The sequence below is a fragment of the Stenotrophomonas sp. SKA14 genome (genome assembly GCF_000158575.1).
In the GTDB taxonomy this organism is placed as follows: Bacteria; Pseudomonadota; Gammaproteobacteria; order Xanthomonadales; family Xanthomonadaceae; genus Stenotrophomonas; species Stenotrophomonas forensis.
Window position 1 is genome coordinate 2,924,039 of record NZ_DS999412.1, and the last position, 112,507, is coordinate 3,036,545.

The 112,507-nt window shown below is 66.9% G+C and carries 110 protein-coding genes and 2 pseudogenes (2 of these 112 cut by a window edge); 73 read left to right on the plus strand and 39 right to left on the minus strand.

Annotated elements, in window-relative coordinates; genetic code table 11:
• The 5 genes in view from SSKA14_RS13200 to SSKA14_RS23835 are tightly spaced (each overlapping or abutting the next) and all read right to left on the minus strand, a layout consistent with a single transcriptional unit that may run on beyond the window.
• Positions 1-118, minus strand: partial view of a single-stranded DNA-binding protein gene (locus SSKA14_RS13200; protein WP_008267421.1) — the beginning only. It extends 185 nt beyond the left edge of the window; the window shows 118 of its 303 coding nt (coding positions 1-118); it begins with the start codon at positions 116-118; the stop codon falls past the left edge of the window.
• Positions 115-1,227 (minus strand): replication initiation factor domain-containing protein, encoded by a 1,113-nt coding sequence (locus SSKA14_RS13205; RefSeq protein WP_008265467.1) that lies wholly within the window; start codon positions 1,225-1,227, stop codon positions 115-117. The genes SSKA14_RS13200 and SSKA14_RS13205 overlap by 4 nt, the downstream gene beginning before the upstream one ends.
• Positions 1,220-1,435 (minus strand): hypothetical protein, encoded by a 216-nt coding sequence (locus SSKA14_RS23830; protein WP_157635949.1) that lies wholly within the window; start codon positions 1,433-1,435, stop codon positions 1,220-1,222. Before SSKA14_RS23830 ends, SSKA14_RS13205 begins: the two co-directional genes overlap by 8 nt.
• A complete protein-coding gene (locus tag SSKA14_RS13210) occupies positions 1,432-1,716 on the minus strand; it encodes a hypothetical protein (protein WP_157635950.1) in 285 nt (94 codons plus the stop codon). The genes SSKA14_RS23830 and SSKA14_RS13210 overlap by 4 nt, the downstream gene beginning before the upstream one ends.
• Positions 1,706-1,876 carry a hypothetical protein gene (locus SSKA14_RS23835; RefSeq protein ID WP_008265676.1) on the minus strand — a complete coding sequence of 57 codons (171 nt, stop codon included), beginning with the start codon at positions 1,874-1,876 and terminating at the stop codon, positions 1,706-1,708. Before SSKA14_RS23835 ends, SSKA14_RS13210 begins: the two co-directional genes overlap by 11 nt.
• A gap of 417 nt (positions 1,877-2,293) precedes the next feature.
• On the opposite strand from SSKA14_RS23835, the pseudogene SSKA14_RS24285 reads away from it, so the two are divergent.
• Positions 2,294-2,428, plus strand: a pseudogene (locus SSKA14_RS24285) (DUF3693 domain-containing protein); the annotation flags it as partial.
• A gap of 204 nt (positions 2,429-2,632) precedes the next feature.
• Here the strand turns inward: SSKA14_RS24285 and SSKA14_RS13220 are convergent.
• Together SSKA14_RS13220 and SSKA14_RS13225 are read right to left on the minus strand one after the other, a co-directional pair.
• Positions 2,633-3,952 (minus strand): glycoside hydrolase family 2, encoded by a 1,320-nt coding sequence (locus SSKA14_RS13220; protein WP_050413377.1) that lies wholly within the window; start codon positions 3,950-3,952, stop codon positions 2,633-2,635.
• 104 nt (positions 3,953-4,056) lie between these two features.
• Positions 4,057-4,542: a DUF6265 family protein gene (locus tag SSKA14_RS13225; RefSeq protein ID WP_040007735.1), complete on the minus strand. Its 486-nt coding sequence runs from the start codon at positions 4,540-4,542 to the stop codon at positions 4,057-4,059.
• Between the two features lie 89 nt (positions 4,543-4,631).
• On the opposite strand from SSKA14_RS13225, the gene SSKA14_RS13230 reads away from it, so the two are divergent.
• Positions 4,632-5,480: an AraC family transcriptional regulator gene (locus SSKA14_RS13230; protein WP_008267758.1), complete on the plus strand. Its 849-nt coding sequence runs from the start codon at positions 4,632-4,634 to the stop codon at positions 5,478-5,480.
• 46 nt (positions 5,481-5,526) lie between these two features.
• Here the strand turns inward: SSKA14_RS13230 and SSKA14_RS13235 are convergent, their stop codons facing one another.
• Complete coding sequence (locus SSKA14_RS13235) at positions 5,527-6,342, minus strand: hypothetical protein (protein WP_040007738.1); 816 nt, start codon at positions 6,340-6,342, stop codon at positions 5,527-5,529.
• Between the two features lie 20 nt (positions 6,343-6,362).
• Positions 6,363-6,842, minus strand: a complete 480-nt coding sequence (locus SSKA14_RS13240) for a GNAT family N-acetyltransferase (RefSeq protein ID WP_008264748.1) — start codon at positions 6,840-6,842, stop codon at positions 6,363-6,365.
• A 133-nt stretch (positions 6,843-6,975) separates the two neighbouring features.
• On the opposite strand from SSKA14_RS13240, the gene SSKA14_RS13245 reads away from it, so the two are divergent.
• Together SSKA14_RS13245 and SSKA14_RS13250 are read left to right on the plus strand one after the other, a co-directional pair.
• Positions 6,976-9,171 carry a hypothetical protein gene (locus tag SSKA14_RS13245; protein WP_040007740.1) on the plus strand — a complete coding sequence of 732 codons (2,196 nt, stop codon included), beginning with the start codon at positions 6,976-6,978 and terminating at the stop codon, positions 9,169-9,171.
• 72 nt (positions 9,172-9,243) lie between these two features.
• Positions 9,244-9,729, plus strand: a complete 486-nt coding sequence (locus tag SSKA14_RS13250; RefSeq protein ID WP_040007742.1) for a TspO/MBR family protein — start codon at positions 9,244-9,246, stop codon at positions 9,727-9,729.
• A gap of 16 nt (positions 9,730-9,745) precedes the next feature.
• Here the strand turns inward: SSKA14_RS13250 and SSKA14_RS13255 are convergent, their stop codons facing one another.
• On the minus strand, positions 9,746-10,039 hold the full coding sequence (locus tag SSKA14_RS13255) for a hypothetical protein (RefSeq protein WP_008264777.1): 294 nt from the start codon (positions 10,037-10,039) through the stop codon (positions 9,746-9,748).
• A gap of 266 nt (positions 10,040-10,305) precedes the next feature.
• Between SSKA14_RS13255 and SSKA14_RS13260 the strand changes: the two genes are divergently transcribed.
• Genes SSKA14_RS13260 through SSKA14_RS13270 form a run of 3 tightly spaced genes read left to right on the plus strand, consistent with a single transcriptional unit; the run spans position 10,306 to position 15,399 of the window.
• Complete coding sequence (locus tag SSKA14_RS13260) at positions 10,306-12,543, plus strand: ATP-binding protein (protein WP_040007744.1); 2,238 nt, start codon at positions 10,306-10,308, stop codon at positions 12,541-12,543.
• Positions 12,540-13,007 carry a response regulator gene (locus SSKA14_RS13265; RefSeq protein WP_008265985.1) on the plus strand — a complete coding sequence of 156 codons (468 nt, stop codon included), beginning with the start codon at positions 12,540-12,542 and terminating at the stop codon, positions 13,005-13,007. The genes SSKA14_RS13260 and SSKA14_RS13265 overlap by 4 nt, the downstream gene beginning before the upstream one ends.
• On the plus strand, positions 13,000-15,399 hold the full coding sequence (locus SSKA14_RS13270; RefSeq protein WP_008268363.1) for a hybrid sensor histidine kinase/response regulator: 2,400 nt from the start codon (positions 13,000-13,002) through the stop codon (positions 15,397-15,399). The genes SSKA14_RS13265 and SSKA14_RS13270 overlap by 8 nt, the downstream gene beginning before the upstream one ends.
• Before the next feature lie 2 nt (positions 15,400-15,401).
• Here SSKA14_RS13270 and SSKA14_RS13275 read toward each other — a convergent pair whose 3' ends face one another.
• The 3 genes from SSKA14_RS13275 to SSKA14_RS13285 are packed head-to-tail and all read right to left on the minus strand — an operon-like array spanning position 15,402 to position 17,399.
• On the minus strand, positions 15,402-16,094 hold the full coding sequence (locus SSKA14_RS13275) for an oxidoreductase (RefSeq protein ID WP_040007746.1): 693 nt from the start codon (positions 16,092-16,094) through the stop codon (positions 15,402-15,404).
• A 10-nt stretch (positions 16,095-16,104) separates the two neighbouring features.
• Positions 16,105-16,779 (minus strand): ChrR family anti-sigma-E factor, encoded by a 675-nt coding sequence (locus SSKA14_RS13280; protein WP_008267879.1) that lies wholly within the window; start codon positions 16,777-16,779, stop codon positions 16,105-16,107.
• The gene (locus SSKA14_RS13285) at positions 16,776-17,399 is read right to left on the minus strand and encodes a sigma-70 family RNA polymerase sigma factor (RefSeq protein WP_008268264.1); all 624 of its coding nucleotides are present in this window, start codon (positions 17,397-17,399) and stop codon (positions 16,776-16,778) included. Before SSKA14_RS13285 ends, SSKA14_RS13280 begins: the two co-directional genes overlap by 4 nt.
• Positions 17,400-17,530: 131 nt before the next feature.
• On the opposite strand from SSKA14_RS13285, the gene SSKA14_RS13290 reads away from it, so the two are divergent.
• The 10 genes and pseudogenes from SSKA14_RS13290 to SSKA14_RS23465 form a co-directional block, all read left to right on the plus strand.
• Positions 17,531-18,298, plus strand: a complete 768-nt coding sequence (locus tag SSKA14_RS13290) for a hypothetical protein (protein WP_008267167.1) — start codon at positions 17,531-17,533, stop codon at positions 18,296-18,298.
• Between the two features lie 81 nt (positions 18,299-18,379).
• On the plus strand, positions 18,380-19,330 hold the full coding sequence (locus tag SSKA14_RS13295) for an acyl-CoA desaturase (protein ID WP_040007749.1): 951 nt from the start codon (positions 18,380-18,382) through the stop codon (positions 19,328-19,330).
• A 1-nt stretch (position 19,331) separates the two neighbouring features.
• On the plus strand, positions 19,332-20,609 hold the full coding sequence (locus SSKA14_RS13300; RefSeq protein WP_008267458.1) for an FAD-dependent oxidoreductase: 1,278 nt from the start codon (positions 19,332-19,334) through the stop codon (positions 20,607-20,609).
• Positions 20,606-21,373, plus strand: a complete 768-nt coding sequence (locus tag SSKA14_RS13305; protein WP_008265804.1) for a DUF1365 domain-containing protein — start codon at positions 20,606-20,608, stop codon at positions 21,371-21,373. Before SSKA14_RS13300 ends, SSKA14_RS13305 begins: the two co-directional genes overlap by 4 nt.
• Entirely contained in the window at positions 21,370-22,629 is a 1,260-nt protein-coding gene (locus SSKA14_RS13310) for a cyclopropane-fatty-acyl-phospholipid synthase family protein (RefSeq protein WP_040007751.1), read from the plus strand. The genes SSKA14_RS13305 and SSKA14_RS13310 overlap by 4 nt, the downstream gene beginning before the upstream one ends.
• A 1-nt stretch (position 22,630) precedes the next feature.
• Positions 22,631-23,179: a DUF2878 domain-containing protein gene (locus SSKA14_RS13315; RefSeq protein WP_040007753.1), complete on the plus strand. Its 549-nt coding sequence runs from the start codon at positions 22,631-22,633 to the stop codon at positions 23,177-23,179.
• A complete protein-coding gene (locus SSKA14_RS13320) occupies positions 23,176-23,961 on the plus strand; it encodes a DUF1295 domain-containing protein (RefSeq protein ID WP_008265263.1) in 786 nt (261 codons plus the stop codon). Before SSKA14_RS13315 ends, SSKA14_RS13320 begins: the two co-directional genes overlap by 4 nt.
• Complete coding sequence (locus SSKA14_RS13325; RefSeq protein ID WP_008267574.1) at positions 23,958-25,031, plus strand: cyclopropane-fatty-acyl-phospholipid synthase family protein; 1,074 nt, start codon at positions 23,958-23,960, stop codon at positions 25,029-25,031. The genes SSKA14_RS13320 and SSKA14_RS13325 overlap by 4 nt, the downstream gene beginning before the upstream one ends.
• Positions 25,032-25,039: 8 nt before the next feature.
• Positions 25,040-25,573 carry a lipocalin family protein gene (locus SSKA14_RS13330; RefSeq protein WP_008265195.1) on the plus strand — a complete coding sequence of 178 codons (534 nt, stop codon included), beginning with the start codon at positions 25,040-25,042 and terminating at the stop codon, positions 25,571-25,573.
• A 124-nt stretch (positions 25,574-25,697) separates the two neighbouring features.
• Positions 25,698-26,048, plus strand: a pseudogene (locus SSKA14_RS23465) (response regulator); the annotation flags it as partial.
• 95 nt (positions 26,049-26,143) lie between these two features.
• On the opposite strand, the gene SSKA14_RS13335 reads toward SSKA14_RS23465, so the two are convergent.
• Positions 26,144-27,481, minus strand: coding sequence for a serine hydrolase domain-containing protein (locus tag SSKA14_RS13335; RefSeq protein WP_157635951.1), 1,338 nt, complete (start codon positions 27,479-27,481; stop codon positions 26,144-26,146).
• Between the two features lie 175 nt (positions 27,482-27,656).
• Between SSKA14_RS13335 and SSKA14_RS23065 the strand changes: the two genes are divergently transcribed.
• The 3 genes from SSKA14_RS23065 (at position 27,657) to SSKA14_RS13350 (ending at position 31,359) form a co-directional block, all read left to right on the plus strand.
• Complete coding sequence (locus SSKA14_RS23065; RefSeq protein WP_083797368.1) at positions 27,657-28,253, plus strand: helix-turn-helix domain-containing protein; 597 nt, start codon at positions 27,657-27,659, stop codon at positions 28,251-28,253.
• A gap of 161 nt (positions 28,254-28,414) precedes the next feature.
• On the plus strand, positions 28,415-29,041 hold the full coding sequence (locus SSKA14_RS13345; protein WP_040007758.1) for a response regulator transcription factor: 627 nt from the start codon (positions 28,415-28,417) through the stop codon (positions 29,039-29,041).
• A gap of 59 nt (positions 29,042-29,100) precedes the next feature.
• Positions 29,101-31,359 carry an ATP-binding protein gene (locus SSKA14_RS13350; protein ID WP_083797429.1) on the plus strand — a complete coding sequence of 753 codons (2,259 nt, stop codon included), beginning with the start codon at positions 29,101-29,103 and terminating at the stop codon, positions 31,357-31,359.
• Here the strand turns inward: SSKA14_RS13350 and SSKA14_RS13355 are convergent, their stop codons facing one another.
• The 9 genes from SSKA14_RS13355 to SSKA14_RS13395 form a co-directional block, all read right to left on the minus strand.
• Positions 31,360-32,115: a SapC family protein gene (locus tag SSKA14_RS13355; protein WP_040007760.1), complete on the minus strand. Its 756-nt coding sequence runs from the start codon at positions 32,113-32,115 to the stop codon at positions 31,360-31,362.
• Positions 32,116-32,225: 110 nt separating this feature from the next.
• Positions 32,226-32,498, minus strand: a complete 273-nt coding sequence (locus tag SSKA14_RS13360) for a hypothetical protein (RefSeq protein ID WP_005409616.1) — start codon at positions 32,496-32,498, stop codon at positions 32,226-32,228.
• A 200-nt stretch (positions 32,499-32,698) separates the two neighbouring features.
• Positions 32,699-34,735, minus strand: coding sequence for an elongation factor G (fusA, locus tag SSKA14_RS13365; RefSeq protein WP_008265364.1), 2,037 nt, complete (start codon positions 34,733-34,735; stop codon positions 32,699-32,701).
• A 409-nt stretch (positions 34,736-35,144) separates the two neighbouring features.
• Positions 35,145-35,894, minus strand: coding sequence for a hypothetical protein (locus SSKA14_RS13370; protein ID WP_040007762.1), 750 nt, complete (start codon positions 35,892-35,894; stop codon positions 35,145-35,147).
• 259 nt (positions 35,895-36,153) lie between these two features.
• A complete protein-coding gene (locus SSKA14_RS13375) occupies positions 36,154-36,915 on the minus strand; it encodes a heme ABC transporter ATP-binding protein (protein WP_008265018.1) in 762 nt (253 codons plus the stop codon).
• Positions 36,912-37,955 carry an iron ABC transporter permease gene (locus tag SSKA14_RS13380; RefSeq protein ID WP_040007764.1) on the minus strand — a complete coding sequence of 348 codons (1,044 nt, stop codon included), beginning with the start codon at positions 37,953-37,955 and terminating at the stop codon, positions 36,912-36,914. The genes SSKA14_RS13375 and SSKA14_RS13380 overlap by 4 nt, the downstream gene beginning before the upstream one ends.
• The gene (locus SSKA14_RS13385; protein WP_008268146.1) at positions 37,952-38,998 is read right to left on the minus strand and encodes an ABC transporter substrate-binding protein; all 1,047 of its coding nucleotides are present in this window, start codon (positions 38,996-38,998) and stop codon (positions 37,952-37,954) included. The genes SSKA14_RS13380 and SSKA14_RS13385 overlap by 4 nt, the downstream gene beginning before the upstream one ends.
• 51 nt (positions 38,999-39,049) lie before the next feature.
• Complete coding sequence (locus tag SSKA14_RS13390) at positions 39,050-40,426, minus strand: YncE family protein (RefSeq protein WP_008266307.1); 1,377 nt, start codon at positions 40,424-40,426, stop codon at positions 39,050-39,052.
• A gap of 122 nt (positions 40,427-40,548) precedes the next feature.
• On the minus strand, positions 40,549-41,577 hold the full coding sequence (locus tag SSKA14_RS13395) for an alpha/beta hydrolase-fold protein (RefSeq protein ID WP_008267729.1): 1,029 nt from the start codon (positions 41,575-41,577) through the stop codon (positions 40,549-40,551).
• A gap of 281 nt (positions 41,578-41,858) precedes the next feature.
• Here SSKA14_RS13395 and SSKA14_RS13400 point away from each other — a divergent pair, with 281 nt between their 5' ends.
• A complete protein-coding gene (locus SSKA14_RS13400; RefSeq protein WP_008267791.1) occupies positions 41,859-42,233 on the plus strand; it encodes a hypothetical protein in 375 nt (124 codons plus the stop codon).
• A 73-nt stretch (positions 42,234-42,306) separates the two neighbouring features.
• Here SSKA14_RS13400 and SSKA14_RS13405 read toward each other — a convergent pair whose 3' ends face one another.
• The 5 genes from SSKA14_RS13405 to SSKA14_RS13425 form a co-directional block, all read right to left on the minus strand.
• A complete protein-coding gene (locus SSKA14_RS13405) occupies positions 42,307-42,696 on the minus strand; it encodes a DUF805 domain-containing protein (protein WP_008268541.1) in 390 nt (129 codons plus the stop codon).
• Positions 42,697-42,884: 188 nt separating this feature from the next.
• Positions 42,885-44,162: a replication-associated recombination protein A gene (locus SSKA14_RS13410; RefSeq protein WP_008267284.1), complete on the minus strand. Its 1,278-nt coding sequence runs from the start codon at positions 44,160-44,162 to the stop codon at positions 42,885-42,887.
• A gap of 272 nt (positions 44,163-44,434) precedes the next feature.
• Positions 44,435-45,073 carry an outer membrane lipoprotein chaperone LolA gene (lolA, locus tag SSKA14_RS13415; protein WP_008266887.1) on the minus strand — a complete coding sequence of 213 codons (639 nt, stop codon included), beginning with the start codon at positions 45,071-45,073 and terminating at the stop codon, positions 44,435-44,437.
• Positions 45,074-45,184: 111 nt separating this feature from the next.
• The gene (locus tag SSKA14_RS13420) at positions 45,185-47,128 is read right to left on the minus strand and encodes a DUF3857 domain-containing protein (RefSeq protein ID WP_008264530.1); all 1,944 of its coding nucleotides are present in this window, start codon (positions 47,126-47,128) and stop codon (positions 45,185-45,187) included.
• Positions 47,129-47,167: 39 nt separating this feature from the next.
• Positions 47,168-49,528: a DNA translocase FtsK gene (locus SSKA14_RS13425; RefSeq protein WP_008267405.1), complete on the minus strand. Its 2,361-nt coding sequence runs from the start codon at positions 49,526-49,528 to the stop codon at positions 47,168-47,170.
• A gap of 233 nt (positions 49,529-49,761) precedes the next feature.
• On the opposite strand from SSKA14_RS13425, the gene trxB reads away from it, so the two are divergent.
• Entirely contained in the window at positions 49,762-50,733 is a 972-nt protein-coding gene (gene trxB, locus SSKA14_RS13430) for a thioredoxin-disulfide reductase (protein ID WP_008265109.1), read from the plus strand.
• 101 nt (positions 50,734-50,834) lie between these two features.
• Here trxB and SSKA14_RS13435 read toward each other — a convergent pair whose 3' ends face one another.
• Both SSKA14_RS13435 and SSKA14_RS13440 read right to left on the minus strand, forming a co-directional pair.
• A complete protein-coding gene (locus SSKA14_RS13435; RefSeq protein WP_040007767.1) occupies positions 50,835-51,464 on the minus strand; it encodes a hypothetical protein in 630 nt (209 codons plus the stop codon).
• Positions 51,465-51,728: 264 nt separating this feature from the next.
• Positions 51,729-53,195, minus strand: a complete 1,467-nt coding sequence (locus SSKA14_RS13440) for an N-acetylmuramoyl-L-alanine amidase (RefSeq protein ID WP_008267625.1) — start codon at positions 53,193-53,195, stop codon at positions 51,729-51,731.
• Positions 53,196-53,369: 174 nt separating this feature from the next.
• On the opposite strand from SSKA14_RS13440, the gene SSKA14_RS13445 reads away from it, so the two are divergent.
• Positions 53,370-54,521, plus strand: a complete 1,152-nt coding sequence (locus SSKA14_RS13445) for a GNAT family N-acetyltransferase (protein WP_008264800.1) — start codon at positions 53,370-53,372, stop codon at positions 54,519-54,521.
• Positions 54,522-54,565: 44 nt separating this feature from the next.
• Here the strand turns inward: SSKA14_RS13445 and SSKA14_RS13450 are convergent, their stop codons facing one another.
• On the minus strand, positions 54,566-55,834 hold the full coding sequence (locus SSKA14_RS13450) for a hypothetical protein (protein ID WP_008268651.1): 1,269 nt from the start codon (positions 55,832-55,834) through the stop codon (positions 54,566-54,568).
• A gap of 73 nt (positions 55,835-55,907) precedes the next feature.
• On the opposite strand from SSKA14_RS13450, the gene aat reads away from it, so the two are divergent.
• Together aat and infA are read left to right on the plus strand one after the other, a co-directional pair.
• Complete coding sequence (gene aat, locus SSKA14_RS13455) at positions 55,908-56,648, plus strand: leucyl/phenylalanyl-tRNA--protein transferase (protein WP_008267868.1); 741 nt, start codon at positions 55,908-55,910, stop codon at positions 56,646-56,648.
• An 86-nt stretch (positions 56,649-56,734) separates the two neighbouring features.
• A complete protein-coding gene (infA, locus tag SSKA14_RS13460; RefSeq protein WP_005409596.1) occupies positions 56,735-56,953 on the plus strand; it encodes a translation initiation factor IF-1 in 219 nt (72 codons plus the stop codon).
• 55 nt (positions 56,954-57,008) lie between these two features.
• Here infA and SSKA14_RS23840 read toward each other — a convergent pair whose 3' ends face one another.
• Positions 57,009-57,158: a hypothetical protein gene (locus SSKA14_RS23840; protein WP_157635952.1), complete on the minus strand. Its 150-nt coding sequence runs from the start codon at positions 57,156-57,158 to the stop codon at positions 57,009-57,011.
• Here SSKA14_RS23840 and SSKA14_RS13465 point away from each other — a divergent pair.
• On the plus strand, positions 57,157-57,534 hold the full coding sequence (locus tag SSKA14_RS13465; protein WP_008267897.1) for a hypothetical protein: 378 nt from the start codon (positions 57,157-57,159) through the stop codon (positions 57,532-57,534). The genes SSKA14_RS23840 and SSKA14_RS13465 overlap by 2 nt on opposite strands.
• Positions 57,535-57,605: 71 nt before the next feature.
• On the opposite strand, the gene clpA is transcribed toward SSKA14_RS13465, so the two are convergent.
• Positions 57,606-59,891: an ATP-dependent Clp protease ATP-binding subunit ClpA gene (gene clpA / locus SSKA14_RS13470; protein ID WP_008265440.1), complete on the minus strand. Its 2,286-nt coding sequence runs from the start codon at positions 59,889-59,891 to the stop codon at positions 57,606-57,608.
• A 138-nt stretch (positions 59,892-60,029) separates the two neighbouring features.
• Here clpA and SSKA14_RS13475 point away from each other — a divergent pair, with 138 nt between their 5' ends.
• Complete coding sequence (locus tag SSKA14_RS13475; RefSeq protein WP_008265677.1) at positions 60,030-60,842, plus strand: APH(6) family putative aminoglycoside O-phosphotransferase; 813 nt, start codon at positions 60,030-60,032, stop codon at positions 60,840-60,842.
• 193 nt (positions 60,843-61,035) lie between these two features.
• Here the strand turns inward: SSKA14_RS13475 and clpS are convergent, their stop codons facing one another.
• Positions 61,036-61,362, minus strand: a complete 327-nt coding sequence (clpS, locus tag SSKA14_RS13480; protein WP_006444529.1) for an ATP-dependent Clp protease adapter ClpS — start codon at positions 61,360-61,362, stop codon at positions 61,036-61,038.
• Between the two features lie 112 nt (positions 61,363-61,474).
• Here clpS and SSKA14_RS13485 point away from each other — a divergent pair, with 112 nt between their 5' ends.
• The 6 genes from SSKA14_RS13485 (at position 61,475) to SSKA14_RS13510 (ending at position 65,827) form a co-directional block, all read left to right on the plus strand.
• The gene (locus SSKA14_RS13485) at positions 61,475-61,948 is read left to right on the plus strand and encodes a hypothetical protein (RefSeq protein WP_040007777.1); all 474 of its coding nucleotides are present in this window, start codon (positions 61,475-61,477) and stop codon (positions 61,946-61,948) included.
• A gap of 1 nt (position 61,949) precedes the next feature.
• Positions 61,950-62,411 (plus strand): NUDIX hydrolase, encoded by a 462-nt coding sequence (locus tag SSKA14_RS13490; RefSeq protein WP_008266908.1) that lies wholly within the window; start codon positions 61,950-61,952, stop codon positions 62,409-62,411.
• A complete protein-coding gene (gene mnmA, locus SSKA14_RS13495; RefSeq protein WP_008266690.1) occupies positions 62,408-63,550 on the plus strand; it encodes a tRNA 2-thiouridine(34) synthase MnmA in 1,143 nt (380 codons plus the stop codon). Before SSKA14_RS13490 ends, mnmA begins: the two co-directional genes overlap by 4 nt.
• Complete coding sequence (gene hflD / locus SSKA14_RS13500; RefSeq protein WP_008267693.1) at positions 63,547-64,161, plus strand: high frequency lysogenization protein HflD; 615 nt, start codon at positions 63,547-63,549, stop codon at positions 64,159-64,161. The genes mnmA and hflD overlap by 4 nt, the downstream gene beginning before the upstream one ends.
• A 164-nt stretch (positions 64,162-64,325) precedes the next feature.
• Positions 64,326-65,516, plus strand: a complete 1,191-nt coding sequence (locus SSKA14_RS13505; RefSeq protein ID WP_008268676.1) for a methyl-accepting chemotaxis protein — start codon at positions 64,326-64,328, stop codon at positions 65,514-65,516.
• A gap of 98 nt (positions 65,517-65,614) precedes the next feature.
• A complete protein-coding gene (locus tag SSKA14_RS13510) occupies positions 65,615-65,827 on the plus strand; it encodes a hypothetical protein (protein WP_008265394.1) in 213 nt (70 codons plus the stop codon).
• Between the two features lie 390 nt (positions 65,828-66,217).
• On the opposite strand, the gene SSKA14_RS13515 is transcribed toward SSKA14_RS13510, so the two are convergent.
• A complete protein-coding gene (locus SSKA14_RS13515; RefSeq protein WP_008266473.1) occupies positions 66,218-68,977 on the minus strand; it encodes a GGDEF domain-containing phosphodiesterase in 2,760 nt (919 codons plus the stop codon).
• A gap of 131 nt (positions 68,978-69,108) precedes the next feature.
• On the opposite strand from SSKA14_RS13515, the gene SSKA14_RS13520 reads away from it, so the two are divergent.
• Together SSKA14_RS13520 and SSKA14_RS13525 are read left to right on the plus strand one after the other, a co-directional pair.
• Positions 69,109-71,211 (plus strand): PAS domain-containing sensor histidine kinase, encoded by a 2,103-nt coding sequence (locus SSKA14_RS13520; protein WP_040007778.1) that lies wholly within the window; start codon positions 69,109-69,111, stop codon positions 71,209-71,211.
• Positions 71,212-71,215: 4 nt separating this feature from the next.
• Positions 71,216-72,988, plus strand: coding sequence for an EAL domain-containing protein (locus tag SSKA14_RS13525; protein WP_008265945.1), 1,773 nt, complete (start codon positions 71,216-71,218; stop codon positions 72,986-72,988).
• Positions 72,989-73,078: 90 nt separating this feature from the next.
• On the opposite strand, the gene SSKA14_RS13530 is transcribed toward SSKA14_RS13525, so the two are convergent.
• The 4 genes from SSKA14_RS13530 to flgA all read right to left on the minus strand — a co-directional run bounded on the left by SSKA14_RS13530 (position 73,079) and on the right by flgA (position 75,763).
• On the minus strand, positions 73,079-74,299 hold the full coding sequence (locus SSKA14_RS13530; protein ID WP_040007779.1) for an ATP-binding protein: 1,221 nt from the start codon (positions 74,297-74,299) through the stop codon (positions 73,079-73,081).
• A gap of 91 nt (positions 74,300-74,390) precedes the next feature.
• Positions 74,391-74,729: a flagellar protein FlgN gene (locus SSKA14_RS13535; protein WP_006366325.1), complete on the minus strand. Its 339-nt coding sequence runs from the start codon at positions 74,727-74,729 to the stop codon at positions 74,391-74,393.
• On the minus strand, positions 74,726-75,031 hold the full coding sequence (gene flgM, locus SSKA14_RS13540; protein ID WP_008267132.1) for a flagellar biosynthesis anti-sigma factor FlgM: 306 nt from the start codon (positions 75,029-75,031) through the stop codon (positions 74,726-74,728). Before flgM ends, SSKA14_RS13535 begins: the two co-directional genes overlap by 4 nt.
• 75 nt (positions 75,032-75,106) lie before the next feature.
• Positions 75,107-75,763 carry a flagellar basal body P-ring formation chaperone FlgA gene (gene flgA / locus SSKA14_RS13545; protein ID WP_008267589.1) on the minus strand — a complete coding sequence of 219 codons (657 nt, stop codon included), beginning with the start codon at positions 75,761-75,763 and terminating at the stop codon, positions 75,107-75,109.
• A gap of 182 nt (positions 75,764-75,945) precedes the next feature.
• On the opposite strand from flgA, the gene SSKA14_RS13550 reads away from it, so the two are divergent.
• The 38 genes from SSKA14_RS13550 to SSKA14_RS13735 form a co-directional block, all read left to right on the plus strand.
• Positions 75,946-76,890, plus strand: a complete 945-nt coding sequence (locus SSKA14_RS13550; RefSeq protein WP_008267639.1) for a chemotaxis protein — start codon at positions 75,946-75,948, stop codon at positions 76,888-76,890.
• A gap of 139 nt (positions 76,891-77,029) precedes the next feature.
• Positions 77,030-77,425 carry a flagellar basal body rod protein FlgB gene (gene flgB, locus SSKA14_RS13555; RefSeq protein ID WP_005409576.1) on the plus strand — a complete coding sequence of 132 codons (396 nt, stop codon included), beginning with the start codon at positions 77,030-77,032 and terminating at the stop codon, positions 77,423-77,425.
• 3 nt (positions 77,426-77,428) lie between these two features.
• A complete protein-coding gene (gene flgC / locus SSKA14_RS13560; RefSeq protein ID WP_005416461.1) occupies positions 77,429-77,836 on the plus strand; it encodes a flagellar basal body rod protein FlgC in 408 nt (135 codons plus the stop codon).
• A 23-nt stretch (positions 77,837-77,859) separates the two neighbouring features.
• Complete coding sequence (locus SSKA14_RS13565; RefSeq protein WP_008265722.1) at positions 77,860-78,543, plus strand: flagellar hook capping FlgD N-terminal domain-containing protein; 684 nt, start codon at positions 77,860-77,862, stop codon at positions 78,541-78,543.
• A gap of 32 nt (positions 78,544-78,575) precedes the next feature.
• Entirely contained in the window at positions 78,576-79,799 is a 1,224-nt protein-coding gene (gene flgE / locus SSKA14_RS13570; protein ID WP_008267733.1) for a flagellar hook protein FlgE, read from the plus strand.
• Between the two features lie 32 nt (positions 79,800-79,831).
• On the plus strand, positions 79,832-80,581 hold the full coding sequence (locus SSKA14_RS13575) for a flagellar basal body rod protein FlgF (RefSeq protein WP_008264506.1): 750 nt from the start codon (positions 79,832-79,834) through the stop codon (positions 80,579-80,581).
• Between the two features lie 102 nt (positions 80,582-80,683).
• Positions 80,684-81,469 (plus strand): flagellar basal-body rod protein FlgG, encoded by a 786-nt coding sequence (gene flgG, locus SSKA14_RS13580; protein WP_005409571.1) that lies wholly within the window; start codon positions 80,684-80,686, stop codon positions 81,467-81,469.
• 22 nt (positions 81,470-81,491) lie between these two features.
• Positions 81,492-82,184 carry a flagellar basal body L-ring protein FlgH gene (gene flgH, locus SSKA14_RS13585; protein WP_008266280.1) on the plus strand — a complete coding sequence of 231 codons (693 nt, stop codon included), beginning with the start codon at positions 81,492-81,494 and terminating at the stop codon, positions 82,182-82,184.
• A 2-nt stretch (positions 82,185-82,186) separates the two neighbouring features.
• The gene (locus tag SSKA14_RS13590) at positions 82,187-83,329 is read left to right on the plus strand and encodes a flagellar basal body P-ring protein FlgI (protein WP_006443848.1); all 1,143 of its coding nucleotides are present in this window, start codon (positions 82,187-82,189) and stop codon (positions 83,327-83,329) included.
• Position 83,330: 1 nt separating this feature from the next.
• Positions 83,331-84,530: a flagellar assembly peptidoglycan hydrolase FlgJ gene (flgJ, locus tag SSKA14_RS13595; RefSeq protein WP_008265981.1), complete on the plus strand. Its 1,200-nt coding sequence runs from the start codon at positions 83,331-83,333 to the stop codon at positions 84,528-84,530.
• Positions 84,531-84,538: 8 nt separating this feature from the next.
• Positions 84,539-86,419, plus strand: coding sequence for a flagellar hook-associated protein FlgK (gene flgK, locus SSKA14_RS13600; protein WP_008267631.1), 1,881 nt, complete (start codon positions 84,539-84,541; stop codon positions 86,417-86,419).
• On the plus strand, positions 86,416-87,618 hold the full coding sequence (gene flgL, locus SSKA14_RS13605) for a flagellar hook-associated protein FlgL (protein WP_008266080.1): 1,203 nt from the start codon (positions 86,416-86,418) through the stop codon (positions 87,616-87,618). Before flgK ends, flgL begins: the two co-directional genes overlap by 4 nt.
• A gap of 385 nt (positions 87,619-88,003) precedes the next feature.
• Positions 88,004-89,224: a flagellin gene (locus SSKA14_RS13610; protein WP_008266078.1), complete on the plus strand. Its 1,221-nt coding sequence runs from the start codon at positions 88,004-88,006 to the stop codon at positions 89,222-89,224.
• Positions 89,225-89,296: 72 nt separating this feature from the next.
• Positions 89,297-90,475 (plus strand): flagellin, encoded by a 1,179-nt coding sequence (locus SSKA14_RS13615; RefSeq protein WP_008266476.1) that lies wholly within the window; start codon positions 89,297-89,299, stop codon positions 90,473-90,475.
• A 441-nt stretch (positions 90,476-90,916) separates the two neighbouring features.
• Positions 90,917-92,335: a flagellar filament capping protein FliD gene (gene fliD, locus SSKA14_RS13620; RefSeq protein WP_008267703.1), complete on the plus strand. Its 1,419-nt coding sequence runs from the start codon at positions 90,917-90,919 to the stop codon at positions 92,333-92,335.
• Positions 92,336-92,463: 128 nt separating this feature from the next.
• Complete coding sequence (gene fliS, locus SSKA14_RS13625; protein WP_006443675.1) at positions 92,464-92,880, plus strand: flagellar export chaperone FliS; 417 nt, start codon at positions 92,464-92,466, stop codon at positions 92,878-92,880.
• Positions 92,877-93,170, plus strand: a complete 294-nt coding sequence (locus SSKA14_RS13630; RefSeq protein WP_040007789.1) for a hypothetical protein — start codon at positions 92,877-92,879, stop codon at positions 93,168-93,170. Before fliS ends, SSKA14_RS13630 begins: the two co-directional genes overlap by 4 nt.
• Positions 93,167-93,745, plus strand: coding sequence for a PilZ domain-containing protein (locus tag SSKA14_RS13635; RefSeq protein WP_008268152.1), 579 nt, complete (start codon positions 93,167-93,169; stop codon positions 93,743-93,745). The genes SSKA14_RS13630 and SSKA14_RS13635 overlap by 4 nt, the downstream gene beginning before the upstream one ends.
• A gap of 92 nt (positions 93,746-93,837) precedes the next feature.
• Positions 93,838-94,470 carry a response regulator transcription factor gene (locus tag SSKA14_RS13640; protein ID WP_005413261.1) on the plus strand — a complete coding sequence of 211 codons (633 nt, stop codon included), beginning with the start codon at positions 93,838-93,840 and terminating at the stop codon, positions 94,468-94,470.
• Positions 94,471-94,740: 270 nt separating this feature from the next.
• On the plus strand, positions 94,741-96,150 hold the full coding sequence (gene rpoN / locus SSKA14_RS13645) for an RNA polymerase factor sigma-54 (RefSeq protein WP_008267096.1): 1,410 nt from the start codon (positions 94,741-94,743) through the stop codon (positions 96,148-96,150).
• Positions 96,151-96,164: 14 nt separating this feature from the next.
• Positions 96,165-96,542, plus strand: coding sequence for a response regulator transcription factor (locus tag SSKA14_RS13650; protein ID WP_010485922.1), 378 nt, complete (start codon positions 96,165-96,167; stop codon positions 96,540-96,542).
• Entirely contained in the window at positions 96,539-98,044 is a 1,506-nt protein-coding gene (locus SSKA14_RS13655; protein ID WP_008266937.1) for a sigma-54 dependent transcriptional regulator, read from the plus strand. Before SSKA14_RS13650 ends, SSKA14_RS13655 begins: the two co-directional genes overlap by 4 nt.
• Before the next feature lie 172 nt (positions 98,045-98,216).
• Positions 98,217-98,633, plus strand: a complete 417-nt coding sequence (locus tag SSKA14_RS13660) for a hypothetical protein (RefSeq protein ID WP_008266349.1) — start codon at positions 98,217-98,219, stop codon at positions 98,631-98,633.
• A 485-nt stretch (positions 98,634-99,118) separates the two neighbouring features.
• Positions 99,119-99,487 (plus strand): flagellar hook-basal body complex protein FliE, encoded by a 369-nt coding sequence (gene fliE / locus SSKA14_RS13665; RefSeq protein ID WP_006443488.1) that lies wholly within the window; start codon positions 99,119-99,121, stop codon positions 99,485-99,487.
• Positions 99,488-99,500: 13 nt separating this feature from the next.
• Positions 99,501-101,144: a flagellar basal-body MS-ring/collar protein FliF gene (gene fliF / locus SSKA14_RS13670; RefSeq protein ID WP_008266228.1), complete on the plus strand. Its 1,644-nt coding sequence runs from the start codon at positions 99,501-99,503 to the stop codon at positions 101,142-101,144.
• Between the two features lie 7 nt (positions 101,145-101,151).
• A complete protein-coding gene (gene fliG / locus SSKA14_RS13675) occupies positions 101,152-102,138 on the plus strand; it encodes a flagellar motor switch protein FliG (protein ID WP_024958226.1) in 987 nt (328 codons plus the stop codon).
• Positions 102,135-102,773 (plus strand): FliH/SctL family protein, encoded by a 639-nt coding sequence (locus tag SSKA14_RS13680; protein ID WP_008266844.1) that lies wholly within the window; start codon positions 102,135-102,137, stop codon positions 102,771-102,773. The genes fliG and SSKA14_RS13680 overlap by 4 nt, the downstream gene beginning before the upstream one ends.
• Positions 102,770-104,167, plus strand: coding sequence for a FliI/YscN family ATPase (locus tag SSKA14_RS13685; protein WP_008267403.1), 1,398 nt, complete (start codon positions 102,770-102,772; stop codon positions 104,165-104,167). Before SSKA14_RS13680 ends, SSKA14_RS13685 begins: the two co-directional genes overlap by 4 nt.
• A 3-nt stretch (positions 104,168-104,170) precedes the next feature.
• Positions 104,171-104,638 (plus strand): flagellar export protein FliJ, encoded by a 468-nt coding sequence (gene fliJ, locus SSKA14_RS13690; protein WP_006443420.1) that lies wholly within the window; start codon positions 104,171-104,173, stop codon positions 104,636-104,638.
• Complete coding sequence (locus tag SSKA14_RS13695; RefSeq protein ID WP_008266528.1) at positions 104,638-105,792, plus strand: flagellar hook-length control protein FliK; 1,155 nt, start codon at positions 104,638-104,640, stop codon at positions 105,790-105,792. The genes fliJ and SSKA14_RS13695 overlap by 1 nt, the downstream gene beginning before the upstream one ends.
• A gap of 240 nt (positions 105,793-106,032) precedes the next feature.
• Entirely contained in the window at positions 106,033-106,548 is a 516-nt protein-coding gene (locus tag SSKA14_RS13700; protein WP_008267174.1) for a flagellar basal body-associated FliL family protein, read from the plus strand.
• 10 nt (positions 106,549-106,558) lie between these two features.
• Positions 106,559-107,563, plus strand: coding sequence for a flagellar motor switch protein FliM (gene fliM / locus SSKA14_RS13705; protein WP_008267348.1), 1,005 nt, complete (start codon positions 106,559-106,561; stop codon positions 107,561-107,563).
• Positions 107,560-107,895: a flagellar motor switch protein FliN gene (gene fliN, locus SSKA14_RS13710; protein ID WP_005409543.1), complete on the plus strand. Its 336-nt coding sequence runs from the start codon at positions 107,560-107,562 to the stop codon at positions 107,893-107,895. Before fliM ends, fliN begins: the two co-directional genes overlap by 4 nt.
• Positions 107,892-108,311, plus strand: coding sequence for a flagellar biosynthetic protein FliO (gene fliO, locus SSKA14_RS13715; protein ID WP_008266130.1), 420 nt, complete (start codon positions 107,892-107,894; stop codon positions 108,309-108,311). Before fliN ends, fliO begins: the two co-directional genes overlap by 4 nt.
• Position 108,312: 1 nt before the next feature.
• Positions 108,313-109,092: a flagellar type III secretion system pore protein FliP gene (gene fliP, locus SSKA14_RS13720; protein WP_008266855.1), complete on the plus strand. Its 780-nt coding sequence runs from the start codon at positions 108,313-108,315 to the stop codon at positions 109,090-109,092.
• An 84-nt stretch (positions 109,093-109,176) separates the two neighbouring features.
• Entirely contained in the window at positions 109,177-109,446 is a 270-nt protein-coding gene (locus tag SSKA14_RS13725; protein ID WP_005413254.1) for a flagellar biosynthetic protein FliQ, read from the plus strand.
• A gap of 13 nt (positions 109,447-109,459) precedes the next feature.
• A complete protein-coding gene (gene fliR, locus SSKA14_RS13730; RefSeq protein ID WP_008267295.1) occupies positions 109,460-110,251 on the plus strand; it encodes a flagellar biosynthetic protein FliR in 792 nt (263 codons plus the stop codon).
• Positions 110,252-110,416: 165 nt separating this feature from the next.
• On the plus strand, positions 110,417-112,507 hold the 5' portion of the coding sequence (locus tag SSKA14_RS13735) for a bifunctional diguanylate cyclase/phosphodiesterase (protein WP_008268399.1). It continues 42 nt past the right edge of the window; only the first 2,091 of its 2,133 coding nucleotides appear in the window; its start codon is at positions 110,417-110,419; its stop codon lies beyond the right edge, outside the window.

The following is a 112,507-nucleotide window of genomic DNA, read 5'->3' on the forward strand; positions in this document are numbered from 1 at the left end:
TTTCAAGGCGCGCTTTCTGCTTGCGGGTGGTGTAGGCGATATCCTCACCCTTGTCGCTCTTGAAGCTGCCGCCGCGTTCGTCGATTTCGCTTTTCAGGACGGTGACCTTGATGCTCATGCGTAGACCCCTTTGAGGTTTGGTGGTTGTAGGACCGAGGTGTCGGCCCAATGCGCTGCTACATTCCCGTTGAACCACTTCGGCAGCGTTGGCGAAGTGCAGGTTTCCATGACCGCCCGCAATGAGTCGGTGTCAGGGCAGAATTTGGTGATGACGTTGAGCGTGGCGCCGTACTGGCGGCGCAGGTTGCGGAATGCGCTTTGCAACGTGGCCGCTACAGCTGCCTTAGTGACTTCCATCCGTGTAGACACGCAGCGCAGGAAGCGCAGTACCGGGTAGGCGCCGAGCAGGTAGGCTGCTGGGTCGCGCAGCAGGTCGAGCGGCAATTCCTTGCGATTGGAGGCGCGGAATTGGGCCTCATAGCGCACCCATGGCGAATTCTTGTCGCCCTGCTCCCTGCCCTTTTCGTAGACGCGCAGCTGCTTTTCCGAGGCCTTGCCGCCCACGTAGAACGTTTTGCCGTCGCCGCTGTCGTAGTCGTCAACCAAGCGCGCCTTGGGGCGCTGCCCACGCTGATCGAACTGGCCTTCGTCGTACCACTTCTGTGCCAGGCGCAGTGGATATTTGCCCAGCAGATCATCGGCACACACGTCGAGACGGGTAATTCTGCCCGCGCAGCTTTCGAGCTTCGCTCGAAGCTCCAGCCACCGCTGCGCATGGCCGCAGCGCGCTGCGCTAACGTACTTGCAGCCTTCGCCGGAAAGCTCGATGCGAGCGGTGATCGTGCCGTCGATACGCTGGCAATTTTCACCGCCCAATTCAATCATCCCGACGAACTTCTTTTCGGCGTCGATGATCTTGACGCGCCACTTGTAGAAGCGGCCGCCACCGGCCGCATCATCCAGTTCAAGGCCGAGGCCACCGAAGAACCACGTAAACACGTGGAGCGCGGCAACGCGGGCGTTGTCCGCACAGGCATCGATCCACTCCCGGGATTCGTCCTGTGTGTCGCGGTCGAGGAACCCCGTCTCACGCAGTGCGACGAAAAGATCGATAGAGGCGGAGAACCAGTCAATGCCGACCGTCAGGGTTCCCTCGGGGTTGCTGAATTCACTGACTCCCCTGTTAGACGCGGGGAGTCCTGCCGTCGCTGCCGCGCCGTCAGCCACGGACCACCTCCGAAAGCTCAGCAAAGCGCGCCGCTTGAAGCAGATCACCACGCTTGGATGCTGCAATTTCCAGCTCGCGGGCAGCAGCACGAAGAGTCGCGGCCAAGTCGCGTCCGGCGAAGGCTTGGTTGAAGTCGCGGCGAACGCGTCGCGATGCGGCAGAGTTGCTGAATGAGCCGCGCTTGCGGAGAGTGATATCGGTAATCACAGGGACACCTCACCCAAGATCACGGCCTTGGCCTCGCCCACGCACGCGCAGACGCGGTAATCCACCTTGCCGCGCAGAATCTGGCGGAACCAACGGGCATTACGCAGCGCATGGGCTTCGTCGTTGCCGTAGTCGCTCTTGTGATTCCAGGCGCCACCCGGCAGGCGCTGCTCGATGGTGTAGCGCAGCTTTTCCATCTGGATCACGCCGTGGATCACGGCTTCAAGGGGAGAAGTCGAGCGCACGGGCTCGTAGAAGCGGGGGTTGACCTTAGCGGCCATGCTTCACCTCGGCAGATGCTTGGGCAATCAACGAGGCCTCAGCGGCAGGCTTAGGAGCGATGGCTGCGAGCAGCTCGCCTGCCTTGCGCGGGAAAGTGGCAACGCCGTATGCGATGGCGGCGATTGCACCCACCAACACGAATGCGATCAAAGGGTCCATCACTTGAGGCCCCCTTTGCGGCGGAGATAGTCGGCACGGATGCAGGCGACACCCAGCACCACGAGTACGCCACCGGCCATAGCAACAAGCAGATCTTCCATGCTGCACCCCTACCCCAAGCCCCAAGAGAACCCGCCAGCGGCCTTGGGGTGCCGGTGACGGGGTGTCTAGGCAAGCTAAGACACGGCGCATGTATAGTTGCCCTAATACAAGCCTGTCAAGGGAACCTAAGACATGACCGCCGTTCAGGAAATGCTTGATGCCGCCAAAAAGGGCGCAGGTATCCCGTCAGACAACGTTTTGAGCCAAAAGCTAGGGATCACCCGAGCAGTGATCAGCGCATGGCGAAATGGCCTCTACCCGGTGCCGGATGAGCGAATTGCGCAGATTTGCGAGCTAGCAAAGCTCGATGGGGCCATGTGGATCGCCAAGCTACACGCCGAACGCGCCACCTCCCCGGTCGAACGCAAGGTGTGGCGCTCGGTCCTGGACAGGCTCAGCGCGGCGGCGGCAGTGTTGATGCTGGTAGTCGTCGCAGCACCAAGCGTCGCTCGCGCAAATCCCGTTAAGATTCAGGGACTTAACGGCTCTGGCGACGGCAGTATGTATATTATGTTATGGAGCTTAAGAGCCCACACGACCCCTGGCCAGCCCCAAGCTCCTGCTCTGACCTGGAGCCTGATTGGGCGTCATCGGAACCTGGCCAACCCTCGTGATCAATGCCGCCACACTACTGGCCCTCTCACCGGCGCCGTTTCACTGCCACCTACCAGGAACCGCTTTAGCCGTCGCTACCGTACGCACGATCAACGCCGCCAGCAACGGGATGGCGATTCCATACACATACTGGGTCAGCGTCACGCCAATCCCGAACGGGAACCACATCGTTGGAACCCCTAACGAACCGAGTTCGCTCGTGTACTGCGATACGGTAATCACAAGAAGCACGGTCAGTGCCATGCCGCGCATTGGCCCATTGCGGGCTATCCGCGCGGCGACAAGCACGAGCAGCGCGAGTGTGCCGAGGCGGAAGACCTGTGTGCCCCAAGCCGCCCCCATAACGCCTCCGGCAATCCCGAGAGCCGCCAGAACAAGGGCGCCAGCATCGATCCCCCGCGAAGGTGGAAGCGCCCAGCGATTCCACGACAGCGCCCATGCCGCCAGGCTGAGCGGCATCCACAGCACATTGTTCAACCATGTGTAGGCAGGAAGGCTGAGCAGATCCGTCCAGGAGACGATCGCGTTGTCGAGCCGCTTCACGGCAGAGAGCAGAAGCGCGACACAAACGAAGGCGATGAACGACTGATGGCTGCTGAGCGGCCTTAGCGACAGCGCCAACACGATCACCATCGCCATCGCAAGCGGCTCGACCACTTCAACAATGTAGCCCGCGACGGTACGCCACCATTGCACGCGATACAGCTCACGGCTTTCTGGTTGCGGGGCAAGGGTTGGGGCTACGTGGATGCCGCCGCTCGCAGGGCCGGCAACGCTGCCGGGCTGCATGAATGTTCTTATGGCAATCACGCCCTGCGTGCCTGCGGCATCGGCGGGCAGCGAAAAGATCATCGGCCGCGTACCCACGACACGAGGCGACTGCCCTAGCCTGCCTGAGCCCCCCAGGCGCTTGCCGTTCCAGTACAGCTCGTAGCCATCCTCCACGGCGGTGGGCCCGAGGATGTCCCACACGCGGTCGCCCTCTGGAATTACAAGCGAGCGCCGGTACCAGGCATATCCCTGATACCCGGAATGACCGTGTGCCATCCATCCGCCGACATAGTTGGGCAGCCCCACGTCGCCGTCGATGCTGCTGGCCGGTGCGCTCAGGTCGAGCGTTTTCCAGGACGAATCATCCGCCGCGATACCCGCCCAGCGCGGATCGTCACCGACATGAAATTTCCATGGCCCGTCAATCAGAGGTGCCACAGCGCGGAGCCTGGGTGGATCAGGCCGACCGCCGATGGCAAGGACGGCGGTAGTACACACCCAGGCCACCAAGGTGAGCGCCAGGATGCCTGTCACGAGCGTGCGTTGCGCCGATGGTGCGAGGAACTGGAATCTGGTCGCCGCAGTCATTACGGGTCCTCTGTGAGGTCGAACGCCTGCCGCCAACTGAGAGCAGGTTTGCGCTCCAGAGGATGGACCGACAGCGTCACCAGCACAATCGGGGGCCGGACCGCTCACCGCCCCTGCCCCGCCTCCCCCTGATCACCACAGCGCCGATAGTCGAACGGAATCCGCAGAATCTTCCCATCCTCCCCCGTCCCGGAAATGCTGGCTTTCAAGTCGGCGCCATCGCGCCGGTACTCGATGCGATTCGGGAAATCATGCTGCGGATTCTCAAACACCACCCAGTTCTCGCCATGCTCGGCAATGACGAACGTGGTCGGCGCCACGCCATTGGGCTGCACATGAAAGCCAGCCGCTTTGCCTGCCGGCACGAGCCGCATGTACTCGTATGACTCCATGCTGCCGCGCCTCAGCGTACGGGACATCCCAAGCAACGCGCCGCCAGCCTCCGGCAGCCAGACCTCGTCCAGCCGGCGTTCCTCGGTGCCACCGCACCAATGCCCGGCCAACCAGTCGAACTCGGCCGGCGCCGCCGTAGCCGCGCCGCTCGCCAACGCCAGTCCTGCGCCCAGCAACACCATCTTCGACCTCAACATGCCCTGACCTCCTGGTTGGGTTCGCCGCAGGTTAGCGGCACGACGCCCGGTCCGCTTGTAAAAACGCGCAAGATGGCGTCCGATGCCGCATGGACTACTTCGAGCACCCTGCCCCCGACGAGCTGCGCCGGCATGTCCAGTGCCTGTGGTGGCTGCGGGACGAGGCGCCCGGGAATGACGTGCAGGTCATCTACCCGGATGGCCGTTGCGAGCTGATTGCCGAGCTTGGCGTGCCGCTGCATCTGCATGGTGCCGATGGCCAGATCCGTTCCGATCTGCCGTTCTGTTTCGCGGCTCAGCAATGTGGTCCGATCCGTCTGCAGGCCGTCGGCGCGGTGTTCTGCATCGGGGTGCGGCTGCAGCCGGCAGCGAGCGCTCTGGTTGCTGGCCCTCGGTTGCCCGGGCTTCGCGACCAGGCGCCGGACCTCTACACACTGGATGCTGCCTTTGCCGAAGTGTTCAGCACGGCCGCCCGCGCCAGTGCGGCAAGCGGTTCGCCCGAGCCGCTCTGGCAGATCCTGCGGGAGCGCTGCGCCGGCTTCTCACTGGATGAGCGCGTCGAGCAGGCGGTTGCGGCGTTGGATGCCATCGAGGGCGACCTGCGTATCGCCGAACTGGCACGCCGGGTTGGCATCTCGTTGCGCGCCCTGCAGACGCGTTTTCTGGCCGCTGTGGGCATGACGCCCAAAGAATACGCCCGTGTCCGCCGACTGCAGGCGCTGTTGCGCACGTTGGATGGCGAAGCGGCCAGCATCGCCTCGGCCGCCGCGCGTCACGGTTACAGCGACCAGGCCCATGCCACGCATGAGCTGCTGCACTGGACCGGCGTCACGCCCGGCCGACTGGCCCATGCACTGCGCAGCGATCGCGGCAGCAGCGATGCGTTGCAGTTGGCAGCGGCGTTTGTACGCGGAACCAGTGCCGGTCGCATGCCGTGAGCCCCCTGCTCTACCAAGCCCTCCAGCCAGGACAGCGGACGGCCCATTACGATCCGTTCGGGCCCCGATTGAAATCTGGCCGCGCTGTCACCTTCTGCAACTCGATGCAGCGCAGAGCGAGTGCGCTGCCGCCATCTTCACCTGCCTTGATCGAACCGTCCCGGGACAGCAGCAAGGCTTCACGCCTCACCCGATACGCCAAATCCGAAGATGCCCGCGTTGGTTCATCCACGCCCCCTTGAAGCGGGGCTCCTGGCAAGGCGGATTCGGGAATCGATCCAAGCACCACGAGCTGAGCGCACAAGCCCGCGTAGTAGGCATAGTACTCATCCTGCCCACGGGCATCCCCGGCAATTCGACCGAGTATATGAAAGGTCTCATGCGCCACCAGATCAACAAGATTTCCCTCTCGTCTCTCTTGGTTACCGAATGCCGCCACAGCCAACGCAAGGTGCGCCGATCGATATCCGAAACTCCACCTGCTCACGGAAATGGATTGCCCTTCGGGCACGATGATGACCGAATAGCGGGTACCGTGCTTGGGGAACCATCGCTCCGCCTCGGTGGCGGAGGCGTCTATGTTCCGGCAGGTTCTTTCAACATCTGGCTCGATGCCCGGGTAGATCTCGAGTTGGATCCTGTGTGTGACCGACTCGCATGTCTTGATCTCAGGGGGGCCGGACGCAAGGTTCGATCCAGGTAGATAGCTCTCACTGCGCAGATAGATCCAGCCTGCCAGAAGGGTCGAGCTGACCGATGTGTAACCTGCGGATGAGACCTGCGGCGGGATGCTCTTTGGCTGCAAGGCGCAGGCACCCATGAAAGAGCAGAATACAAGGACGCAGGATGTTCGCCAGATCATGCTCGCTCTACTCCAGGCCGCTACAGAAACCGGTGCATCACAAACACGTCCACCAGCCCCAGCGTTCGATGCCGGAATGCCTCCGGTAGCGTTCCGACCACCGCAAACCCCAGCTTCCGGTACAGCGCGACGGCCGGCGCGTTGGTACTGACCACGTAGTTGAACTGCATGGCCAGGAAGCCTTCCGCCCTCGCCCGGTCCAGGCTGTGCTCCACCAGCGCTCGCCCAATGCCGCGCCCCTGAGCCGACGGATCGACCACGTAGGTGGCGCTGGCCACGTGTGCGCCCAGATCGGGGAAGTTGGCGCCCATCTTGTACATTCCGACTACGCGGTCTTCCAGAACTGCCACATAAGCCGGCTGCAGCCCGAACCAGTAGCTCTGGAAGGTGCTGGCCTCGAAGGTGCCGGCGAACGGCAGCGCATCCTCGGTCGCAATGGCAGCGCTGAAGATCCCCCACATGGCGTCGAAGTCACCTGCGGTGGCAGCCCGGATTTCCATGCGAGTCCTCGCGGATCGGCGTAGTGGCCAAGGCGGACACTAGCAGAAACAAACCACACGGCCGTAGCTGCTTCACGTACCGCCGCCATCGGTTCCGCAATAGTTGAGGCAATTCCGGCTTGCAGAGCAGTACATGCCCCCTACTTCCGCGCGCATCCCGCACCGTTTTCGCCGATGGCGCGTCGTGGGCTATGTCCTGTTGGGCATCTACGCGCTCTACCTGCTGGCCGGCAACATCTTCCTCAACACCCCGCTGTTCGACCAGGTCACCAACCGCAAGCCGCACAAGTTCGTGATGACCACCGGCCCGGCCATCACGCTGCTGCCGGGCCACGTCATTGCCTGGAACGTGCACATGCGCGGCCACGTGAACCACACCGTCTACGTGCTGCACGCCGAGCGCGCCAGCGCCCGGTTGGCGGTATTTCCCCTGTTCAAGCGGGAGGTGCGGGTGCCCCGGCTGCAGGCCACAGGGGTCTCCGCCGAAATCAGCCGCGTCGAGGATGCCATCCCGCCCCCTCCCCGTAGCGACCAGGGCTGGACCCTGCGTTTCGACGCGATCCACAGCGACAGCATCCGCAGCGCTCGGTTCGGCAAGCTGTTGATCATCGGCAAGGGCCAGGGCACGGTCGGCTTCCTCAAGCAGCTGCGCGGCGGCCCGTCCGAGCTGTTCGATTCCGAGGTCTCATTCAGCGATGCGGACACCAGCTTTGACGGCGTGCAGCTGCTGGGCGACATGAATCTGACCGCGCGCTTCAGCTATCCACGTCACTACCGCGACCAGGCGCCGGGGCTGGCCAAGCTGAAGATCCTGCACGCGCAACTTGAGGTGGATGCACGCAGCCAGGGCCTGCGCATGGATACCGATGCGCAGCAGCCGCGCATTTCCAGCGCGCCGGTGCTTGGCCGCCTGCAGCTGGCCGCCCACCTGATCGACGGCCAGCTGCAACCCGGCGACCGTGCGCTCTGGCAGGTTCCGCTCTATCTGGGCGATGGCGCGCCTGATCGTGGCCTGCTCGCGCTGCAGCTCAACGTGGCCAACGACCTGCGCCTGCAGGCGCGCCTGCCGCCCAAGCCGGGCTCGGGCAGCGAAGTTGATGCGGACATCCACATCACCGGGCGCGACATCCCGTTCCAGGCGCCGGTCCAGCTGCTGGAGCGCAGTTCCGGCACCGTGCGCGGCGAATGGACCTTTACGTCGCTCAACTGGATCCCTGCCCTGTTCGTGCGCAAGCCGTGGCTGCAGCTGGATGGCGGCGGCACGCTGAAGGCCGACCTGCGCCTGCGCCATGGCGAGCTGATCGAAGGCAGCACCGTGGACATTCCTTCGGCGGCCGCCGTGGCCGAAGTTGCCGGCGTGCGCCTGGCCGGCACCGCCAGTGCGCATGGCGAATTGAAGGCCGGCACGCCCAATCAGGCACAGCTGGCGATCCGGCTGCCAAGCTTCAGTGCACGCCCCAGCGATGCCAAGGACGTGCGCCTGTTCGACGGTCGCGACCTGGCCGTGGACCTGACCGGCGACGGCCGCCTGCAGGAACTGCGCAAGGGTGTACGCGCCCGGCTGCGTTTCAGCGAAGCCACCATTCCGGACCTGGCCGCCTACAACCGCTACCTGGGCTCGTCGCAGCTACGACTGTTGCGTGGCACCGGCAGCCTCAGTGGCGATGCCACGCTCGACACCGATGGCCGCGTTGGCCATGGCACGGCGCGCCTGCTGGGTCGCAACGCCAGCGCCAAGGTGGCAGGCCTGGACATGGGCGGCGATGTCGACGTGAACGCAACCCTGCGCCGCGGCGATTTCAACCAGCGCCACTTCGACCTGTCCGGCACCACCGTCGAACTGCGCAATGTGCAGGTGGCTGGCACCGCGTCCAGCACGGCATGGAAAGGCCGTGCTGCGTTCAAGCAAGGCCGCATCGACGCGCAATCCCCATTCCAGATGGACGCCACCACCGACTTGACCCTGAGCGATGCCCGCCCCCTGCTGGCGGTATTCGCCACGCGCACCGACTACCCGCGCTGGACCCTGTCGCTGCTGGATTCCGGGCAGGTCGATGCACAGGCCAGGCTGCGTTGGCGGCCGGGTCACCTGATCATCGACGGTCTGCAAGCCGAGAATGATCGCCTCTCGGTGCGCGCACGCCTGGATCTGCTGGAACAGCGCAAGCGTGGCGATCTATATCTGCGCTGGGGGCTGCTGGGTGCTGGCATCGAGCTCGATGGTGACCAGCGCCAGTGGCATCTGGCCAAGGCGCGCGAGTGGTTCGAGCAGCGCCCTTCCCTGCTGCCTTCAGGCCAGGACGGGAACGCCACGGGCACTTCAGACTGATCGCCGCCGGCCTGCATCCATTTGCCGCCTTCGTTCGTATGAGGGGGCATAGGTATCATGGAGTTGTACGCAATGAAGCGGAGTTCGCAGGCGCTGGGTCTTCTGGGATGGTTCGCGGTCACCTTTGCGGCGGCCGCATTGGGCGCGTGGGCGTCCACTTCCGCTGCCAGCTTCTACGCCAGCCTCACCCTGCCGGCCTGGGCACCGCCTGCCAGTGTATTTGGGCCGGTCTGGACCCTGCTCTACGCGATGATGGCCGTTGCCGCCTGGCTGGTCTGGCGGGAGCGCGGTTGGCGCGGTGCGCGACCAGCGCTGACACTCTATCTAGTGCAGCTCGCGGTCAACGCCTTGTGGAGCTGGCTGTTCTTCGGCTGGAAACTGGGCGCACTCGCCTTTGCTGACATTCTTGTGCTGATCGTGCTGGTGTGCGCGACGATCCTCGGCTTCCTGCGCATCCAGCGTGGCGCCGCAAAGCTATTGCTGCCCTACCTTGCCTGGATCTCGTTCGCCTCGGCGCTCAATTTCGCCGTGTGGCGTGCCAACCCTGGGGTGCTGTGAGCACCCATCAGCGCCCTCACGCCTGCGCGGCCACCTGCGGCTGCCAAGCACGCAACAGTGACGGCTTGAATGCCTGTTGGCCGCAGCCGGCAGGGCAACGCACCACCCGCGATGCGGAGTGGCTGACCAGTCCCTGCCCTTCCTCGGCCTTGAACACCGTTTCGCACGACAGGCAGCGGGCGACCAGCGAGTACAGGTGCAGCAGGCGGCCACTGGCCGGGTCCTGCAGCGCATCCACATCCAGCAGTTCGAACTGGCAGCTGTCGGGCAGCATGCGGTACGGCATGGGAGGCAGGGTCTGCAGGTTCACGGTCGTGGTGGCTCAAGGAGGTTGGCCTACGGTAGGCAACCCGCTGTGCAGCGAGCGTGCAGCGCACATGTACCTTCTGCGAAACACGCAAGCGGTCGCCAACCGGCGAAAGTGAAGAGTTCAGTTTTCAATGAAACGCCCTTCACACTCACGAAGGGTATGCGAATGCACGCTTTTGCTTCACCATCACGGAATAGCGGATGCAGTGCTGGGATGTCCCCGTCCGGGATGTTCCCGTCATCCATGAATCATGAGTGCCGCCTTTGATGCCTTCCGTTGAGTCCAAGCACGACGCTGCGCTGTCCCGTTGTGCACGCGAACCGATTCATACGCCGGGCGCAATCCAGCCGTACGGTGTGCTTCTGGTACTGGAGCCGCACTCACTGCGGGTGCGTGAGCGCGCCATCAGCCAGCCCAGGCTGCTGCAGCAGTTCGGCGAGCCGCTGATGCAGCACGTCAGCGAAGTGCTGGGCGGCGTGCTGGCGCCGTTCGAGGCGCTCTTCCAGCAGGCCGCGGTCGGCAGCAGCGCCCACGTCGGCGCCGTGCACCTGGATGGCCACGGCCGGCATCAATTGCTGGTGCACCGCTCTGCCACCGACCTGCTGGTCGAGCTGGAGTCACCCGTTCCCGGCCAGCCGGGCTCGCTGGAGGAGCTCTACCCGGCCATCCGCGAGCTGATGACCGCCATCGAGTCGGCCTCGACGGTGGAGGACCTGTGCCAGCTGGCCGCCGAGCACATGCGCCGGCTCACCGGCTTTGATCGCACCCTGGTCTACCAGTTCGATGCGGGCTGGAACGGCATCGTGGTGGCCGAGGATGGCAACGGCCTGTTGCCGTCCTACCTGGACCTGCGTTTTCCCGAGTCGGACATTCCGGCCCAGGCCCGCGAACTGTATCGGCGCAACCGTGTACGGCTGATCGCAGACAACAACTACACCGCGGCGCCCCTGATGCGCGCCGAGGACCATCGCGACGCGCCGCCCACCGACCTCAGCCTGGCGGTACTGCGCAGCGTATCGCCGGTCCACATGCAGTACATGCGCAACATGGGCACCGGGGCATCGATGTCGGTGTCGCTGGTGCATGAGGGCCAGCTGTGGGGCCTGGTGTCGTGCCACACGGTGGACCCACGTCGCCTGCCCTACCACGTGCGCACTGCGTGCGAGTTCATGGGCCAGATCCTGTCACTGCAGATTGCCCTGAAGGAACGTGCGCGTGCCATTGAAGAGCGCGTGGCGCGGCGCTCGGTGCTGGTCAAGCTGCTGGCCCGCATGGCCGGCGACGAGGACTTCATGGCCGCGCTGCGCCACGACGAAACCAGCCTGCTGTCGCTGACCGGCGCGGCCGGCGCGGCCATCGTGCACAAGGGCGACTGCATGCGCGTGGGCCTGTGCCCGCCCGCGACCGACGTGCTGGCCCTGGCCGACTGGCTGGCCGCACAGCAGGCCGGGCAGGAAACGTACTGCACCGACCATCTGGCCGGTGACTGGTCGCCCGGCGTGCGCCTGGCCGACGTGGCCAGTGGCGTGCTGGCGGTGTCCATCTCGCAGCTGCACGACAGCTACCTGATGTGGTTCCGCCCCGAGGTGGTGCGCACCGTGCGCTGGGGCGGCGACCCACGCAAGACCGCCGCGCCGGACGTGGTGCTGTCGCCGCGCAGCTCCTTCGAGGCGTGGAAGGAAACCGTGCAGCATCGCAGCCTGCCGTGGAATGACGCCGACCGCGATGCCGCGCACGAGATGCGCACCGCCATCGTCGACATCGTGCTGCGCAAGGCCGAGGAAATGGCCGAGCTGAACGAACAGCTGATGCGCAGCAACAAGGAGCTGGAAGCCTTCTCGTACTCGGTCAGCCATGACCTGCGCGCGCCCTTCCGCCACATCGTCGGCTATTCGGAGCTGCTGGGCAGCTCGGCCGGTGAACGCCTCAACGATACCGAACGCCGCTTCCTCGACACCATCGTGGAATCGGCCAAATCGGCCGGTACGCTGGTGGACGATCTGCTGAGCTTCTCGCAGATGGGGCGCTCCACGCTTGGCCGGGCGCGGTTGGACATGGCGGTGCTTGCCGAGGACGTGCGCAGGAGCCTGGCGCTGGACTACGCCGGCCGCGACGTACAGTGGACGCTGGCGCCGCTGCCGGGGGTGCACGCCGATCCGACGATGATGCGCCTGGTCTGGCAGAACCTGCTCTCCAACGCGGTCAAGTTCACCCGCGAGCGCGAGCATGCGGTGATCGAGGTCGGCCATGAGCGCAGCGAGGAGGAGGACCACTTCTTCGTACGCGACAACGGCTGCGGCTTCGACATGCGCTATGTCGACAAGCTGTTCGGCGTGTTCCAGCGCCTGCATCACGTCGAGGAATTCGAAGGCACAGGCATCGGCCTGGCCAATGTACGCCGTATCGTCAGCCGCCACGGCGGCAGGACCTGGGCCGAGGGTGAGCCTGGCAAGGGCGCCACGATCCACTTCACCATACCCCGTTCCACAGGAGATCACCCATGAGGGACCTGCGGCCGATCCTCCTCGTCGAGGACAGCCCCAAGGATGCCGAGCTGACACTGGCCGCGCTGTCGCGCTGCCAGCTGCTGAACGATGTCATCCATGTACGCGACGGGGCCGAAGCGCTGGACTACCTGCGCTGCGAAGGCAAGTTCGCCGGCGCCAACCACGGTTGCCCGGTGGTGGTGCTGCTGGACCTGAAGCTGCCCAAGGTGAACGGCCTGGAGGTGCTGGAGCAGGTGCGCGGTGACGCGCAACTGAGCAGTACGCCGGTGGTGATGCTGACCTCCTCGCGCGAGGAACAGGACCTGGTGCGCAGCTACGAACTGGGCGTGAATGCTTTCGTGGTCAAGCCGGTCGATTTCAAGGAATTCTTCGATGCCATCCAGGGGCTGGGCATGTTCTGGGGCATCACCAATCAGCCGCCGCCCCATCGCCCCAATGGATCGGGGCAGCACAATGCATGATGGATCGCGCCGCAGCGAGCGCCTGCGCATCCTCATGCTGGAGGACAGTGCGCTTGATGCGGAGTTGATCACCGCACAACTGCAACGCGCCGGCCTGGATTTCGAGGTCGAGCGGGTGTGGTCCCGCAACACCTTCATCGAGGCAATCGACCACCATCCGTTCGACGTGATCCTCGCCGACCACGTGCTGCCGGGCTTCGACGGCGATGCGGCGCTCGCGCTTGCACGCGAGCGGATTCCGCACACCCCCTTCATCTTCGTCTCCGGCACGCTTACCGAAGAACTGGCAGTTCAGGCGCTGACCCGCGGCGCACGTGACTACGTGGTCAAGCAGCGGCTGCAGCGCTTGCCGGATGCCATCCGGCGGGCACAGCAGGAAGCCCGCGAACGCACCCAGCTGGCCGATGCACAGGCCGCACTGAACGACAGCCAGGCCCAGTTGCAGCAGGTGACCGATGCCGTGCCGGCGCTGATCGCCCAGCTCGACAAGGAGCACCGCTATCGCTTTGCCAACAAGGCATTCCTGGACTGGCACGGCATCAGCCTGGCTGAACTGCTGGGCCGTAGTGCGCGTGATGTCAGCGGCATTTCCGCGTTCGAGCATGCCCTGCCCAGCCTGCAGCAGGTGCTGCGGGGCGAGCGCAGCAGCTTCCAGGTGGAGCTGGCGCACCGCAGTGGCGAGTCACGATTTGTGCAGATGGACTGCGTGCCCGAACGCGGCGCCGATGGCGAGGTGGTGGGTTACATCTGCCTGGGCAGCGACGTCTCCGGGTTGAAGCAGGCCGAACTGGCGCTGCGCGAGGACAACCAGCTGCTTGAACGGCAGGTGCAGGCGCGCACCACCGAACTGCGGGCCAGCAAGCGACGCCTGCAGGCGATCTTCGAATCCAGTTTCCAGCACCAGGTGTTGTTGGACCTCGCGGGCCAGGTGGTGGATGCCAACATCGCCTCGCTGGCCGCGGTGCTGGCCGACAAGCCCGAGGTGATGGGCCTGCGTTTCGGGCAGTCGCCCTGGTTCGCTGGCACCGATGACATCGGCGCGACCGTTGACCGGGCCATTGCCGATGCCGCCATGGGGCACAGTTCGCTGCATGCGCTTGATCTGGAATTGCCGACCGGCCGACGCAGCTTCGATTTCTCGTTCCGCCCACTGCTGGATGCCGAGGGCGCGGTCACCGCCGTGGTTTCGGAGGCGGTGGAAACCACCGCCCGGCTGCAGGCCGAGCACGCGCTGCGGCAGGCGCAGAAGATCGAGGCGGTGGGCCAGCTCACCGGCGGCATCGCCCACGATTTCAACAACATCCTCACCGTGATCTCCGGCAACGTCGAGCACGCCATGCTGCTCAGCGAGCGTGCCGGCGAGCCCGGAGCGATGGTCGGCCGTGCGCTGGACAATGCCCTCAAGGGCGTCGGCCGCGCCGCCAGCCTGACCCAGCGCCTGCTGGCGTTTGCTCGCCGCCAGCCCTTGCACAGCCAGGCCGCCAACCTCAACGACCGCCTGCTGGACATGCATGACATGCTGCAGCGTGCACTGGGCGAACTGGTGCAGCTGGACATCCGCGTCGCCGAGGACATCTGGTGCATCGAGATCGACGTCAGCCAGCTGGAGGCCTCCGTGCTCAATCTGGCCGTCAATGCCCGCGACGCCATGCCACACGGTGGTCGGCTGGCCATCGAAGTGGACAACAGCCATCTCGACCACGACTACGCGGCCCTTTTCCCTGATGCAGCACCGGGCGAGTACGTGATGCTGCGGGTCCGCGACAATGGACACGGCATGGATGCAGCCACGCTGGCGCGGGTGTTCGAGCCCTTCTTCACCACCAAGCAGGTAGGCCGGGGAACCGGCCTGGGCCTGTCGATGGTGCACGGCTTCGTCAAGCAGTCCGGCGGGCATGTGCTGATCGATTCGGTGGAAGGCGGCGGCACCAGCATCACCATGATGTTCCCGCGCTCGGCGCTGGCCCTGCCCTGTGAGGGAACGGCACCGCAGACCGGACTGGCCGGCTATTCGCCGCGCGAAGAAACCATCCTGGTGGCCGAGGACAACGACGATGTCCGTGCCCATACCGTGGACGCGCTGCGCGTGCTGGGCTATCGCGTGCTGGAGGCGCACGACGGCCCTTCGGCCCTGCGCCTGCTGGAGCGCCCTGACACCACCGTCGATCTACTGTTCTCCGACGTGGTGATGCCTGGGATGTCGGGCTGGGAGCTGGTGCGCGAAGTGCGCGAACGCTGGCCGGACGTCGCGGTGCTGTTCACCTCGGGCTACCCGCGTGACCACGATGCGGTCGGCAGCCAGGGCCGCGCGGCCGCGCTGCTGCCCAAGCCGTTCACCCGCAGTGATCTGGCGCAGGCGGTACGGACTGCGCTGGAGGGTGCCCTGCACTGAGATCAAGGGGCCGGATCGCGCACTCCCGCCGCGATCCGGTTGATGTCCGCGCACTCGACCGTGGCCGGCGGATGCTCCCGGCCGGCCAGCGCGATCATTGCCTGGCCCAGCGCCAGATTGCTGGTCACCAGCGAGGGCGCGATCGCGCCGGCCAGTTTCATCAGCGGCGCGCCACCCCAGTACAACGGCTTCAGCAGGCCGTGGCGGGTGTCGGTGCCTTCCACCGGGCGCACGCCACCCGGGCGCAACATCACCGTGCGAACCGGCAGCGCTTGCAGCGCCAGCTCGGTTTCGCCCTTGATGCGCAGCGGCATCAGCCGGCTGCCCGCATCTGCGCCTACACCGGACACATACAGGAAGCACCCCTGCGGATTGGCCGCCGCCCACGCCCGGGCAACGGCAAGCGTGGTGTCCAGCGTAACGCGACGGTACTCAGCCTCGGCGGTGCCTACCGGTGGCGCACCGGCACAGTAGAAGCAGGCATCGAACCCTGCCAGTTCATCCTGGCGCGCTTCGATGCGCAGGAACTCCGGCACGATCAGTTCGCTACCGGCACCGCGCAGGCTGCCCGGATGCCGGACCAGTGCAGTCAGCTGAGACACCTGGCGTGAGCGCTGACAGGCCAGGGCCACGCCCTGCCCCACCAACCCGGTAGCGCCGGTCAACAGAACCCGCAATGCACCGGCAGCCGCCATTGTGGTCACCCTAAAGCTTCACGAAGCGCTGGATCTTCCGCGCCAGCCAGCCACTGAACACCAGCGGCGCATCCAGCGCGGACACGCAGATGCACGGCACGCCCGGTGCGGTGACGGGCTGGTGCTCCACCTCCTCATCCAGGTCCGCCACATCGCCCGGCGCGAACAGGCCCAGCGCGTCGTTGTACGAACCGCGAAGGATCTGGGTCAGTTCACTGCGTCCGTGGCTGTGCATCGGCAGGCACTTGCCCGGCGCAATCTTCAACATGATCAGCGATGGCATCTGTTCGGCGCGGATGCAGTGCACGCCCGGTGCCATCCAGCGCCAGCGGAGGCCACTCAAGGTGCTGCCGAAATACGGATGCAACGACGCCGGGAGATGGTCCGGATTCGCCCCCGGTCGCTCCTGCAACAGCGGCCGCGCAGCGGAGGGGAGATCGGTTTCCGTCTCCGTCGCCAGCTGCATCAGCATCGCTTCGCGCAGCTGCTCGCGGCGCGCGTCGTTTGCAGCAGGCTGGGTCTGCTCCAGCAACATCGCGCCGATGGCTTCGGCCTCGCGCAGGCGCTGGCGGCATTGCGAACAGTGCTCCAGGTGGGCGCCGGCCACGATGCTCAACGGCGCGGGCAGCGCACCGGCCGCATAGCTCATCAATGTGGATTCGTGCAGATGGTGGTGCGGATTCACAGCGCACCTCCCACTTTCGACTGCAGTTGCAGGAAGGCGCGTCGCAGATGCGATTTGACCGTGCCCAGCGGCATGCCCAGCGCCTCGGCAATCTCGCTGTGGCTCTTGGCTTCGAAATAGGACATCCGCACCAATCGCGCCTGCACGGCAGGCAGCTCGTTGATGCGCTGGCGCAGCCGCGCCTGGTCGGCGAACTGTTCGGCGCTGCTGCGTTCGATCATATCCACGGTTGCCGCGTCCTCCACCGCCGCCTGCACCTGCAGCCAGCTGCGCTCGCGCCGCACCCGATCGATATGCAGGTTGCGGGCAATCCGGTACAGCCAGGTACTCAGCGCCCCCTGGGCGGCGTCGTAGTCGGCGGCGCGCAGCCACAACCGCAGCAGGCATTCCTGCGCCAGCTCTTCGGCCACCGCGTCAGATGCGCCGAGGCCGCGCAGATAGACGCACAACCGTGGCATGAAATGGTCGTAGATCCGCATGAAACAGTCGCAGTCGCGCAGGCGGGCGACCCTGTCCATGTCACCGGCCCAGTTCGTCGGCTCGCTGCTCGGCTGCTGGGAACTGGACACGATGCGTGCGGTATCGAAGGTGAGGAGAGTGCTGGCGGCGTCAGGGTACATCTGCGTTCGCGGCGGGCAGGTGAAGGTCTGTCCTCTGTACGCGCGTCGGTGGCGATTGGATGCAGGCCACGGACCGCATCCATCCGGCCGCGCCTGCCGTATGACCAGGGCCCACCCTGCGGATGACGATCATGCGGACCGCCTGGCTGCTGTTGTGCCTCCCCCACGCCGCGCTGGCAGCCCCCTGGCTGCGGACCGAAGGCCTTGCCAGCACCGGGCAAGGCGCCGCCGCCTATCGCGAAGTGCACTGGCAGCGCGACGCGAGCGAAGGCGCCGAACGCTGGGTGCTGTACCAGTGCCCGGATGGGCGCCCCTTCGCCCGCAAGCACCTGCCCGCGACCTCCCGTCCGCAGGCGCGCGGCTACTTGCTGGACGATCTGCGCAGCGGCCAGAAGGTGCAGATCGAGGTGGCCGGCGGCAGTGTCCTGATCGACTGGAAGGAGGATGCCGATGCCCCATCGCGCCAGCGCCGCCTGGAACTGCCCGCTGATGCCGTGATAGATGCCGGCTTTGACGCCGCCGTGCGCCAGCATTGGCCGGCGCTGATGCGCGGCGAGCGCATCTCGCTGCCGTTCCTGGTTCCGGGGCGGCAGCGCTATTTCCCTGTACAGGTTCGCCGCACTGGCCCGCTGCGCTGGCAGGGGGTGGCCGCGCAGCAGATCGAGGTCAGCCTCGACACCTGGTATGGCGGCATCGCGCCGCGGCTGCAGCTGGTCTATGCCGATACCGAACGACGACTGCTGGAGTTCCAGGGCACCAGCAACCTGCGCGATGCACGGGGCCACTATCCGCAGGTGGTGGTTCGATTCGCCACCGCTGCGCGCGCAAGCAGCGCCAGCGAATGGCAGCAGGCATGGGCGCAACCGCTCGTCGCCGGCTGCGGCGTGACGTCCGGGTGAAGTGAAACTAACAGCGGAAGCACGCATCCAGTGGGCATTGTGCTGCGTAGAGAGAAGACACGACCCCCTTCGAGACCCCTCATGGCCTCTGCAGCGCCCCTCCCCCGTCGCCGTTGGCGCCTGCTGCGCACAGTGCAGCGCTGGGTCGACACCGGCAGTGCTGCAGACGGCGCCGTCGACCGCCCCGGGCGTATCGACTGGCTGCGCGCGGTACCGTTCGCACTGATGCATGTGGCGTGCCTGGCGGTGATCTGGGTGGGGGTGTCATGGACCGCAGTGATCGTTGCGGCGGCACTCTATGCCGCGCGCATGTTCGCAATCACCGCGTTCTACCACCGCTATTTTTCGCATCGCACCTTCCAGGCATCGCGAGCGGTGCAGTTCGTATTCGCTGTCATCGGGGCCGCCAGCGTGCAACGCGGACCACTGTGGTGGGCCGCGCATCACCGCCATCACCACCGCCACGCCGACCAGCCGCTGGACCCGCACTCGCCGCGTGAAGGTGGCTTCTGGCGCAGCCACATGGGCTGGTTTCTGACCCGCGAGGCCTTCGCCACGGACCTGTCGCGCGTTCCGGATCTGGCGCGCTTCCCGGAACTGCGTTGGCTGGATCGCTTCGACACCGCGGTTCCCGTACTACTGGCCGCAGCGCTGTATGCGCTCGGCGCCGGCCTGGAGCGCTGGGCGCCGGGCCTGCACACCTCGGGACCGCAGCTGTTGGTGTGGGGCTTCTTCATTTCCACCATCGTGCTGTTCCACGCCACCGTGACCATCAACTCGCTGGCGCATCGATTCGGCCGCCGCCGCTTCGAGACCCGCGATGACAGCCGCAACAACCTCTGGCTGGCCCTGCTTACCTTTGGCGAAGGCTGGCACAACAACCACCACTTCTTCCCGGGAACGGTCCGGCAGGGCTTCCGCTGGTGGGAGGTGGACCTGACCTGGTACGGCCTGCGCGTGATGGCGGCCTTCGGCCTGGTAAAGGGCCTCAAGCCGATTCCCGAGTGGGTGCTGGCCAAGGCGAGGTACTGACATGCGCATCGCGATCATCGGCTCCGGCATTGCGGGCCTGGCCAGCGCCTGGTGGCTGGACGGCGAACACGAGGTCACGCTGTTCGAGGCCAACGATTATCTGGGCGGCCATACCCATACCCACGACGTGCAGGTGGATGGCTTGCAGATGGCGGTGGACACCGGCTTCATCGTCTTCAATCCGCTGCACTATCCGCTGCTGACGGCATTGTTCGACGAACTGGGCGTGGCGTCCCAGCCTACGACGATGAGCTTCTCCCTGCACAGCGAGCGTAGCGGCGTGGAGTACAACGCCACCTCGCTGGACGGGCTTTTCTGCCAGCGCCGCAACCTGTTGTCACCCCGGTTCTGGGGCATGCTGGCCGACCTGCGCCGGTTCTACCGGGACGCGCCATTGCTGCTGGCCGAAGATGAAGGCCCCACCCTGGGCCAGTACCTGCATGCCCAGCGCTACGGCGAGGCATTCGTCGAAGAGCATCTGCTGCCGATGGCATCGGCGCTGTGGTCCTCCCCCACCCGCTCGGTGATGGACTTCCCGGCCCGCTACCTGGCCCAGTTCATGGCCAACCACCAGATGCTGCAGATGAGCGGGCGCTCCCCCTGGCGGGTGGTGAGCGGCGGCTCGGCGCGCTATGTCGACGCTCTGCGCGCCCGCTGGCGCGTGCGTGAGCGGCTGCAGTGCCCGGTGCATTCGGTCGAGCGCATGCCGTGGGGCGCGCGCGTGCACAGTGCTGCCGGCGTAGAAGGTTTCGATGAGGTGATCCTGGCCTGTCACAGCGACCAGGCGCTGGCGCTGCTGGGTGACGCAGACCCTGTCGAACGCGAGGTGCTCGCTGCCATCCGCTACCAGCCCAACGAAGCGGTGCTGCACACCGACGCAACGCTGCTGCCGCGCAATCGCAAGGCATGGGCCGCATGGAACGCGCATGTGCCGCGTGACCCGTCTGCGCCCTGCACGGTCAGCTACTGCATGAACCTGCTGCAGGGCCTGCCCGGTGACACGCCGCTGGTGGTGACGCTCAACCGCAGCGAGGCGATCGACCCGACCAAGGTCCTGCGCACGCTGCGCTACACCCACCCGGTGCACGACCACGCAGCCGTCCGGGCCCAGCAGCGCTGGCCCGAGCTGCAGGGCCGTCGCCACACCTGGTTTGCGGGCGCGTACTGGGGCTGGGGCTTCCATGAGGATGGAATCCGCAGTGCGCGGCGCGTAGTCGATGCGCTGCGTGCCTGCGAGCCGCACCGGTTGTTGCCGGAGGCAAGCGAGGTTGCCGCGTGAGCACCAGCGCGCTCTATTTCGGGCAGGTGATGCATCGGCGGCATCACCCGCACCCGCACGCGTTCCGTTACCCGATCGCGCAGCTGCTGCTCGACCTGGACGAGCTCGATACGGTGTTCGCTGGCCGCTGGCTGTGGTCGATCAATCGGCGCAACCTGGCCGAATTCCGCCGCAGCGACTACTTCGGTGATTCCACGCGGCCACTGGCCGATACAGTACGCGACCACGCCGCGACCACCCTCGGCTTCCGGCCGGGTGGACCGGTGCGCCTTCTCACCCACCTGCGCTTTGCCGGGCATGTGTTCAATCCGGTCAGCTTCTATTACTGCTACCAGCCCGATGGCAGCACCCTGGACTGCATCGTGGCCGAAATCACCAACACCCCGTGGAAGGAACGGCATGCCTATGTGCTGCCGGTCTCCGCGGCCACCCATGAGGGCACCTCGCTGCGCTGGCAGTTCGACAAAGGCTTCCACGTCTCGCCCTTCATGCCGATGGACTGCCGCTATGACTGGCGCTTTAACGTGCCCGGCGGAGACCTGCGCGTGCACATGCAGGTCTGGCGCGACGGTGTCCGCCAGTTCGATGCCACCCAGGCCATGCAGCGCCGCGCACTGGATGGCCCCGGCCTGGCCCGGGTGCTTGCCTGCTATCCGCTGATGACGCTGCAGGTGGTGGGCGCGATCCATTGGCAGGCCTTGCGCCTGTGGCTGAAGCGCAACCCCGTCCACGACCACCCCAACCTTGCCGGGAAACCGCGATGAACTCGATGACTCCTTCGGTCGCGCTGCCGCGCCCGGGCGCACTGGATGCCTTCCTGCGCCGCCGCCTGCTGGCCCAGCTCGCCCCGCTGCGCGAGGGCCGGCTGTGTGTGCGCGACGCGCTCGGCGAAGTCTGGCTTGGCGATGCCCGGGGCGAACTGAATGCCACCGTCAGCATCGACGACCCGGCGTTCTACAGGAAGGTCGCCGCGCAAGGCAGCGTCGGCGCAGGTGAGAGCTACATCAACGGTGAATGGCATTGCGACGATCTGGTCGCGCTGATACGGCTGCTGGTACGCAACCGCGATCTTCTCGACAGCATGGAACACGGCCCGGCCCGCGCCGGCGGTTGGCTGCTGCGCGGCTGGAACCGCCTGCGCCGCAACAGCCGTGAAGGCAGCCGCCGCAACATCGCCGCGCACTACGATCTCGGCAACGACTTCTTCGCCCTGTTCCTGTCGCCGGACCTGATGTATTCCTCGGCGCTGTTCTCCGATGAAAGCGAATCGCTCGAATCGGCCTCGCGGCGCAAGCTGGACCGCATCTGCCAGCAACTGCGGCTCAGCCCTGGCGATCGCGTGGTGGAGATCGGCACCGGCTGGGGCGGCTTCGCCGTGCATGCCGCAACGCACTATGGCTGCCACGTCACCACCACCACCATTTCCGCCGAGCAACATGCGCTGGCTGCCGAGCGCGTGCAGGCCGCCGGCCTGCAGGACCGGGTCACCCTGCTGATGCAGGATTACCGCGACCTGCAGGGCCAGTTCGACAAGCTCGTCTCGATCGAGATGATCGAAGCCATCGGCGCCGAGTACCTGGATACCTACATGGCAACGTTGCAGCGCTTGTTGAAGCCGGACGGCGTGGCCCTGCTGCAGGCCATCACCATCGAGGATCACCGCTACGAGCAGGCCCGGCGCAGCGTCGACTACATCAAACGCTACGTCTTCCCGGGCAGCTTCATTCCTTCGATCAACGCGATCATGGCGGCCAAGACCCGATCCAGCGACCTGCAGCTGATCGCCCAGCAGGATTTCGGGCACTCCTATGCGCTGACCCTGCGCGCCTGGCGCCAGCGCTTCCTGGCGCAGTTGCCCGCCGTGCAGGCACAAGGCTTCGACGCGCGTTTCTGCCGGCTGTGGGAGTTCTACCTGGCGTACTGCGAGGGCGGCTTCCTGGAGCGCTCGATCGGTGTCTCGCACCTGCTGCTGGCGCGCCCCGGCCATCGGCCGATCACGGATGCGGACGGCGGGCACTGAGATGGGCCGCTTCTGGGCCAACCTGCTCGGTAACCAACTGGTCTGGCTGAGCGCCGTGGCCGGCGCCGGCCGCGGCTGGCAGTGGCCCGCACTGCTGGCTGCGACGCTGTACATCGGCAGCCAACTGCTCACGTCCCCGCAGCCGAGGCTGGAGCTCCGGCTGCTGGCATGGGCACTGGCCTGCGCCTGGCTGGTTGACGCCAGCGCAGCGGCCAGCGGCACGGTGCGTTATGCCGCCGCCGCGTTCGGTTGGGCGCCGCCGCCGTGGATCATGGCGCTGTGGGCGGCGTTCGCGATGACGCTGACCACCTCGATGCGCTTCCTGCAGCGGCACGCCGCGCTGCCGATGCTGTTCGGCCTGCTGTTGGCGCCGCTGGCCTACCTCTCTGCTGCGCGCGGCTTCGACGCGGTACGGTTCGCAGCGCCGGCATGGCACGGCCTGCTCGTGCTCGGCATTGGCTGGAGCATCGCGCTTTCCCTGCTGTGCAGCCGTGCCCGGCGCGGAACGCGCGGCACGCCGCAGCCACCCCTCGCTGGAGCGCCGTCATGATCGACCTGTTATGGGTGCTGTTGTACGCCGTGCTGATAATGAGCTGGGGCTGGGCCTGGCAATGTCGCCACACGAACATCGGGGTGGTTGATGTGCTGTGGGCCAAGGGCGTCGGCGCATCTGCGCTGTTGCTTGCGTTGCTCGGCGATGGCGCGCTGATGCCACGGGTGGCGGTGGGCGTGCTCGGCGGCGTGTGGGGCAGCCGCCTCGCCCTGCATCTGTGGCACCGGGTCCGTCACGAAGCGGAGGACGGGCGCTATCGCTACCTGCGCGAGCACTGGCATGGCCACCAGGGAAAGATCTTCGGTTTCTTCATGGCCCAGGCCCTGCTGATCATCCTGTTCGCCCTGCCCTTCGTCGCGGTCGTGGCCAACCCACGGCCGGGGCTGTCGATCTGGATCGTGGCCGCTGCGGGCGTCTGGCTGCTCAGCGTGGGGGGTGAGGCGCTGGCCGACCGCCAGCTGGCCCGCTTCCGCGCCAACCCGTCCAACCAGGGCCGCACCTGCCGGGATGGCCTGTGGCGCTACTCGCGGCACCCGAACTATTTCTTCGAATGGCTGCACTGGTTCACCTACGTGCTGTTGGCCGTGGGTTCGCCACTGTGGTGGATGGCCTGGCTTGGGCCGCTGCTGATGTATGTGTTCCTGCGCTACCTCAGCGGTATTCCGTTCACCGAAAAGCAGGCCCTGCGTAGTCGCGGCGATGACTACCGCGAGTATCAGCGCACGACCCCGATGTTCTTCCCCTGGTTCCCACGCGCCTCCAAGGAGCATTCCGCATGAACGCGATCCCGTCACAGAACCCCGCCGAAGCGGGTGAGAGCGGGCTGATCGCCTGGGCCGAGCGCGGCTGGGTTCCGGATGCAGCCTTGCGCGCCGGCATCCGACGCCTGTGCGCGCAGCGCCTGCACGAGGAAGCCGAGGGCGGCATCGAGGGCCAGTCGGCCCGCTTCAACCGCCGCATCGCCGAACTGGCCGACAGCCCACTGGCGCTGCATACCGATGCCGCCAACCGCCAGCACTACGAGGTGCCCGCCGCCTTCTTCCAGGCTTGCCTGGGCAGGCAGCTGAAGTACAGCAGCTGCTACTACCCGACCGGCAACGAGACGCTGGACCAGGCCGAAGACGCGATGCTGGCCCTGTACGGCGAACGTGCCGGGCTGGCCGATGGCCAGCACATCCTGGAGCTGGGTTGCGGCTGGGGCTCGCTGACCCTGTGGATGGCCGAGCGCTATCCCCTCGCCCGGATCACCGCCGTGTCCAATTCGAACAGCCAGCGCCAGCACATCCTGGCGCAATGTGCGTCGCGTGGGCTGCACAACGTCGAGGTACTCACCCGCGACGTCAACCAGCTGGAATTGCCACCTGCGCAGTTCGACCGCTGCGTCTCGGTCGAAATGTTCGAACACGTACGCAACTACCAGCGCCTGCTCGCGCGCATCGCGCAATGGCTGAAGCCGGACGGCGCGCTGTTCGTGCATATCTTCGCGCACCGCACGCTGATGTATCCGTTCGAAACCGACGGCGGCGACAACTGGATGGGCCGCCATTTCTTCACCGGCGGGCTGATGCCTGCCGCCGACACCCTGCTGCACTTCCAGCGCGACCTGCGGCTGGAGCAGCGTTGGCTGATCGATGGCACCCATTACCAGCGCACCGCCGATCATTGGCTGGCCAACCAGGATGCGGCCCGCGACCGCGTGATGCCGGTGCTGGTTGTTACCTACGGCGAAGCGGCCGCACGGATCTGGTGGCAGCGCTGGCGTATGTTCTGGATGGCCTGCGCCGAACTGTTCGGCTACGACGATGGCCAGCAGTGGCTGGTGGCCCATTACCTGTTCCGCCCCCGCTGAGGTGTCGCATGCGCATTTTTTCGTTGCTCCCGCTGCTGGCGGTCGGACTGTTCGGTACCGGTTGCAGTTCCAATGACACACGCCCCCTGCCGCGCCCGCCATCGGTGGACGTGCCGCGCTTCATGGGCGACTGGTATGTGATCGCCCACATTCCCTCGCGTCCCGAGCGCGAGGCCTTCGATGCCGTCGAGAGTTACGCACTGCGGCCCGATGGGCGCATCCAGACCACCTTCACCTATCGCAAGGGCAGCTTCGACGCGCCACAGAAGTCGATGCATCCCATCGGCCGGGTCGAAAAGGAAGGCAACGGCGCGGTGTGGGGCATGCAGTTCATCTGGCCGATCCAGGCCGAGTACATCATCGCCTGGCTGGCCGATGACTACGATCAGACCATCGTGGCGCGCAGCAAGCGCGACTATGTGTGGTTCATGGCACGCACGCCGCAGGTGTCAGACAGCGACTACCAGCAGGCAGTGCAACGCATCGCGGCAATGGGCTATGACACCCGGAAGCTGCGACGGGTACCGCAGTCGGTGCGATGACCCCTGCTACGGCCCTGCGCGGCCGCTCGGCCAGCACTTCGCACCAGGCTGACACCGCGCATCCACGGTGTTGATACGGCCGGCCGCACACTGCGGTTCCCCACGTGAAACAGGCACCACCGGCATGCATCCCGAATCCCGCCCGCACACCTGCAACCTGCTGCTGGTGGAGGACCAGTTCGACCTGGCCACATTGATGGAACAGGCATTGCAGCGCGAAGGCGACCAGGTGACGCATGCGTACAGCGTGTTCGATGCACTGGGGCTGCTCGACACCCGGCAGTTCGACGGCGCCGTGCTGGATATCGAGCTGCGCGACGGCGTGGTGTTCCCGGTCGCCGATCGCCTGGCCGAGCTCGGCGTGCCCTATCTGTTCGTGTCGGCGGTCTATGACCAGTTGGTGCCGGCAAGGCATCGCAGGGTCCCGTTCGTTGCAAAGCCGTTCCATCTCGAAAAACTGCAGCAGGCCGTGCAGCACGCCCTCAGCGGCAGCCGCGCCACTGCATCGCCGGGGCCGGACGGCGACCTTCGCAATCCAGCGTACCCACAGGAGGCAGCCGCTCCCGGCACTCAATCCAGCGCGAACCCTGCAACCCTGCCTTCTTCGTCGGGGCGGATCATGTACGGCATGAAGACGCCCGGGCCGAACGTGGCCACGTAGCGGTACATCATGCCCTTCTCGCTGGCCTGCGTGCCCTTGAAGACCAAGGCATCCGGCTTGCCATAGGGCCCGACCGCCTTCGCCAACCCAGCACCCAGCCCCGCCTCCAGCCTTGTACGCAGGTTCGCGCTGAAATCCACATAACCGTGCCCGGCCTGCAATTGTTCAAACGTCGCCCGTGCACGCGCCGTCACTGCGGCTTCTTCGCCAGGCGCAGGCCGGCTCCACGCAGCGACAATGGCGGGATGAAGCGCACTGAAGACCGCATTGGTCAGCGTGATGCCGGCCTCCGGCGTCTTGTCCCCCAGATTGGTGAAGGCAATGATGCGCAGCCCAAGCTCGGGGAAGTACTCGTCGGCGGTGGTGAATCCCTGCGAGCCACCGGTATGGCCAATCCGGGCCTGGCCGTAAACAGTGTTGACGAACAACCCGAGCCCATAGTCGGCACTGCCGCCCTCAGCGGTGTGAACCGGGGTGGTCATTTCGCGGTAGCCGGCCGGGCTGACCACCCGGCCCCCGCTCAGGCCACGATCCCAGCGTGCGAGATCGTCCAGCGTACTGACCAGGAAGCCGGCAGCCCCACTCCAGTCCGGGTGGAAATAGGGTGATCGGCGCAGGACGCCCGCCTCGTGCCGGTACCCCACCGCCATGCCCTGCAGTCGCTCCGTATCGGCCAGGGTGAAGGTGTGCCGCATGTCCAGCGGCTCCAGCAGATGCAGGCGCACGTAGTCGACGTAGCGCTCGCCCGATACCACCTCGATCAACCGGCCGAGCAGCAGGTACCCGGTATTGGAGTACGACCAGCGGCTGCCCGGCGCGAAATCGAGAGGTCGATCGCGGATGCGCGCGATCAGCCGATCAAATGCAATGGGCTGCGTCACCAGGGCATCGACCTCCTGTTCGGGCCCGTCGAAATAATCGTGCAGGCCGCTGGTGTGAGACAGCAGCTGGCGCAAGGTCACCTCGTGCGCATGCGGGGCGTCCGGCAGATACCTGGCAAGCGGATCATCCAGGCTGAGCTTGCCGGCCTCCTGCAGCTGCACGATCGCAGCGGCGGTGAACTGCTTGGTGATCGAGCGGATCTCGAAGGGCGTGTCGGTGCGCACCACCAGGCCCCGCGCCAGGTCGCGCTGGCCATAGGCCTTGGCGTGAATCAAGCGCCCGTCCTGGAGCACCATCACCGCCGCACCGGGAACGCTGAAGCGGCGCATGACCTGGCCGACGCCACGGTCGATGCCTTGGATCACGGCCGCATCCAGTGGGGCGCTCGCCCTGCTCGCGGCATCACTGTGCGGCCCTTCCGCGGCAACAGTGGGCCCGACACTGCCGATCATCACCAGCAGCAGGCCCGCCAGGGCCATCAAAAAACGTGCCGTGCGCATTCCTGCCCCGATAATTCAAATTTGAACTATAGTTTGAATTATGAAATCCGCCACTGCAAGCCACTCCCGCCCGGCCCCGCTGAAGCTGACTCCCGCCCAGCTTGCCGCGATGGCCTCGCCCGCACGGATGGCGATACTGCAGCGCCTGGACGCGGAGGGTCCGGCCAGCATCCGCGAACTCGCCGAGCGCCTGGGCCGCCCCGCCACCGCGCTCTACCACCACCTGGCGCACCTGCAGAAGCACGGCCTGGTTCGCATCACCGAACACCGTGACACCGGCCGCCGGCCCGAAGCCGTCTACGCGGCGGTCTCGGCACGGCTGTCCTCCCGCGACGCGGTGCGCACCCCGGCCGGCCGGCGGAGCCTCGTACGCGTGGCCACGCGCGTGGTCGCCGCCACCCTGCGCGCGTTCGCCTCGGCCGCCACCCGCGCCGCCGCCCGCTTTGAAGGGCCGCAGCGCAACTGCGCGGTCCGGCACCTGTCCTTCCGCGCCGATGACGAGCAACTCGCCCGCATCAACGCATTGATCGAAACGCTTGAGGCCACCGCGCTCGACGCCGGCACGCAGGGCGCCCCCCTGCTGCTGACCGTGCTGATGGCACCCGCCGCACACACGCCGCGCAGCGCATCGACCTGACCCGCCGTCCATCGCCCCCATCAATGATCATTGCCAAGTTCAATATTCATTGATGATCGATATTTAGGAATAATCGCAAAAACCCAACAAATTCGATGTGCGGCATGGCAACAGCGCCAGAATGGTCGCCACGCCCGCGGGCGCTGACCACCTCTGTGCGCATGAATGGATATCCTGCACCGCGCCGGCTGCGACTGGCACTCCTGGACGATCACGAAGTCGTCCGACGCGGGACCGCACTGCATCTGTCCCGGGACGTCCGTTTCAGGATCGTCGCCAGCCACGGGCACAGCGATGCGTTCATCCAGGATCTGCGAAGAACACCGGTGGATGTGGCCATCATCGACCTGGCGCTGGCGCGCGGGGATCGCGACTGCATGGAGCTGGTGGGGCTGTTGCGCGCGGCATTCCCAGCCGTCCCCCTGCTCGCCTTCGCCACCCTGTCACCCGGCATCCACATCGGCCCGCTGATCGACGCCGGGGTCAGGGGCGTGGTCAGCAAGGCCGAGCCGCTGCCGCTGCTTTCCGAAGCGATCGTGCGCGTGTCGCTTGGGCTGGACCGCCTACCCCCAGACTGCCGGAATCCGGCGGACAGCGAAGACCTCAGCCGCAACGAACGTGAAGTGCTTCACCTGCTGCTGGCCGGCCTCACCGTCTCGGAGATCGCCCAGCAGCGCCATCGCAGCATCAAGACGGTCAGCACGCAGAAGAAGGCCGCGCTACGCAAGCTGGGCCTGCGCAACGATGCGGAGATCTATGCCATGCGGCAGCAGCTGGAGTCACTGTGAGTCGGCGCCAACGCCTGCGCCTGCCTCCCGCCCTGCTGCTGGTCCTGTTGCTGCTGCCGATGGTGTCGGTCGGGGACCCGGTGTCGCCGCCCTGGGCGCCCGGACGCGAAGTCCGCGTGGCGACGGCGCCCTCGCTGCGCCCCTTGCCACCGGCATTGGCTGATACAGCGCCGCTGCCCACCCTCGCCCACGGCTACGCCACGCTCGTGGCACGCCACTCGCAGCTGCGCTTCACGGAGCATCCCTACCCCAGCATTGATGCTTCGGTGGCGGCGGTATGCCAGGGGCAGGCCGACCTGGTGCTGGTCATCGGTGCAGTACGGCCGCTGCACCAACCCTGCGCCGACCTGGCGGCCTCGGCTCCCTTCCGCGGCGGCAAGACTGTCCTGGCCGGCCGCGGTGGGGGGCGGCTGCCACACGATGTCGCGCAACTGGACGGGCGGACACTGGCCGTCGTCAATGGCGGGCCATATGCCGAATGGCTGCAGGTGCATCACCCCGAGCTCCATCTACTGCATCTGCCCGATCGGCACGCAACACTGGTGGCTGTCGAGACCGGCGTCGCTGATGTCGCGATTGGCCTTGAATCGACGCTGCAGCCGATGATCCGGCGCCACTTCGGCGGCACGCTGCAGCTGCAGCCCTTCGAGAGCGCATTCTCCACCGACCTGTACCTGCTGGTGCGCAGCATTGACCGCCCACTGCTGGCGCGCATCGACCAGGCACTGCACGACATCACGCTGGAAGAGCATGCAGGCCTGCTGCAACTCTGGGCCCGCCAGGCACTACCCGCCTCGATCCAGCGCATGTTCGACCACATGCGCATGCCGCCGCCGCACTGGCTCCTGGCCCTGACCGCGGTGCTGGCCGGCCTGCCGATCCTGTGGCATGTCGCGGCCCGTCGCACCAGGCGTGAGCGCCGCCGTGATGCCCGTGCGGCGGGCATGGTCAGCCATGAGATGCGCAATTCGGCACAGGCGATGCTGATGTCGATCGATCTGCTGGGCCGATCGCCCCTGGCCAACGGTCAGCGCGAACTGCTTGCGGCCGCGACGGCCGCCGGGCGCTCATTGCGCAGCCTGCTGAACCGGTCCCTGGATTTCTCGCGCCTGGCCGGTGGCGGCTTCAGGCCGCGCGCAGATGCCTGCAATGTGGCATCGCTTTGCCGGCAATCGTTGGACGCGATCCGGCCCCAGGCCCGACTGAAGGGCTTGCAGCTTCGATTCGACTGCAACCCCGATCCTGTGCCGGTTGTCGCACTGGATTCAGAGGCGCTTCGTCAGATTGTCGACAACCTGCTCGGCAACGCAGTGAAGTTCACCGATGTCGGCGGCATCGATCTGCGCGTGCAGCTTGCGCCACCGATCGAGCCCCGGACGCTGGTGCTGGATGTGATCGACAGCGGCATTGGCATTGACGCCAGGCACATCGGGCACCTGTTCCGCGCCTTCCAGCAGGGCGAAGGCGGCCAGATGCGCGGAGGCAGCGGCCTCGGCCTCTCCATCGCCCGCGAACTGGCCCGCGCCATGCGCGGCGACCTCACCGCGCACAGCGTCGTGGGGCGCGGCAGCCGCTTCACCCTGTGCCTGCCGGTACAGCCCGCCGGCAGCAATGTCGTGGCCCCGGATGAACCTGCCCCCGGCCGCCCGCTTGCCGGCCTCGACCTGCTGCTGGTGGAAGATCACCCATTGAACCGGCAGATCATCGCCGAGCAGCTGCGACGACTCGGTGCGAACGTGCATGCCGTTGCCGACGCTGCGGACGCCCTGGCCGAGCAGAGTCAGGCCCCGCACCCGGTCGTGCTGATGGATATCGGCCTGCAGGGCATGGATGGCTACACATTGGCGCGGCAACTGCGCGGCCAGGCCAGTGGGCCGCTGCGGCTGGTGGCGCTGTCCGCCCGCACCGGGCGCAGGCACGTGGCGCATTCACGCAAGGCCGGATTCGACGCGATGCTGACCAAGCCGCTGCAGGTCACGCAATTGCTGCAGGCGTTGCAGCTGACGCCCATCACTGGCGACGCACCGTCCAACCCCGTTGCGGCGCTGGGCCCCATGCATCTGGCCGACATCCACGGCGAGCTGACAGGTATCGAGCGGGCGCTCGCGGATCACGATGCAGGAACGATGCGCCATCATGCGCACCGCCTGCAGGGAACACTGCAGATCTGCGGCGCCGCCGATCAGGCCGAGATCGCGGCCGATCTGTGGGAACTCGGCCATGACTCCGCGCCCGACTGGATCGATGCGCGGCGACTGCTGCAGGTGCTGTGGCACTGGCATGGCTCCCGCGTCGCGGAAGCCATGCCTGCCGCCTGATCAGGCGGCCAGGCGCTCGACCTGGCGACGGGTCAGGTCATTGAAGCGACCCAGCGACATCAGGTGCTGGTGGATCAGCGCCAGCCAGCCGCTGCGGTGCCACTCCACCACGGTCGCTTCCGGCAGGGCAACGAACTTCTCGACGTCGACCACCTGGAAACCATTGAGGTTGAACTCGCGGCCATCCGGGGTACGCACGGTGGCGTTGCGCTCGACCAGCAGGCCGTTGTCGATCAGGGCCTTGGAGAAGGCCTGGGTCTGCTCGTGCTCACGGGTGAACTGGCCACAGAATTCCAGCGCCTGCTGCACCATGTCAGTGGCCTTGCCGTCGACGAACAGCGGCTGGCCTTCGTCACCGCCCTTGACCACGCGCGGACTCTCTTCATCGATGCCCAGCAGGAAGTCGTTGTCGGCGCCGGTGTCGATGAAGATGAAGGGGTGGCGACGCAGGTAGGCGGGGATGTAGGCCTCGTCTTCCCACAGGCCGTCCTTGATGAACAGGTTCTCTTCCGACACGCCAACGGCGGCCATCGGCACCGCGGTCGGGCCGGCGAACAGGATCGGGAAGTGGTGCAGCGCCAGCGAGAACTCGCCCAGCACCAGCGGAATGGCGTTGTTGCCGGCGGCGAACTCGAGCTTGCCCGGCAGGACGCGCAGATCGGCGTGCACATCGGCCTGCAGCGGCACCGGACGGGTGTAGAACAGGGGAGCGCCGCTCGGCGCCGCTTCGGTGGTGGTGTCGCTGGTGGTGGTCATCTTGGGAACCGTTCGATCATGCGCGCCTGCCATCCCGGGCGCGCCAGCGGGAACAACCTGAATCCCGCATTATCAACAAGCTCGATGACAAGGGCCACCCCGGCGAGGGCCTATTTCAGTTGCAGGGGGTATCGCTGCCACAGCACGTGGACAAGAAAACCGGCCAGTTCGGTATCACGGGCGCTCACCGCAGCGCGGATCTTGTCCAGCAGCACCATGTCCGAACAGGAGCGCACATCGGCGTGATTGGCCTGCCCTGCCCTGCGCGCACGGTAGCGCGCAGCCCGCTGTGCATCACTCATTGCGTACCCGAACTTGGGCGGACGACCGCGCTTGCGCGGCAGGGTCAGCTCCAGGGTTCCGGGGTCTTTGTCATCACGCATGGGCGGGGTGCGGGCGGCGGCGAGCAACGGGGGGTGCGCAATTTATCGTGAGGCATCACTTTAATCCAGCTTTTTCTGCAGTTTTGTTGCAATGCAGTGCAAATGCATCACGCTTCCGGCGGCAGAACCACGCCACGCGTGGATACGGGAACCGCTCAACACAAAAAAGGGAGCCCGCGAACGGACTCCCCTCACCTTCTTCATGCAGCACGTACAGGCTCGTAACCGTGCAGATGCGCCTCGCTGCTGGCCCGTCCCTGGCTGAGCGAGCGCAGCGAAGTGGTGTAGCCCACCAGCTGCGCCAGCGGCGCAAAACCGCTGACCTCGGCGCGACCGTCCTGATCCTCGATGCGGGCGATGCGGCCGTGACGGCGATTGAGGTCGCCCACCACGTCACCCACCGACGCAGACGGCGAATGCACCGTCACCGCCATCACCGGCTCCAGCAGCTGCGTGCCGCCTTCGGCCAGCGCCGCCTTGATCGCCTCGACGCCGGCACGATGGAACGCCATTTCCGAGGAATCCTTGGCATGGGTCTGTCCATCGACCAGGCTGACCTCGATGCCGACCACCGGATGACCTTGCGGGCCTTCCGACAGCGCAGCGCGCACGCCCTTCTCCACCGCCGCGATGAAGCTGCGCGGCACCACGCCACCGACGATGCGATCGTTGAACACGACCCCACCGTCCTCGCGCGGCGCCACGTCCAGCACCACCTGCGCGAACTGCCCCTGGCCGCCGGTCTGCTTGACCAGCCGGCCGACCACGCCGGCCACTGCACGCATCGGCGTCTCCTGGTAGGCCACGCGCGGCGCGCCCACGCCCACCTCGACCTTCCATTCGCTGCGCAGGCGCTCGACCATCACCTCCAGGTGCAGCTCGCCCATGCCCCAGACCAGGGTTTCGGCCGTATCGCGATCGGTCTCGACGCGGAACGACGGATCCTCCTGGGCCAGGCTGGCCAGGCCCTGCGCCATCCGGATCAGGTCAGCCGCACGCGCCGGTTCCAACCGCCACGCCAGCACCGGCGCCTGCGCCTGGATGTTTTCCAGGCGCAACGGCTGCGCACGGCCGCTCAGCGTTTCACCGCTGATCGCATCCTTCCAGCCCAGCACCGCGACGATGTCACCGGCCACGGCCTGTTCGATGTCGTGGGTCTGGTCGGCCTGCACCCGCACCAACCGGCTGACGCGCCGACCCTGCGGATGCTGCGAACTGGCCACCGCGTCGCCCACCTTCAAGGTTCCCGAGTACAGCCGCACGAAGCTCAGCGCGCCGTGCTGCTGGTGGGTGATCTTGAACAGCAGGCCGGCCAACGGACCGTCCGGATCCGGCGGCAGCACCACCTCGCCATCCTCGCTTTCAGCGACCACGGCAGGCCGATCCAGCGGCGATGGCAGGTAATCGACCACCGCGTCCAGCAGCGTTTCGATGCCCTTGTCCTTGAACGCCGCGCCGGCCAGTACCGGCACCCCGGCACCGGCCAACGTTGCGCGCCGGATGCCTGCACGCAGCTGTTCGGCATCGATCACACGGCCTTCCAGCCAGGCATCAGCCAGCAGCTCGTCGTGATCCGCTACGGCCTCGACCAGCGCATCGCGCTGCGCCTGCCACTGCGTGCGCGCTGCGTCGTCCCACGCGGTGATCGTCGCCGCAGCACCGTCGTGCCACTGCAGCACCCGCTCATCGACCAGATCCACCCAGCCGTTGAAGTCGCTCTCGCTGCCCAGCGGCACGCCCAGCGCCCACGGCCGCGCGAGCAGCTTGTCCTGCAGCTGCTCCAGCACGCGCTCGAAGGAAGCACCGACGCGATCCATCTTGTTGACGAACGCGATCAGCGGCACGCGATGGCGGCGCGCCTGGCGCCACACGGTCTCGGACTGCGGCTGCACGCCATCCACCGCCGAGAACACGGCCACGGCGCCGTCGAGCACGCGCAGCGAACGCTCGACTTCAATGGCGAAGTCGATGTGGCCGGGCGTGTCGATCAGGGTCAGCCGATGCGACGGCAGGTCGCGCGGCGCCCACTGCGCCTGCACCGCGGCGGCACCGATGGTGATGCCACGTTCGCGCTCGATCGCCGAGAAATCGGTGGTCGCATTGCCGTCGTGCACTTCGCCGACGCGATGGATCTCGCCGCTCTTCCACAGCAGGCGTTCGGTCAGCGTGGTCTTGCCGGCGTCGATGTGGGCAATGATGCCCAGGTTGCGGCGACGGGAAAGGGTCTGGGTGTTCATGAAGATGTTCCTGCAAAGCCAACTTCGGGGGCCGCGCACCCCGGTTGGCGACAGGGCGCGCGGCTAGCGTTCGGTCTCGGCGATCTGGTGCATGGCACGTTCTCCTTGCGGTACATCGGGTTACGGGGAATGGAACTGCGGAAACGAAAAGAGCGCCCCGGAGGGCGCTCTGTCGAAGGTCCAGCGATGGCCGTCTCAGCGGCCTCGTGGGGCTCCAGGCAGACACGCCCGTTCCGCGCTTGCGCGGATCAGGGTGAAAAACTTCAGGAGCGGCATCCGGTTCATGGGGCGCATTCTAGACCTGCCAATCTGGCGCGCAAGTGAATATTGCACGCATGGATGGAACGATGAGGCTTGCCGGGGTCAGCGTCTTTCGCTGCACGAAATCATCCGGCCCGGCCAGGCAGAATCACTCGCAGCCGTTGATGCGGCGCGCCTCGCTCACCGTGGTGGCGTGGTCGCCCGTCACCGACACCCAATCCTTCAGCGAGTAATCGCCATGGATCTGGCCGCGCTTGGGCGTGTCATGGATCGTGATTTCCGTCCAGCTACCCACCGCGCCCAGTTCGCTCAGGCGCGCCGCCTGGTCCTCATCGCTGCTGAAGGTGTCCCCCGGCTTGGACGGCTTGGCAGTGTTCACCGTCGCGGTCTTCAGTGCCCGCACACGCAGTGCACCATCGGGCATGCGCTGGCTGATCACATCGTAGCGTTCAATGCCGTACGCCCAGGAGCGCTCGGTGGGGCGGCGCACTTCGCTGCCATCATCGGCCACCTCCACCGTGCCATTGACCAGCCCGCCAATCGCGGCGATGCCGCCGTAGCCGGCCATCATGGCCTGGTAGCCAACCATCTGACGCTTCTCCAGCGGCAGATCGATGGCTGCGGGCTTCATGCCCGGCAAGTTGAGGTACGCCGATTTCTTGCAGAGCAACAGCACCTGCTGGTCGGCCCAGGCCATCAGCATCGCGCCACCTGCGTAGTAGTGCGTGGTGAACAGGTCAGGTTTTGCGCCTGCGCCAGTGGCTTGGCGGGTCTCGATCGACGTGGCCTGGTCGGCCGCTTTTTCGATCGACACCGTGCGGGTAGGTGCCGCGTGGCCGGTACACGCGGTTGCAGCCAGCGAAACAAGCAGTGCGGCGCTGGAGAAATGATGTTTCATGGGGAGGAACATTCCATTGAAGAGAGCGAACTACCCATGGTACGTCGCAGCATGACAGGCAGCTCCACCGCACCCGATCACGATCAACACCATTCAGTCAGGCGTAGCTGTTCGCCTCAACCAACCTGCGCCACGCCTTCCTGCTGACTGAAGATCGCTGGCCAACGCCCTGTTCACTCAGCACAACGGCGCCGGGCGCCTGAACATTCGAGCAGCGGCATGGCGATCAACATCGGGGCAATTGCGACATCCAGCGACCTCAGGTCACCACCACCAGCGGCACCCCGCGTCGCGGATGCTGCAGCACCACCACATCCTGCTGGTAGACCCGCTGCAGGTTGTCCTCGGTCAGCACCTGCAGCGGCGTGCCGTCGGCGGCCACTCTGCCCTGCTCCAGCAGCACGATGCGATCGGCATAGCCCGCGGCCAGATTCAGATCATGCAGGACCACGATCACGCAGGCCCCCGCTTCGGCGCAGGCCCGCACGCTGCGCAGGGTGCGCTCCTGGTGACGCAGGTCCAGCGCGGCGGTTGGCTCGTCCAGCAGCAGCAGCGGCGTGTCCTGCGCCAGTACGCGCGCAAACGTGGTGCGAGCGGACTCGCCACCGGACAGCTGCTGCACTTCGCGCAGGCGCAGCGCCTGCAGCTCGGCAGCATCGATCGCCGCTTCCACCTGGGCATCATCGGCAACCGGATCGGGCGGGTGCGGCAAGCGCCCCATCGCCACCACTTCTTCCACGCTGAAGGCGAAACGCACGCCGTGCTCCTGCGGCATCACCGCGCGCTCGCGCGCCAGCGGCCCCGCCTTGAAGGTGGCCAGCGGCTTGCCCAGCAGGCTCACCTCGCCTGCGTCAGCGCGAAGATCACCGGCCGCCACCGCCAGCAACGTGGATTTGCCTGCGCCATTCGGGCCTACCAGCGCAGTCACCGTGCCTGGCTCGAACGCGAGCGAGATGCCATGCAGGATTTCGCGCTGCTGGCGGCGCACCACCACCTCGTGCAGCTTCAACAGTACGCTCATGGCGCCGCCTTGCGGCGCTGCTGCAGCACCAGCCAGAGGAAGAACGGCGCGCCCAGCGCGGCCGAGAACAGGCCCAGCGGAATCTCTGCCGGCGGGTCGAGCGTACGCGCTGCGGTGTCGGCCACTACGATCAGCAATGCACCCAGCAGCCCGGACAGCGGCAGCAGCCAGCGATGGCCAGGGCCAACCAGCAGGCGCGCCACGTGCGGCACCACCAGGCCAACGAAGCTGATCGAACCGGCAAAGGCCACCGCTGCGCCCACCAGCAGCGCACTGAACGCGACCAGGCGGCGACGGGTGCGGGTCACATCCAGCCCAAGGTGCTGCGCCTGGCGTTCGCCCAGCGCCAGCATGTCGAGGGGTGTGGCCAGCCGCTGCAGCGCGAACACGCCGATCGCGAACAAGGGCACCACTGCTGCCACATCGGCCCAGTTGGCGCGTGCCAGCGAGCCCATCTGCCAGAACACCAGCGATTGCAGTTCGCTTTCGCTGGCAATGTAGGTAAGGAAGCCGATCAGCGCCGAGCAGAACGCGGCCATCGCGATGCCGACCAGCAGCAGGGTGGCATTGCCGCTGCCCTTGCCCGGACGCGCCAATGCGTAGGTCAGGCCGATGGCCAATGCGCCGCCGACGAACGCGGCGACCGGCACCAGCCAGCCCGCCGCACCGGCAGCACCGAGCACGATGGCGGCCACCGCACCCAGCGCCGCGCCTTGGCTGACGCCGACGATGCCCGGATCGGCCAGGGGATTGCCGAACAGGCCCTGCAGGCTGGCGCCGGCCATCGCCAACGATGCGCCGACCATTGCCCCCAGCAGCGCACGCGGGATGCGCAGCTGCCAGACCACGGCCAGGTCGCGACTGCTGACCGCCTGCGGATCAAGCAGGCCCAGCTTCACCCCCAGCGCCTGCATCACCTCCAGCGGCGGCAACCGCAACGGACCCACGGCGAACGACGCCAGCACTGCCCCCAGCAGTGCCAGCAACGCCACCAGCAACATCGTCCGTCCGCGACGGCGACGCCGATCCGCCGGACTCATGCCTTCGGCAACGCCGCCAGGGCCTTGGCCAGCGCCAGCGCACCGGCACCGGAACCAACACTGGTGTACTTCAGCTGCACATCCGGCATCACCCAGACCCGATTGGCCTGCCCGGCCGGGGTCTGCTTCAGCGTCGGATAGGACTTCCACAGGCCTTCGGCGCCGCCAAACAGCTGCAGGTCATGCTCGGTCACCAGGATCACCTCCGGTGCCGCCGCGACCACGCCTTCGTTGCTCAGCTGCGAGTAGTTCTTCACCCCCGCCTCGGTTCCGATGTTGACGCCACCGGCCAGCGCAATCAGCTGCGCCGAGGCGCTGTCGGCACCGGCCACGGTCGGTGCGCCACCGGCGCCGGTCGCCGAGACGTGGATCACGCGTGGCGCATGACCCAGGCCCTTGCCAATCGCTGCAGCCTCGTCGAGCTGACGCTGCACCTGCGTAGCAAGTGCCTGCCCTGCCTCGGCCAGCCCGAGGGCGGCGGCGACCTTGCGCACCTTGTCCGGGGCCGGCTGAAGATCGTCGATGACCACGGCCGGCTCGCCCACTTCGCGCAGCTTCTTCGCCAGCTCGGTATGGCGGCGCAGGCTGTTGCCCAGGAACAACGAACCCTGCAGGCTCAGCACGCCCTCTACGCCGGTAGTGCGATTGAACAGGAACTGGTGAGGCGCGGCCAGGCCCGCCTGGGTGGTGGTGTTGGTCGGCGCGGCAAACACCTGCTTGCCAAGGCCCAGCGCCTCGACCACCGCAATGACGTCGTCGCCACCGGCGATGATGCGGCTGGTATCGGCCACCTCGATATCGGCGCCGTCATCGGAATGCACCTTGGCCGGCAGCACCGCCTTCTGGTCGTGCACGGCCGGCATCTCGGCACCGGCCACGCGCTGCCAGCCTGCCGGCAACGCACCTTCAGTCGCCGCCGTGGCGGCCGACGCCTCGGCAGGCTTCTGGCTCTCGGACGGGGCCGGCGCGCCACCGCAGGCGGACAGCGCCAGCGAAACAGCCAGGGGAAGCGCGCACAGGCGCAGACGGGACGCGATGTTCATGGACGTTCTCCTTGCTGGCCGGGCGGCACACGCGCCGCCCGGCCCGGTGGCTTACTGCTTCGGGGTGATGCGGGTGATGCGGTCACCCTTCGGGTCTTCGGCACCGCGCGACTTGTTCACCGCGAACACATTGCCCTTGCCATCGGCGCGGACGTGGTTCGGCAGCGTGCCGCCCTCAAGGTTGGCGACCACCTTGCCGTCGCCGTTGACCACGGTGACGGTACCGGCGCCGCGGTTGCTGACGTAGGCCAGGCCGGAGGCATCGTCGAAGGCGACGTTCAGCGCACCGGCGCCGACCGGCACATCGTGCAGCACCTTGCCGGCGGCCACATCGACGATCAACAGGTTGTCGGTGCCCTGCGAGGCCACGTACAGGCGGTTGCGTGCCGCATCGAAGGCGACGCCGGAGGCGCTGATCGAATTGCCCAGGTCGATGACCTTGTCGACCTTGCCGCTGGCCACGTCGATCACCGCCGCTTCCGGCGTACCGATGCTGACGGTGAACAGCTTGCCGCCCTTCTCGTCCAGCACCAGGCTCATCGGGGTGAACTTGCCGTCATCGACGCCGGACTCCAGCGTCACCGCCGGCAATTCCTTGAAGGTCTTGGCGTCGAACACCGACAGGTGGTCCTCGCCGGTGGCCGAGGCGAACACCTTGCCGTGGGTGCCGTCGACCACCACGTCGCGCGCGTGCGGCACGGCATCGACCGGGAACTGGTGGACCAGTGACAGATCCTTCTGGCGATAGACCGCGATCGAGTTCTGGCGGGTATTGGTGACCCAGACGTTGCCATTGGTGTCATCCACGCCGACGCCGTAGACCGCATACACCGCACCATTGGTGCTGCCCGGCACCTGCGCCGGGGTGATCGCCTTGGTCACCTTCAGCGTCTTCGGGTCCAGCTTCAGCAGCTGCGACTGGGTCACCGGCGGGCGGCCCACCGCCGAGGTCACGAACACCGCGTTGCTGGCGGCGCTGTAGGCGGACTGGTACAGGCCCGGCACCAGCTTGTTGGACTGGGTGGCGAACTGCGCCTGGCCCGACAGCGGCAGCTGCGGCGAGACGCGCAGCTTCAGCACCGTGGCCGCGGCCGGCTGGCTGGCACGCACCACCACCGGGTGGGTGCCCGGCACCGCATCGGTCGGAATGCTCAGCTGGGTCTTGAAGTTGCCATCGGCATCGACCACCAACGGCTGCGCGTTGAGCACGCTGTCGCCACGCAGCAGGCTGACCTTCTGGCCGGGCACGAAACCGCGACCGACCACGTCGGCGGTGCTGCCGGGAACCACGTTCTCACCGCGTGAGACGACCTGGCCCTTGAAGGTGGCATTGGCCGGCTGGTCGAATACCGGCTGCGCGGTGGCGGTCACTGCCAGCAACAGGCCTGCGGCCAGGGAAGTGAGACGGAAAGACGGACGGAACGACATGGAAGGCTCCTTGCACACGTAGGCCGCGCCACGTGGCGCGGGAGTCATCGGTTGCCTGGGCCGCTGCACGTCGGCAGCCTCGCCTGGGTAGTGGGGTCGCACGGCATCGCGTGCGAGGGGATTCATTCGGCGGCGTTGTCACTGCCAGTGGCAGCGCCGTCGCCCGCGCTGCGATCGGTCACGCCATACAACTCATGCAGCGCAGCGTGGAACGAGGCTGGCAGCATCGGACCGTGGCCGAGGCCGTCGAACTCGCGGTAGTGAACGCTCAGTCCAGGTACCTTGCCCAGCCGTTCGGACAGCTGCATCGCTGCGTCCGGGGTGGCACCGCCAATGCGGCGCAGGTGCGCGACCACGCGCGGGTTGTTCATGTCGCGCTTGCCGCGGTCACCGATGCGCTCCGCGCCGCCCAGCATCAACCAGAGCTTTGCGTGCTGGCCGTGCAGGTTCTGCACAAACTGCTGTTCCGGATCGCCCAGCGCCGCACCCTGGCTCCACCACAGCGACGGGCTGGCTGCCAGGTAGGACTGGAACGCCGCCGGACGGGTGTACAGCGCATTGAGCACGAACAGCCCACCCAGCGAGTGGCCCCACAGCGCTTGCTGCTGCGCATCGATGCGTGCGCGGCGCTCGACTTCCGGCTTGATCCGGCGTTCGATCACATCGAGGAACGCTGCCGCACCCCCTCCCACCGCCTGGGTCGTGCCGCTCTCGTCGTCGGCACGGTCGATCCACGCGGTGTAGTCGCGGGTGCGCGCCTTCGAATCGATGCGCAGGTCGTTGTCGTAGCCGATCAGCACCAGCACCGGTGGTGCCTTGCGTGCCGCCAGCTCGGCCAGGATCGGCTGGTCCAGCACCATGGCCACGGCATTGCCGTCCAGCGCGTACAACACCGGCAGCGGCGCCTTGCCCGCCTTTGCCGGGATCGCCACGTTCACCCGCCAGCGGCGTTGCTGGTCGGGGCTGTCCACCACGAAATGCTCGAAGCGATAGCTGGCCGCCGGCTCGTCGAGCACGGTGTGGCCGATTTTCTGCAACGGGTTGCGCTGCTGCGCATGGGCGTACGGAGTAGCCAGGAGCAGACCCATCATCAGGGCGACGAGGCCGCGGGCCAGCGGACCACGGTGCGGAGGCAGGACAAGATGCTTCATCGGCGGCGGCAGAAGCGGCCCGTAGCCGCCGGTTCACAAGGGACCGCAGTCTACCGCAAACGCGAATGATTATCACATCGATCACGCGTCACACTGTGTATCACGCGCGCGCATGCCCGCTTGCACAGAGGGCGGAATTTCCCCTATTTTGCCGCCCACCGGGGCATTGGACCGCCCCGCTTCCAACGTTGCCAGGGAGGGCGGGCAGTCTGCCGCCGTCCCGGCCGTGTTCATCCGCGCCACGACCGCCATGGGATCGGATCCCATGATTGTGAGACCCCTTGAAGCACACCGCACTGATCGCCCTCACCCTCGGCCTGCTCGCGCCGCTGGCAGCCCACGCCGCACAGGATCTTCCGACGCTCTACCAGGCCTTTGAAGAAGCCGGCAATTCGACGCTGAGCATGGAAGAACTCAACCAGACGGTGACCTTCACCGCCGTGGCGCTGGGCGTTTCCAGCAACATGGCGGGCGAGCCGCTCATCGAAGCCGGCGATGACCAGGGCAATGTCCTGGCCCGGCTGACCAGCGATGATGAGCAGCAGGCGGCCAAACTGGGCGCACTGGAAGAAGGCGCTGTCTTCACCGCCAGCTGCACGCTGCAGTTCAGCTCGGGCACGGACTACCTGTCCTTCGGCGATTGCACCATCAAGTAAAGACGAAGCCGGCGAAACGCCGGCTTCTTTTCTTTGCCTCTGTAGCGTCGAGCCATGCTCGACTCGTGCAGCATCACGGCCCCGTGGGCACCGGGCCATACGGATTTTCCTGCGGCGTACCCGGCAGCAGCGAGAAGATCATGATCACGATGCCACCGCCCGGCACCAGCGCCAGCAGGAACAGCCAGCCCGACTGGTTGCAGTCATGCAGGCGGCGCACGGTCACGGCAATCAACGGCACGATCGTGGCCAGCCACATCACACCCAGCAGCACCACCATGCCGACCAGGATGCCGGCCAGTGCATCGGCGCTGTTGCGCAGGAGAATTGCCAGCACACCGGCCAGCACCATCACCGCCGTTGCGACCAGGAACAGGAACAGCTGGTACATCCAGTACTCGCGGCGGTTGGCGCGGCCCTCGAACTGCGCGTAGCGCTTCAACGGCAGAATCATTTCCTGCACGGCATCAATCCTTGAAAAGAGAAGCCGCGCAGTGTGCCAAATGCACGCGCACACGACAATGTAGCGCCGCGCCCTACCCGACTGCCATGCGCCTGTAGAGTCGAGCCATGCTCGACTGCTGTTCCAGAAGCAACCCGTAACCTGCGCAAGAGCGAAGTCGAGCATGGCTCGACGCTACAGAAGCGGGCTCAACGGCCCTTTGCGGCCCTCGCCGCTTCGCGCTCGGCACGCAGCCGGTCCAGCTTTTCCTTCAGCTTGATTTCCAGGCCACGTGGCACCGGGTTGTAGTACACCCGCTCGCCCATCGCATCCGGGAAGCCGGTCTGGTCCAGCGCGATGCCACCTTCGGCGTCATGGTCGTACTGGTACTCGGCGCCGTAGCCGAGCTCCTTCATCAGCTTGGTCGGCGCATTGCGCAGGTGCAGCGGCACCTCTTCGGTGCCACTCTCGCGCACGTCGGCCTTGGCCTGGTTGAACGCCGCATAGCCGGCATTCGACTTGGCGGTGCTGGCCAGATAGAGCACCAGCTGGGCGAAGGCAAGCTCACCTTCCGGGCTGCCCAGCCGCTCGTAGATGTCCCAGGCTTCCAACGCCATGCTCTGTGCACGCGGATCGGCCAGGCCGATGTCCTCAATGGCCATGCGGGTCAGCCGACGCGCCAGGTAGGACGGATCGCAGCCGCCATCGAGCATGCGGGTCAGCCAGTACAGCGCCGCATCCGGGTTCGAGCTGCGCACAGACTTGTGCAGCGCCGAGATCTGGTCGTAGAACTGCTCGCCGCCCTTGTCGAAGCGCCGGGTGCGATCGGCCAGCACCTGGGTCAGGGTCTGCGGGGTGATGCGGCCACCCTCGCCGCCCGCCAGTTCGGCGGCGATTTCCAGCAGGGTCAGCGCACGTCGCACGTCGCCATCCGCTGCGGTGGCGATTTCCAGCAACAGCTCGGGGGCGACCTCGATACCCTCGTCGCCCAGGCCGCGCTCGCGGTCACCCAACGCACGTTCCAGCGCCTCGACGATGTCGGTGGGCGAAACGCCTTCCAGCACATGCACGCGGCAGCGCGACAGCAGCGCCGAGTTCAGTTCGAACGACGGATTCTCGGTGGTGGCGCCAACGAACAGGATGGTGCCGCGCTCGATATGCGGCAGGAACGCGTCCTGCTGCGCCTTGTTGAAGCGATGCACTTCATCCACGAACAGCACGGTGCGCCGGCCTTCGGCGAAACGCTGCGCGGCTTCGGCCAGCACCTGGCGCACTTCCGGCAGGCCGGACAGCACCGCGGAGATGGCACGGAATTCGGCGTCGGAATACTCGGCCAGCAGCAGCGCCAGCGTGGTCTTGCCGCAGCCTGGCGGCCCCCACAGGATCATCGAATGCACGCGACCGGATTCGACCGCGCGGCGCAGCGCACTGTCGGGCGCCAGCAGGCGCTTCTGCCCGACCATTTCGTCCAGGGTGCGCGGGCGCATGCGCTCGGCCAGCGGGCGCAGATGTTCCCGATCGACGCTCAGCAGATCGGGGCCGGGGAAGGAGGTGGAGCGATGTCTTGGCACAGCGCCATTGTACCGCGAGAGCGTGCCAACCAAGGTTGGCACCCACCACGGCGGCCGGGCCATGATCGGTAGTGTCGGCCGCTGGCCGGCAGATCAAAAGCGTGTCAACCAAGGTTGACACCCACCAATGCGGTGCCGGTTGGCACCCACCGGAGCAGGTAGCGCCGGGCCATGCCCGGCGTCCCCGATCAGTTACCGATGACGTCGGTGCCCTTCGGCGGGGTGAAGCTGAAGGTGCCGGCGGCGAAGCCCGGGTTGCGCTTCCAGCCAGTGAAGCTGATCACGGTGCGCTGGCCGACCGCGTCGGTGATTTCCATCTTGGCCAGGCCCTGGGCGTTGAAGCCCAGCGCAGCGTACTGGAAGCTGGCTTCGGTCTCGCGCTTCGGCGACAGCGACAGCCACTGCAGGCCGTCGCGCTGTGCGGCCTCTTCGCTGACGTCGTACTGCTGCTCCAGCAGCGCCGGATTGATCAGCGCGGTCAGTGGGCTGTTCTGCTCTTCCTTGCCCTGCTCGCGCACGGTGGCCTGTTCCAGGTCCGGCTCGTACATCCAGACCTTCTTGCCGTCGGCCACGATCAGCTGCTCATGCGGGCGCACATACTCCCAGCGGAACAGGCGCGGTGCGGACAAGGCAACGCGGCCGCTGGTCGATTCCTTCACCTTGCCGCGGCTGTCGAACACCTGCTGGCTGAACTGGCCGTCCAGGCCCTTCAGGCCGCTGGTGAAGCTCTTCAGGTCATCGCGGGCACCGGCCCAGGCACTGCCGGCTGCGGCGCAGGCCACGGCCAGGGTGGTGGTGGCAAGGAAACGGCGGAAGCGGAAGTTCATGCAGGAATCCTGTGGGCGCATGCGCCAGGAAAGGTGGTAGCCAGTGTGCCCGGAGAATCATGAATGGGCGATCAGGGCGACATTATGCCGCCCCGAACGTCCATCGGCGATTCAGCCGCCCGCGCCCGGCAGCTTGCCGTACAGCACCTGGCCACGGAAGCCGCGCCGCACTTCGCGATACAGCGCGCGGAACGCCGAGTAGTCCTTCGGCTGGCACAGCGCCTCCGGGCCACGCACCGCGTTCTGCTGCAGGCGGTGGTGCACGACCACGTCCTGGCCCTCGCGGCTCCAGTCCACCCGGTACTCACCGGCGGCGTTACTGAAACGCTGACTGGCAGGGATGGCGATGATCGGTGCATTGGCCGGGAACTGCAGGCGGTAGGTTTCCTCGCGCAGGCTGGCATTGCAGTAGAACGGCGTCTCGTTGGCCGGCGCCGAGGCGGTGGCGTACAGACCGCGCACCGACTCGCCGCCCGGCGGATCGGGCACGGCCATGCCGCCGGCCACGCTGAAATCGGCGTAGTCCTCGGCCTGGAACGCCATGCGGTAGCCAAACGGCCGGGTCAGGTCGACCGGCACGCCCTGGATCTGCAGCTGCCCTCGCCCATCGAAGCCGGACGCGGCCATGATCTGCTCCTCGGCGCGCGCACGGTTCTGTGCGTTGAGCTGGGCGAACTGCGCACGCATGCCGATTTCGGCGTTCTCGCCCAGCTTCGGAATCGTTTCGCCACGCAGGTTGCCATTGGCATCGAAGGTGAAGCGCACTTCCATGGACGTGGCATTGCGCTGCGGCGTGTTGGCCGGCGTGCGTGCCAGCGTGGCGTCGCGGGTACGCATCACTGGTGCACCGAGGTCGCCTTCCGGCAGCTGGCCGAAGCGCGCCCACGCGGTGGTCGAATCCAGGTACAGATCAAACTCGGGGATGTAGGTGATGGCGTGGTTGAAGCGGCCCAGCACCGGGATCTTCGGCAGGGTCGGGCCGCCACCGGCGCCGATCAGTACCGGCGAACTGGCGATGCCCTTGGCCGCCAGCAGCGCCTCCAGGATCGTCACGTGGTCCTTGCAGTCGCCATAGTGGTTGTCGAGGATGCTCTGCGCGCTGTTCGGCTCCAGGCCGCCGTTGCCCAGGTACACCGCCACATAGCGGATGTTCTGCGCCACCCAGCGGTACAGCGCATCGGCCTGCTCGCGGCGGTCGCTGATGCCGGCGGTCACCTGGTCGGCCAGTGCCTGCAGCTCCGGGGTGACCTGCGCCGCAGGACCTGCCTTGAGCTGGTAGGCGCGGCCCATCTGCGACCAGTCACGATAGGTGCTGGCCATGATGTTCGGGCCGAACTCCCAACCCGCTGCCGACCAGTTCTGCGCCGGCATCGCCTCGTGGCGCTGGTAGCGCCAGCGCCACTGCGCCTGGCCGTTCTTCACCGTCGGGCGATCACTGCCCTGCACGCCACGGCTGTCGACGAACATCGGCAGGTTGGCCGGCGCACTGAGGGTAACCTCGGCGTCCTCGTATTCGGTGAAGACATTGAAGGTCTCCCACAGGCCGAAATAGCCCGGGAAGTACGGGGTGGTCTGGGTCCTGCGCACCTGGTAGTACAGCCGGGTGCCGGGGGCCAGGTTCGGGAACACGATCACCCGCACCTTGCGGTCGGCGTACATCGCCGCCGAAGCGCTGGAGTAGCTCTCCTGGGTGTAGATGCGGTCGGCCGGCACGTCGCGGCGCTGGCCGTCGGCGGTGATGGTGTAGGCGCCCAGTACTTCCAGGGTCTCCATCTTCTCGCTGTAGCTCAGCCGCACCTGGCTGAACTGCTCGACGGAGGCCTTGGTCTTGAGCAGGACTTCGTAGGTTTCGGTCTGCACATTGCCCGCATCGGGCCGCACCTGGTAATCGGCGCGGTAACGGACAATGCTGAAATTGTTGCTGGCTTCGGTATCGCCGCTGGTGGAGGGCGGCGCCGTAGCGGGCGCGGAGGTGGCGGTGTCTGCCAGTGCCGGGCCGGCAGCCAGGAAGGCTGCCAGCGCCAGTGCCAGCGCGCTGGGTACGGGGTGAAGCATGCGTCGGTTCCTTGGACGTCGTGGGGGATACGTCGGGTCTTACTTCGGCGGCGGCGGTGCCAGCACCGTGCGGTCGCCGTTGTGCTCGGGCGGACTGACCACGCCGGCCGCCTCCATGGCCTCGATCAGTCGCGCTGCACGGTTGTAGCCGATCTTCAGCCGGCGCTGCACGCCGGAAATCGAGGCGCGGCGGGTCTCGGTGACCACCCGCAGCGCTTCGTCATACAACGGGTCGGACTCATCGCCGGCAGAACTGTTCTCGGGCAGGCCGGTGGCGCCGACGACCACGCCGTCACCCATCGTCTGCACTTCGTCCAGCACGCCGTCGACATAGTCGGCCGGGCCCATCGCCTTGAGGTGCTCGACCACGCGGTGCACTTCCTCGTCGGAAACGAAGGCACCGTGCACACGCTCGGGCATGGCGGTGCCCGGCGGCAGGTACAGCATGTCGCCGTGGCCCAGCAGGGTTTCCGCACCGGACTGGTCGAGGATGGTGCGCGAGTCGATCTTCGAGCTGACCTGGAAGGCAATGCGGGTCGGGATGTTGGCCTTGATCAGGCCGGTGATCACGTCCACCGACGGGCGCTGCGTGGCCAGGATCAGGTGGATGCCGGCCGCACGCGCCTTCTGTGCCAGGCGCGCGATCAGCTCTTCCACCTTCTTGCCGACGATCATCATCATGTCGGCGAATTCGTCGATGAAGATGACGATGAACGGCAGCGTCTCCAGAGGGCGCGGCGCCTCGCCCAGTTCCGGGTTCGGCTTGAACAGCGGGTCCATCAGCGGCTGACCGGCGTCCTGGGCTTCCTTCACCTTCTTGTTGAAGCCGGCCAGGTTGCGCACGCCCACCGCGCTCATCAGCTTGTAGCGGCGCTCCATCTCGGCCACGCACCAGCGCAGGCCGTTGGCGGCCTCCTTCATGTCGGTGACCACCGGCGCCAGCAGGTGCGGGATGCCCTGGTAGACGCTCAGTTCGAGCATCTTCGGGTCGATCATCAGCATCCGCAGGTCTTTCGGCGAGGCCTTGAACAGCAGGCTCAACACCATCGCGTTGACCGCCACCGACTTGCCCGAACCGGTGGTACCGGCCACCAGCAGGTGCGGCATGCGCGCCAGGTCGGCCACGGTCGAGCGCCCGGCGATGTCCTTGCCCAGCGCCAGGGTCAGCACGCTCGCCGACTTGTCGTATTCCTTGGAGCGCAGCAGCTCGGACAGGTAGATCATCTCGCGGGTGACATTGGGGATTTCCAGGCCGATCACCGACTTGCCCGGAATCACGTCGACCACGCGCACCGATTTCACCGACAGCCCGCGCGCGATGTCCTTGTCCAGCGAACTGATCTGGCTAACCTTGATGCCCGGCGCAGGCTCGATCTCGAAGCGGGTGATGACCGGGCCGGGATTGGCACCGACCACCTGGGCGTCGATGCGGAAATCCTTCAGCTTGAACTCAATCTGCCGCGACAGCGCGTCCAGGGTTTCCTTGTCGTAGCCCACCGGCTGCGGCTTGGGGTCGTCCAGCAGGGCCAGCGGCGGCAGGTCCGAGCCGTCGCCATTGACGCCACGGAACATCGGGATCTGCGTGTCGCGCTTGGCCCGGTCACTCTTCTCGATCACCGGCTCGGGGCGTGGCTCGATCTTCACCGGCTCGCGCTTGGCGCGCACCTCGGCGTCGGCCTTGCGCACTTCCTGGCGCTCCTCGCGCATCACCCGGGTCTGCTGCCACTCGGTGACTTCTTCCTTCTTGCGCGCCAGCAACGGTGCCAACGACATCACGCCGCGGCCGATCTTCTCCATCACCGTGAACCAGGACAGCCCGGTTGCCAGGGTGATCGAGGCCAGCAGCAGCACCAGCACGAACAGGTTCGCACCCAGCGCACCGAAGCCCACCGTGAGCGAATTGCCAACCAGCTTGCCGAGGATGCCGCCGGCGCTGGACACATCGCCACTGAACAGGCGCACATGCAGGAAGCCGGTGCCGGCGATCAGGAAACCGACCAGCCCGACCAGGCGCAGCGCCGGGTCCAGGTCGTTCTCGCCCTTGCTCTCGCGCTTGAGGCCAAACATGGCGATCCACGCCAGAGCGCCCAGCACCACCGGCAGCAGGAAGGCGACATAGCCGAACAGCTGCAGCAGCACATCGGCGATCCAGGCCCCGGCGCGGCCGCCGAGGTTGTGTACCGGCGCGACCACGCTGCCGGTATGCGACCAGCCCGGATCGGTGGCTGAATAGGTGAACAGACTGGCCGCCAGGTACAGCAGGGCCGGCGCGATGGCGATCAGGCCAAGGTCGCGCCAGAGGCGTTGGCGGCGTGGATTATCGGTCGTCGCCGCCGCGGCCGTGCGACGTGACGCCTTGCTGTCGTCGGACTTGGAGCGTTCGGGGACCTGCTTCGCCACCTTAGACCATACCTTTGGAATGCGCTGTTAGTGATTGATAATAAATGAGACGGCGTCAGTTTTCAGTTATGCGACGTTTCACGGGGCATTCGGGCCGCCGCAACCACCACTGGATGACGGCGTTCTGTTCATCGGCTTGAATCGCCCTGCCCCAGCCGCCACTCTATGACCAGCCACGGATGCTGCGCAAACATCGCCAGCGCCTTGTCCCATCTACCTTTTCGCGAGTTTACATGAGCACCAGCCTGCCCTCCCGCCACCAGCGCCTCGTCATCCTCGGTTCCGGCCCGGCCGGCTGGACCGCCGCCGTCTACGCCGCCCGTGCCAACCTGAAGCCGGTCGTCATCACCGGCCTGCAGCAGGGCGGCCAGCTGATGACCACCACCGAGGTGGACAACTGGCCCGGTGACGCCCACGGCCTGATGGGCCCGGACCTGATGGCGCGCATGCAGGCCCATGCCGAGCGCTTCGAGACCGAGGTCATCTTCGACCACATCCACACCGCCGACGTGTCGCAGCGCCCGTTCAAGCTGATCGGCGACAGCCACGAGTACACCTGCGATGCCCTGATCATCGCTACCGGCGCCACCGCCAAGTACCTGGGCATCCCGACCGAGGACGAGTTCAAGGGCCGCGGCGTGTCCGCCTGCGCTACCTGTGACGGCTTCTTCTACCGCGACCAGGACGTGGTCGTGGTCGGTGGCGGCAATACCGCCGTGGAAGAGGCACTGTACCTGTCCAACATCGCCCGCAAGGTCTACCTGGTCCACCGCCGCGACACCCTGAAGGCGGAAAAGATCATGCAGGACAAGCTGTTCAAGAAGGTGGCCGAGGGCAGGATCGAGACCGTCTGGCACCACCAGGTGGAGGAGGTGCTGGGCAATGATGCCGGCGTGACCGGCGTGCGCGTGAAGTCCACCCTGGATGGCAGTACCCGCGACATCGACGCCCATGGCTTCTTCGTGGCCATCGGCCACCACCCGAACACCACCCTGTTCGACGGCCAGCTGGCGATGAACAACGGCTACCTGGAAATCCGCTCGGGCCTGGGCGGCAACGCCACCCAGACCTCGGTGGAAGGCGTGTTCGCGGCCGGCGACGTGGCCGACCAGCACTACCGCCAGGCGATCACCTCGGCCGGCTTCGGCTGCATGGCCGCACTGGACGCCGAGCGCTACCTGGACGCACAGGGCAAGGCCAGCTGAAACGCTGACCGCGTGCCGTAGCGTCGGGCCAGGCTCGACCCATGCAAAAGGCCGGCGCCACAGCGCCGGCCTTTTCCGTTGCGGAATACAGGGTTGAACCCTTACTCGGCCGCCAGGTATTCCACCTTTGCGGTGAGCACACCCTCTCCCGTCGGGCCGCCATCGGTCGAGTACACGAACAGCGGCTGATCTTCCAGCGCCACCACCGCCGGCAGATGGTCGGCCAGTGCGATGTAGCGGTACTCGACGTCCATCGAAATGGTGTTCGAGTACGACTCCTGGTGGCTCCACTTCCTGTAGTAGCTGGATTCGATCGTAATCACGAACGACTCGCCATTGCCCTTGATGTCGTGGGCGGTGCCAAAGCTATCGTGGATGCGGTACTGCACACCGATGCCCGGGTGCGATGTGCTGAAGGTGGTGTAGCCGTCGATCTGGCCGACCGGGTGCTCCTGGGCCAGCACATCGCCGCGCAGGGTGACCACCATTGGCTTGCAGTCGCGGAAGGCGGCCAGCGAGTTGCCTGGCTTCTGCCAATCGGTCATCGGCTGGCCGACGCCCTTGAACTGGTACCCCTGGCTGATGCGCCACAGCGCGGTGTTGCCACCGGCCTCGCAGAGCTGCGGCGTGGTACCCGCCTGGGCGGCAGTGGCCGGCGCTGCGGCAGTGAGTGCGGACAGGGCGACGACAGCGGCCAGCGCGCACGACAACGGGGCGAACGTTCGGATCATGTAGTACTCCAATAGGTAGAGGGGCCGACCGGCCTCTTTGCGGGCGTCGGCAGACGGAAAGCAGTCTTTCCACCAGCGATGCTAGGAACGCGCCTGCTACCTCGAAATAGGACAACGCCCAAATCTGTGCCACGCCCACGGACCGCCCCTCACCGTTGTAGCGTCGAGCCATGCTCGACTCAGGGCGCTCGCGAAGGTCATGCCATCGCGAACGCCTCATACCCCTCCATTCTCATAGGCCAGCCAACCTTTCTGGCGGGGGACCTAGCCACTTGGATTGCGGATGCACTGGACCTTATGCCTAACCGGAGGTGACTTCACCCCGTCCGCATCGACAACACGGGTCTCCCAGAAAAGTGGGGCACTACCAGCGTTCTCACATTTCATGGTGATCTGAAATGGTTTGTCATCAGGCGCATCGATCTGGACCTTACCGTCGCTGCAGATCCATCCGGGCGGACAGCCCACATTGGTGGTGACCAGCTCAATGGGATAGCGGGGGTAGCCTTCGAACACCACATCCACATTCCTGGCCCTGCCGGCTGAAAGGAGAAGGGACTCGATCGGGTCGATCTTCAATGGCACACACCCCTTGCCTTCCCGGAACAGGCGGTAGCCCTTCTCGACACCTTTCATTGAGGCCGTGCGGAAAACAGGGTCCTGCAGAGCAGCGGCGTCCGCCGCGTTGGTATGAAACCCTGTCTCGATAATTACCGAGGGCATATTTGCCTGCATGTTTTCACCATGCCTGCCTGTTTCAGGCGCCGGCGCAACTGCATAGTCCGAGTAATCATCAACTGAATTGATCAACTCCTTCATGTAGCACAGGACTTGACTTGCCAGCCGGTGATCCTCAGACCTACCCTCAGCCACATATGCGCGCGCCCCCGATGCCGCAGGGCTACCTGCATTGGTATGCAGATGGAACAGTGCGCGGGCTTGTAGCAGATTCGCGTAGCGGGGACGACTACGTATGTCTTCATCCCTTTCCCGAAGGGAACTATTGGACGTTGGAAGTGAGTTCCAGATGTCAGGCTGATCAGGATAAGAGGCTTCCAGAGAGTATCTTCCCCCCATGCGCCACCACGCTTGGCCGCTTCGGTCGTGGAGTTCCGCTGCCGGTGATCGAACGCGAACCGCGGCCACCTGACTGCGTTCGAGCAGCCATACGCGAAGCTCTTCCGCATACCCAGGTGTGATCTCGTCCTCGATGATCCCATTCGATGGATCACGTTGAGCCCTCCAGTCGCGGAATCCATGGTGGTAGTACCAACCATGCCCAGCAGACACGACGACCGGTCCGGCGCCCTGTCGCAGGCGCGAAGCGTCCCCGCCGTCCACGGAGCTCTCCGGATACTGCTCATCGAAATCTCTACCGTTATAGAAGAACTTCGTTCCTGTAGCTGGGACAATGGGTCTGGCGGCTTCAAGAGCACCATTCGAAATGAATCCTTGCAGGTCTTCCAATTCTGCGCCGCCCTCCCCAGGCAACTCCCCTCCCCTTAGATCGATTCGGATCAGCCCGGTCGCTACGTCGTACACAGCAACGGCTTCCAACGGGCTTTTCCCATGATTCTGTAGACGGTAGGCATCAAGCGCGTCCTGGCTTGCGCGAGTGACGACGGCATTCATTGCGGAATCCGAATCAACAGGACCTCGCCGGAACGCAGGCTGCTCGGCCTCGACCTGGCCTGTCAACGCAAGCATTGCGGTCAACGCGGTTGCAATCATATTGCTCTCCTATTCGGTAATGGCTGGACGACCCAACGGTCGCCCCTATCACTATCCGTATGTGAAACCGAATGGCGCTGCACAGGGCCTCCTTTGCTGTGATTTCGTATTTTTCTCATCGCCTTCAAAGCCGCCTAGGGCAATCGGCCCCCATCTGGCCTATCCTTTCCCCTCATGCCCTCCACCCGCTTCCTCGACTCCCTGCAGGCCATTCGCGCCACCGACTGGGACGCCCTGCACGACGGCCACAACCCCTTCGTCAGCCACGCGTTCCTGTCCGGACTGGAAGAACACGGCTGCCTGCGCGAGGACTGGGGCTGGCAGCCGCAGCACTTCACGCTATGGGACGGCGACGTCCTGATGGGCGCCATTCCCGGATATCTGAAGACCAACTCGCACGGCGAATTCGTGTTCGACCACGCCTGGGCCAACGCCTATGCCCGGCACGGTCGCGACTACTACCCGAAGTGGCTGGGTGCGGTGCCATATTCGCCGGTCACCGGTCCGCGGTTGCTGGCCCGTCACGATTCAGACCGGGCCACACTGCTGGCGGCACTGTGCGCGCAGCTGCCGTTGCTGAATGTGTCTTCGGCCCACGTCAACTTCCACAGTGCCAGCGACGAAGCCCTGTTTGGCGATGACTGGCTGCTGCGCGAGGATGTGCAGTTCCAGTGGCAGAACCCGGGCGACTGGGCCACGTTCGAGCAGTTCCTCGGCGCGATGGACCACAAGCACCGCAAGAACATCCGCCAGGAGCGCGCCAAGGTCACCCGCCAGGGCATCAGCTTCCGGGTGGTGCATGGCGATGAGGCCAGTCGTGCCGACCTGCAGGCGATGTACCGCTTCTACCTGCAGACCTTCCTCGAATACGGCAACGCCCCGGCATTGACCGAGGCCTTTCTGCGCCATCTGGCGATATCGCTGGGGCGCGGGCTGGTGTTGTTCCTGGCCGAACTCGACGGCGAACCGATTGCCGGCGCACTGTGCCTGCGCGGGGGTGACACGCTCTATGGCCGCTACTGGGGTGGCGCCACCCTGCCCGGCCTCCACTTCGAGGCCTGCTACTACCAGGGCATCGAGTACTGCCTGCGCGAAGGCCTTGCCCGGTTCGAGCCCGGTGCACAGGGCGAACACAAACTGGCGCGGGGTTTCCTGCCAACGCGGGTGCGCAGCCGGCACTGGGTGGCCGATGCGGACTTCGCAGAAGCGCTGCAGGAGTGGTGCCGGCAGGAGCGTCGGGACGTGCGGCGTTACCAGCATGAGTTGCAGGGGCATGGGCCGTTCCGGGAGCGTGCCAACCAAGGTTGGCACCTACCAGAGCAATAGGCCTACGGTTGGCACCCGTCAGAGCGATGGCGGGAACGCTGCGCTCAGGTGCACTGCCAGAAGTGCCCGCTCACCCGGCACGTCCCGCACCAGAACGTATAGAGCATGCCGCCGCTGCCCCACAGCAGCATGCCCTCACCCGTGGTCGGCAGCGTCGAATCCAGCTGCATCGCGAACGGCATTTCCTGGCCGCAATCGATGCACGTCGGGTACCAGGCACTCTGCACCCAGCTGGGCGCGCCACCCACGCGCGAGAGATTCTGCCGATGGTTGGACTGGCCCCAGTCCTGCTGCTGCCAGCGCGTGGTGTCCATGGCGGCCAGGCCGACCTCGGCCTGCATCAGGTCACCGCTGTCGGTAGGCGTGGCCGGCACCTCCAGATGTTGGCTGGGGTGGCAGCTGGGCAGGCCCTCGCCGTCGTGGCGATAGAAGCGCACCGGCGGATCTTCCCAGCCGCAGCAGTCCAGGCACAGGCCCAGCGTGATCTCGCCCGCTGCACCTGGCTGCAGCGCGGCAGCATCCGTCTGCAGCAAGCGCTGCAGCGGCGCATGACACCCTCCGCACAGCGCCTCCAGCGGCCCACCCATGCGGCCGGCATGGTGCGCCTGCCCACCGTTCCAGGTCGGATGCAGGCGCCAGATCCGCTTGCGCCAGCCCGGCTCGTCGGCCAACTGGGCGCGATGCTGCGCGCCGCTGAAACGGATGTGCAGCGGCCGCTCTCCATGCAGGCGCCGCGGATGTGGACCGTCGGCAACTCCAGCCCAATGCGCCCAGACCTCGGCGTCCAGTCGCCCCCAGTCGGCCAGATAGCCGCGCGCAGCGGCATAGGTCGCGGGCTGCGCCGCCAGCAGCAGCGCCCGTGCCCGCGGCATTTCACGATCATCATCGGCCTCGGCCAGGATCTGCGCCCAGCCCGCAGCCACCACAGACGGCAGCGCCCGCCACAGCTGCGAGGCCAGTTGCACCTCATCTTCGATGGCCACGGCCAGCAGCGCATCCCAATCGTCCTGCAGCACCTGCGGGGCCTGGTAGCTGGCGAACTCGATCACGCCGGCCAGCAGTTCGCCGCGCTCGCCGTCGCGATAGCGCCGCCAGGCGTCGGTGGCAACCGCGGGCACCATCTCATCCGGCAGCAGGTCCAGCGCCATGTCGAGGAAGGCCGAGCCTGGCGAGCGCCGCGCCAGGGCCAGCAGCATCAGCTCGCCCAGCTGGTGCGGCTGCTCAGCAGCCAGCGACAGCAGCATGCCCAGACTGTCGTTGCGTGTGCGCGGACTGTCGTGCACATCCAGAACGGCGCTGATCGGGTCGCTCATGCATGGGCTCCTTGCCGCGGGAAGGTGATGGTGCCAGACATCGCGCATGCCTACCGCGAATACAATTGCCAGCATGACCCGCCAGCTGCCCTGGCGCCTGGCCGATGCGCCGGACGCCCCCTTCCCACCGGCCGAGACCGCGCTGCGCCAGCCCGATGGCCTGCTCGCGGTAGGCGGCGACCTGCACCCGGCGCGACTGCTGAACGCCTATGCCGGCGGCATCTTTCCATGGTTCAGCGAGGGCGAGCCGATCCTGTGGTGGTCGCCGGACCCGCGCATGGTGTTCCGCACCGAGGGGGTGCATCTGTCCAGCCGCTTCCGTCGGCAGTTGCGCGGCAGCACGTGGGAGGTCACCGCCGACACGGCCTTCAGCCGGGTGATGCAGGCCTGTGCCGCCGCGCCCCGCCCGGGCCAGGATGGCACCTGGATCAGCCCGGCGATGATCGAGGCCTACAGCCAGCTGCATGATCTCGGCTTCGCCCACTCCTTCGAGGTCTGGGACCGGCAGACGCTGGTCGGGGGCATCTACGGGGTGGCGATCGGCTCGATGTTCTTCGGCGAAAGCATGTTCAGTGGCGCCAGCGGCGGCTCCAAGATCGCACTGGCTGCGCTGGCGGCCACCCTGCGTGGCTGGGGCTGGGCGCTGATCGATGCGCAGGTGGAGAATCCGCATCTGCTGCGGATGGGGGCCGAGCACCTGCCGCGCGCCGAATTCCTGGCGCATGTGCGACAGGCCGTGCGCGGCGACGGGCGCGAAGGCCCGTGGACCGGGGCGGTCGGACGGCTGCCGGCACGGGAATTGGCCGGGGGTTAACACAAACTTTGCAAGCTGGCCCGGTCACGCGTAAAATACCGCGCCTTAGGCCCAGCGTGGCCGTTTTCTGAACCGCACAGGACTACATGTCGAAAGACGATTCCATCGAGTTCGAGGGCACCGTCAGCGAGACGCTGCCGAACACCACTTTCCGCGTTCGTCTGGAAAATGGGCACGAAATCATTGCCCACATCTCCGGCCGCATGCGCAAGAACTACATCCGCATCCTTACCGGTGACCGGGTCAAGGTTGAAATGACCCCGTACGACCTGACCAAGGGCCGTATCACCTACCGCATGAAGTAAGCGGTCGGCGCTTCGCGCCACTCCGACAAGGCCAGCCCTGGTTGCTGGCCTTTTGTCATGCCTGCAATCCGGCCGTGCCGAAGGTCATCGTGACCGAACTCACCGTGACGTCGGTCAGCCCCGCTTGCGGCAGATTCGCATCTGCAACGACGACGGCAATCTGCAATCCGGTCCAGTCCGGATCGCTACCCCCTCGCACCGCCATGAAGATGCCCTTCCTGCTCACCGCCCTCGCCCTGGCCGCGACCGGCCTGCTGGCGTCGACCACCCAGGCCGCCGACACGGCCCCCGCCCAATGCGTACCGCTGACCGGCGAGCAGCAGATCGTGCGCGCCGGCGCAGACAAGAACGTGCTGCTGCGCACGGGCGACGACCACTATGTCGTGCATTTCCGCAACAGCTGCACTTCGGCCGTACGAGCCTCCCACCTCGGCTTCAAGACGGACGGGAAGGAGGCGACCGAACTGTGTGGTGAAGGCCGCAGCCAGCTCGACACCGGCCGCGGCACCTGCGACGTGGCGCGCATCGAGCCGATCGATGCCGAGCGGTTCAAGCGCGAAGCGCGTCTTCGCAGCCGCTGACCGCAGATACGACAAGGGCGGCCGAAGCCGCCCTTGTCCCTGCTTGTTGCCGGGCTGCGCCCGGCGCCGGCTTACTCCACCGTCACCGGCAACAGACGCTCCGGTTCGGCCTGGGTTTCGACCACCAGCTCGTCGTCGCGGACGTCGATGCTGACCTTGCCACCGTTCACCAGCTTGCCGAACAGCAGTTCGTCGGCCAGCGGACGCTTGATCTTGTCCTGGATCACGCGGGCCATCGGGCGGGCACCCATCAGCGGGTCGAAGCCGTGGTGGGCCAGCCAGTCGCGAGCGGTCGGCGTGGCCGACAGGCTGACCTGCTTGTCCTGCAGCAACATCTCCAGCTCGATCAGGAACTTGTCGACCACGCGCAGGATATGCTCGAAGCCCAGCGCCTGGAACTGCACCACCGCATCGAGGCGGTTGCGGAATTCCGGAGTGAAGGCGCGGCGGATGGTTTCCATCGCGTCGGTGGCGTGGTCCTGCTTGGTGAAGCCGATCGAACGCCGCGAGGCCTGCGCCGCGCCGGCATTGGTGGTCATCACCAGCACCACGTTCTTGAAGTTGGCCTCACGACCGTTGGTATCGGTCAGCACGCCGCGGTCCATCACCTGCAACAGGATGTTGAAGATGTCCGGGTGTGCCTTTTCGATTTCGTCCAGCAGCAGCACGCAGTGCGGCGTCTTGACGATCTTCTCGGTCAGCAGGCCGCCCTGGTCGAAGCCGACGTAGCCCGGGGGCGCACCGATCAGGCGGCTGATCGAATGCGGCTCCATGTACTCGGACATGTCGAAGCGGACCAGCTCGATGCCCAGCTGCAACGCCAGCTGCTTGGTCACCTCGGTCTTGCCGACACCGGTCGGGCCGGCGAACAGGAAGTTGCCGATCGGCTTTTCCGGATTGCCCAGGCCCGAGCGGGCCAGCTTGATCGCGGAAGACAGCGTCTCGATGGCCGGGTCCTGGCCGAAGATCACCATCTTCAGGTTGCGCTCCAGGTGCTGCAGCACATCCTTGTCGGTAGCGCTGACCTGCTTGGTCGGAATGCGCGCCATCTTGGCAACGATCGCCTCCACTTCCTCGACGTCGATCAGCTCCTTGCGCTGGCCTTCCGGCAGCAGGCGCTGGCGCGCACCGGCCTCATCGATCACGTCGATGGCCTTGTCCGGCAGCAGGCGGTCGCCGATGTGCTTCACCGAAAGATCCACCGCCGCCTGCAATGCCTCGTCGGAATAGGTCACGCCGTGGTGCAGCTCGTACTTGGACTTCAGCCCCTGCAGGATCTCGTAGGTCTCGCCGACGGTCGGCTCGACGATATCGATCTTCTGGAAGCGGCGGGCCAGCGCCCGATCCTTCTCGAAGATGCCACGATACTCCTGGAAGGTGGTCGAGCCGATGCAACGCAGCTCACCGGAGGCCAGCGCCGGCTTGATCAGGTTGGAGGCGTCCATGGTGCCACCCGAGGCCGAGCCGGCACCGATGATGGTGTGGATCTCGTCGATGAACAGCACCGCATTGGGCACCTTCTTCAGCGCGGTCAGCACGCTCTTCAGGCGCTTCTCGAAGTCGCCCCGGTACTTGGTGCCGGCCACCAGTGCGCCCAGGTCGAGCGAGTAGATCACGGCATCGGCCAGCACGTCGGGCACCGAGCCCTCGACGATGCGGCGGGCCAGGCCCTCGGCAATCGCGGTCTTGCCCACGCCGGCCTCGCCCACGTACAGCGGATTGTTCTTGCGGCGGCGGCACAGCACCTGGATGGTGCGCTCGATCTCGTCGGCGCGACCGACCAGCGGGTCGATGCGACCGGCCCGGGCCTGTTCGTTGAGGTTGCTGGCGAATTCGGTCAGGGCGTCGCCCTTCGGCTCACCCTCCCCGCCCTCGATGCGGCCCTCGCCCTCGGAGGACGAGGACGGCTGCTCGCCTTCCTCACCCAGCTTGGCGATGCCGTGGGACAGGTAATTGACCACATCCAGCCGGGTGACATCCTGCTGGTTGAGGTAATAGACGGCGTGGGAGTCCTTTTCGCCGAAGATGGCGACCAGCACGTTGGCGCCGGTGACCTCCTTCTTGCCCGAGGACTGCACGTGGTACACGGCCCGCTGCAACACGCGCTGGAAGCCCAGGGTCGGCTGGGTGTCGCGGCCGTCATCTTCGGCCAGGCGCGACACAGAAGCCTCGATGGCCTGCTCCAGTTCCTGGCGCAGGCGTTCGGCGTCGGCACCACAGGCCTTCAGAACGGCCTGGGCGGACGGGTTGTCGAGCAGTGCCAACAGCAGGTGTTCGACCGTCATGAACTCATGCCGGGCCTCACGAGCGCGCTTGTAGCACTGGCCGATGGTGTGTTCGAGGTCTTTGCTGAACATGGATTACTCCGGCGGCAGATGGGGACAATATGCGGCCTGACTACGCGATTTCCATCACCCTAGCGGATTGCTGCGTTCAGATGGCGTTAGCAGTACACATCGCTTGATCTTCATTCACTCCAGGACAGCCCGCCCAGCATGAGCGAACCCTACCTGAGCCGCTGGCGATTGCGGCGTGATGGCAAGGCCATCGAAACGCCCCGTGCCCAGCTCTGGCCGGTACTGACCGCCGCCGGCGAGCCGGCGATGCTGAAGGTCAGCAGCGAAACCGAAGAGCAGAACAGCCATCGCCTGCTGCGCTGGTGGGACGGTGACGGCGCCGCCCGCCTGCTGGCCCACGAGGGGCCGGCGATCCTGATCGAGCGCGCCCGCGGCGACTCGCTGCGACAACGCTCGATCGACGGCGACGATGACGCCTGCACCACGATCCTGTGCCAGGTCCTGCAGCGACTGCACCAGCCTCGGAGCACGCCGCCAGCGGAACTGGTCTGCCTGCGTACATGGTTCGCCGACCTGCTGCAGCCAAGGGCTGCGCTGCCGCCATTAATGGAACAGTGCAGGTCACTGGCGGAGGAGCTGCTGCAGGACGAACAGGAGATCCGCCCCCTGCACGGCGACCTGCACCACGACAACGTGATGGATTTCGGTCCGCGCGGCTGGCTGGCGATCGACCCGAAGCGGCTGCTGGGCGACCGGGCCTTTGATTACACGACGCTGTTCAGCAACCCGGATCTGTGCGGCCCGGGCATCCATGTGGCCACGCGCCCGGAGCGGTTTGCCGCCCGGCTGGAACAGGTGAGCACGCTGGCCGGCCTGGAGCGCGGCCGCCTGCTGCGCTGGATCGCGGCCAGCATGGGGCTGTCGGCGGTGTGGTTCCGCGATGACGGCGACCCCGCGGACGTGGACGAGGCAGTGGCGCGGATGGCACTGGAGGCACTGGCGGAGGGGTGAACCGCGCTTGGCAGGTTCCCCCATGCTGGGCACACCCTGTGCGGGATCGATACAGGCCCGTGCCCTGGTAGGTGCCCACCTTGGTGGGCACGCCCCGTCCGGGATCGATACAGGCCTGCGCCCTGGTAGGTGCCCACCTTGGTGGGCACAACGGGTCCGGAATCAATGTGCCCGGACGAGAATCAGTAGCCGGTCAGGCCTTTTCCATCGTGCACAGCAACGGATGCTGGTTCATCCGCGAGTACTCGTTGACCTGGGCGACTTTGGTCTCGGCCACTTCGCGCGTGAACACCCCGCACACGCCGCGGCCACGGGTATGCACGTGCAACATCACCTGCGTGGCCTTGTCCAGGTCCATGCTGAAGAACTGCTGCAGCACGTCCACCACGAAATCCATCGGGGTGTAGTCGTCGTTGAGCAGCATCACCTGGTAGAACGGCGGCGGCGCCACTTCCGGGCGCGCGGGCTCCACGGCAACGCCGTGCTCGTGATGGGAATCGGGGGAAGACTCATGGGGCATCCACCCATTATAGAGGTTGCGCCCGGCCTGCGTCGGCCTGCCGCGGATTGGACGGCACGGACGCCCACCGTCACAATTGCAGCTTCTTTCAAATCTGTTTCACAGGATCTTCATGAAAAGGACCCTTCTGCCTGCCCTGCTGATCGGCCTGGCGGCCGCTGGCTCCGCCGCCGCCGCGACCGAGGCAGACAAGGCCGTGGCCCGCCACTTGGACAAGCTGGGCTACACCTATGAGGTGGACGAGGACGGCGATTACCGCATGGTGTTCGACGTCGAGGGTGACCGCACGCAGATGGTCTATGTGCGTTCGTCGGTGGAAGATTTCGGTACCCACAACATCCGCGAGATCTGGTCGCCGGCCTACATCGCCAAGACCAAGCAGTTCCCGGTGGCCGTGGCCAACCGCCTGCTGGAGGATTCGCAGGATGCCAAGATGGGCGGCTGGGTGAAGCAGGACACCACCGCCATGTTCGTGGTGAAGATCGACGCCGATGCCAGCGCCGACCAGCTCAGCGACGCCATCGATGCGGCCATCCGCACCGCCGATGCGATGGAGCTGGAACTGACCAAGAAGGACGAATTCTGAGGTGAACGCCACGCCGGACCCGCGCTGGGCACCGCACGCCACCGTCGCCACCGTCGTGGTCGACGGCGGCCGCGTGCTGCTGGTCGAAGAGACCATCGAGGGCCGGCAGGTGCTGAACCAGCCCGCCGGCCACCTCGAGCCGGGCGAAAGCCTGGCCGAGGCGGCCCTGCGCGAGACCCGCGAGGAAACCGGCTGGACGGTACAGCTGACCCATTTCATCGGCTGCTACCAGTGGACCGCCGGCGACGGCACCGCCTTCCTGCGCTTCTGCTATGCGGCACGCCCGCTCTCGCATGACCCGGCGCAGCCGCTGGACACCGGCATCGACCGCGCGCTGTGGCTGGCCCCGGCCGAGCTGCAGTCCGCTGGCGAACGCCTGCGCAGCCCGCTGGTCTGGCAGGTGGTGGCTGATTTCCTGGGTGGCCAGCGCCATCCCCTTTCACTGGTCAGGGAGGTCGCATGACCACTCCGCGGGTGATGGTGGGCGTCTCCGGTGGCGTCGATTCCTCGGTCGCCGCCTGGCGCCTGGTGCAGCAGGGCGAAGCCGTAGCCGGCCTGTTCATGCAGAACTGGGCCGACGACGGCAGTGGCGATTGCCGCGCCGAGGATGACCGCCGCGATGCGGTGGCGGTCTGCGGCCTGCTCGGCATCCCGTTCCACTTCCGCGATTTCTCCAGCGAGTACTGGCAGGGCGTGTTCGAGCACTTCCTGGCCGAGTACGCCGCCGGCCGCACACCGAACCCGGACGTGCTGTGCAACCGCGAGGTGAAGTTCAAGCACTTCCTGGACGCGGCCCGCGAACTGGGTGCCGAGCGCATCGCCACCGGCCATTACGCGCGGGTGACCCAGCGCGGCGGCCAGTGGCTGCTGCTGCGCGGCGCCGACCGCTCCAAGGACCAGAGCTACTTCCTGCACCAGCTCGGCCAGCAGCAGCTGGCGGCCACGCTGTTCCCGATCGGCGATCTTGAAAAGAGCGACCTGCGCCGGATCGCGCGCGACGTCGGCCTGCCGACCCACGCAAAGAAGGACTCCACCGGCATCTGCTTCATCGGCGAGCGCGACTTCCGCGAATTCCTTGGCCGTTACCTGCCCGCCAAGCCGGGCCAGATCCTCGACCCGGCCGACGGCAGCGTGATCGCCGAGCATCCGGGCGTGTTCTATTTCACCCTGGGCCAGCGCGAAGGCCTGAACATCGGCGGCGTACGCGGCCGTCCGGCCGCGCCGTGGTACGTGGTCGGCAAGGACGTGGCCAGCAACGTGCTGTACGTGGACCAGGACCGCGACAGCCGCTGGATGCTGTCTGACCGCCTGCGCTCGGAGACCGCGCACTGGATTGCCGGCTCGCCGCCGGCGCGGCGCTTCGAATGCACCGCACAGACCCGCTACCGCCAGCCCGACGAGCCGTGTACGGTCGAGGTGCTGGACGATGGCAGCGTGCTGGTCAGCTTCGCCCGCCCGCAACGCGCCGTCACCCCCGGCCAGTCGCTGGTGCTGTATGACGGTGACGTCTGCCTGGGTGGCGCGGTGATCGCCGCCACCGACGCACCGCTGGAACAGCGCCTGCGCACCACCCCTTCTCCTTTTGAGGTAATCGCTGCATGAGTTTCACCGTCGACGACCGCGTCCTGGCCTTGGCCGGCATTGCCCAGGCCCTGCAGCAGGTGCGCCGCATCGCCGATACTGGCCATTCCGACGCCGCCGCCGTGCGCACCGCCGTGGACAGCGTGTTCCGCGTCGACGCGTCCTCGCCGCAGGAGGTGTTCGGTGACCGCGACGCGCTGAAGGCGGGCCTGCGGCTGCTGCACAACTACTTCCGCAGCCAGGGCCAGGATCCGATCCTGCCCAAGCTGGCGCTGTCGGTGCTGCAGCTGGAGCGACGCTTCGTGCAGGACGGGGCGACCGTGAACAAGGTCGCTTCGGGCATCGAGCGCGCCCAGCGCCAGGCCACGGAACTGGGCGACAGCGGCCATCCGGACGTGCTGGCCAACCTGGGCGGCCTGTATGCCGACACCATCAGCCACCTGAAACCGCGGGTGATGGTGCAGGGCAACCCGCACTACCTGGGGCAGGCCGGCGTGGTCGCCGAGATCCGCGCCCTGCTGCTGGCCGCGGTGCGCTCGGCGGTGCTGTGGCGGCAGCTGGGCGGCAGCTACTGGGACTTCCTGTTCAGCCGCAAGGCGATGATCGAGGCCGTGGACCGTCAGCTGGCCTGATCTTCACCACAATCGCCGGGCAGCGCCCGGCGAGCGCACCACCACGCAACGACGCGCCAGGCGCCGGAAAACCGGCGCATTCAGAATGCACTTCGGGGCACATCGACGTTAAAGAGAAAGGGGGTACGGCCGATACATCCTCCGTGCACCTCCCGAGAACGTCCATGTACTCACGCATTTTCATCCGTCTGGCCGCCCCCCTGGCTCTGACCCTGCTGCTCCCCTTCGCCATCGGTTTCGAATGGCCGGCCGCCCTGCGCTGGGCGATCCTGACCACGATGACGCTGAGCTGGCTCGGCTTTGCCTGGTGGACCACCCGCGCCCAGGCGCACCGTTCCCCGGAACATGCCCGTGTGCTGCGTGAGCAGGACCAGCTGCTGACCGAACTGCGCAACTTCGTCGGCAACGAGATCGACGGTTCGCGCGGCGAAGTGGAACGTGCCCGCGACCTGATCCGCCAGGCCGTTTCCAGCCTGGGCGGCAGCTTCGATGCGATGAACCGCAAGTCGCGCCAGCAGAGCCAGGCCCTGTCGCGCATCGTTGACCGCGCCGGTGATGAAGGCAGCGCCGGCCTCGACGTTGCCCGATTCGCCCAGCACGCCAGCCATCGCATGGAGCAGCTGGTGGAAGCGCTGGAACAGGTGAGCGGCCAGAGCAGCACCACCGTGCAGCACATCGATCAGATGGCACAGCACCTGGATGGCATCTTCGCGCTGCTGGAAGACGTCAAGTCGATTGCCGACCAGACCAACCTGCTGGCCCTGAACGCTGCCATTGAAGCCGCGCGTGCCGGTGAAGCCGGTCGTGGCTTCGCCGTGGTGGCCGACGAAGTGCGCAACCTGTCCGAGCGCTCGACCACGTTCAACGAGCAGATCCGCAAGCTGGCGCACAGCTCCAAGGACGCCATCGCCAAGGTGCGCGAGACGGTCTCGCACATGGCCTCGCGCGATATGGACCGCTCCCGTGAAGCGCGCCAGGAAGCGGCGGCGATGCTCGACAACGTCGCGCAGATCAACGCGTCGCTGGGCGACGGCATGCGCGAAGTCTCTGATTGCGCCCGCTCGATCGATGGCAGCGTGGCCGAGGCCGTGCGCGCCCTGCAGTTCGAAGACATCGCCACCCAGGCGCTGGGCGGCGTGCACACCCATCTGGACCGCCTGACCGCGATCAACCGCGAAGCGGTGGCCCTGCAGGAGCTGCTGCACCGCAATGGCGGCGTGTTCGACGAAGAGATCGCCACCGCCCTGCAGCGCACCGGCAGCCGCCTGCGCGAACTGCGTAGCGAGTGGGAACGCCCGCCGCACAAGCCGGTTGCCCAGCAGAGCATGGGCGCCGGTACCGTCGAGCTGTTCTGATCCTGATGTCCGCTGCCGCCACCGGCAGCCCGCAAGGCCCCGGTTCGTCCGGGGCCTTTGCCTGTGACCCGCCGTTGGATGCATCCTGTACGCGCACCATGACCCTGATCCGCGCCCTGCCCTCCCTCACCGACACCGAGCGCCCGCGCAATGCGAGCGTGCGTGAGCAGCTGCAACAGCTGGAAGAGGTAGCACGCGAGGAGATCCGCGAGCTGCAGCAGCTGGCCGATGCGCGCCCTGCGCCGTCCCGTGCGGACAACGAGCTGCTGGGCCTGGCGTGGGACCTGGGCCTGGATGGGGATTCCCTGTAGATCCACGCCATGTGTGGATGAACGCAGGCGCAGGCATTCGTGCCGACCAAAGCCGGTGCTTGAAGTAGATCCACGCCATGCGTGGATGATCGCGGGTGCAGGCATCCGTGCCGACCAAGGTCGGCACCCACCAGAGCGGGATTCTGATGCGTGGATGATCGCGGGCGCGGGCATCCGTGCCGACCAAAGCCGGTGCTTGAAGTAGATCCACGCCATGCGTGGATGATCGCGGGTGCAGGCATCCGTGCCGACCAAGGTCGGCATCCACCGGAGCGGGATTCTGATGCGTGGATGATCGCGAGCGCAGGCATCCGTGCCGACCAAGGTCGGCACCCACCAGAGCGGTGCATCGGCGTGCGCCGATCCCGCCGAGCAAGGCCCGGCGCTACCTCAGCGTGCCAGCACGACCTCGCTGGCAGCATCTGTGCGCCCGGGTGCCGGGTGCTGCTGGCGCAGCCACTGCGCCAGGTCACGCGGGCTGAGCGGGCGCGAGTACAGGTAACCCTGGATCTCATCGCAGCCCTGGCGGCGCAGCATGTCCTCTTCCTGGTGCGTTTCCACGCCTTCGGCCACCACCTTCATGCCCAGCGCGTGGCCCAGGTGCACGATGGCCTGGGTCACTTCGGCCGTGCCTGAATCGTGCAGCATGCCCTGCACGAAGCTGCGGTCGATCTTCAGGCGCCCCACCGGGAAACGGTTGAGGTAATTCAGGTTGGAGAAGCCGGTGCCGAAGTCATCCACGGCCAGCGGCACGCCATGCCGTTCCAGCACGTCGAAGCAGTGGCGCAGGATGTCGGTGTCACGGATCAGCGCCGACTCGGTCAGTTCCAGCTCCAGCCGCTGTGGCGGCCAGCCGTGCGCGTGGCAGATCTCGATCACACGCTCAGCGAAACCACGGTCACGCAGCTGCACCGCCGATACATTGACTGCGATGCGATCGAAACGCAGGCCAGCGTGGTCCCAGGCTGTCGCCTGCCGGCAGGCCTCGTTCAGCACCCAGTCGCCGATGCGCACGATCTCGCCGCATTTTTCGGCAATGGGAATGAACTCGGCCGGGCTGCAATAGCCGATGCCCGGACGATGCCAGCGCAGCAGCGCCTCGATCGCCGGCGGTTCGCCCTGGTGCGCGTGCAGCAGCGGCTGATAGGCCAGGCTGAATTCTTCGCGTTCAATGGCACCGTGCAGCGCATGCTCAAGCTCAAGCTTGCGCTGGATCCGGGCCAGTGCGTCCTGGCTGTAGTACTGGTAGGTGTTGCGCCCGGCCTCCTTGGCCGCGTACATCGCGGCGTCGGCCGCGCGCAGCAGCGAATCGAAGTCGGTCTGTGCATCACCCAGCATCGCAATGCCGACGCTGGCACCCACCTTCAAAGTGGTCTCGCCACGGCGCAGCGGCTCGGCCAACGAGGCGATCAGCTTGCGTGCCACGTGGCCGGCGTCTTCCGGCTCGGCCAGGTCGCGCAGTACGACGATGAATTCATCGCCGCTGAAACGCCCGAACAGATCGTTGTTGCGCAGGTTCTGGTGCAGCCGGGTTGCGGCCGCCTTCAGCAGCGCATCGCCGGTGGCGTGGCCGAAGCTGTCGTTGATGGTCTTGAAGCCGTCCAGATCGATGAACAGCATTGCCAGCGAGGTGCCGCGGTCGCGCGCTTCCTCGATGGCTTCGGCGGTCTGTTCGCCGAGCAGCACACGGTTCGGCAGGCCGGTGAGCAGGTCGTAATGCGCCAGCAGCTCGATGCGCTCGTTGGCTTCGCGCTCGCGGGTGATGTCACGGAACAGCACCACGAAGCGCGGCGGCAGGCCGTCCCGCCGGTCCAGCTCGACCAGTACCTGCACCCATACCCGCAGGCCGGACTGCCGGTAGAAGCACAGGTCCAGCTGCTCGGGCAGCCCACCATTGGCGATCCGCACCAACGCCGCTTCGAAGGCGTTACGGGAATCTTCGGTATACAGCGCCAGCGCCTGGTCGAGGGTGATCGGCTCCTTGCGCAGGCCGTGGATGCGATAGCACTCCTCGGTCCACTGCATGTGCCGGGTCTGCACCTCGATCTCGCAGCCGCCGATGCGGCCCAATGCGGAAACGCGGTTCAGCAGTTCGGTGCGCCAACGGATCAGTGCGTCGGTCTGGTGCTGTTCGGTAATGTTCTGGACCTGGCCGAGCAGTCGCTTGGGCTGCCCCTCCATGTCCATCAGCGGCTGCATCCACAGCCGCAGGTGCTGCGAGGGCTCGTTGCCGCGGGTCAGCTCCAGCTCCAGGTTTGCGGCGCGACCATCGCGCCACAACCGCCGCCAGGCCGCGCGCAAGGCGCCGCGCGAGCGGGGGTGCAACTGCTTGAGCCAGCGCCGCTGGCCGGGCACGGCGCCCTGCTCCAGCGCCAGCAGCGAGCGCAGTTCCGGCGACCACCAGAAATGACCGGTCGTGGGATCAAACGACCAGCTGCCCATGCTGGCGATGCGCTGCGCCTCGCTCAGGTGCAGCTGCTGTTCCTGCAGCAGCGATTCCAGCTGCTTCTGCTGCTCGATATCGGTATGCGTGCCGACCATGCGCAGCGGCTGGCCATCGGCCGTACGTGCAACCACGCGCCCCCGGTCCAGAACCCAGCGCCACTGGCCATCGGCCTGGCGGAAGCGGAACTGCGCGCTGTACTGCTCGCTCTGTCCGCGCAGATGCTGGTCCAGTGCCGCACGCACCTGGCCGATGTCCTCGCTGTGGACGCGTGACAACATCTCGGTGGCGGTCTCATCGCCGAGCGCCGGGGTACGCGCCACGCGGTCACTGGGAATATCCCAATCCCACAGGCTGTGGCCGGCACTGTCCAGCGCCAGCTCCCAGCGCCCGCCGCCATCGATGGGCGTTGGCTCGGGAACACTCAGCGTGAACGCCAGCAGGTTGCCGGCACCATCGTGCACGGCGCGCAGGTGGCCGTCGTAGTGACCGCGCGGGCCGCCGGGTAGCGTACAGGCCACGATGCCGCCATCGGCGGCCATCAGGCGCAGATCTTCCAGCATCGGCGCATAGGCGGCCACAGTGGCCGGCAGGCCATGCTCGCGCGCAGCCGGATTGGCCGCCAACGGGCGCCCCGTACGGTCGACGATGACCAGCGCCGACGCAAGTGGGTGCTGCAGCAGGCTGGCGATGATCCCTTGGTCCACGCGATCTTGCTCCGGATGACACGCCCGTCAGCGGGGCACGCAGTGGTTAACGGCGCCTGCGGCGGATAATTGAGTGGTCAGGGCACACCCGCGCGGTAAGATGGCCGGCGCCCCTTTGATCCCTCCCATCCATGCCCGCAGACCCTACCGGCAAGGCCCCTGTTTCCGACCCGCGGATGGCGCAGGCGCTGAGCCGCGACCGGCGGCGGGTGGTGCTGAGCTACCTGGTGATGGCGCTGGCCTGGATGATCGCGACCGACGGCGCGGTGCAGGCACTGGTGCCCGACCCGCAGCAGGCCGCGCTGTGGCAGGGCCTGAAAGGTGCATTCTTCGCCTTGGCCAGCGCCGGGCTGCTGTACCTGCTGTTGCGCCCGCTGGCCGAGCACGTGCTGCAGACCCATGCCCGGCAGCAGGCGTCGGAACTGCGCCTGCGGCAGATGTTCGAGGGCAATCCCGGCCCGATCCTGGTCTACGACCTGGATACGCTGGCCATCCTCGATGCCAACCCCGCCGCCTGCGCGACCTTCGGCTGGGAACGCGACGAATTGCTGGAGCAGACCATCGATGCGCTGTGGCCGCCAGGCCAGGACCAGGCCCTGCAGACCAAGCTGGAAGCAATCCGCGAAGCGCCGGAAGAATTGTGCATCCTGCGCACGCAGCTGCAGCTGCGTGACGGCAGTCAGCGCCAGATGGAACTGCGTTCCAATGCGATCAGCTACGACGGCCACAATGCCCGCCTGCTGATCGCCATCGACCGCACCGCCGAGGACCTGGCGCAGCTGCGCCGTGACCAGGCACTGGCGCGGGTGGAAGAGGCGCACGAGCTGGCCCGCATCGGCGCATGGGAGCTGGACCCGTCCACGGCCCTGGGCCGCTACTCCAACCAGGTCTATCGCCTGCTCGGCCGCCGCCCGCCCGAGGCGCGCCGCTGGCACCGTTTCGACGAACTGCTGGTGCCGGCCGACCCGGCCACCGCCACCCAGACCGAACAGCTGCTGTCCGAGCTGTGCTCCGGCGACCCGGTGCAGGTGGACGTGCTGCTGCCGTTGCTGTCGATGGACGGCCGTGCATTGATGGTGCACCTGCGCGCGGCCAGTGGCATTGATGAGTCCGGCCGCAGCCGTGTGCTGGGCACCCTGCAGGACGTGACCGAGCGCGAACAATCGCGGCGCCTGCTGCGCGAGCGTGAGGAGCAGTTCCGCGAGCTGGTGCGGGTACTGCCCGATGGCGTGGTGATTCTCTCCGACGAGCACGTGCTGTACGCCAATGCGTGGGCCGCCAGCCTGTTCGGCTATGGCAGCCACACCCTGCTGGGCGAGCCGCTGTCAGCGCTGGTCGCTGCAGATGACCTGGCGCGGGTCCGCAGCCAGCTGCGCGCCGGGCAGCCGCACCTGGGCCCCGGGCACAGCAGCGTGGTGGCGATGCAGCGCGCCGACGGCCCCAGCTTCCATGCCGGGCTGGCGGTGGGTGAAGTGCGCTATGGCGGTCGCGACTGCAAACTGTTGATCGTGCGCGACCTCAGCGATTCCGAGCGTACGCGCAGTGCGCTGGAAACCAGCAACCGCGAGCTGCAGGCGATGGCCGGCCGCCTGTTCTCGCTGCAGGAAGACGAGCGCCGCGCGATCTCGCGCGACCTGCACGACGACATCGGCCAGGCGATCACCGCGATCAAGCTGTCGGCCTATGCGGCGCAGGACGAGGATGACCCGCAGCGCCGTGCCGAGGACCTGGCGCAGATCGTCAGCCTGGCCGACACCACCGTGGCCAAGCTGCGCGATATCTCCACCCTGCTGCGCCCGCCGCAGCTGGACGCGCTGGGGCTGGAAGCCGCGCTGAGCTGGCAGGCACGTGTGCTGTTCCGGTCCTCGCCGGTGGAGCTGCTGGCCGAGATCGAGCCGCTGCCGCATCGCCCGGACAACAGCATCGAACAGGCCTGCTTCCGCATCGCGCAGGAGAGCCTGACCAACGTGCTGCGCCATGCGCGCGCCAGCCAGGTGCAGCTGCAGCTGCGTGACGTCGGGCAACGCGGCCTGCACCTGCAGATCCGCGACGACGGCGAAGGTTTCGACCCGGATGGACCGCGCGGACTTGGCCTGATCGTGATGCGCGAGCGCGCGCAGAGTGTCGGCGGCCATGTACGGATCGAGTCCGCGCATGGCGAAGGCACCCTCGTCGACGTCCACCTCCCCTACCAGGCGGCCGGCATGGCCGCCGTCGAGTCACCGGAATACTGAGCCTATGTGGAATCCCAACCTGCCCCCGGTCAGCATCGACGATGCACCCGACCGCCTTGGCGCCGGCAATCCCGAGCTGCAGGCGATGGTCGCCGACGCGGCTTCGGGCGGTACCGCGCTGATGCTGATGCATGTGGACATCGACCACTTCGCCTCGGTGAACGAGAACATGAGCGCGGAAGTGGGCGACCAGGCCCTGGTGCTGGTGGCGCAGCGCCTGCAGTCCTACCTGCGCGGGCGTGGCAAGTTGTGGCGCCACGGCAGCGACGAATTCCTGATCGCGGTACCGCGCACCGCCGACGTGCCGCTGCCGGAAGACTTCGCCGAGGAGATCCGGCAGCAGATGGAGCTGCCGCTGTCGGTGCTGCCGTACACGCTGTTCATGACCGGCAAGCTGGGCGTGAGCCTGTGCCCGGAACATGCCAGCAGCACCTCGCGGCTGCTTGACCACGCTGAGGACGCGCTGTACCAGGCCGCGCGCGAAGGCGGCAACGCGGTGCGCATCCATGCGGTGGATACCCCGCCCAGCGCGCACAGCGAGAGCATCATCGCGCGGCAGATCGTCGATGCGATTCCCAATGGCGAGCTGAAGCTGCGCTACCAGCCGCTGGTCAGCGCCCGCGACGGCCACGTGGTGGGCATGGAGGCGCTGCTGCGCTGGCAGTCGCCCACGCTGGGCATGCTTGTGCCCGAACGCTTCATGCGCACCGCCGAGCGGCTGGGGATCATCGTGCAGATCGGCACGTGGGTGCTGGAGGGCGCGTTGAAACAGGCACGCATGTGGCGGGACCAGGGTTTCGATGACTTCACCATCGCGGTGAACGTCTCCACCCTGCAGCTGCTGCGGCCGAACTTCTTCGCCGAGGTGATGTCACTGATGCAGGCCGCCGGTGTTCCGGCGCACATGCTGACGCTGGAGATCAACGAAAGCGCGCTGACCAACAACGTCAATTTCGTGCACGAGACGCTGGCCAACCTGCGCAATGAAGGCATCAGCCTGAGCCTGGACAACTTCGGCACCGGTGATTCCAGCCTGAGCGCGCTGGTGCGCTACCCGGTGGACAAGCTGAAGATCGACCGCAGCTTCATCAAGAGCGCGCCGGCCGGCAACCGCGAGGCCGCCATCGCCCGCGCGATCATCGCCATGGGCCACCAGCTGGGCATGACCGTGATCGCCAATGGCGTCGAGTCGCAGGCGCAGCTGGGCTTCCTGCGCCGCAACGACTGCGATGTGTTCCAGGGCTACCTGTTCGGCGAACCGATGTCGGCCGATGCCGCCGGCATGACCCTGCGGCGCCGCTACCTGCGCCCGGAAGCGTTCGCCGAGACCCGCCCCGACCGCACCCTGCTGCTGCTGGACGACGAGGAGAACGTACTGCGCTCACTGGTACGCCTGTTCCGCCGCGACGGCTACCGCATCCTGGCCGCCGGCAACGTGCGCGATGCGTTCGACCTGCTGGCGATCAACGACGTGCAGGTGATCCTGTCCGACCAGCGCATGAGCGACATGAGCGGCACCGAATTCCTCGGCCGGGTGAAGATGCTGTACCCGGATACGATCCGCCTGGTGCTGTCCGGCTACACCGATCTGAACACGGTGACCGACGCGATCAACCGCGGCGCGATCTACCGTTTCCTGACCAAGCCGTGGAACGACGACGAGTTGCGCAAGCACATCCACCAGGCGTTCCGCACCTACGAGGAACAGCGCCGCAGCAACGCCGGGCCAGCGCCGGTTGAAACCGGCGAAGGTGGCGAGGATCGCCCACAGCGGTAACCGGCGTTGTAGAGCCGGCCGCTGGCCGGCTACCTCGCGGCACCTGCTTGCATGGGGTTGCCGGCCAGCGGCCGGCACTTCCCTAAGCCGTCAGCGCGGCTGCTTCACGGGCAGCACCACGCGGAAGCGCGAGCCCACGCCCGGGGTGCTGTCCAGGTCGATGCGGCCGTGGTGCTTGTTGATGATGCTGTAGGAGATCGACAGGCCCAGCCCGGTGCCGCTGCCCACCGGCTTGGTGGTGAAGAACGGATCGAAGATGCGCTGGCGCAGTTCCGGCGAAATGCCGCCGCCGGTGTCTTCGAACTCGACCCAGACATGATCGCCATCGACGCCGGTGCGCACGGTGATGGTGCCGCGCTCGGCGATGGCGTGGCCGGCGTTGAGCAGCAGGTTCATGTAGACCTGGTTCAGTTCCGACGGCAGGCACTCCACCAGCGGCAGCTGGCCGAACTCGCGCACCAGGGTGACCTTGTACTTGAGCTCGTTCCAGATGATGTTGATGGTCGATTCCAGGCCCGCGTGCAGGTCGACCAGCTTCCACGACTCATCGCGACCGGAATACGAGAAGTCCTTCAGGTCGCGCACGATGCGGGTGACCCGCTCGATGCCTTCGCGCGACTCGGCCATCAGCTGCGGCAGGTCGCGGCTGATGAAGTCGATGTCGAGGCGGTCACGGATATCGTCGATTTCCGGAATCAGTGCCTTCGGGTCCGGCGCACGCAGGGCGCGCTCATAGGCCTCGATCACGGTGAACAGGCTGCGCAGGTATTCCTGCAGGCTGCCGAGGTTGGAATGCACGTAACCGATCGGGTTGTTGATCTCGTGCGCCACACCTGCGGCGAGCTGGCCGATCGACGCCATCTTCTCCGATTGCAGCAGCTTTTCCTGGGTGCCGTTGAGGCGCAGGTAGGCCTGGCGCAGTTCGGCGTGGCGCTGCTGCAGCTCGCGTTCGTAGTCTTCCTGCCCTTCGATGTGGCGGAACAGGGCCAGGAAGTGCCCTTCACCGACCGGGCCGTGGTGGTACAGGTGGGCGATGACCACGCCCTCGCCCAGCGGCAGGCTGCCGTTCCAGTGACCATGCTGGCGCGCCTGCTCCAGCGCGTCGGGCGGCAACAGTTCACGCAGGCGCTGCGGCGGCGGCAATGCGCCGTCTTCGCCGTTGGCCAGCAGGTTCTGCGCGGCCGGATTGGCCAGGGCCACCTGCCCGTCCTCGGTGAACAGCAGCAGGCCTTCGCGCAGGCGCTCAAGCAGCGCCTGCAGCACCGGCTGCGGCGGAAGGGGGGCGGTAACCAGGACGTTGGCAGCGGACACGGCAACTCGGGGCGTTCGAACAGGCGCCCAATATACGCGGTCACGCGGCGGGCTTCAGCCCGCAGGGAGGGGGTGTGCGATCGCCGTCGCGTCAGGCGACGGCGAGGGGGCGGCGGGCGGTGACCGTGTGTGACTGGCCCTTGGCGTCGTAGGCCGAGGCATCTTCGGTACGGCCCAGCTGGCGCAGCGCCCAGTTGACCTCACGGCGGCGGCGCGACAGCAGCACACCGTTGGCCCGGTTGCGTTCGGCCAGTTCCTGCAGCTGTTCGCCCTCGCCGACCGGCGGCGCACCTTCCAGCGCACGCAGCGCTTCCAGCTTGGCGCCGGTGGCACGGATCAGGGCGTGCACGTCGTGCTCGACCAGGGCCTGGCGCTCAACGTCCAGGGCCTGGGCGAGACGCTGCAGCGGCTCGCTCATCGCTGCGGTCATCCCTGCAGCTGCTGGTCCAGATCGAGCATGCGCGAAGCGATCGCGTCCGGATTGATCTTGTAGGTGCCGTTCTGCAGCGACTCGCGCACGGCGGCCACGCGCTGGGCGTCGATCGCCGGGGCGGTGGTCAGCTCACGCTCGATGGCCTGCAGGTTGGTGGCCTCGCCGGTCAGGCGCAGGCTGTCGGCGGCCTCGACCGGGCGCGCCGGCGAATCGCTGCTGACGCCGGGCTTGTTGGCCGGGGTCGTCACGCTGCGCAGTGCCTGGGGGACCTGCAGGTTGCCGTCGATTTTCTGGCTCATGGGGTGTCCTGGAGTTGCCGTTCACAAGGGATAACGGCCGCTGGGCCGCGATCTTTAGGGATATTCTGCGCTAATTCAACGCGCCACGATTACGTCACCTGCGGCATCGACCGTGCCCTGCACGATCCTCCGCGAGGACAGGTTCTCCACCGAGACCCGTTCATTCTCGCCCGCGTCGCCCATCGCACGGCCGGCAATGCGCACCTCGACCGAGCCGCGACGCGACACCAGGGCCACATTGTCTCCTCGCTTGATGAGACGCTGCACCACCAGGTCGTTGTTCGACAGCAGGGCCCCGGCCTGCAGCGGACGGCGGGCAATGCGGCCGATCGCCGCGTTGGGGTCGGCCAGCACCGCACCGGCAATCCGGGCAGCATCACGCTGGGCAGTGGTGATATCGGCGGCAGTAATGGTTTCTCCAGTGCCGATTCCACGATTGAGGACCAGCACGCTCTGGTTGCGCCGCACCTTCACCGGTACGAACAGGCGCCAACCGCCCGCATCGGGACAACTGACCTCCACCGTGGTGTTGGCAGTGGGCTGCACCTGCAACGCGCCGCCACACTTCGGCAGGCGCAGCGCATCGGCCACCTGGGCCTCGCCCTCGCTGCCGGCCGGCAGCGTCGTCAACGCCGCGGCGCGGATGCTGGCCACGGGCTGCCAGTCAGCGGCGCCTGCCCATGGCGAGACCAGCGCCAGGGCGATGGCATAGAGAAGTGTGACCCGGCGCATGGCGCCTCCTGTCGAGGGGATCTGGCCCAGATGCGTGCAAGGGATGTGCCAGATCGACGGGGTCGCCTTTTGTAGAGTCGAGCCATGCTCGACGCGTCGCATATCGTGCGAACAGCAGTCGAGCACGGCTCGACGCTACAAAAGCGCTCAAGTTCGGTGCCGAGCGCGCCGATACAGCAGCCATGTCCCATGACCTGCTCAACCGGATCGACCAGCGGACCCGACTGGCCGGCCACAACCGCCTGGCGCTGCTGCTGTTCCGTCTCGGCGGACGTCAGCTTTTTGGCGTCAATGTCTTCAAGGTGCAGGAAGTCCTGCGCCGCCCGGAGCTGTTCCAGGTGCCCGGGCTGCCCAGCCAGTTCTCCGGCGTGGCCGACGTGCGGGGCCGCTCGGTGCCGGTGCTGGACCTGGGCCTGGCGATCGGCCACCCCGAGCGTGAGCCCGATGCGGACACCTCGCCCGGCTACCTGGTCGTCACTGAATTCAACCGCTCGATCCAGGGCTTCCTGGTCAGTGGCGTGGAGCGCATCGTCAACATCGCGGTGGAAGACATCCACCCCCCGCCGGAGCTGGGCGCTGAATCGAGCTACCTGACCGCGGTGACCCGCTTCCAGGGCGAGCTGATCCAGGTGATCGACGTCGAAAGCGTGCTGGCCGACATTGCCCAGGTCCGCGGCGAAGCCGTGCTCGACCCGGCGATGGCGATGCCCTCCGATGGCCCGCAGCTGCAGGTACTGGTGGTGGACGACTCGCGCGTGGCCCGCCAGCAGATCCGCAGCGTGCTTGACCAGCTCGGCGTGGGGGCCACCCTGTTGTCCGACGGCAAGCAGGCGCTGGACCACCTGCTGCAGATCCACGCCTCGGGCGAGAACCCGGCCGAGCGCTACGCGATGGTGATCTCGGACATCGAGATGCCGGCCATGGACGGCTACACGCTGACGACGGAAATCCGGCGGCACCCGGGCCTGGCCGGCCTGTACGTGCTGCTGCACACCTCGCTGTCCGGCGTATTCAACAATGCGATGGTCGAGCGCGTCGGCGCCAACGCCTTTGTCGCCAAGTACTCGCCGCACGAACTGGCCGATTTCGTGCTGGACCGCCTGCGCAAGGTCGCGCTGGCGGCCTGACGGCCCGCTGATCCGGTAGTGCCGGCCGCTGGCCGGCAACCGCAGGCACATCCGGGAGCCGGCCAGCGGCCGGCACTACCCTCCCCTATTTGGCACACCGCTTGCAGCTTCCCGGGCAACGTTCCCGTGGGAGTGCACCGTGCGCAACCTGATTACCGACTACCTGGGCGTCCATGCCCAGGCCATGCCGTTGCGCGAACAGCGGATGAAGCTGATCGCCAGCAACCTCGGCAATGCCGACACGCCCGGCTACAAGGCCCAGGACCTGGACTTCGACGCCGCCCTGCGCCACGCCCAGGGGCAGGATGCCAATGGCCTGATGGCCACCACCCACGAGCAGCACTACGAAATCAGTAGTGGCCTGAATCCGTTCCAGATCGCGCGCGAAGGCGTGCAGCCCAGCCTGGACGGCAACACCGTTGACCCCGATGCCGAGCGCGCTGCCTATGGCCGCGCTGCGCTCGAGTACCGCGCCTCGCTCAGCTTCGTCGAGAGCAAGGTGCGTTCCATGCTGACCGCGATCACGGGGCAATAAGCCATGAGCAACCTGCCGATCTTCGACATCGCCGGCTCCGCGCTGCAGGCGCAGTCGGTGCGCATGAGCACCATCGCCTCCAACCTCTCCAACGCCGACACCGTCGCCGGTTCCGCCGACGCCGTGTACAAGCCGCTGGAGCCGATCTTCCAGGCCGTCACCAGCAAAAACGATCCGAACATCACGTCGGTGAAGGTGAAGGAGATCACCCAGAGCGAGGCGGCGCCGATCAAGCGCTACGAGCCCGGCCATCCGCTGGCCGACGCCGACGGCTACATCTACCAGCCCGATGTCGACCCGGTGGCGCAGATGGTCAACCTGATCTCGACCTCGCGCAATTACCAGGCCGGCGTGGAGATGTTGACCACGGCCAAGGAACTGGCGCTGGCCACCCTGACCATGGGCCGCTGAGGCCCGCAGTACCGGATACCGCCATGACCACCTCCGTCAACAACCAGACCAACCAGGACGTCTACGCCGCGCTCGGCCTGAACGCTCCGAACAGCAACGCCACGAAAAAGAAGAACACGCTGGACCAGGCCGACTTCCTGCGGCTGATGACCGAACAGCTGCAGCACCAGGACCCGCTCAAGCCGATGGACAACACGCAGATGGTCGCGCAGATGGCGCAGATGTCGACCGTGCAGGGCATCACCGATCTGAACAAGACGGTGAAGGGCTTCCAGGAATCGATGGCCAGCGACCAGGTGCTGCGTGGTGCGGCGCTGGTCGGCCACCAGGTGCTGGTGCCGTCGGAAAAGCTGATGCTGGAGAAGGAAGGCAGCGTTGAAGGCACGGTCGCCGCACCCTCGGCCGGCATCATCACCGTGGACATCACCGATGCCAACGGCACCAAGGTCACCTCGCTGAGCGTGGAGGCCAAGGCTGCCGGCGAAACCGCCTTCCAGTGGGACGGCAAGGACGCCAACGGCAAGCGCATGGAACCCGGCAAGTACAGCGTGGTGGCCAACCACGTCGACACCGCCGGCAAGAGCACCAAGCTGTCCACCTACGTGCAGGCCCCGGTGGAAAGCGTGACCGTCGGTTCCGACGGCCTGTACCTGAATCTCAAGGGCCTGGGCACGGCCCCGATCGACTACGTGCTCCGCGTCAGCTGAGCCGCACATCCCGCACTTACCAGGAGCATCCCATGGGCTTCAATGTCTCGCTGTCCGGCATCAATGCCGCCAACTCCGACCTGAGCGTCACTGCCAACAACGTCGCCAACGTCAACACCACCGGCTTCAAGGAGTCGCGCGCCGAGTTCGCCGACCTGTTCTCGGCCACCGGCTACGGCCTGTCGAAGAACGCCGTGGGTTCGGGCGTGCGCGTCTCCAACGTTGCCCAGCAGTTCAAGCAGGGCCACAACGAACAGACCGGCCGCAGCCTGGACATGGCCATTTCCGGTGAGGGTTTCTTCACCATGAACATGAACGGCACCCGCGTGTATTCGCGTGCCGGCAACTTCCAGACCGATGCCTCCGGCTTCGTGGTCAATCCGCAGGGCGCGCGCCTGCAGGTGTTCGCACCGAATGCCGATGGCACCAACTTCGATTCCGGCCGCATCGTCGACCTGCAGCTGCTGACCACCGACAGCGCGCCGAAGCAGACCAGCGAAGTGAAGGTCGGCTTCACCCTGCCGGCCAACGCCAAGCCGCCGACCGTCACCACCTTCGACCCGACCGACTCCAACACCTACAACCACTCCAGTGGTGGCATCACCGTATACGACTCGCTGGGCGTGAGCCACATCCAGGTCTCGTACTTCGTCAAGGGGGCCAACCCCAATGAGTGGACCGTGCGCAACTACGTGGACGGCCAGCCGGCCGGCACGCCGACCCCGGTCACCTTCGACAACAGCGGCAAGCTGATCGCACCGACGGACGGCAAGGTCAGCCTCGGCACCTTCACCCCCAACACCGGCGCCGGCCAGTTGAACATGACGCTGGATATCACCGGCTCGACCCAGTACGGCGAGAAGTTCGCCCTGCGCAACACCCAGCAGGACGGCTATGCCGCCGGCAAGCTCAACGAGATCACCGTGTCGGAGACCGGCGTGGTCTACGCCCGCTACTCCAACGGTGCCGACAAGCCGCTGGGCCAGGTTGCGCTGACCACCTTCAACAACCCGCAGGGCCTGGAGTCGAAGGGCAACAACCTGTGGGTGGATACCTTCAGCTCGGGCACGCCGCGTACCGGCATGCCGGACACCTCCAACCTCGGCAAGATCCAGGCCGGCTCTTTGGAAGCGTCCACCGTCGACCTCACCGAGCAGCTGGTCAACATGATCACCGCGCAGCGCAACTTCCAGGCCAACGCGCAGATGATCACCACCCAGGACCAGATCACCCAGACCGTCATCAACATCCGTTGATGAGCTGCTGACCCTGCTACGGAACTCCCCGCATGGATAAAGCCCTTTACGTGGCGATGACCGGTGCCCGCGCCTCCCTGCAGGCGCAGGGTACGCTCAGCCACAACCTCGCCAACTCGGACACCCCCGGCTTCAAGGAAGCGCTGGCCAACACCGAAGCCTTCCCGATCCGCGGCCCGGGCTTTGCCTCGCGGGTGGATGCGCTGCACGTCGACGCCGGCTTCAACCGCCGGCCCGGCGCGCAGCACATCACCGGCAAGCCGCTGGACCTTGCACTGCAGACCGGCACCTGGCTGGCCGTGCAGTCCACCGATGGCAGCGAAGCCTATACGCGCGGCGCTGCACTGTCGGTCACCCCGAACGGCCAGCTGGTGACCTCCAGCGGCCGCCCGGTGCTGGATGACAACAATAATCCGATCGCCATTCCGCCCTACCAGGCGATGGAGATCGGCGCCGACGGCACGATCTCGATCATCCCGCAGGGCGAAGGCCCGCAGACCATGGCGCAGGTCGGCCGGATCAAGGTGGTGCAGGCCCCGGACGAGCGCCTTGAGCGCGGCCTCGATGGCCTGTTCCGCAACACCGACCCACAACAGCCATTCGCACCCGCGCAGGGCACCGCCGTGCACAGCGGCCAGCTGGAAGGCAGCAACGTCGATGCCGCCGGTGCACTGGTGCAGATGATCCAGCTGCAGCGCCAGTACGAAATGCAGGTGCAGGTGATCAAGCACGGCGACGACAACGCGCGCAGCGCCAACAGCCTGCTGCGCCTGGGCAGCTGACGGAATTCCGGCGCCGCCCGAGCGCGGCGCTGGCACACCGCTTGCAGACCCGCTACCAAGGGCCGCATCGCGCGGCCGGTTCCACCAGACAGGACACCGAAGATGAACCAGGCATTGTGGATCGCGAAAACCGGACTGGATGCGCAGCAGATGCGCATGTCGGTGGTTTCCAACAACCTCGCCAACACCAACACCACCGGCTTCAAGCAGGACCGTGCCAGTTTCGAAGACCTGCTGTACCAGCAGGTGCGCCAGCCCGGCGGTTCCTCGTCGGCGCAGACGCAGCTGCCGACCGGCCTGCAGCTGGGCACCGGCGTGCGCGTGGTGGCCACCGCGAAGAACTTCGAACAGGGTGGCCAGCAGCAGACCGGCCGCGCCCTGGACGTGATGGTGAACGGCCGCGGTTTCTTCGAGGTGCAGATGCCCGACGGTAGCTCCGCCTACACCCGTGACGGCTCGTTCAAGATCAACCAGGACAGCGAGCTGGTCACCAACAGCGGCTATCCGGTGCAGCCGGGCATCCAGATTCCCGAGGGCGCGCAATCGGTGACCATCGGTACCGACGGCACCATCAGCGTGAAGATGGCCGATGGCGCCGCATCGGTGGAAGTGGGCGCGCTGACCCTGACCGACTTCGTCAACCCGGCCGGCCTGCAGGCCCGCGGCGAGAACCTGTTCCTGGAAACCACCGCCTCCGGCCCGGCACAGAACGGCAACCCTGGCCTCAACGGCCTGGGCACCGTGGTGCAGGGCGCGCTGGAAGGCAGCAACGTCAATGTGGTGGAAGAGCTGGTGTCGATGATCGAAACCCAGCGTGCCTACGAAATGAACGCCAAGGCGATCTCCACCACCGATTCGATGCTCGGCTATCTCAACAACAAGCTCTGACCGGCCCAACCGGGAAACCGCCATGTCGCCCATTTCCACCTTCGCCCGCACTGCCCTCGCCTGCGCCGTGGCCGCCCTGCTCGGTGGCTGCGTGATCGCCGGCGACGTGCGACCCTACGCGGCGATGGCGCCGATCCAGCCGATCATGCCGCCGCAGGCCGCGCCGACGGCCGGTGCGATCTATGCTGCCGGCCCGACCCTGCAGCTGTATTCGGACCGTCGCGCACGCGACGTCGGTGACCTGCTGACCATCACCCTGCTGGAAAACACCACCGCTCAGACCAGTGCCAACACCGCAACGAACAAGGAGTCGAACCTCAACCTGGGGACGCCCTCGATCCTCGGTGCGCCGGTCACCCTGGGCGGCAAGGACATCCTCAGCGCGTCGGCCACCGGCAAGCGTGATTTCACCGGCAAGGGCAACAGCGCGCAGAGCAACCGGCTGCAGGGCAGCGTCACGGTCACCGTGGTGCAGCGCCTGCCCAACGGCAACCTGGTCGTGCAGGGGCAGAAGAACCTGCGGCTGAATCAGGGCGACGAACTGGTGCAGGTGCAGGGCATCGTGCGCCCCGGTGACATCAGCCAGGACAACACCATTCCTTCCAGCCGCGTGGCCGAAGCCCGCATCGTCTACGGCGGACGCGGCCCGGTCGCGCAGTCCAACGCGATGGGCTGGTTGAGCCGCTTCTTCAACTCCGGCCTGACGCCGTTCTGAGTATGGCCATGAAAGCTCTCTTCTCTTCTACGTGGCAGCGACGCATCGCGTCGCTCTACGGATCATTCTTCCTTCTGCTGGCAATGGCTGCGCCGGCCAGCGCCGAGCGCATCAAGGACCTGGCCCAGGTCGGTGGCGTGCGCGGCAATGCGCTGGTAGGTTATGGCCTGGTGGTCGGCCTGGATGGCAGCGGCGACCGCACCAGCCAGGCACCGTTCACCGTGCAGAGCCTGAAGAACCTGCTCGGCGAGCTGGGCGTCAACGTGCCGCCGAACGTCAACCCGCAGCTGAAGAACGTGGCGGCGGTGGCGATCCATGCCGAACTGCCGCCGTTCGCCAAGCCCGGCCAGCCGATCGACATCACCGTGTCCTCGATCGGCAATGCGGTATCGCTGCGTGGCGGCTCGCTGCTGATGGCTCCGCTGCGCGGTGCCGATGGCCAGATCTACGCAATCGCCCAGGGCAACCTGATCGTCGGCGGCTTCGGTGCACAGGGCAAGGACGGTTCCCGCGTCTCGGTGAACGTGCCCAGCGTCGGCCGCATTCCCAACGGCGCCACCGTTGAACGTGCCCTGCCCGATCCGCTCGCCAATGGCGGCGACATCACCCTGAACCTGCACAACAACGATTTCACCACCGTCTCGCGCATGGTTGCTGCACTCAACAACGCCTTCGGCGAGGGCGCGGCACGCGCCGTCGATGGTGTGACCGTGGCGGTCACCGCACCGACCGATCCCGGTGCGCGCATCGGCCTGCTGGCACGCATCGAGAACCTGGAGCTGACCCCGGGCAGCGCGCCGGCCAAGGTGGTGGTCAATTCGCGAACCGGCACCGTGGTCATCGGCCAGCAGGTACGGGTCGGCCCGGCCGCCATCTCGCATGGTTCGCTGACGGTGACGATCCAGGAAAACACCAACGTCAGCCAGCCCAACGCCCTGTCCGGCGGCCGCACCGTGGCCAGCCCACAGTCGACCATCACCGCCACCAACGACGGCAGCCGCATGTTCAAGTTCAGCGGCGGCACCACCCTGGACGAGATCGTGCACGCGGTGAACGCAGTGGGCGCGGCGCCGGGCGATCTCATCGCGATCCTGGAAGCCCTGAAACAGGCCGGCGCATTGAGTGCCGAGCTCGAGGTGATCTGACATGCGCATCAATCCCGCATTCGATCTGCACCCGGCACAACAGAACGATCCGGCCAAGATCGACAAGGTCGCGCGCCAGCTGGAAGGCCAGTTCGCGCAGATGCTAGTCAAGAGCATGCGTGACGCCAGCTTCGGCGATTCGCTGTTCCCCGGCGAGAACAAGATGTTCCGCGACATGTACGACCAGAAGATTGCCGAGGCGATGACACGCGGCAAGGGCCTGGGCCTGTCGGGCATGATCAGCCGCCAGCTGTCCGGCCAGGCCGCCGACGGCCCGGCGCTGGATACCCGCGTGGACCCGGCCAAGGCCAGCCGCGCCTACCAGCTGAACGCACCGGCCAAGCCCGCACCGTCGCTGCCACTGGAAGACGGCAGCCAGGCCGTGCGCCTGCTGCAGCAGATGGCGGCAGGCGCACAGTCGGGCGCACAGGCCGCGGTGGCACCGATGGAACAGGCACTGGACCTGATCGCCGGCCGCGAGAGCAGCAGCATGCACCGCTCGCTCGGCACCGACGATCCCTACATCGGCAGCCTGCAGGGCGATGATTGGGCGGCCGGCAGCGACCAGTGGGCGGCGACCGCCAGCAATCGCGGCACCGCGATCAGCCCGGCCGATGCCCTGGCCACCCGCACCGCCGTGGCCCAGCTGGGCGAGCACACCCCGGAGGGCTTCGTTGCCAGCATCTGGCAGCACGCGCAGAGCGCAGCCAAGGAGCTCGGCGTGGATGCCCGCGCGCTGGTCGCCCAGGCCGCGCTGGAAACCGGCTGGGGCAAGCGCCACATCAAGCATGCCGACGGCAGCACCTCGCACAACCTGTTCGGCATCAAGGCCAATGGCTGGAACGGCCAGCGTGCCGTGGCCGGCACCCATGAATATGTCGATGGCGTGCGCCGCAACGAGACCGCCAGCTTCCGTGCCTACAGTTCGCCGGCCGAAAGCTTCGCCGACTACGTGCGCCTGTTGAAGACCAGCCCGCGCTACCAGCAGGCGCTGCAGGCCGGGACCGATGTGCAGGGCTTCGCGCGTGGCCTGCAGCGTGCCGGCTATGCCACCGACCCACGCTACGCCGCCAAGATCGCCGCGATCGCCGGCGGCCCGACCATCGAGCGCGCCGTCAGCGCCGTGGCCGACGCCGGCTCGCGCCTTGGCCAGACCTTCGCCAGCACCGCAACCGCGGCGCTGGGTATCACTCGTCGTTGAGGAACCCCATGTCCAGCGTACTTTCCACCGGTACCGGTGCCCTGCTCGCCTTCCAGCGTGCGTTGGCGACCACCAGCCACAACGTGGCCAACCTCAATACCCCGGGTTACAGCCGGCAGAAGGTCAACTTCGCCACCGCTGATCCGCAGAACTACGGCTATGGCACGATCGGCAACGGCACCCGCATCACCGACATCCGCCGCACCGCCGACCAGCTGGCGATCTCGCGCCTGCTCGACAGCAGCGGCGAGCTCGCGCGCCTGAAGCAGCTTTCCGGCATGGCCGACCGGGTCAACTCGCTGTTCTCGGAAGGCGCGACCAACATCGCCGGCGTCTGGTCGAACTTCTTCGACTCGGTCAGCGGCCTGTCCTCCAATGCCTCCGGCACCGCCGACCGGCAGAACATGCTCGACGGCGGCAAGGCCCTGGCCAACCGCTTCGTGCAGCTCAACACGCACCTGAACAACCTCAATGGCGAGGTCAACAACGGCCTGCTGGCCGGTGCCACCGAAGTCAACCGCCTGGCGCAGGAGATCGCGCAGATCAACGGCGCCATCGGCACCAACATCGCCAATGCCGCACCGGACCTGCTTGATCGCCGCGACCAGCTGATCACCCAGCTGATCGGCTACACCGGCGGCACGGCGGTGATCCAGGACGGCGGCATCATGAATGTCTACACCGCCGGCGGCAACGCATTGGTGGTGGGCACCACGGCGACCAAGGTCACCACGGTGGCCGACCCCTACCAGCCCGAGCGCCTGCAGCTGGCGCTGGAGACCCAGGGCAACACGATTCGGCTTGACGCAAAGGCCGTCGGTGGCCAGATCGGCGGTCTGCTGGAGTTCCGCGACACGGTGCTGACCCCGGCCCAGGCCGAGCTGGGCAAGCTGGCCGTCGGCCTGGCCGAGACCTTCAACCAGACCCATCACCAGGGTGTGGACATGTATGGCCAGCTGGGCGGTGACTTCTTCAACATCGGCAATCCGCGCGTTACCGCCAACAACGCCAACACCGGCACGGCCAGCCTCAGCGCCACCTATGGCGACCTGGGCAAGCTGGACGCGCAGAACGTGGTGCTGCAGTTCGATGGCACCCAGTGGAAGGCCAGCCGTGCCGACACCGGCGCCAATGTGCCGCTGACCGGTACCGGCACCGCCGCCGATCCGCTGGTGATCAATGGCGTCAAGCTGGTGGTCGGCGGTACCCCGGCTGCCAATGATCGATTCCTGCTGCAGCCCACCGCAGGCGTGGCCGGCAGCATGGAAGTGGCGATCACCGATCCCTCGCGCATCGCCGCCGCTGCGGCGGTGAAGGGTGCTGCCGCCACGTCCAACACCGGCACCGGCAAGCTGAGCGGGGTCACCGTCAGCGATTCGACCAACGCCAACCTGCGCAATCCGGCCGCGATCGTGTTCACCTCGGCCACCACCTACACCATCGACGGTGGCCCGCCGCAGACCTACACGCCCGGCCAGACCATCAGCGCCAACGGCTGGAGTTTCGTGCTGGATGGTGCACCCAAGGTCGGCGACACCTTCAACATCACCCCGACCCCGGCCGGCTCGTCGGACAACAGCAATGCCTCCCGGCTGGCCAAGGTGGAGAGCGCCAAGGCGTTCAACAGCGGCACGGTCACCTTGAACGGTGCACTGGGCGGGCTGACCACCCAGGTCGGTGCCGCGGCCCGCTCGGCCGAGTACTCGCTGGAAGCGCAGCTGGTGATCAACGACAAGGCGCAGGAAGCGCGCGATGAAGTGTCCGGGGTCAACCTGGACGAGGAAGCAGCCGACATGCTGCGCCTGCAGCAGGCCTACCAGGCCGCCTCGCAGCTGATCTCCACCGCCGACAGCATGTTCCAGACCATCCTGGGAGCCGTCCGCCGATGAGCAGCCGCATCTCCACCAGCATGATGTTCAACCAGTCCGTGTCGCTGATGATGGCCAAGCAGGCCAAGCTCAGCCACCTGGAGCAGCAGATCGCCACCGGCAGCAAGATCGTCAGCGCCAAGGACGATCCGGTCGCCGCCGGTGCCGCCGTGGGTCTTGACCGCAGCCTGGCCGCGCTTGACCGCATGAAGCTCAACGCCGGCAACGTGCAGAACCGGCTGGGCGTGCAGGAAAACACCCTCGCCCAGGTCAACGACCTGATGGCGCGCGTCAATGATCTGACCATCCAGGCCAGCAACCCGGCGCTGAGTGCGCCGGACAAGAAGACCCTGATCACCGAGCTGAACCAGATCCGCGACGGCCTGCTGTCGCTGGCCAACGCCGACGATGGCACCGGCCGCTATGTGTTCGGCGGCACCAACGACGGTGACCCGCCGTTTGCCAAGATCAACGGCAAGGTGGTCTACCGGGGCGACCAGACCCAACGCCAGATCGAAGTCGGCCCGGATACCTACGTGCGCGATGCGCTGCCAGGCAGCGAGATCTTCATGCGCATCCCCACCGGCGATGGCTTTGTCGATGGCGGCGCGGCGGCCGGCAACACCGGCAACGGCGTGCTGACCAACATCACCCGCGACGGCAGTGACAGCTGGAACGGACAGGCCTTCAGCATCCGCTTCACCGCTGCCGACCAGTACCAGGTGCTGGACGGCGCCGGCAACGTCACCGGTACCGGTACCTACAAGGCCGGTGACAACGTGGAAGTGAACGGCGTACGCCTGCAGATCACCGGTGCGCCCGCTGCGGGTGACAGCTTCAACGTCACGCCCGCGAGCAGCCGCGACATCTTCGACACCATGGACAAGCTGATCGCCGCGCTGGATGCCGACACCGGTACCACCGCGAAAATGTCCGCGCAGCAGAACGAGCTGCAGAGTGCCCTGCGCGACGTGGCACGCGCCTCCGAACGCATGATTGATTCGCGTGCCGCAGGCGGCGCACAGCTGAAGGCATTGGACAACGCCGCGGACATGCGCGAAGCCAACGGCGTGACCCTGAAGACCACGCTGTCGCAGATGCGTGACCTGGACTATGCCGATGCGCTGAGCCAGTACCAGCTGCAGAGCACCGCGCTGCAGGCGGCACAGACGATCTTCTCGCAGATGCAGTCGATGTCGTTGTTCAACAAGATCCGCTGACGCTTCCCTTGCGTCAGCCCTGAAAGGCCGCGATGCCCTGCATCGCGGCCTTTTTCGTTTCTGCGCCCGGCGCCACGCCCGCTGCGGCGGAACACCCGTGATTGCCCATCAAGGCCGGCGCTGCCCCGCCGATACCTTCATCAGCGCTGGTCGGGCCTGCCCCGACCGCCCCTTTCCGGGATCGCCTTCACGCCCTTCCAGGGCTGAAAAACCCGGGAAAAACGGCCTCCAGCACTGAATTACGGCTCCAGCGGAATTCACGGCTAAAGGTTGTTGACAAAGCGCCGTTATTCATTTGGCAACAGCGAAGCACACAGCCACACAAAAAAACCGGCGGCGCTTCGTTTCATTCACCAACGGGTTCCATATAAGAGGAGACGACCCCATGGCACAGGTAATCAACACCAATACGATGTCGCTCAACGCTCAGCGCAACCTGAGCACCAGCGGCAGCTCGCTCGCTACCACCATCCAGCGCCTCTCGTCCGGCCTGCGCATCAACAGCGCGAAGGACGACGCGGCCGGCCTGGCCATCAGCGAGCGCTTCACCACCCAGATCCGTGGTCTGGACGTGGCCATCCGCAACGCCAACGACGGTATCTCGCTGGCCCAGGTCGCCGAGGGTTCGCTGAGCGAAGTCGGCAACAACCTGCAGCGCATCCGCGAACTGGCAGTGCAGTCCTCCAACGCCACCAACTCCTCCAGCGACCGCAAGGCGCTGCAGGCCGAAGTGACCCAGCTGGTCTCGGAAGTGGACCGCGTCGCCAAGCAGGCCGACTTCAACGGCACCAAGCTGCTGGACGGCTCCTTCACCAGCCAGCTGTTCCAGGTCGGTGCCAACGCCGGCCAGGCCATCGCCATCAACAGCGTGGTCAACGCCAAGGCCGATTCGCTGGGCGCTGCCACCTTCGCCAACGGCTACACCGGCACCAGCCTGGCAGCCGCCGACAAGGCCACCGCCGACACCACCTACTCCGGCCTGCAGATCTCGGTGACCCCGCCGGGCGGCACCGCCACCACGGTCACCATCAACGACTTCACCGTGAAGGCGGGCGAGTCGATCACCTCGGCCACCGCCGCCGCGATCAACGGCAAGCTGGGCGAAACCGGCGTCATGGCCTCGGTCAACGCCGGCGTGGTCAGCCTGGCCTCGGTCAAGGACGGCCAGACCTTCACCCTGGGCGTCAGCGCCGCCACCCCACCGACCGGCGCCACCGCGGCGACCATCGCCGGCCTCGGCCTGACCGAGACCAGCACCAACGGTGGCCTGCTGACCGGCGCTGCATCGAACTTCGTCAAGGACCTGAACGTCACCACGGCCGAAGGCGCGCAGAAGGCGCTGTCGATCGTCGACAAGGCCCTGGAATCGGTCAACAGCGTCCGCGCCGACCTCGGCGCGATCCAGAACCGCTTCACCTCGGTGGTAGCCAACCTGCAGACCTCCTCGGAGAACCTGTCGGCCTCGCGCAGCCGCATCCGCGATACCGACTTCGCCAAGGAAACCGCCGAGCTGACCCGCACCCAGATCCTGCAGCAGGCCGGTACGGCCATGCTGGCCCAGGCCAACCAGGTACCGCAGAACGTGCTCAGCCTGTTGCAGCGCTGACATGAGCCGCCCCCGGGGCACGTCGGGGGCGTCTAACCCAACTCACGTGCAACCGCTCAAGGACCTCTCCTCATGGCACAAGTCATCAACACCAATACGATGTCGTTGAATGCTCAGCGTAACCTGAGCACCAGCGGCAGCTCGCTGGCCACCACCATCCAGCGCCTGTCCTCCGGTTCGCGCATCAACAGCGCCAAGGACGACGCCGCCGGTCTGGCGATCTCCGAGCGCTTCGGCACTCAGATCCGCGGTACCGACGTCGCCATCCGCAATGCCAACGACGGCATCTCGCTGGCCCAGGTCGCCGAAGGCTCGCTGACCGAAATCGGCAACAACCTGCAGCGTGTCCGCGAGCTGTCGGTGCAGGCCTCCAACGCCACCAACTCGGCCAGCGACCGCAAGGCGCTGCAGGCCGAAGTGACCCAGCTGGTCTCGGAAATCGACCGCGTTGCCAAGCAGTCGGACTTCAACGGCACCAAGCTGCTGGACGGCTCGTTCTCCAGCCAGCTGTTCCAGGTTGGCGCCAACGCTGGCCAGTCCATCGCCATCGACAAGACCATCGATGCCAAGGCCGGCTCGCTCGGCACCGCGACCTTCGCCACCGGTGATACCGCCGCCCTGACCGCCAGCACCGATGGTGCGCGCTTCTCCGGCAAGGTGATGGGCGTGGATATCGGCACGGTTGAAGTGAAGGCCGGCGCCACCACGGCCGATGCCTCCAAGGCCGTCGCCACCGCCATCAACGCCAAGATCGGCGAGGCCGGCATCTACGCCGAAGCCAATTCCGACGGCACCCTGAAGCTGAGCTCGGTGAAGGAAGGCAAGGCTGTCGCCACCGCCGATATCGCCCTGATGCGCAGCGACTACGACGCGACCGCCAAGACCTGGGGCACCGCGGCGGCTGCGGGCGCCTACACCGCCGGCACCGACACCTCGGCCAACGTGCAGAAGCTGGACGTGAGCACCGTGCTCGGCGCCCAGCAGGCGCTGGAAGTGGTCGACAAGGCCCTGGGTGCGATCAACAGCACCCGCGCCGACCTCGGTGCTATCCAGAACCGCTTCACCTCGGTCGTGGCCAACCTGCAGACCTCGTCGGAAAACCTGTCGGCGTCGCGCAGCCGCATCAAGGACACCGACTTCGCCAAGGAAACCGCCGAACTGACCCGCACCCAGATCCTGCAGCAGGCCGGTACGGCCATGCTGGCCCAGGCCAACCAGGTGCCGCAGGGCGTGCTCAGCCTGCTGCGCTGATCCACGGCAAGAAGGCGCCGCTGCCGTCGGATCGAACCGACGGCAGCGGCAACCCGGAAGCCACGATGCACGAAGGCGCGGGCCATGCCCGGCCCGGGAACCCTCCCGAACCGGCTTGGCATCGCCCGCTCCTGCGGACCTCTCTTTCAGCGCTGTACCTTTGACTGTACGTACCGGGCGGCTTCGTCTCCCCCCGATTGTCAGTAGCCTGATCCCTCCCCTGCATTGGGGGAGGGTTTTTTGCAGACTCCCGGCAGCCCGCGGTGAATCTCCCCGCACCCTGCCCCAACCCTCCTGCAACCTGCGTGCCAGAACCCGCGCCAGAGCATTGGCACGGCGCATGCATCAACGAAGTCCTCAAGACCCAGCGGCGCAGGCCGCTATTTTCGTTGACGACGGGCCACCGCACGACGGCCAGGCCCGTATACCAGGAGAAACGACGTGGCAGACTTTGGATACGGTGGCATTGGCTCGGGACTGGATATCTCCAGCATCGTCAACCAGCTGGTCGCAGCAGACCGCAAGCCGGCCGACAATGCACTGAACCTGCAGCAGTCCAAAGCCAAGATGCAGCTGTCGTCGATCGGCACCGTCACCTCGGCCTTCGACAAGCTGAAGACTGCACTGACCGCGCTGAAGGCCACCACCGCCTTCGATACCCGCACGGTGACCGCCAGCGGCAAGGCGCAGCCCGCCAATACCGAGGACGTGCTGACCGCATCGGTGGCGCTGTACGACCTGGGCACGACCAAGGCGGCCGCGTCCAACGGCACGCACCAGGTGGAGGTGACATCTCTGGCCACGGCGCACAAGCTGATTGCCGACACCTCGTTCCCGAAGACCGACACCTTCGGCGCCGGAACCTTGACGCTGACCGTCGGCGTGGGCGACAAGGCCAAGACCATGAACGTGGCGGTGGAGGACGGCGACACGCTGACCACCATCCGCAACAAGATCGATGCCGCCGGCCGCAAGGAAGGCGTGCAGGCCACACTGATCACCTCCGGCGACAACCAGTACCTGTCGATCGCCCAGGAGAAGACCGGCGCCGCCAATGCGATCAAGCTGGAATATGGCGGCAGTGATCCCAAGCTGGGCGCACTGGTCGGCAGCCTGAAACAGAACACCGCTGCAGCGGACGCCGAACTGACCATCGATGGCGTCAAGGTGGTCAGCGCCAGCAACACCGTGGCAGATGCGGTGCCGGGCCTGACCCTGAACCTGAAGGTTCCCGGCAAGAGCACGGTCGTGATCAGTACCGACACGGCCGCCGCCACCAAGGTGATGCAGGAATTCGTGACCGCCTACAACGCGGCCATCGCAGCGATCAACACCGAAACCAAGTACGACGCCAAGACCAAGGAAGCGGCCACGCTGACCGGCGACGCGCAGATGCGTGGTGCCTCCAGCCAGTTGCGCTCGGTGATGTCGGGGGTGTTGAAGGCGCTTTCCGCCGATGGCCTGGACCCGAAGGTGCTGGGCCTGCAGACGCGCGGCTATCCCAACGCCGACGGCACCCTGGTACTGGACACCACCAAGTTTGCCGCCGCACTGGCCAGCCAGCCTGAAAAGATCCGCTCGGCCATCACCGGCGACACCGGCGGTGCCGGCACGCTCTACACGATGGTCGACGGCTATGTCAGCACCACGGTCGGCAAGGAAGGCGCCTTCGTCGCCCGCACCAAAGGCCTGAACACCACGCTGGACAACATCGACAAGCGCCGCAAGGACCTGGACACGCGCATGAAGAGCGTGGAAGAGCGCTACAAGAAGCAGTTCATCGCGCTGGACAGCCTGATGGGCAAGCTGCAGCAGAGCAATACGTCGCTGCAGCAGCAGCTGGCACAGCTGAACCGCTGAAGGTCTACGCGCAACGCTCAAGTTTGGCGTGCAACGCACCGATAACGGACGCAACAGCAATCATCGCCGCGCCGCCGGCAACGATCCCCTCGATCGCCCGGCGGCACCCCGCGCAAGGAGAATCACGAATGTACGGTTCCAGCCGTCAATATGCCGAACAGTACCGCCAGGTGGGAGTCACCAGTGCGGTCGCCGACGCCGATCCGCACAAGCTGGTGGCGATGCTGCTGGCCGGCGCGCTGGAGCGCGTGCGCCGCGCACAGGCCAGCCTCGAGCGTGGCGACCAGGCCGGCAAGGGCAAGGCGATCGGCGAAGTCTGTGCGATCGTCGGCCACCTCAACGGCTCGCTGGACCATGAGGCCGGTGGCGAGATTGCCGGCAACCTGTCGGCACTCTACGACTACGTGCTGCAGCGCCTGACCGAGGCCAACCTGCACAATGATCGTGCAGCGCTGGACGAAGCCCTGCAGCTGCTGGGCGAAATCGACAGCGCCTGGAACGCAATCCCGCACGAACAGCGCCGCCCGGCCGCGGTGGCACCATGAGCCTGCACGAACTGCACGCGCAGCTGGACGCGTTCGAGAAGGCACTGGGCGAAGAAGCCCTCGATCAGGCCGACAGCCTGCTCGACGGCCACGACAGCGCCCTGCATGCCCTGCTCAGCCAGCCGCTCACCGCGGCCGACCACGCGCCACTGAGCGCACTGTTCGAACGCCAGCAGAACCTGCTTGGTCTGCTGCGCCAACGCCGCGACGCGGTCGCTGCTCTGATGAACGATGGACGGCGCTCTCTTCGCGCGGCGCATGCCTATCTGCAGGCAGAATCGCTGGCATGACCCAACTGCCGACAACGTCGCTGCACCACCCCGCCGAAAGCGAGCTGTTCGACGAAACGCTCAGCTGCGAACTGGCCCTGCCCGCCGAGTTCCAGCCCGGCAGTGCCTCCGGCCGTACCAGCAGCGCCGAAGGCCTGCTGCGCAGCCTGGCGCTGGTGGAAGACAGCCGCGTTGACGAGCATGACGACCGCAACGAGGCCAGCCTGCAGCTGCAGCGGCTCGAGGCCAAGCTGGACCTGGCGATGGTGCTGCTCGGCCGGCTGGTTCGCCAGCAGGGCCAGGAGCTGACCCTGCGCCCGGTACGCTGGTCGCGCCGTGGCATCCGCCTGCAGCTGGGCCCGCGCAGCGGCGCCACGCCGGGCCAGGCCGGGCTGGTGCGGCTGCAGCCCAGCGACTGGCTGCCCGACCATATCGACCTGCCGGTGGAAGTGATCGCCGAAGCCGCCGATGGCGGCGGTGGCCACTACCTCTGGCTGCGCTTCCAACGCCTCGGCGATGGCCTGGAAATGGCCATGGAGCGGCACCTGTTCCGCCTGCACCGCCGCCAGGTGGCCGAGGCACGCCGGGCCCGCTGAAACCCACCCTTGCGACGCAGGACAGGCAACGCTTGGCGCGCCCGTTCAGCTAAGTTAAGGTGGACTCCCCTACACGGACCAGTTGCGTGCCTGTGCGAGTTCTCATCGTCGACGATCACACCCTGGTCCGCGCCGGCCTGGCGCGGCTGCTGCAGGGGTTTGCCGACGTGCAGCTGGTTGCCGAGGCCAGCAATGCCGAGCAGGCGCTGCAGCTGGCCCTGCAGCATGCGCCGGATGTGGTGCTGATGGATCTGTCGTTGCCCGGACGCACCGGCCTGGAAGCGCTCAGTGACATCCGCCTGCGCGCCCCCGGTACCCGCGTGGTGATGATGACCATGCACGACGATGCCGCGCATGTGCGCGATGCACTGGATCGCGGCGCAGTGGGCTTCGTGGTCAAAGACGCGGCGCCGCAGGAGCTTGAGCTGGCATTGCGCGCCGCGCACGCCGGCCAGGTGTTCCTGAGCCCGCAGATCTCGGCCAAGATGCTGGCGCCCATGCTGGGCCGCGAGAAGCCCACCGGCATCGCCGCGTTGTCGCCGCGCCAGCGCGAGATCCTGCGCCGCATCGGCAAGGGCGAGAGCAACAAGGAAATCGCCGCCGACCTTGGCATCAGCGTCAAGACGGTGGAGACCCACCGCGCGCGCATGATGGAGTCGCTGGGCTGCCGCCGCGCCAACGATCTGTTGCTGCTGGCCGCCCGCCACCAGCACGAGCTGGAGTGAATCGGCATACCGGCGGCGACGAAATCCCGTCACCCTGACAGGCCCTGACAGGAATCCGTACACGACGCGCAGCGGACGTGGCAGGGCCGCCACCACGAATCAATGACTTGGCGGCAATCTTCGTCAACTTCCCGCACCCATGTAGGGGAAAACCCTACATCCTGTCGGGATATCCATGAAGGCCCTCAGGAACCCCCTGATTCCGCCCCCGCCGGATGAAAAGCAAGATGCGTTCCACAAGGCGCCGGGGAGCGGTGCCGGGGAACCACGATGAAGGCTGCACTCTCGACCCAGCTGGGCCAACAACTTCACCTCACCCCGCAGCTGCTGCAGTCGATCCGGCTGCTGCAGCTCGATGGCCTGCACTTGGAACAGGAAATCCAGCGCCTGCTCGACTCCAACCCGCTGCTGGAGATCGAAGAGGCCGAAGCGCCCGCCGCCGAGACCACCGAGGCCAGCACCACCACGCTGGAGACGGCCGCGTTCGACGAACTGCCGGAATCCTCGATGTGGGACGTGGTCGGCACCAGCTGGCAGGACGGCGATGACGATCGCATGGCGCGCATCGCCGCCGGTGAATCGACCGATCCGCAGCTGCGCGTGCTGCAGCGCCTGTCGCTGGACATGGACGACCGCGGGCTGGCCGTCGCTGCCTTCTGGCTGGACCACTGCGATGACGCCGGCTACCTGCAGGCGCCGCTGGGCCAGCTGCAGCTGCTGGCCAGCGCCCAGTTCGACATCGACGCCGACGGCGTGGAAGCGATCCGCCAGCAGCTGCTGCACGGCGAACCGGCTGGCATGGCCGCGCAGGACCTGCGCGAAGGCCTGCAGGCGCAGCTGCGCAGCCTGCACGGCGTGGTGCCTGCTCGCCACCTGGCCGCGCGCATCCTGGACGGCGCGCTGGACGCACTGGCCGCGCACGACTACCCCGCCCTCGCCCGCCAGCACGACGCCGAGATCGACGACGTGCGCGAAGCGGTGCGCCTGATCCTCTCGCTGCAGCCGCGCCCGGGCGACAGCCTGTTGCCCGAGCGCAACGCCGTGGTGGTACCGGACGTGGTCGCCTGGCACGCCGACGCGCAGTGGAAGGTGGCACTGAACCCGGCCACCAGCCGCCGCGTGTCGATCAACAGCCAGTACGAACAGGCACTGGCCGACAGCAACGACGCCGCCCCGGCCCTGCGCGACATGCTGCAGGAAGCGCGGTGGTTCAGCCGCGGCCTGTCGATGCGCTACGACACCCTGCTGCGTACCGCGCGGGTAATCGTCGAGCGCCAGGCCGCGTTCCTGGTACGTGGCGAGGAGGCCATGGCGCCGCTGACCCTGAAGGAAGTGGCCGAGGAAATCGGCATGCACGAGTCCACCGTCTCGCGCATCACCACCGGCAAGTTCCTGCAGACCCCGCGTGGCACCTTTGAACTGAAGCACTTCTTCGCCGTGCGCCTAGAAGGCGCCAGCGTCTCCGGCCAGGCGGTGAAGGCCATGGTCCGCCGCCTGATCGACGCCGAACCGGCCGGCCGGCCGCTGGCCGATGAAGCGATCGCCGGGCTGTTGTCGCGCCAGGGGGTGAACATTGCCCGCCGAACCGTCGCAAAATACCGGGAACAACTGGACATCGCCCCGGCCCGTGAACGGCGCCGGCTCGGCGCCAGGCAACCGCAGCTGGCCCGGGTGGGCTGAAAAGGATGTTGGACATGAACAAGCTTACGGTCCTGCTGGTCGATGACCACGAGGGCTTCATCAACGCGGCGATGCGCCATTTCCGCAAGATCGACTGGCTGCAGATCGTCGGCAGTGCCGGCAACGGCCTGGAAGCGATCGAGCGCTCGGAAACGCTGCGCCCGCAGGTGGTACTGATGGACCTGGCCATGCCGGAAATGGGCGGCCTGCAGGCCACCCGCCTGATCAAGTCGCAGGACGACGCACCGTACATCGTGATCGCCAGCCACTTCGACGACGCCGAGCACCGCGAACACGCGCTGCGCGCCGGCGCCGACAATTTCGTCAGCAAGCTGTCCTACATCCAGGAAGTCATGCCGATCCTGGAAGGCCTCAGGGAGGATCGATCGTGAGCGAATCGCGCATCCTTGTACTGGACAACGACGCCGTGCGTGCCGAGCGCACCGTTGCCCTGCTGGAATTCATGGACTTCAATCCGCGCTGGGTCTCCGACGCGGCCGATTTCGACCTGGGCCGCCAGCGCCAGAACGACTGGATGGCGGTCATCGTCGGCAGCCTGGATGACAGCGCCGCCAGCACTGCGCTGTACCACTGGCTCGGCGGCAGCAGCCTGCCACCGCCGGTGCTGCTGGCCGACGGCGATGCCGCTGCCTTTGCGCAACAGCACGGCCTGCACGAGGCCAACATCTGGCCGCTGGAAACCCCGCTGCGCCACGCACAGATGGAAGCCCTGCTGCGTCGCGCCAGCCTCAAGCGCCTGGACGCCGAGCACCAGGCCGGTGCCGTGCAGGAGCAGGGACCGACCGGCAACGGCCCTGCCGTCACCGAACTGCGCACCATGATCGAGCAGGTCGCCGCGTTCGATACCACCGTGCTGGTGCTGGGCGAATCGGGTACCGGCAAGGAAGTGGTGTCGCGCGCCATCCACCAGCGCTCGCCGCGCCGTGACGGCCCGTTCGTGGCGATCAACTGCGGCGCCATTCCGGCCGACCTGCTGGAAAGCGAACTGTTCGGCCACGAAAAGGGCGCTTTCACCGGTGCGCTCACCGCGCGCAAGGGCCGTTTCGAAATGGCCGAGGGCGGCACCCTGCTGCTCGACGAAATCGGCGACATGAGCCTGCCGATGCAGGTCAAGCTGCTGCGCGTGCTGCAGGAGCGCAGCTTTGAACGCGTGGGTGGCAACCAGACCATCCGCTGCAACGTGCGCGTCGTCGCCGCGACCCACCGCGATCTGGAAACGCGCATTGCCGAAGGCAAGTTCCGCGAGGATCTGTTCTACCGCCTCAACGTGTTCCCGATCGACGTGCCGGCCCTGCGCGAACGCCGCGAGGACCTGCCGGCGCTGGTGGAAACCATCGCCGCGCAGCTGGCGCGTACCGGCCGTGGCGAAGTGCGCTTCACCGCCGAGGCGCTTCAGGCCCTGGCCGGCTACGAATGGCCGGGCAACGTGCGCGAGCTGACCAACCTGGTCGAGCGCCTGGCGGTGCTGCACCCGGGCGGCTCGGTGCGCGTGCAGGACCTGCCGGCCCGCTACCGGGGCGACGCCGCGCTGGCAGCAGTGGCCGCACCCGCACCGGTGCAGCCCGCTGCCAGCGAAGAACGCCTGGACCTGCGCAGCTTCTCGTTCCATACCCCGGGCAGCGGCAACCAGCCGGCGCTGGAGCATGGCATCGCCGTCAATCGTGTGGCAGCACCGGCCGCCCTGCCCGACGAAGGCATGGACCTGCGCAACCACATGGCCAACATCGAACTGGGCCTGATCAACGAAGCACTGGAACGCACCCAGGGCGTGGTCGCCCACGCCGCCCAGCTGCTTGGCCTGCGCCGCACCACCCTGGTGGAAAAGCTGCGCAAGTACGGCATCGAACGCGAGCAGGCCGAACTGGCCGGCTGAACCGCGTTACCAGCATGAAGGGGGCACGAACGCCTGGGCTTGCCCGGGCGTTGGTGTTTGTGGCGCCAAAGATCCACGCGCTACCGGTGTGCCCGATGCAATTGCACATTTTCCTAGAGACAACACGGTCGCAGTGCGGAGCATGGCAAGGACATCCCAAGGAGGTTCCGCCATGCATCGCCTCACCCTGCTCGCCGCCCTGCTCTTCCCGCTCGTGGCCACTGCCGCCAACTGCAGCCTGCCCACCACTTTGGATCAACGCCAGTTCACCAACCTCAGCGATCCGCTGTACGCACCGGACAACCCCAATGCCAGGCGCATGGTGCAGGTCAGCTTCGCCGGCAACCAGTACGTGCTGGACATCCTCGGCACCGATCTGCGCATCGGCGGCAGCTACCGCTACCAGCGCCTGGCCCCGCACATCGCCGAGATCCAGATGACCGAAGCCCACCCGGCCGGCCCTGCCCGCTACACCCTGCTGCTGACCTGCCTGGGCGACCGCCAGGGCCGCTTCATCTACACCCAGCACGACGGCCCCATCGCACCGCGCCAGCGCCAGAATTCCGGCCACTGGACCCTGCAGCCCTAGGCCAGAAAACCGACGCCGGTTAAATGGCGCCACCATTGGGGTCAGATCAGTGTCGACCAAGGTCGACACCCACCAAGAGCAGCCCATGCAATTCCGACAGATCGCAGAGAGCTGTCGAAGGCGGGGTGGGTCCGGTTGCGGGGGTGTCCGCGGCATGGATGCCGCGGCCAAGCCCCCAAGGGTGAGGGCGCTTTGCTTGCGAAGCACTGCTTCGCAAGCGCCCGAACGCACAGCCGCCAGCGGCTGGGCCGGACCCCGGAGGGGGGTTTACGGCGTCCCCCGCAACCGGACCCAACCCGCCAACCCTCAGCACACCCGCTTTTGACGTTGAGGTTGCCGGCCAGCGGCCGGCACTACCAGGGTGCAGGGCGCAGCCCTGCCAGCACACCCACACCCTCACGACACTGAATCGAAAACCGGTTTCGGCACGGCACTTGCACAAGCACCAGCAGACAACCCCATCCCTGTTTCTGGAACCGTTGCAGATGTCCCACTCCGTCACTTCGATCCTCTCCCAGATCCGCTCCTACCAGACCCAGGTGGGACAGTCCGCGGCGCTCAATCCGCTGGCCGAAGCGCCGCGTAGCAATGCCCTGCCGGGCACGGTGCTGGATGCACCGCAGGTCCAGCCCGCCAGCTTCACCGAAACCCTGCGCGGAGCGATTGCCGGCGTCAACGATGCGCAACAGAAATCCGGCGCCCTGGCCAAGGCCTTCGAAATGGGTGACCCCAGTGCCGACCTCGCCAAGGTGATGGTCGCCTCGCAGCAGTCCCAGATCGCCTTCCGCGCCACCGTGGAAGTCCGCAACCGTCTCGTCCAGGCTTACCAGGACGTGATGAACATGCCGCTGTAAGGAACGTTGACGCATGGCACTGACGCTCTCCAAGGACAGCCTGAACGCCGAGAAGGCCGGGCAATGGTTCGACCGCCTGCAGAGTCTGCAGATCACCCGTCGGCTGGGCCTGATGGCGATGATCGCGGTGGCGGTGGCGGCAGGCCTGTCCGTGTTCTTCTGGTCGCAGAAGCCGGGCATGGTCCCGCTGTATACCGGCCTGGACCAGAAGGCGACCGCTGAAGCGACGGACCTGCTGCGCGCCGCGCAGATCCCGTTCGCGCTCGACCCGGCCACCGGTGGCATCACCGTGCCGGAAAAGAACCTGCACGACGCCCGCCTGAAGCTGGCCGGCTCGGGCCTGACCGACAGCGGCAAGCTCGGCTTCGAGCTGATGGAACGCGACCCCGGCTTCGGCGTCAGCCAGTTTGTGGAAAGCGCGCGCTACCAGCACGCGCTGGAAACCGAACTGTCGCGCACCATCAACACGCTGCGCCCGGTGCGCGATTCGCGCGTGCACCTGGCCATTCCCAAGCCCAGCGCCTTTACCCGCCAGCGTGACGTGGCCAGCGCCTCGGTGACGCTGGAACTGCGCGGCGGCCAGCAGCTGGAACGCAGCCAGGTCGACGCCATCGTGCACATGGTCGCGGCCAGCATCCCGGACCTTGCGCCTGAACGGGTGACCGTGGTCGACCAGAGCGGGCGCATGCTCAGCGTCAGCGATCCGAACAGCGAGGCTGCGGTCAACGCCGCCCAGTTCGAGCAGGTGCGCCGCCAGGAAACCTCGTTCAACCAGCGTATCCGCGAACTGCTGGAACCGATGACCGGCCCAGGCCGGGTCAACCCGGAAGTGAGCGTGGACATGGATTTCTCGGTGACCGAGGAGGCCCGTGAGCTCTACAACGGTGAGCCGCAGAAGCTGCGCAGCGAGCAGATGAGCGAGAACAGCACCACCACGCCGGGCCCGCAGGGCGTGCCGGGCGCGACCAGCAACAGCCCGCCGGGCCAGCAGGCCGCACCGGCCACCGCGCAGGCGCCGACCGAAAGCAGCAAGAACGCGACCCGCAACTACGAGCTGGACCGCACCCTGCAGCACACCCGCCAGCCGGCCGGCCGCATCAAGCGCGTCTCGGTGGCGGTGCTGGTGGACAACGTGCCGCGCGCCGGTGCCAACGGCAAGGTTGCGCCGCAGCCGCTGTCGGCCGCCGAACTGACCCGCGTCGAAGCGCTGGTCAAGCAGGCGGTCGGTTTCAACGCCGAGCGTGGCGACACCGTGTCGGTGATGAACGCCCCGTTCGTGCGTGACACCACGCCGGTCGAAGGCCCGGCGTGGTGGGAGCTGCCGTGGGTACACGATGCCGGCCGCATGCTGCTGGGCGCGGTGGTGGTGCTGGCCCTGCTGTTCGGCGTGCTGCGCCCGGCGCTGCGCGCGATCACCGGCCAGAAGAAGAACGACGAGCAGGCACTGGAGCCGCATACCGCGGACGTGCAGCTGGTGGATGACGATGGCATGCCGCTGCCGGCGCTGGGCGCCGACCGCGCCAGCCTGGGCGGGCCGGATGCACTGGCCCTGCCGGTGGATTCATATGAGGAACGACTGCGGATGGCGCGTGAAGCCGTGAAGACCGACTCCAAGCGCGTGGCCCAGGTGGTCAAGGGCTGGGTGGCCAATGACTGAGGCACAACTGACCGGCGTGCAGCGCGCGGCGGTACTGCTGCTGTCCCTGGGTGAGCTGGACGCGGCCGAGGTGCTGCGCCACATGGAACCCAAGGAAGTGCAGAAGATCGGCATCGCCATGGCCACCATGACCGATATCACCCGCGAGCAGGTGGAACGGGTGATGGACCAGTTCGGCCAGGAACTGGGCTCGAAGACCTCGCTGGGCGTGGGCTCGGACGACTACATCCGCAACATGCTGGTGCAGGCGCTGGGCAGCGAGAAGGCCGGCAACCTGATCGACCGCATCCTGCTCGGCCGCAACACCACCGGCCTGGATGCGCTGAAGTGGATGGACCCGCGTGCGGTGGCCGACCTGGTGCGCAACGAGCACCCGCAGATCATCGCCATCGTGATGGCCCACCTGGAAACCGACCAGGCCGCCGATGCGCTGAAGCTGCTGCCCGACCGTACCCGCGTGGACGTGCTGCTGCGCATTGCCACCCTCGACGGTATTCCGCCGAACGCGCTGAATGAACTCAACGAGATCATGGAGCGCCAGTTTGCCGGCAACCAGAACCTGAAGTCGTCCAACATCGGCGGCGTGCAGTGTGCGGCCAACATCCTGAACTTCATGGACAGCGGCCAGGACCAGGCGATCCTGGGCGAGATCGCCCGTATCGACGCGCCGCTGAGCAACCGCATCCAGGACCTGATGTTCGTGTTCGACGATCTGGTCGACCTGGACGACCGCGAGATGCAGCTGGTGCTGCGCGAAGTGAGCGGCGAGCGCCTGGGCCTGGCCCTGCGCGGTGCCGACATCAAGGTGCGCGACAAGATCACCCGCAACATGTCGCAGCGCGCGGCGGAAATCCTGCTGGAAGACATGGAGGCCCGTGGCCCGGTGCGCCTGTCCGACGTGGAAGGCGCGCAGCGCGAGATCCTGGCCATCGTCAAGCGCATGGCCGATGAAGGCACCGTCACCATCGGTGGCAGCGCGGAGGCCATGCTGTGAGCAACGTCGTGCGCTGGCTTGCCCCGGACCTGCTGGCCCAGCCCGAACCGGCGCGGGCCGACGATGCGTTCGAACTTACCGAGCCGGACCCGGAGCACGAACCGGAACCGCCGCTGCAGCTGCCGACCCTGGAGGAAATCCAGGCGATCCAGGACAGCGCCGAGAAGGAAGGCTTCCAGCACGGCCATACCGAAGGCTATGGCCAAGGCCAGGCCGAGGTGCGTCGCCTTGCCGCGCAGATCGAAGGCATCCTCGACAACTTCAGCCGGCCGCTGGTGCGGCTGGAAAACGAAGTGGTCGGCGCGCTGGGCGAACTGGCGGTGCGTATCGCCGGTGCGCTGGTCGGTCGTGCGTACGAGGCCGAGCCGGCACTGTTGGCGCAGCTGGTTGGTGAAGCGATCGATGCCGTGGGTGGCAGTACCCGCGAGGTGGAAGTCCGCCTGCACCCGGACGACATCGCCGCCCTCGCCCCGCTGTTGAACCTGTCGCCGCAGCAGCGCCTGGTACCGGATACCAGCCTCAGTCGTGGCGACCTGCGCGTGCACGCCGAAGCCGTGCGCATCGACGGCACCCTGGAAGCGCGCCTGCGCGGTGCGCTGGATGCGGTGATCCGCCAGACCGGAGCAACCGCATGAGCCCGGAATCGCAAGCCGCGCCACAACCGGCAGCGCAGCCGGCCGACTGGGCCGTGGCCCGCAACCTGCGCCTGGCCAGCCGTCTCGACGGCCTGCGCGTGGACACCGCGCATGGTCGCGGGCTGATCCGCGAAGGCGTGCTGCGCCGCGCGGTCGGCCTGACTCTGGAAGCGGTCGGCTGCGAGGCGCCACTAGGCGCCAGCTGCAAGGTCGAAGTGGTCGATGGCGGCTGGGTCGATGCCGAAGTGGTCGGCTTTGCCAGCGAACGTACCTACCTGATGCCCAGCGCCGAACTGCACGGCCTGCTGCCCAACGCGCGGGTGGTGCCCTCGGCGCGCCGTGGCGGCGTGGAAGTGGGCGAAGGCCTGCTCGGCCGCGTGATCGACAGCGACGGCGTACCGCTGGACGGCAAGGGCCCGATCCGCGCCGAAGGGCATGTCGGCATGGCCGGCGTGTCGATCAATCCGCTGGCGCGCGAACCGATCACCCAGCCGTTGGACGTCGGCGTGCGCGCGATCAATGCGCTGCTGCCGATTGGCCGCGGCCAGCGTGTCGGCCTGTTCGCTGGCTCCGGCGTCGGCAAGTCGACACTGCTGGGCATGATGACCCGCTACACCGCCGCCGACGTGATCGTGGTTGGCCTGATCGGCGAGCGCGGCCGCGAAGTGCGCGATTTCGTCGAGACCACGCTGGGCGAGGAAGGCCTGCGCCGCGCGGTGGTGGTCGCCAGCCCCGCCGATCGGCCGCCGCTGGCACGCCTGCACGGCGCCTACCGCGCCACCGCCATCGCCGAGTGGTTCCGCGACCAGGGCTTGAACGTGCTGCTGCTGATGGACTCGCTGACGCGCTTCGCGCAGGCGCAGCGCGAGATCGGCCTGTCGGTGGGCGAACCACCAACCACCCGCGGCTACCCGCCGTCGGTGTTCGCCAAGCTGCCGGCACTGGTCGAACGCGCGGGCAACGGTGCCAAGGGCCGCGGCTCGATCACCGCGTTCTACACGGTGCTGACCGAGGGCGACGATCCGCAGGATCCGATCGCCGATGCGGCGCGCGCGATCCTCGACGGCCACATCCTGCTGTCGCGCCGCGTCGCCGACAGTGGCCTGTACCCGGCCATCGACGTCGAATCGTCGGTCAGCCGCGTGGTCACGGAAATCGCCGACGAGCCGTGGCGCCTGCGCATCCGCAAGCTGAAGCGGCTGGTGTCGGCCTACTCGGCCAACCGCGACCTGATCGCCATCGGTGCCTATCAGCGCGGCAACGACGCCGCGACCGACGAAGCCCTGGAACGTTGGCCGGAAATCATGGAGTTCCTCGGCCAGGACGTTGCCAAGGCCGCAGATCTCCCGCACAGCCAGGCGGCGCTGCAGCGCCTGGTGGAACAAGAGAGCTAAGCCATGAACCAGTCCAAGCGCATCGATCCCCTGCTCAAGCGGGCCCAGGAACACGAGGACGCGGTGGCCCGCGATCTCGCCGAACGCCAGCGCGTGCTCGATACCCATCTATCGCGACTGGACGAACTGCGCCGTTATGCCGAGGAGTACGCCAACGCCCAGATGGCGGCGACCAGCCCGGCGCAACTGCTCAACCGTCGCGCCTTCCTCGACCGCCTCGACAGCGCGGTGGAGCAGCAGCAGCGCACCGTGGATGGCAACCGCGAAAAAGTGGAAGCCGAGCGGGCACGACTGATCCTGGCCAGCCGCGACAAGGCCGTGCTGGAGCAGCTGGCCGCCAGCTACCGCGCACAGGAAAAGGTGGTGACCGACCGCCGCGACCAGCGCGAGATGGATGACATCGGTGCGCGCCGGGCGCGCCTGGTGCAGGCCGAAGACCAGGACGGTGCCGAGCAGGGAGGCCGCGCGTGATGCCCGCTCCACTCAGCGGCAGCGCCAGCGCCCAGCCGCAGGGCTCCGGCAATGGTGCCGCGCGCACCCCGCGCAGCGACAGCAACAAGGAATTCAGCCAGCTGCTGCAGGGAGGCGCGCCGGCTGCCGATGCGCCCGCCCGGGCGTCGAGCGCGCCGACACCCACCACCCCGCAGGGTCCAGCGTCGGACAGCAGGGGTCAGGCTGGCAGCGAGCGCAACCCGGACACTGCCGCCGCACCCGAGGACAATGCGGCCGTGGTGCCTGCAGTACCGGCCAAGCCCCTTGCCGGGAAGGACGCACCGGCTGCAACCGAGGAGGCGCCCTGGCCGCCGCTGGGCCTTGCCGGGCTGGTGCTGGCGGTACCGCTCCCCACCGATCCTGCCGCTGCCCTGCCCGCCCCTGCAGTGGCGGCCACCGGCACAGACGGCGTTGCCCTGCCTGCCGCAGCTGAACAGCCGGCCGCTGCGGTTGTGCCGGCCGCTGCGAATGCGGCTGCCGCCGCCACCGAGGGCAAGGCCAACGCCGCGTCCGGCACCGAGCCGGCGACCGCGCTGCCGTTGCCCGACATGGTTCTGTCTGGAAAGCGCAGCGAACGCGGCGAAGACGGCGACGCGACCCTGATCGGCGAGCGCGCCACGGCGCCCCTGCTGCACGCCCCGGCCAACGCCGCGGTGCAGGACCTGAAGGCCGCACTCGCCGCTGGCAACGCGATCTTCAACGGCGAGCCGACGCCGAAGCCGGTGCTCGGTGATGATGGCTTCGACCAGGCCATCGGCGCGCGGCTGGGCTGGCTGGCCGACCAGAAGATCGGCCACGCCCACATCCGGCTGAGCCCGGATGACATGGGCTCGGTCGATATACGCCTGCAGTTGAACGGCGACAAGGTGCATGCCAGCTTCAGCAGCCCGCATGTGGACGTGCGCCAGGCCCTGGAAAACAGCCTGCCGCGCCTGCGCGAGCTGCTCGGCGAACAGGGCTTCCAGCTGGCCCACGCCGATGTCGGCCACCAGCCCCCCGGTGGTGACGGCAATGCGTCGGGATCATCCGGTGGCGGCGGGCTGGCCGGCGACGGACAACCGACGCCGGACGACGCCAGCGTGTCGTCCGCCCAGCTGATCCGCCAGCGCGGGTTGCTGGACGCCTACGCCTGACGGGCGTGCCAACCAAGGTTGGCACCCACCAGAGCGGAGCGGTTGCCCCCCCCTAGAGCGGAGCGGTTGGCAACCACCAGAGCGGCGCGATTGGCACCCGCCCGTATCGCGTTGGTGGGTGCGGAGCTTGCTCCGCACGACCCCACCGGCACCCCGACGGAATTCCGTCGCACCCTTCCACCCGCCCTTCGGCACGCCCCTTGCATATCCCGGTGAAGCAACCCTCAGGAGCTTCACCCCGTGGCCGCAGCCGCTGAAAAAACCAAGAAGACCGCCGAGAAGGACAAGACCGCCAAGCCGCGTAGTCCGATCCTGATCACCGCACTGGTGGCCGTACTGGCCGCCGCAGCCGCCGGTGGTGGCGTCTGGTTCTTCACCCAGTCCAAGCACGAAGAGAAGGCCGCGCAGGCGCCGAAGAAGAGCGCCACGCCCGCCCCCGCCCAGTACTTCGCGCTGGACCCGGCCTTCGTGGTCAACCTCAACGGCCCGGTCGACGGCCCGCGCTACCTGCAGCTGGAAGTGCAGCTGATGACCCGCGATCCGGCCGCGCTGGAAGCGATCAAGACCCACGCCCCGGCCATCCGGGCGCGCCTGCTGATGCTGTTCTCGCAGGTCAGCCCCGACCAGATCGCCGATATCGCCGGCAAGCAGAAGCTGCAGGCCGCCTCGCTCGCCGAAGTGCAGAAGGTGCTCAAGGCCGAGACCGGCAGCAACGGCGCCGACGATCTGCTGTTCACCAGCTTCGTGACCCAGTAAGGGCCCACCGATGAATGACCTGCTGTCCCAGGACGAGATCGATGCCCTGCTCCACGGCGTGGACAGTGGCGCGGTCGAGACCGATCCGGAGCCGCCGTCAGGCGAGGCGCGTTCGTACGACTTCGCCAGCCAGGACCGCATCATCCGCGGTCGCATGCCGACCCTGGAAATGGTCCATGAGCGCTTCGCGCGCCTGTGGCGGATCGGCCTGTTCAACCTGATCCGCCGCTCGGCCGAGCTGTCGGTGCGCGGCATCGAGCTGATCAAGTTCAACGACTACATGCACTCGCTGTATGTGCCGACCAACCTGAACCTGATCCGCTTCAAGCCGCTGCGCGGTACCGGCCTGATCGTGTTCGAGCCGACCCTGGTGTTCGCCATCGTCGACAACTTCTTCGGCGGCGACGGGCGCTACCCGACGCGCATCGAGGGCCGCGAGTTCACCGCCACCGAAATGCGGGTGATCCACCTGCTGCTGAAGCAGACCTTCGCCGACCTGCGCGAGGCCTGGGCACCGGTGATGGACGTCGACTTCGAGTACATCAACTCGGAGATCAATCCGCACTTCGCCAACATCGTGACCCCGCGCGAATACGTGGTGGTGTGCCGCCTGCATGTGGAACTGGACGGCGGCGGCGGCGACATCCACGTCACCCTGCCGTACTCGATGCTGGAGCCGATCCGCGAACTGCTCGACGCGGGCATCCAGAGCGACCGCAACGACCGCGACGAGAGCTGGGGCCAGACCCTGCGCGAGCAGCTCAACATCGCCGAGGTGACGCTGTCCAGCGTGCTGGCCAGCAAGCGCATGACCCTGCGCGACCTGACCCGGCTGAAGGTTGGTGATGTGCTGCCGATCGAGCTGAACCCGCAGGTGCCGCTGTGCGTGGAGAACATCCCGGTGTTCACCGGCGAGTTCGGCATCGCCAACGGCATGAACGCCGTGAAGATCACCGCTACCCATCCGCCGGGCACCCGTCCGCGCGTACCCGTCATCCAGGAAGACCCGCAATGAACGATATCGACGCCCTCGAACCGACCCCGGCCCAGTTCAGCAGCCTGCAGGCCGATGAGGCGAACGGTCCCGACCTGAACCTGGACGTGATCCTCGACGTGCCGGTGACCCTGTCGCTGGAAGTCGGTCGCGCCCGCCTGCCGATCCGCAACCTGCTGCAGCTCAACCAGGGCTCGGTGGTGGAACTGGAACGCGGCGCCGGCGAATCGCTGGATGTGTTCGTCAACGGCACCCTGATCGCCCACGGCGAAGTGGTGGTGATCAATGACCGCTTCGGCGTGCGCCTGACCGATGTGGTCAGCCCGAGCGAGCGGATCCGGAGACTGCGTTGAGCCTGCTGGCCTCCACCCTGCTGGCGGTCGGCAAGACCGCCGCGCCGATTGGCCCGCAGGTCGGCCAGCACGCGGCCGCCGCACCGAGCCTGTTCGGTGCGGTGCTGGCGCTGCTGGCGGTGCTGGCCCTGGTCATCGGCCTGGGCTGGCTGCTCAAGCGCCTGCCCGGCAGCGGCTTCCGCCCGGCCGAAGGCATGAAGCTGGTGGCCAGCCTGAGCGTCGGCGCCAAGGAGCGCGTGGTGGTGGTGGAGGTCAACGGCCAGCAGCTGCTGCTGGGCGTGACCGCCGGCGGCATCAATACCCTGCACACCCTGCCCGAACCGCTGCCGCCGCCGGCACCGGTGCGCGTGCCGGATTTCAAGAACCTGCCGAATTTCGCCCAGCTGCTGCAGCAGCGGCTGCGCAAGGACCCCTGACATGCGTGTCACCCGTACCCGTGTTGCCACCCTGATGCCGTGGCTGCTGTTGCTTGCCCTGTGCCTGTTGCCGGCACTGGCGTTCGCCGCGCCCGGCGCACCGACCACGCCGCTGCCGGACATCAACGTCGGCAAGATCGGTGGTGCACCGGTCAGCCTGCCGCTGCAGACCCTGCTGCTGATGACGGCGATCACCCTGATCCCGTCGATGCTGCTGGTGCTGACCTCGTTCACCCGCATCATCATCGTGCTGGGCCTGCTGCGCCAGGCACTGGGCACCGGGCAGACGCCGTCCAACCAGGTGCTGCTGGGGCTAGCCCTGTTCCTCACCGCAATGGTGATGATGCCGACCTGGGACAAGGCCTGGAGTACCGGCATGGCGCCCTACCTCAACGGCGAGATCGACTTCCAGACCGCGTGGACGCTGACCACCACGCCGTTGCGCGGCTTCATGCTGGCGCAGATCCGCGAGACCGACCTGATGACCTTCGCCGGTATCGCCGGGCATGGCACCTATGCCAGCCCCGATGCGATTCCGTTTCCGGTGCTGGTCGCCTCGTTCGTCACCAGCGAGCTGAAGACCGCCTTCGAGATCGGCTTCCTGATCTTCATTCCGTTCGTGATCATCGACCTGGTCGTGGCCAGCGTGCTGATGTCGATGGGCATGATGATGCTGTCGCCGATGCTGGTGTCCGCCCCGTTCAAGATCCTGCTGTTCGTGCTGGTGGATGGCTGGGTGCTGACCGTGGGTACGTTGGCGGCCAGCTTCAATCCGGCCTGATACCCCTCGTAAAGCGCAGTCGAGCGTGGCTCGACTCTACATGAGCGTCGCCGGGCAGCGCCCGGCGCTACCGATGGAAAGACGATGTCTCCCGAACTTGCCTTGACCGAACTGCGTGGCGGCCTGATCACCGTGCTGTGGGTGGCCGGCCCGTTGCTGCTTACCGTGCTGGTGGTGGGCGTGGTGGTCGGTGTCGTGCAGGCCGCGACCCAGCTGAACGAACCGACCATCGCCTTCGTCGCCAAGGCGGCGGCACTGACGGCCGTGCTGTTCGCACTGGGCAGCCTGCTGATCGGCCACCTGGTTGAATTCACCACGCTGCTGTTCCAGCGCATTCCGCACCTGATCGGCTAGGACGCGCGCTTCGATGGATGCCGCCACCCAGATGGCCGCCGACGGCCTGCAGGCCTTCGGCATGATCGGCACCGTGCTGTGGACCATGCTGCGCATCGGTGCGGTGGCCATGGCGATGCCGATGGTCGGTACCCGCGCAGTACCGGCGCGGGTGCGCGTGGTGCTGGCCGGCACCCTGGCCATCGCGTTGGCGCCACTGTTGCCGCCTGTACCCGAGTGGACCGGCTTCGATGCCGCCACCGTACTGACCATCGCCCGTGAACTGGCGATCGGCGTGGCCATCGGCTTCCTGCTGCGGCTGGTGTTCGAGGCCGGCGCGATGGCCGGCGAACTGATCGCCCAGGGTACCGGCCTGGCCTTCGCGCAGATGAGCGACCCATTGCGCGGCGGCACCTCGGGCGTGATCGGCCAGTGGTTCTACCTGCTGTTCGGCCTGCTGTTCTTCACTGCCAACGGCCACCTGGCCTTGATCTCGCTGGTGGTGGACAGCTACCGGGCGCTACCGATCGGCGCTCCGCTGCCGGACCCGCACGCGTTCTTCAGCATCGCCCCGACCTTCCTGCTGACCGTGCTGCGTGGCGCGCTGACCCTGGCAATTCCACTGACGGTGGCGATGCTGGCGGTGAACCTGGCCTTCGGCGTGCTGGCCCGCGCCGCGCCGGCGCTGAACCCGATCCAGCTCGGCCTGCCGGTCTCGCTGCTGCTGGGCCTTTTCCTGCTGGCCCTGCTGGCCGGGGAAATGGGCCCGCCGGTACAGCGCCTGTTCGACGCCGCCTTCCAGGCTGCGGACGCGGTCACACGCTGACCCGATCATCACGTTTTGCTGCTTGCCCTTCCCCCGGGTCTGCGCGTTAGAGTGAATGCGTGGCGTCCAGGGGGGATGCCGCGATAGGCCAGCGCTTCGCGCCGGCCCGCCTCATGCATGCCCCACCGTGGTTTCCGTCGACAGGCAGGTCCGGGAGACTGACGAATGCTGGTAGGCACGTACAACCCGTGGCTGGTAGCGATCTCGTTGCTGGTTGCCGTGATGGCCTCGTACACCGCGCTGGCGATGGCCGGGCGCACGGTCACCGCACCCGGCAAGGGCGCCGCCTGGTGGTGGCGGCTCGGCGGCGGCTTCGCCATGGGTCTGGGCATCTGGTCGATGCACTTCATCGGCATGCTGGCCTTCAACCTGCCCATTCCGCTCGGCTACGACCTGCCGATCACCCTGCTTTCGCTCGCGCTGGCCATCGCTTCGTCGGTGTTCGCGCTGTGGCTGGTCTCGCTGCGCACCCTGCCGCACCCCCGGCTGGCCGGTGGTGCGCTGCTGATGGGCACCGGCATCGCCGGCATGCATTACGTCGGCATGGCCGCCATGCGCATGCGCCCGGGCATCGAGTACGACCCCGGCTGGCTGCTGTTCTCGCTGATGGTGGCGGTCGCCGCGTCATGGACCGCGCTGTATGTGGCGTTCCGCCTGCGCGCGCAGCGCACGCGGGTGGGAGATCGGCTGGCCGCGGCCGGCCTGCTCGGGCTGGCCATCGTCGGCATGCACTACACCGGCATGGCCGCCGCGCGCTTCCCGGAGGGCAGCATCTGCGGCGCGGCGGTGGGCGACGGGCTGCAGAGCGAATGGCTGGCGATGCTGGTGGTGGTGCTGACCGTGGCCATCCTGGCCGTGGTGCTGGTGGTGTCCTGGCTGGATCAGCGCGTGGAGGCGCAACTGCTGCGCCTGCGCAATTCACTGCTGAGCACCTCGCTGACCGACGCCCAGCAGGAACTGACCCAGGCCGCGCTGCACGACCCGCTGACCCGCCTGCCCAACCGCCTGCTGCTGCAACGGCGCATCGTGCAGGCACTGGCCGAGGCCGAACAGGGCGGCAACCGCTTCGCGGTGATGTTCATGGACCTGGACGGGTTCAAGCAGGTCAACGATGCCTATGGCCACCAGGCCGGCGATGCCCTGCTGGTGGCGGTGGCCGAGCGCACGCGCCAGCTGCTGCGGCCGCACGACATGCTGGCACGGCTGGGCGGCGACGAATTCGTGCTGGTGGTGCGCATCGAGCACGATGAGGACCTGCCGACCCTGGCCCGTCGCATCCTGCAGGCGGTGGGCAGCGGCCCGTTGTTGCCCGACAACGAACTGCAGGTGACCGCCAGCATCGGCGTGGCGATCTGCCCCGACCACGCCGCCAGCGAGCGGCAGCTGATGGCCTTCGCCGATGCGGCGATGTACCAGGCCAAGGAGTCCGGGCGCAACGCCTTCGTGCTGTTCGCCGACTGGATGAACGACAGCGCCGAGCAGCAGTTCCGCCTGCTGGCCGACCTGCGCCGCGCGATCGGCAGCGATCAGTTGTTCCTGAACTACCAGCCGAAGATCCGCGTGGCCACGCAGAAGGTGGCCGGCGCCGAGGCCCTGATCCGCTGGCGCCATCCCGAGCATGGCCTGATTCCGCCGGATCGCTTCATCCGCCTGGCCGAACGCAGCGGCGCGATCAACGACATCGGTCGCTGGGCGCTGGACCAGGCCTGCCAGCAGCTGCGGCGCTGGCACGACGCCGGCCACGAAGGCTGGTCGATGTCGGTGAACCTGTCGCCGGTACAGTTCAGTTCGCCGCACCTGCTGCAGGACGTGCGCACGGTGATTGAACGCCACGCCATCGCGCCGCGGCACCTGGTGCTGGAGATCACCGAAAGCACAGTGATGCGCGATACCGACACCAGCCTGCGCCTGCTGCAGGCGTTGTCGGCACTGGGCGTTGGCATTTCCATCGACGACTTCGGCACCGGCTATTCCAGCCTGCTGTACCTGAAGCGGCTGCCGGCCACCGAGATCAAGATCGACCACGCCTTCGTGCGCGACCTGGAGCACAGCGCCGAGGACGTGGTGATCGTCTCGGCGATCGTGGCGCTGGGCCACGCACTGGACATGGACATCGTGGCCGAAGGGGTGGAGACCGCTGCCCAGCGCGCCTACCTGGAACGATTGGGCTGCGACTACCTGCAGGGCTACCTGCTCGGTCGCCCGGTCGATGCCGCCCGCTTCATGCAGCTGCACGACCTGCCCCGGCCACGGGTG

What these genes read in the sequence shown, in the direction of transcription:
- SSKA14_RS13370 (WP_040007762.1), bottom strand. Translation starts at nt 35,894, where the DNA reads ATGAAACATCATTTCTCCAGCGCCGCACTGCTTGTTTCGCTGGCTGCA.
- SSKA14_RS13285 (WP_008268264.1), bottom strand. Translation starts at nt 17,399, where the DNA reads ATGTACCCTGACGCCGCCAGCACTCTCCTCACCTTCGATACCGCACGC.
- mnmA (WP_008266690.1), top strand. Translation starts at nt 62,408, where the DNA reads ATGACCACTCCGCGGGTGATGGTGGGCGTCTCCGGTGGCGTCGATTCC.
- SSKA14_RS13395 (WP_008267729.1), bottom strand. Translation starts at nt 41,577, where the DNA reads ATGAAGCATCTTGTCCTGCCTCCGCACCGTGGTCCGCTGGCCCGCGGC.
- SSKA14_RS13385 (WP_008268146.1), bottom strand. Translation starts at nt 38,998, where the DNA reads ATGAACATCGCGTCCCGTCTGCGCCTGTGCGCGCTTCCCCTGGCTGTT.
- SSKA14_RS13450 (WP_008268651.1), bottom strand. Translation starts at nt 55,834, where the DNA reads ATGAGCGACCCGATCAGCGCCGTTCTGGATGTGCACGACAGTCCGCGC.
- SSKA14_RS13310 (WP_040007751.1), top strand. Translation starts at nt 21,370, where the DNA reads ATGAACTCGATGACTCCTTCGGTCGCGCTGCCGCGCCCGGGCGCACTG.
- SSKA14_RS13525 (WP_008265945.1), top strand. Translation starts at nt 71,216, where the DNA reads ATGTGGAATCCCAACCTGCCCCCGGTCAGCATCGACGATGCACCCGAC.
- SSKA14_RS13410 (WP_008267284.1), bottom strand. Translation starts at nt 44,162, where the DNA reads ATGCGCCCGCGCACCCTGGACGAAATGGTCGGGCAGAAGCGCCTGCTG.
- fliS (WP_006443675.1), top strand. Translation starts at nt 92,464, where the DNA reads ATGTACGGTTCCAGCCGTCAATATGCCGAACAGTACCGCCAGGTGGGA.
- fliR (WP_008267295.1), top strand. Translation starts at nt 109,460, where the DNA reads ATGGATGCCGCCACCCAGATGGCCGCCGACGGCCTGCAGGCCTTCGGC.
- flgL (WP_008266080.1), top strand. Translation starts at nt 86,416, where the DNA reads ATGAGCAGCCGCATCTCCACCAGCATGATGTTCAACCAGTCCGTGTCG.
- SSKA14_RS13550 (WP_008267639.1), top strand. Translation starts at nt 75,946, where the DNA reads ATGTCCCATGACCTGCTCAACCGGATCGACCAGCGGACCCGACTGGCC.
- trxB (WP_008265109.1), top strand. Translation starts at nt 49,762, where the DNA reads ATGAGCACCAGCCTGCCCTCCCGCCACCAGCGCCTCGTCATCCTCGGT.
- SSKA14_RS13330 (WP_008265195.1), top strand. Translation starts at nt 25,040, where the DNA reads ATGCGCATTTTTTCGTTGCTCCCGCTGCTGGCGGTCGGACTGTTCGGT.
- SSKA14_RS13210 (WP_157635950.1), bottom strand. Translation starts at nt 1,716, where the DNA reads ATGGCCGCTAAGGTCAACCCCCGCTTCTACGAGCCCGTGCGCTCGACT.
- SSKA14_RS13270 (WP_008268363.1), top strand. Translation starts at nt 13,000, where the DNA reads ATGCATGATGGATCGCGCCGCAGCGAGCGCCTGCGCATCCTCATGCTG.
- SSKA14_RS23835 (WP_008265676.1), bottom strand. Translation starts at nt 1,876, where the DNA reads ATGGACCCTTTGATCGCATTCGTGTTGGTGGGTGCAATCGCCGCCATC.
- SSKA14_RS13320 (WP_008265263.1), top strand. Translation starts at nt 23,176, where the DNA reads ATGATCGACCTGTTATGGGTGCTGTTGTACGCCGTGCTGATAATGAGC.
- flgA (WP_008267589.1), bottom strand. Translation starts at nt 75,763, where the DNA reads ATGCGCCGGGTCACACTTCTCTATGCCATCGCCCTGGCGCTGGTCTCG.
- fliM (WP_008267348.1), top strand. Translation starts at nt 106,559, where the DNA reads ATGAATGACCTGCTGTCCCAGGACGAGATCGATGCCCTGCTCCACGGC.
- flgH (WP_008266280.1), top strand. Translation starts at nt 81,492, where the DNA reads ATGTCGCCCATTTCCACCTTCGCCCGCACTGCCCTCGCCTGCGCCGTG.
- clpA (WP_008265440.1), bottom strand. Translation starts at nt 59,891, where the DNA reads ATGTTCAGCAAAGACCTCGAACACACCATCGGCCAGTGCTACAAGCGC.
- SSKA14_RS13695 (WP_008266528.1), top strand. Translation starts at nt 104,638, where the DNA reads ATGCCCGCTCCACTCAGCGGCAGCGCCAGCGCCCAGCCGCAGGGCTCC.
- SSKA14_RS13440 (WP_008267625.1), bottom strand. Translation starts at nt 53,195, where the DNA reads ATGATTGCAACCGCGTTGACCGCAATGCTTGCGTTGACAGGCCAGGTC.
- SSKA14_RS13590 (WP_006443848.1), top strand. Translation starts at nt 82,187, where the DNA reads ATGGCCATGAAAGCTCTCTTCTCTTCTACGTGGCAGCGACGCATCGCG.
- SSKA14_RS13220 (WP_050413377.1), bottom strand. Translation starts at nt 3,952, where the DNA reads ATGACTGCGGCGACCAGATTCCAGTTCCTCGCACCATCGGCGCAACGC.
- SSKA14_RS13565 (WP_008265722.1), top strand. Translation starts at nt 77,860, where the DNA reads ATGACCACCTCCGTCAACAACCAGACCAACCAGGACGTCTACGCCGCG.
- flgM (WP_008267132.1), bottom strand. Translation starts at nt 75,031, where the DNA reads ATGAGCCAGAAAATCGACGGCAACCTGCAGGTCCCCCAGGCACTGCGC.
- SSKA14_RS13510 (WP_008265394.1), top strand. Translation starts at nt 65,615, where the DNA reads ATGACCCTGATCCGCGCCCTGCCCTCCCTCACCGACACCGAGCGCCCG.
- SSKA14_RS13685 (WP_008267403.1), top strand. Translation starts at nt 102,770, where the DNA reads ATGAGCCCGGAATCGCAAGCCGCGCCACAACCGGCAGCGCAGCCGGCC.
- SSKA14_RS23065 (WP_083797368.1), top strand. Translation starts at nt 27,657, where the DNA reads ATGAAATCCGCCACTGCAAGCCACTCCCGCCCGGCCCCGCTGAAGCTG.
- SSKA14_RS13475 (WP_008265677.1), top strand. Translation starts at nt 60,030, where the DNA reads ATGAGCGAACCCTACCTGAGCCGCTGGCGATTGCGGCGTGATGGCAAG.
- lolA (WP_008266887.1), bottom strand. Translation starts at nt 45,073, where the DNA reads ATGAACTTCCGCTTCCGCCGTTTCCTTGCCACCACCACCCTGGCCGTG.
- SSKA14_RS13485 (WP_040007777.1), top strand. Translation starts at nt 61,475, where the DNA reads ATGAAAAGGACCCTTCTGCCTGCCCTGCTGATCGGCCTGGCGGCCGCT.
- SSKA14_RS13225 (WP_040007735.1), bottom strand. Translation starts at nt 4,542, where the DNA reads ATGTTGAGGTCGAAGATGGTGTTGCTGGGCGCAGGACTGGCGTTGGCG.
- SSKA14_RS13465 (WP_008267897.1), top strand. Translation starts at nt 57,157, where the DNA reads ATGAAGATGCCCTTCCTGCTCACCGCCCTCGCCCTGGCCGCGACCGGC.
- flgC (WP_005416461.1), top strand. Translation starts at nt 77,429, where the DNA reads ATGAGCAACCTGCCGATCTTCGACATCGCCGGCTCCGCGCTGCAGGCG.
- flgG (WP_005409571.1), top strand. Translation starts at nt 80,684, where the DNA reads ATGAACCAGGCATTGTGGATCGCGAAAACCGGACTGGATGCGCAGCAG.
- SSKA14_RS13615 (WP_008266476.1), top strand. Translation starts at nt 89,297, where the DNA reads ATGGCACAAGTCATCAACACCAATACGATGTCGTTGAATGCTCAGCGT.
- SSKA14_RS13240 (WP_008264748.1), bottom strand. Translation starts at nt 6,842, where the DNA reads ATGGAAATCCGGGCTGCCACCGCAGGTGACTTCGACGCCATGTGGGGG.
- rpoN (WP_008267096.1), top strand. Translation starts at nt 94,741, where the DNA reads ATGAAGGCTGCACTCTCGACCCAGCTGGGCCAACAACTTCACCTCACC.
- flgK (WP_008267631.1), top strand. Translation starts at nt 84,539, where the DNA reads ATGTCCAGCGTACTTTCCACCGGTACCGGTGCCCTGCTCGCCTTCCAG.
- SSKA14_RS13265 (WP_008265985.1), top strand. Translation starts at nt 12,540, where the DNA reads ATGAGGGACCTGCGGCCGATCCTCCTCGTCGAGGACAGCCCCAAGGAT.
- SSKA14_RS13575 (WP_008264506.1), top strand. Translation starts at nt 79,832, where the DNA reads ATGGATAAAGCCCTTTACGTGGCGATGACCGGTGCCCGCGCCTCCCTG.
- SSKA14_RS13435 (WP_040007767.1), bottom strand. Translation starts at nt 51,464, where the DNA reads ATGATCCGAACGTTCGCCCCGTTGTCGTGCGCGCTGGCCGCTGTCGTC.
- hflD (WP_008267693.1), top strand. Translation starts at nt 63,547, where the DNA reads ATGAGTTTCACCGTCGACGACCGCGTCCTGGCCTTGGCCGGCATTGCC.
- SSKA14_RS13630 (WP_040007789.1), top strand. Translation starts at nt 92,877, where the DNA reads ATGAGCCTGCACGAACTGCACGCGCAGCTGGACGCGTTCGAGAAGGCA.
- flgE (WP_008267733.1), top strand. Translation starts at nt 78,576, where the DNA reads ATGGGCTTCAATGTCTCGCTGTCCGGCATCAATGCCGCCAACTCCGAC.
- infA (WP_005409596.1), top strand. Translation starts at nt 56,735, where the DNA reads ATGTCGAAAGACGATTCCATCGAGTTCGAGGGCACCGTCAGCGAGACG.
- SSKA14_RS13290 (WP_008267167.1), top strand. Translation starts at nt 17,531, where the DNA reads ATGCGGACCGCCTGGCTGCTGTTGTGCCTCCCCCACGCCGCGCTGGCA.
- flgJ (WP_008265981.1), top strand. Translation starts at nt 83,331, where the DNA reads ATGCGCATCAATCCCGCATTCGATCTGCACCCGGCACAACAGAACGAT.
- fliP (WP_008266855.1), top strand. Translation starts at nt 108,313, where the DNA reads ATGCGTGTCACCCGTACCCGTGTTGCCACCCTGATGCCGTGGCTGCTG.
- clpS (WP_006444529.1), bottom strand. Translation starts at nt 61,362, where the DNA reads ATGCCCCATGAGTCTTCCCCCGATTCCCATCACGAGCACGGCGTTGCC.
- SSKA14_RS13235 (WP_040007738.1), bottom strand. Translation starts at nt 6,342, where the DNA reads ATGATCTGGCGAACATCCTGCGTCCTTGTATTCTGCTCTTTCATGGGT.
- SSKA14_RS13250 (WP_040007742.1), top strand. Translation starts at nt 9,244, where the DNA reads ATGAAGCGGAGTTCGCAGGCGCTGGGTCTTCTGGGATGGTTCGCGGTC.
- SSKA14_RS13505 (WP_008268676.1), top strand. Translation starts at nt 64,326, where the DNA reads ATGTACTCACGCATTTTCATCCGTCTGGCCGCCCCCCTGGCTCTGACC.
- fusA (WP_008265364.1), bottom strand. Translation starts at nt 34,735, where the DNA reads ATGAACACCCAGACCCTTTCCCGTCGCCGCAACCTGGGCATCATTGCC.
- SSKA14_RS13350 (WP_083797429.1), top strand. Translation starts at nt 29,101, where the DNA reads ATGGTGTCGGTCGGGGACCCGGTGTCGCCGCCCTGGGCGCCCGGACGC.
- SSKA14_RS13300 (WP_008267458.1), top strand. Translation starts at nt 19,332, where the DNA reads ATGCGCATCGCGATCATCGGCTCCGGCATTGCGGGCCTGGCCAGCGCC.
- SSKA14_RS13610 (WP_008266078.1), top strand. Translation starts at nt 88,004, where the DNA reads ATGGCACAGGTAATCAACACCAATACGATGTCGCTCAACGCTCAGCGC.
- SSKA14_RS13345 (WP_040007758.1), top strand. Translation starts at nt 28,415, where the DNA reads ATGAATGGATATCCTGCACCGCGCCGGCTGCGACTGGCACTCCTGGAC.
- SSKA14_RS13355 (WP_040007760.1), bottom strand. Translation starts at nt 32,115, where the DNA reads ATGACCACCACCAGCGACACCACCACCGAAGCGGCGCCGAGCGGCGCT.
- fliE (WP_006443488.1), top strand. Translation starts at nt 99,119, where the DNA reads ATGTCCCACTCCGTCACTTCGATCCTCTCCCAGATCCGCTCCTACCAG.
- SSKA14_RS13650 (WP_010485922.1), top strand. Translation starts at nt 96,165, where the DNA reads ATGAACAAGCTTACGGTCCTGCTGGTCGATGACCACGAGGGCTTCATC.
- SSKA14_RS23840 (WP_157635952.1), bottom strand. Translation starts at nt 57,158, where the DNA reads ATGGCGGTGCGAGGGGGTAGCGATCCGGACTGGACCGGATTGCAGATT.
- SSKA14_RS13375 (WP_008265018.1), bottom strand. Translation starts at nt 36,915, where the DNA reads ATGAGCGTACTGTTGAAGCTGCACGAGGTGGTGGTGCGCCGCCAGCAG.
- SSKA14_RS13390 (WP_008266307.1), bottom strand. Translation starts at nt 40,426, where the DNA reads ATGTCGTTCCGTCCGTCTTTCCGTCTCACTTCCCTGGCCGCAGGCCTG.
- SSKA14_RS13535 (WP_006366325.1), bottom strand. Translation starts at nt 74,729, where the DNA reads ATGACCGCAGCGATGAGCGAGCCGCTGCAGCGTCTCGCCCAGGCCCTG.
- SSKA14_RS13660 (WP_008266349.1), top strand. Translation starts at nt 98,217, where the DNA reads ATGCATCGCCTCACCCTGCTCGCCGCCCTGCTCTTCCCGCTCGTGGCC.
- SSKA14_RS13380 (WP_040007764.1), bottom strand. Translation starts at nt 37,955, where the DNA reads ATGAGTCCGGCGGATCGGCGTCGCCGTCGCGGACGGACGATGTTGCTG.
- aat (WP_008267868.1), top strand. Translation starts at nt 55,908, where the DNA reads ATGACCCGCCAGCTGCCCTGGCGCCTGGCCGATGCGCCGGACGCCCCC.
- SSKA14_RS13520 (WP_040007778.1), top strand. Translation starts at nt 69,109, where the DNA reads ATGCCCGCAGACCCTACCGGCAAGGCCCCTGTTTCCGACCCGCGGATG.
- SSKA14_RS13295 (WP_040007749.1), top strand. Translation starts at nt 18,380, where the DNA reads ATGGCCTCTGCAGCGCCCCTCCCCCGTCGCCGTTGGCGCCTGCTGCGC.
- SSKA14_RS13275 (WP_040007746.1), bottom strand. Translation starts at nt 16,094, where the DNA reads ATGGCGGCTGCCGGTGCATTGCGGGTTCTGTTGACCGGCGCTACCGGG.
- fliF (WP_008266228.1), top strand. Translation starts at nt 99,501, where the DNA reads ATGGCACTGACGCTCTCCAAGGACAGCCTGAACGCCGAGAAGGCCGGG.
- SSKA14_RS13725 (WP_005413254.1), top strand. Translation starts at nt 109,177, where the DNA reads ATGTCTCCCGAACTTGCCTTGACCGAACTGCGTGGCGGCCTGATCACC.
- SSKA14_RS13635 (WP_008268152.1), top strand. Translation starts at nt 93,167, where the DNA reads ATGACCCAACTGCCGACAACGTCGCTGCACCACCCCGCCGAAAGCGAG.
- SSKA14_RS13360 (WP_005409616.1), bottom strand. Translation starts at nt 32,498, where the DNA reads ATGCGTGATGACAAAGACCCCGGAACCCTGGAGCTGACCCTGCCGCGC.
- SSKA14_RS13420 (WP_008264530.1), bottom strand. Translation starts at nt 47,128, where the DNA reads ATGCTTCACCCCGTACCCAGCGCGCTGGCACTGGCGCTGGCAGCCTTC.
- SSKA14_RS13245 (WP_040007740.1), top strand. Translation starts at nt 6,976, where the DNA reads ATGCCCCCTACTTCCGCGCGCATCCCGCACCGTTTTCGCCGATGGCGC.
- fliN (WP_005409543.1), top strand. Translation starts at nt 107,560, where the DNA reads ATGAACGATATCGACGCCCTCGAACCGACCCCGGCCCAGTTCAGCAGC.
- fliJ (WP_006443420.1), top strand. Translation starts at nt 104,171, where the DNA reads ATGAACCAGTCCAAGCGCATCGATCCCCTGCTCAAGCGGGCCCAGGAA.
- SSKA14_RS13260 (WP_040007744.1), top strand. Translation starts at nt 10,306, where the DNA reads ATGCCTTCCGTTGAGTCCAAGCACGACGCTGCGCTGTCCCGTTGTGCA.
- SSKA14_RS13325 (WP_008267574.1), top strand. Translation starts at nt 23,958, where the DNA reads ATGAACGCGATCCCGTCACAGAACCCCGCCGAAGCGGGTGAGAGCGGG.
- SSKA14_RS13445 (WP_008264800.1), top strand. Translation starts at nt 53,370, where the DNA reads ATGCCCTCCACCCGCTTCCTCGACTCCCTGCAGGCCATTCGCGCCACC.
- SSKA14_RS13230 (WP_008267758.1), top strand. Translation starts at nt 4,632, where the DNA reads ATGGACTACTTCGAGCACCCTGCCCCCGACGAGCTGCGCCGGCATGTC.
- SSKA14_RS13315 (WP_040007753.1), top strand. Translation starts at nt 22,631, where the DNA reads ATGGGCCGCTTCTGGGCCAACCTGCTCGGTAACCAACTGGTCTGGCTG.